This window comes from Pseudomonas sp. Irchel s3h14, from assembly GCF_900187425.1.
Classification (GTDB): domain Bacteria; phylum Pseudomonadota; class Gammaproteobacteria; order Pseudomonadales; family Pseudomonadaceae; genus Aquipseudomonas.
Genome location: NZ_FYDJ01000020.1, coordinates 1 through 94,660, shown reverse-complemented (window position 1 = coordinate 94,660; position 94,660 = coordinate 1). Strand labels below are relative to the sequence as shown.

General features: G+C 59.6%; 82 protein-coding genes and 2 pseudogenes. 34 read left to right on the top strand and 50 right to left on the bottom strand.

Annotated features, from left to right (window positions below; translation table 11 throughout):
* Nucleotides 1-163: 163 nt before the first annotated feature.
* The gene (htpX, locus tag CKW16_RS26370; RefSeq protein WP_008145865.1) at nucleotides 164-1,051 is read right to left on the bottom strand and encodes a protease HtpX; all 888 of its coding nucleotides are present in this window, start codon (nucleotides 1,049-1,051) and stop codon (nucleotides 164-166) included.
* 315 nt (nucleotides 1,052-1,366) lie between these two features.
* Complete coding sequence (locus tag CKW16_RS26365) at nucleotides 1,367-2,578, bottom strand: pyridoxal phosphate-dependent aminotransferase (RefSeq protein WP_046056560.1); 1,212 nt, start codon at nucleotides 2,576-2,578, stop codon at nucleotides 1,367-1,369.
* 225 nt (nucleotides 2,579-2,803) lie between these two features.
* Here CKW16_RS26365 and msrB point away from each other — a divergent pair, with 225 nt between their 5' ends.
* The 3 genes from msrB (at nucleotide 2,804) to CKW16_RS26350 (ending at nucleotide 4,247) form a co-directional block, all read left to right on the top strand.
* Nucleotides 2,804-3,199: a peptide-methionine (R)-S-oxide reductase MsrB gene (msrB, locus tag CKW16_RS26360; protein ID WP_095131959.1), complete on the top strand. Its 396-nt coding sequence runs from the start codon at nucleotides 2,804-2,806 to the stop codon at nucleotides 3,197-3,199.
* A 104-nt stretch (nucleotides 3,200-3,303) separates the two neighbouring features.
* On the top strand, nucleotides 3,304-3,789 hold the full coding sequence (locus CKW16_RS26355; protein WP_007983498.1) for a glutathione peroxidase: 486 nt from the start codon (nucleotides 3,304-3,306) through the stop codon (nucleotides 3,787-3,789).
* The gene (locus CKW16_RS26350) at nucleotides 3,786-4,247 is read left to right on the top strand and encodes a MarR family winged helix-turn-helix transcriptional regulator (protein ID WP_095131957.1); all 462 of its coding nucleotides are present in this window, start codon (nucleotides 3,786-3,788) and stop codon (nucleotides 4,245-4,247) included. The genes CKW16_RS26355 and CKW16_RS26350 overlap by 4 nt, the downstream gene beginning before the upstream one ends.
* On the opposite strand, the gene CKW16_RS26345 is transcribed toward CKW16_RS26350, so the two are convergent.
* Complete coding sequence (locus CKW16_RS26345) at nucleotides 4,231-6,552, bottom strand: response regulator (protein ID WP_095131955.1); 2,322 nt, start codon at nucleotides 6,550-6,552, stop codon at nucleotides 4,231-4,233. The two genes, CKW16_RS26350 and CKW16_RS26345, sit on opposite strands and share 17 nt — an antisense overlap.
* A gap of 166 nt (nucleotides 6,553-6,718) precedes the next feature.
* Between CKW16_RS26345 and CKW16_RS26340 the strand changes: the two genes are divergently transcribed.
* Complete coding sequence (locus CKW16_RS26340) at nucleotides 6,719-7,609, top strand: ATP-binding protein (RefSeq protein ID WP_095131953.1); 891 nt, start codon at nucleotides 6,719-6,721, stop codon at nucleotides 7,607-7,609.
* Nucleotides 7,606-8,088: a GAF domain-containing protein gene (locus CKW16_RS26335; protein WP_095131952.1), complete on the top strand. Its 483-nt coding sequence runs from the start codon at nucleotides 7,606-7,608 to the stop codon at nucleotides 8,086-8,088. Before CKW16_RS26340 ends, CKW16_RS26335 begins: the two co-directional genes overlap by 4 nt.
* Here CKW16_RS26335 and CKW16_RS26330 read toward each other — a convergent pair whose 3' ends face one another.
* From CKW16_RS26330 to CKW16_RS26290, 9 genes are all read right to left on the bottom strand, one after another.
* Nucleotides 8,089-11,034, bottom strand: coding sequence for an HD domain-containing phosphohydrolase (locus CKW16_RS26330; protein WP_095131950.1), 2,946 nt, complete (start codon nucleotides 11,032-11,034; stop codon nucleotides 8,089-8,091). It abuts the gene before it with no gap.
* A 49-nt stretch (nucleotides 11,035-11,083) separates the two neighbouring features.
* On the bottom strand, nucleotides 11,084-14,728 hold the full coding sequence (locus tag CKW16_RS26325) for a transporter substrate-binding domain-containing protein (RefSeq protein WP_095131948.1): 3,645 nt from the start codon (nucleotides 14,726-14,728) through the stop codon (nucleotides 11,084-11,086).
* An 8-nt stretch (nucleotides 14,729-14,736) separates the two neighbouring features.
* Entirely contained in the window at nucleotides 14,737-15,363 is a 627-nt protein-coding gene (locus tag CKW16_RS26320; protein ID WP_046049241.1) for a response regulator transcription factor, read from the bottom strand.
* Between the two features lie 255 nt (nucleotides 15,364-15,618).
* On the bottom strand, nucleotides 15,619-16,011 hold the full coding sequence (locus CKW16_RS26315) for a response regulator (protein WP_095131946.1): 393 nt from the start codon (nucleotides 16,009-16,011) through the stop codon (nucleotides 15,619-15,621).
* 183 nt (nucleotides 16,012-16,194) lie between these two features.
* Nucleotides 16,195-17,523, bottom strand: coding sequence for a deoxyguanosinetriphosphate triphosphohydrolase (locus CKW16_RS26310; RefSeq protein ID WP_095131944.1), 1,329 nt, complete (start codon nucleotides 17,521-17,523; stop codon nucleotides 16,195-16,197).
* Between the two features lie 169 nt (nucleotides 17,524-17,692).
* The gene (locus CKW16_RS26305; protein ID WP_095131942.1) at nucleotides 17,693-18,856 is read right to left on the bottom strand and encodes an EAL domain-containing protein; all 1,164 of its coding nucleotides are present in this window, start codon (nucleotides 18,854-18,856) and stop codon (nucleotides 17,693-17,695) included.
* A 123-nt stretch (nucleotides 18,857-18,979) separates the two neighbouring features.
* On the bottom strand, nucleotides 18,980-19,321 hold the full coding sequence (locus CKW16_RS26300; RefSeq protein WP_095131940.1) for a hypothetical protein: 342 nt from the start codon (nucleotides 19,319-19,321) through the stop codon (nucleotides 18,980-18,982).
* A complete protein-coding gene (locus CKW16_RS26295; protein WP_095131938.1) occupies nucleotides 19,318-19,707 on the bottom strand; it encodes a phage holin family protein in 390 nt (129 codons plus the stop codon). Before CKW16_RS26295 ends, CKW16_RS26300 begins: the two co-directional genes overlap by 4 nt.
* Nucleotide 19,708: 1 nt before the next feature.
* Nucleotides 19,709-20,023: a YqjD family protein gene (locus CKW16_RS26290; protein WP_046049174.1), complete on the bottom strand. Its 315-nt coding sequence runs from the start codon at nucleotides 20,021-20,023 to the stop codon at nucleotides 19,709-19,711.
* A 306-nt stretch (nucleotides 20,024-20,329) separates the two neighbouring features.
* Between CKW16_RS26290 and CKW16_RS26285 the strand changes: the two genes are divergently transcribed.
* Nucleotides 20,330-21,538: an ammonium transporter gene (locus CKW16_RS26285; RefSeq protein ID WP_095131936.1), complete on the top strand. Its 1,209-nt coding sequence runs from the start codon at nucleotides 20,330-20,332 to the stop codon at nucleotides 21,536-21,538.
* On the opposite strand, the gene CKW16_RS26280 is transcribed toward CKW16_RS26285, so the two are convergent.
* Nucleotides 21,535-23,247 (bottom strand): monovalent cation:proton antiporter-2 (CPA2) family protein, encoded by a 1,713-nt coding sequence (locus tag CKW16_RS26280; protein WP_095131934.1) that lies wholly within the window; start codon nucleotides 23,245-23,247, stop codon nucleotides 21,535-21,537. The genes CKW16_RS26285 and CKW16_RS26280 overlap by 4 nt on opposite strands.
* Before the next feature lie 208 nt (nucleotides 23,248-23,455).
* On the opposite strand from CKW16_RS26280, the gene CKW16_RS26275 reads away from it, so the two are divergent.
* The 3 genes from CKW16_RS26275 (at nucleotide 23,456) to CKW16_RS26265 (ending at nucleotide 25,140) form a co-directional block, all read left to right on the top strand.
* The gene (locus CKW16_RS26275; RefSeq protein ID WP_046049177.1) at nucleotides 23,456-23,692 is read left to right on the top strand and encodes a glutaredoxin family protein; all 237 of its coding nucleotides are present in this window, start codon (nucleotides 23,456-23,458) and stop codon (nucleotides 23,690-23,692) included.
* A gap of 168 nt (nucleotides 23,693-23,860) precedes the next feature.
* The gene (locus CKW16_RS26270) at nucleotides 23,861-24,178 is read left to right on the top strand and encodes a hypothetical protein (protein WP_008145883.1); all 318 of its coding nucleotides are present in this window, start codon (nucleotides 23,861-23,863) and stop codon (nucleotides 24,176-24,178) included.
* A gap of 71 nt (nucleotides 24,179-24,249) precedes the next feature.
* Nucleotides 24,250-25,140, top strand: a complete 891-nt coding sequence (locus CKW16_RS26265; RefSeq protein ID WP_095131932.1) for a pseudouridine synthase — start codon at nucleotides 24,250-24,252, stop codon at nucleotides 25,138-25,140.
* 88 nt (nucleotides 25,141-25,228) lie between these two features.
* Here CKW16_RS26265 and CKW16_RS26260 read toward each other — a convergent pair whose 3' ends face one another.
* A complete protein-coding gene (locus CKW16_RS26260; protein WP_008145885.1) occupies nucleotides 25,229-25,450 on the bottom strand; it encodes a YgdI/YgdR family lipoprotein in 222 nt (73 codons plus the stop codon).
* Between the two features lie 76 nt (nucleotides 25,451-25,526).
* Complete coding sequence (mobA, locus tag CKW16_RS26255) at nucleotides 25,527-26,129, bottom strand: molybdenum cofactor guanylyltransferase MobA (RefSeq protein WP_095131931.1); 603 nt, start codon at nucleotides 26,127-26,129, stop codon at nucleotides 25,527-25,529.
* Nucleotides 26,130-26,210: 81 nt separating this feature from the next.
* On the opposite strand from mobA, the gene moaB reads away from it, so the two are divergent.
* Nucleotides 26,211-26,750: a molybdenum cofactor biosynthesis protein B gene (gene moaB, locus CKW16_RS26250; RefSeq protein ID WP_046049182.1), complete on the top strand. Its 540-nt coding sequence runs from the start codon at nucleotides 26,211-26,213 to the stop codon at nucleotides 26,748-26,750.
* The gene (glp, locus tag CKW16_RS26245) at nucleotides 26,734-27,960 is read left to right on the top strand and encodes a gephyrin-like molybdotransferase Glp (protein ID WP_095131930.1); all 1,227 of its coding nucleotides are present in this window, start codon (nucleotides 26,734-26,736) and stop codon (nucleotides 27,958-27,960) included. Before moaB ends, glp begins: the two co-directional genes overlap by 17 nt.
* A gap of 60 nt (nucleotides 27,961-28,020) precedes the next feature.
* On the opposite strand, the gene CKW16_RS26240 is transcribed toward glp, so the two are convergent.
* Entirely contained in the window at nucleotides 28,021-28,335 is a 315-nt protein-coding gene (locus tag CKW16_RS26240) for a hypothetical protein (protein ID WP_095131929.1), read from the bottom strand.
* A gap of 229 nt (nucleotides 28,336-28,564) precedes the next feature.
* On the opposite strand from CKW16_RS26240, the gene yegS reads away from it, so the two are divergent.
* Complete coding sequence (gene yegS / locus CKW16_RS26235) at nucleotides 28,565-29,482, top strand: lipid kinase YegS (RefSeq protein ID WP_095131928.1); 918 nt, start codon at nucleotides 28,565-28,567, stop codon at nucleotides 29,480-29,482.
* Here the strand turns inward: yegS and CKW16_RS26230 are convergent.
* The 3 genes from CKW16_RS26230 to CKW16_RS26220 all read right to left on the bottom strand — a co-directional run bounded on the left by CKW16_RS26230 (nucleotide 29,466) and on the right by CKW16_RS26220 (nucleotide 31,828).
* Entirely contained in the window at nucleotides 29,466-30,125 is a 660-nt protein-coding gene (locus CKW16_RS26230) for a response regulator transcription factor (RefSeq protein ID WP_095131926.1), read from the bottom strand. The two genes, yegS and CKW16_RS26230, sit on opposite strands and share 17 nt — an antisense overlap.
* Nucleotides 30,122-31,015 carry a sensor histidine kinase gene (locus CKW16_RS26225; protein WP_095131924.1) on the bottom strand — a complete coding sequence of 298 codons (894 nt, stop codon included), beginning with the start codon at nucleotides 31,013-31,015 and terminating at the stop codon, nucleotides 30,122-30,124. Before CKW16_RS26225 ends, CKW16_RS26230 begins: the two co-directional genes overlap by 4 nt.
* Before the next feature lie 342 nt (nucleotides 31,016-31,357).
* The gene (locus CKW16_RS26220; protein WP_095131922.1) at nucleotides 31,358-31,828 is read right to left on the bottom strand and encodes a hypothetical protein; all 471 of its coding nucleotides are present in this window, start codon (nucleotides 31,826-31,828) and stop codon (nucleotides 31,358-31,360) included.
* 462 nt (nucleotides 31,829-32,290) lie between these two features.
* On the opposite strand from CKW16_RS26220, the gene CKW16_RS26215 reads away from it, so the two are divergent.
* Together CKW16_RS26215 and CKW16_RS26210 are read left to right on the top strand one after the other, a co-directional pair.
* Nucleotides 32,291-33,226 (top strand): chemotaxis protein CheV, encoded by a 936-nt coding sequence (locus CKW16_RS26215; protein WP_095131920.1) that lies wholly within the window; start codon nucleotides 32,291-32,293, stop codon nucleotides 33,224-33,226.
* A 96-nt stretch (nucleotides 33,227-33,322) separates the two neighbouring features.
* Nucleotides 33,323-34,129, top strand: coding sequence for an MOSC domain-containing protein (locus CKW16_RS26210; protein WP_095131918.1), 807 nt, complete (start codon nucleotides 33,323-33,325; stop codon nucleotides 34,127-34,129).
* Nucleotides 34,130-34,199: 70 nt separating this feature from the next.
* Here CKW16_RS26210 and CKW16_RS26205 read toward each other — a convergent pair whose 3' ends face one another.
* The 8 genes from CKW16_RS26205 to CKW16_RS26170 form a co-directional block, all read right to left on the bottom strand.
* Nucleotides 34,200-34,484 carry a pyrimidine/purine nucleoside phosphorylase gene (locus CKW16_RS26205; protein WP_046049191.1) on the bottom strand — a complete coding sequence of 95 codons (285 nt, stop codon included), beginning with the start codon at nucleotides 34,482-34,484 and terminating at the stop codon, nucleotides 34,200-34,202.
* 69 nt (nucleotides 34,485-34,553) lie between these two features.
* Nucleotides 34,554-35,096, bottom strand: a complete 543-nt coding sequence (locus CKW16_RS26200) for an exonuclease domain-containing protein (protein ID WP_095131916.1) — start codon at nucleotides 35,094-35,096, stop codon at nucleotides 34,554-34,556.
* Between the two features lie 71 nt (nucleotides 35,097-35,167).
* The gene (locus CKW16_RS26195; RefSeq protein WP_095131914.1) at nucleotides 35,168-37,129 is read right to left on the bottom strand and encodes an acetyl/propionyl/methylcrotonyl-CoA carboxylase subunit alpha; all 1,962 of its coding nucleotides are present in this window, start codon (nucleotides 37,127-37,129) and stop codon (nucleotides 35,168-35,170) included.
* Nucleotides 37,130-37,252: 123 nt separating this feature from the next.
* A complete protein-coding gene (locus CKW16_RS26190) occupies nucleotides 37,253-38,050 on the bottom strand; it encodes an enoyl-CoA hydratase/isomerase family protein (RefSeq protein ID WP_095131912.1) in 798 nt (265 codons plus the stop codon).
* A complete protein-coding gene (gene atuD / locus CKW16_RS26185) occupies nucleotides 38,047-39,204 on the bottom strand; it encodes a citronellyl-CoA dehydrogenase (protein ID WP_095131910.1) in 1,158 nt (385 codons plus the stop codon). The genes CKW16_RS26190 and atuD overlap by 4 nt, the downstream gene beginning before the upstream one ends.
* A gap of 134 nt (nucleotides 39,205-39,338) precedes the next feature.
* A complete protein-coding gene (atuC, locus tag CKW16_RS26180) occupies nucleotides 39,339-40,955 on the bottom strand; it encodes a geranyl-CoA carboxylase subunit beta (protein ID WP_095131908.1) in 1,617 nt (538 codons plus the stop codon).
* A gap of 3 nt (nucleotides 40,956-40,958) precedes the next feature.
* A complete protein-coding gene (locus CKW16_RS26175; protein ID WP_095131906.1) occupies nucleotides 40,959-41,843 on the bottom strand; it encodes an SDR family oxidoreductase in 885 nt (294 codons plus the stop codon).
* Nucleotides 41,844-41,855: 12 nt separating this feature from the next.
* Complete coding sequence (locus CKW16_RS26170; protein ID WP_176471603.1) at nucleotides 41,856-43,646, bottom strand: acyclic terpene utilization AtuA family protein; 1,791 nt, start codon at nucleotides 43,644-43,646, stop codon at nucleotides 41,856-41,858.
* 190 nt (nucleotides 43,647-43,836) lie between these two features.
* Here CKW16_RS26170 and CKW16_RS26165 point away from each other — a divergent pair, with 190 nt between their 5' ends.
* From CKW16_RS26165 to CKW16_RS26155, 3 genes are all read left to right on the top strand, one after another.
* Nucleotides 43,837-44,463 carry a TetR/AcrR family transcriptional regulator gene (locus CKW16_RS26165; protein WP_095131902.1) on the top strand — a complete coding sequence of 209 codons (627 nt, stop codon included), beginning with the start codon at nucleotides 43,837-43,839 and terminating at the stop codon, nucleotides 44,461-44,463.
* 94 nt (nucleotides 44,464-44,557) lie between these two features.
* Complete coding sequence (locus CKW16_RS26160) at nucleotides 44,558-45,352, top strand: ABC transporter substrate-binding protein (protein ID WP_095131900.1); 795 nt, start codon at nucleotides 44,558-44,560, stop codon at nucleotides 45,350-45,352.
* Nucleotides 45,353-45,452: 100 nt separating this feature from the next.
* Nucleotides 45,453-46,466: a GNAT family N-acetyltransferase gene (locus CKW16_RS26155; RefSeq protein WP_095131898.1), complete on the top strand. Its 1,014-nt coding sequence runs from the start codon at nucleotides 45,453-45,455 to the stop codon at nucleotides 46,464-46,466.
* A 164-nt stretch (nucleotides 46,467-46,630) separates the two neighbouring features.
* Here the strand turns inward: CKW16_RS26155 and CKW16_RS26150 are convergent, their stop codons facing one another.
* On the bottom strand, nucleotides 46,631-47,179 hold the full coding sequence (locus CKW16_RS26150; protein ID WP_008145913.1) for an RNA polymerase factor sigma-70: 549 nt from the start codon (nucleotides 47,177-47,179) through the stop codon (nucleotides 46,631-46,633).
* Nucleotides 47,180-47,565: 386 nt separating this feature from the next.
* On the opposite strand from CKW16_RS26150, the gene CKW16_RS26145 reads away from it, so the two are divergent.
* Nucleotides 47,566-60,549 (top strand): non-ribosomal peptide synthetase, encoded by a 12,984-nt coding sequence (locus CKW16_RS26145; protein WP_095131896.1) that lies wholly within the window; start codon nucleotides 47,566-47,568, stop codon nucleotides 60,547-60,549.
* 221 nt (nucleotides 60,550-60,770) lie between these two features.
* On the top strand, nucleotides 60,771-61,583 hold the full coding sequence (locus CKW16_RS26140; RefSeq protein WP_095131894.1) for an alpha/beta fold hydrolase: 813 nt from the start codon (nucleotides 60,771-60,773) through the stop codon (nucleotides 61,581-61,583).
* A 148-nt stretch (nucleotides 61,584-61,731) separates the two neighbouring features.
* Here CKW16_RS26140 and dsbG read toward each other — a convergent pair whose 3' ends face one another.
* The 3 genes from dsbG to dsbD are packed head-to-tail and all read right to left on the bottom strand — an operon-like array spanning nucleotide 61,732 to nucleotide 65,080.
* Nucleotides 61,732-62,502, bottom strand: coding sequence for a thiol:disulfide interchange protein DsbG (gene dsbG / locus CKW16_RS26135; RefSeq protein ID WP_095131892.1), 771 nt, complete (start codon nucleotides 62,500-62,502; stop codon nucleotides 61,732-61,734).
* Nucleotides 62,478-63,344, bottom strand: a complete 867-nt coding sequence (locus tag CKW16_RS26130) for a TlpA disulfide reductase family protein (RefSeq protein ID WP_095131890.1) — start codon at nucleotides 63,342-63,344, stop codon at nucleotides 62,478-62,480. The genes dsbG and CKW16_RS26130 overlap by 25 nt, the downstream gene beginning before the upstream one ends.
* Nucleotides 63,344-65,080: a protein-disulfide reductase DsbD gene (gene dsbD / locus CKW16_RS26125; RefSeq protein ID WP_095131888.1), complete on the bottom strand. Its 1,737-nt coding sequence runs from the start codon at nucleotides 65,078-65,080 to the stop codon at nucleotides 63,344-63,346. Before dsbD ends, CKW16_RS26130 begins: the two co-directional genes overlap by 1 nt.
* A gap of 153 nt (nucleotides 65,081-65,233) precedes the next feature.
* Between dsbD and CKW16_RS26120 the strand changes: the two genes are divergently transcribed.
* The 5 genes from CKW16_RS26120 (at nucleotide 65,234) to CKW16_RS26100 (ending at nucleotide 69,742) form a co-directional block, all read left to right on the top strand.
* Nucleotides 65,234-65,917, top strand: a complete 684-nt coding sequence (locus tag CKW16_RS26120; protein ID WP_046049207.1) for a response regulator — start codon at nucleotides 65,234-65,236, stop codon at nucleotides 65,915-65,917.
* Nucleotides 65,914-67,239: an ATP-binding protein gene (locus CKW16_RS26115; RefSeq protein ID WP_095131886.1), complete on the top strand. Its 1,326-nt coding sequence runs from the start codon at nucleotides 65,914-65,916 to the stop codon at nucleotides 67,237-67,239. Before CKW16_RS26120 ends, CKW16_RS26115 begins: the two co-directional genes overlap by 4 nt.
* A gap of 218 nt (nucleotides 67,240-67,457) precedes the next feature.
* The gene (locus CKW16_RS26110; RefSeq protein WP_095131884.1) at nucleotides 67,458-67,943 is read left to right on the top strand and encodes a GNAT family N-acetyltransferase; all 486 of its coding nucleotides are present in this window, start codon (nucleotides 67,458-67,460) and stop codon (nucleotides 67,941-67,943) included.
* Between the two features lie 77 nt (nucleotides 67,944-68,020).
* Nucleotides 68,021-69,433, top strand: a complete 1,413-nt coding sequence (locus tag CKW16_RS26105) for an aspartate aminotransferase family protein (protein ID WP_095131882.1) — start codon at nucleotides 68,021-68,023, stop codon at nucleotides 69,431-69,433.
* Between the two features lie 81 nt (nucleotides 69,434-69,514).
* The gene (locus CKW16_RS26100; protein ID WP_008152757.1) at nucleotides 69,515-69,742 is read left to right on the top strand and encodes an MbtH family protein; all 228 of its coding nucleotides are present in this window, start codon (nucleotides 69,515-69,517) and stop codon (nucleotides 69,740-69,742) included.
* 167 nt (nucleotides 69,743-69,909) lie between these two features.
* Here the strand turns inward: CKW16_RS26100 and CKW16_RS26095 are convergent, their stop codons facing one another.
* From CKW16_RS26095 to CKW16_RS26055, 9 genes are all read right to left on the bottom strand, one after another.
* Complete coding sequence (locus CKW16_RS26095; protein WP_095131880.1) at nucleotides 69,910-70,821, bottom strand: metal ABC transporter solute-binding protein, Zn/Mn family; 912 nt, start codon at nucleotides 70,819-70,821, stop codon at nucleotides 69,910-69,912.
* Entirely contained in the window at nucleotides 70,822-71,721 is a 900-nt protein-coding gene (locus CKW16_RS26090) for a metal ABC transporter permease (RefSeq protein WP_003226663.1), read from the bottom strand.
* Nucleotides 71,721-72,494, bottom strand: coding sequence for a metal ABC transporter ATP-binding protein (locus tag CKW16_RS26085; protein WP_371918057.1), 774 nt, complete (start codon nucleotides 72,492-72,494; stop codon nucleotides 71,721-71,723). The genes CKW16_RS26090 and CKW16_RS26085 overlap by 1 nt, the downstream gene beginning before the upstream one ends.
* Nucleotides 72,495-72,595: 101 nt before the next feature.
* Nucleotides 72,596-73,522, bottom strand: coding sequence for a metal ABC transporter substrate-binding protein (locus CKW16_RS26080; protein ID WP_095131877.1), 927 nt, complete (start codon nucleotides 73,520-73,522; stop codon nucleotides 72,596-72,598).
* Between the two features lie 35 nt (nucleotides 73,523-73,557).
* Nucleotides 73,558-74,130 carry a DUF6162 family protein gene (locus tag CKW16_RS26075; RefSeq protein ID WP_095131876.1) on the bottom strand — a complete coding sequence of 191 codons (573 nt, stop codon included), beginning with the start codon at nucleotides 74,128-74,130 and terminating at the stop codon, nucleotides 73,558-73,560.
* Nucleotides 74,127-74,456, bottom strand: coding sequence for a hypothetical protein (locus CKW16_RS26070; RefSeq protein WP_095131874.1), 330 nt, complete (start codon nucleotides 74,454-74,456; stop codon nucleotides 74,127-74,129). The genes CKW16_RS26075 and CKW16_RS26070 overlap by 4 nt, the downstream gene beginning before the upstream one ends.
* Nucleotides 74,453-74,995: a thiamine pyrophosphate-binding protein gene (locus CKW16_RS26065; RefSeq protein ID WP_095131872.1), complete on the bottom strand. Its 543-nt coding sequence runs from the start codon at nucleotides 74,993-74,995 to the stop codon at nucleotides 74,453-74,455. The genes CKW16_RS26070 and CKW16_RS26065 overlap by 4 nt, the downstream gene beginning before the upstream one ends.
* Nucleotides 74,992-76,191: a PepSY domain-containing protein gene (locus CKW16_RS26060; protein WP_095131870.1), complete on the bottom strand. Its 1,200-nt coding sequence runs from the start codon at nucleotides 76,189-76,191 to the stop codon at nucleotides 74,992-74,994. Before CKW16_RS26060 ends, CKW16_RS26065 begins: the two co-directional genes overlap by 4 nt.
* A 383-nt stretch (nucleotides 76,192-76,574) precedes the next feature.
* Nucleotides 76,575-77,033 carry a VOC family protein gene (locus CKW16_RS26055; RefSeq protein ID WP_056742364.1) on the bottom strand — a complete coding sequence of 153 codons (459 nt, stop codon included), beginning with the start codon at nucleotides 77,031-77,033 and terminating at the stop codon, nucleotides 76,575-76,577.
* A 265-nt stretch (nucleotides 77,034-77,298) separates the two neighbouring features.
* On the opposite strand from CKW16_RS26055, the gene CKW16_RS26050 reads away from it, so the two are divergent.
* From CKW16_RS26050 to CKW16_RS26040, 3 genes are all read left to right on the top strand, one after another.
* Nucleotides 77,299-78,513 (top strand): SfnB family sulfur acquisition oxidoreductase, encoded by a 1,215-nt coding sequence (locus tag CKW16_RS26050; RefSeq protein ID WP_095131868.1) that lies wholly within the window; start codon nucleotides 77,299-77,301, stop codon nucleotides 78,511-78,513.
* A gap of 2 nt (nucleotides 78,514-78,515) precedes the next feature.
* Nucleotides 78,516-79,181 (top strand): methionine ABC transporter permease, encoded by a 666-nt coding sequence (locus CKW16_RS26045; RefSeq protein ID WP_095131853.1) that lies wholly within the window; start codon nucleotides 78,516-78,518, stop codon nucleotides 79,179-79,181.
* A 76-nt stretch (nucleotides 79,182-79,257) separates the two neighbouring features.
* Entirely contained in the window at nucleotides 79,258-80,028 is a 771-nt protein-coding gene (locus tag CKW16_RS26040) for a MetQ/NlpA family ABC transporter substrate-binding protein (protein WP_095131851.1), read from the top strand.
* 129 nt (nucleotides 80,029-80,157) lie between these two features.
* Here CKW16_RS26040 and soxR read toward each other — a convergent pair whose 3' ends face one another.
* Nucleotides 80,158-80,604 carry a redox-sensitive transcriptional activator SoxR gene (soxR, locus tag CKW16_RS26035; protein WP_095131849.1) on the bottom strand — a complete coding sequence of 149 codons (447 nt, stop codon included), beginning with the start codon at nucleotides 80,602-80,604 and terminating at the stop codon, nucleotides 80,158-80,160.
* Nucleotides 80,605-80,699: 95 nt separating this feature from the next.
* On the opposite strand from soxR, the gene CKW16_RS26030 reads away from it, so the two are divergent.
* Nucleotides 80,700-81,065 (top strand): antibiotic biosynthesis monooxygenase, encoded by a 366-nt coding sequence (locus tag CKW16_RS26030; protein WP_095131847.1) that lies wholly within the window; start codon nucleotides 80,700-80,702, stop codon nucleotides 81,063-81,065.
* Here CKW16_RS26030 and CKW16_RS26025 read toward each other — a convergent pair.
* The 4 genes from CKW16_RS26025 to msuE form a co-directional block, all read right to left on the bottom strand.
* Nucleotides 81,062-82,165, bottom strand: a complete 1,104-nt coding sequence (locus CKW16_RS26025) for a sigma-54-dependent Fis family transcriptional regulator (protein ID WP_095131845.1) — start codon at nucleotides 82,163-82,165, stop codon at nucleotides 81,062-81,064. The genes CKW16_RS26030 and CKW16_RS26025 overlap by 4 nt on opposite strands.
* A gap of 23 nt (nucleotides 82,166-82,188) precedes the next feature.
* Nucleotides 82,189-83,376, bottom strand: coding sequence for an acyl-CoA dehydrogenase family protein (locus CKW16_RS26020; protein ID WP_095131843.1), 1,188 nt, complete (start codon nucleotides 83,374-83,376; stop codon nucleotides 82,189-82,191).
* A 136-nt stretch (nucleotides 83,377-83,512) separates the two neighbouring features.
* Nucleotides 83,513-84,658 carry an FMNH2-dependent alkanesulfonate monooxygenase gene (gene ssuD, locus CKW16_RS26015; RefSeq protein WP_095131841.1) on the bottom strand — a complete coding sequence of 382 codons (1,146 nt, stop codon included), beginning with the start codon at nucleotides 84,656-84,658 and terminating at the stop codon, nucleotides 83,513-83,515.
* 10 nt (nucleotides 84,659-84,668) lie between these two features.
* The gene (gene msuE / locus CKW16_RS26010) at nucleotides 84,669-85,232 is read right to left on the bottom strand and encodes an FMN reductase (protein ID WP_095131839.1); all 564 of its coding nucleotides are present in this window, start codon (nucleotides 85,230-85,232) and stop codon (nucleotides 84,669-84,671) included.
* A gap of 402 nt (nucleotides 85,233-85,634) precedes the next feature.
* Between msuE and CKW16_RS26005 the strand changes: the two genes are divergently transcribed.
* The 4 genes from CKW16_RS26005 to CKW16_RS25990 all read left to right on the top strand — a co-directional run bounded on the left by CKW16_RS26005 (nucleotide 85,635) and on the right by CKW16_RS25990 (nucleotide 89,856).
* Entirely contained in the window at nucleotides 85,635-85,904 is a 270-nt protein-coding gene (locus tag CKW16_RS26005; RefSeq protein ID WP_095131837.1) for a hypothetical protein, read from the top strand.
* A gap of 101 nt (nucleotides 85,905-86,005) precedes the next feature.
* Nucleotides 86,006-86,620 (top strand): LysE family translocator, encoded by a 615-nt coding sequence (locus CKW16_RS26000; protein ID WP_095131836.1) that lies wholly within the window; start codon nucleotides 86,006-86,008, stop codon nucleotides 86,618-86,620.
* Nucleotides 86,621-86,824: 204 nt separating this feature from the next.
* Nucleotides 86,825-87,982, top strand: coding sequence for a cysteine desulfurase family protein (locus tag CKW16_RS25995; RefSeq protein WP_095131834.1), 1,158 nt, complete (start codon nucleotides 86,825-86,827; stop codon nucleotides 87,980-87,982).
* A 65-nt stretch (nucleotides 87,983-88,047) separates the two neighbouring features.
* Nucleotides 88,048-89,856: an aminopeptidase P family protein gene (locus CKW16_RS25990; RefSeq protein WP_095131832.1), complete on the top strand. Its 1,809-nt coding sequence runs from the start codon at nucleotides 88,048-88,050 to the stop codon at nucleotides 89,854-89,856.
* Here CKW16_RS25990 and CKW16_RS25985 read toward each other — a convergent pair.
* Nucleotides 89,849-90,364, bottom strand: a pseudogene (locus tag CKW16_RS25985) (substrate binding domain-containing protein); the annotation flags it as partial. The gene CKW16_RS25990 and the pseudogene CKW16_RS25985 sit on opposite strands and share 8 nt — an antisense overlap.
* On the opposite strand from CKW16_RS25985, the pseudogene CKW16_RS25980 reads away from it, so the two are divergent.
* Nucleotides 90,361-90,861: pseudogene (locus CKW16_RS25980) on the top strand (zinc-binding dehydrogenase); the annotation flags it as partial. The pseudogenes CKW16_RS25985 and CKW16_RS25980 overlap by 4 nt on opposite strands.
* On the opposite strand, the gene CKW16_RS25975 reads toward CKW16_RS25980, so the two are convergent.
* Nucleotides 90,858-91,448 (bottom strand): 2-hydroxychromene-2-carboxylate isomerase, encoded by a 591-nt coding sequence (locus tag CKW16_RS25975; protein WP_095131830.1) that lies wholly within the window; start codon nucleotides 91,446-91,448, stop codon nucleotides 90,858-90,860. The pseudogene CKW16_RS25980 and the gene CKW16_RS25975 overlap by 4 nt on opposite strands.
* Nucleotides 91,449-91,483: 35 nt before the next feature.
* A complete protein-coding gene (locus CKW16_RS25970; RefSeq protein WP_095131828.1) occupies nucleotides 91,484-92,212 on the bottom strand; it encodes an SDR family oxidoreductase in 729 nt (242 codons plus the stop codon).
* Between the two features lie 92 nt (nucleotides 92,213-92,304).
* Here CKW16_RS25970 and CKW16_RS25965 point away from each other — a divergent pair, with 92 nt between their 5' ends.
* Nucleotides 92,305-92,865, top strand: a complete 561-nt coding sequence (locus tag CKW16_RS25965; protein WP_095131826.1) for a TetR/AcrR family transcriptional regulator — start codon at nucleotides 92,305-92,307, stop codon at nucleotides 92,863-92,865.
* Nucleotides 92,866-92,880: 15 nt separating this feature from the next.
* Here the strand turns inward: CKW16_RS25965 and CKW16_RS25960 are convergent, their stop codons facing one another.
* The gene (locus CKW16_RS25960) at nucleotides 92,881-93,162 is read right to left on the bottom strand and encodes a hypothetical protein (RefSeq protein ID WP_008156219.1); all 282 of its coding nucleotides are present in this window, start codon (nucleotides 93,160-93,162) and stop codon (nucleotides 92,881-92,883) included.
* A 168-nt stretch (nucleotides 93,163-93,330) separates the two neighbouring features.
* Nucleotides 93,331-94,218 (bottom strand): threonine/homoserine exporter RhtA, encoded by an 888-nt coding sequence (gene rhtA, locus CKW16_RS25955; RefSeq protein WP_095131824.1) that lies wholly within the window; start codon nucleotides 94,216-94,218, stop codon nucleotides 93,331-93,333.
* Nucleotides 94,219-94,660: the final 442 nt, after the last annotated feature.

Here is a 94,660-nt window from a genome sequence, read left to right as displayed (position 1 = left end):
GGGCAGGTATTGGAGGATTATTTCTGGATCACCGCCCCAGGCCTTCGAGGCCAAGGACGGTGAAGATCTCAAAGACCCGGTTTCCAGTAGACCGTAAGGCTGCTCCGCTTAAGTGAACAGCATTACGCATCACTGCGGGCCTTTTCTTTTAGTGCGGAACCTATCAGCCCCGACGACGCAGTGCGTCGATACGCTCTTCCAGCGGTGGGTGGCTCATGAACATGCGGGCGAACCCCTGTTTGATGCCACCGTTGATGCCGAAAGCCGTCAGGGTGTCCGGCATGTGCACCGGCAGCCCCTGTTCGGCACGCAGGCGTTGCAGGGCGCCGATCATTGCGGCGGTACCGGCCAGGCGTGCACCGGCTTCGTCTGCACGGAATTCGCGTTTACGCGAGAACCACATGACGATGGCGCTGGCCAGAATGCCCAGAACCAGTTCGGCGAAGATGGTTGCCACGTAGTAGGCGATGCCCTGGCCTTCTTCGTTCTTGAAGATCACCTTGTCGACAAAGTTGCCGATGATCCGTGCGAAGAACATCACGAAGGTGTTCACCACGCCCTGGACCAATGCCAGGGTGACCATGTCGCCATTGGCTACGTGGCCGATTTCGTGGGCCAGAACGGCCTTCACTTCATCTGGCGAGAAACGCTCGAGCAGCCCTTGGCTGACCGCTACCAACGCGTCGTTCTTGTTCCAGCCGGTGGCAAAGGCGTTCGCCTCGTAGGCCGGGAAAATACCGACTTCGGGCATCTTGATCCCGGCTTCCCGGGACAATTGCTCAACGGTTTGCAGCAGCCATTGCTCGTGACGTGTGCGCGGCTGGCTGATGATTTGGGTGCTGGTGCTCATCTTCGCCATCCACTTGGAGATGAACAGCGAGAACAGCGAACCGGCGAAACCAAAGACCGCACAGAAAATCAGCAGCTGATTGAGGTTGAGATCAACCCCGTTGGCCGCCATGAACCCGTTGAAGCCGAAAAGGCTCAGGGTGATGCTGGCAATCAGCACGACCGCCAGGTTAGTGGCCAAAAACAGCAGGATGCGCATCATGGTTGTAGAAATCTCCTCATGCTAAAGATGTAGCGTACTGCGGGGTATATAAGGTGCTGACCCGGGCTATTCAACCAGGTGACTATTTCAAACTGTGTCCTACGGCAACAGTCTAGCTGCTTGAAGGGCATTTCCGACGTCGATGCGGGAAGTGTTTGTCAGGCAATTAGCGTCATAAGCCCCGCCGTTGTTAGACGCGAGCACTCAACGGTCATCAGTCAGCGATTGAAGAAGCGATGTTCGGCAGGGCGCAAAGAAATGTTGCTGAATCAATCACCGTGCGACTTGCGCAAGCGTCGCACGGTGACAGGCAGGTTACTGGCGATAGGACTTGAGGAAATTGCCGATACGTCCGATGGCCATGTCCAGGTCGTCCACGCGCGGCAGGGTCACCACACGGAAGTGGTCCGGCCATGGCCAGTTGAAGGCGGTGCCTTGAACTACCAGCAGCTTCTCCGACAGCAGCAGGTCGAGCACGAATTTCTCGTCGTTATGGATCGGGCAGACTTTCGGGTCGATCCGTGGGAACGCATACAGCGCACCCATTGGCTTGACGCAGCTCACGCCGGGAATGTCGTTGAGCAGTTCCCAGGTACGGTTGCGCTGTTCCAACAGTCGTCCGTTGGGCAATACCAGATCATTGATGCTCTGGTAGCCGCCGAGGGCGGTCTGGATCGCATGCTGGCTCGGCACGTTGGCACACAGACGCATGTTGGCCAGCATGTCGATGCCTTCGATGTAGCTCTGGGCATGGTGTTTCGGCCCGGAAATGGCGATCCAGCCGGAACGGAAACCCGCCACGCGATAAGACTTGGACAGACCGTTGAACGTCAGGCACAGCAGGTCTGGCGCCAGGGAAGCCGTGCAGATGTGCACCGCATCGTCGTACAGAATCTTGTCGTAGATCTCGTCGGAAAAAACCACCAGGTTGTGCTGACGGGCCAGTTCCAGCATGCCCAGCAGGACTTCTTTCGAATACACCGCGCCGGTCGGGTTGTTCGGGTTGATGATCACCAGTGCTTTGGTGTTCGGGGTGATCTTGGCCTTGATGTCGGCCAGGTCCGGCCACCAGTTGGCCTGCTCGTCGCACAGGTAATGCACCGGGTTGCCGCCCGACAGGCTCACCGCGGCGGTCCACAGCGGGTAGTCCGGAGCCGGCACCAGCACTTCGTCGCCGTTGTTGAGCAGGGCCTGCATCGACATCACGATCAGCTCGGAAACGCCGTTGCCCAAATAGATGTCTTCAATGCCGACGCCTTCTACCTGCTTTTGCTGGTAGTACTGCATCACGGCCTTGCGGGCGCTGAACAGGCCTTTGGAATCGCTGTAGCCCTGAGCAGTCGGCAGGTTGCGGATGACGTCCTGAAGGATTTCATCCGGCGCTTCGAAACCAAAAGGCGCCGGGTTGCCGATGTTCAGCTTGAGGATGCGATGGCCTTCCTCTTCCAGGCGTTTGGCGTGCTTGAGCACTGGGCCGCGAATGTCGTAGCAGACGTTGGCGAGCTTGTTCGATTTGCTGACCTGCATGGCGATGTGTTCCCGAAAATGAACGATCCAGGCGGCGTATAAACGACCGTGCTGGGAATCCTGCGTATTCACACAGGCCTGGCGCCTTGAGAGGCAGCACCCATAATCCGTTTGAATGCGCGTGGTCTGGCTGCCAGACTGGCGTTTGACGAGGCGCAATCATACGTGCCGCCCGATCCGTGGAAAAGGTACAGATCGGGCTTTTTCAGCTGCTGAGGTGTGATGATGGAAAAGTTGGAAAAAACCCTGGAAGAATGGCGGGCGATGCTCGATCCGGAGCAGTACAACGTTTGCCGCCTCAAAGGCACCGAACGGCCGTTCTCCGGCAAATACAACGACAGCAAGGTCGACGGCATTTACCACTGCATCTGCTGCAACGAGCCGCTGTTCGACTCCAAAACCAAATTCGACTCTGGCTGCGGCTGGCCGAGCTTCTATGCTCCGATTGGTGACAGCGCCATGGTCGAGATCCGTGACGTCAGCCACGGCATGATCCGCACCGAAGTGGTCTGCGCCAAATGCGATGCGCACCTGGGCCACGTGTTCCCGGACGGCCCGCCGCCGACCGGCCTGCGTTATTGCATCAACTCGGTGTGCCTGGACCTGGCACCCCGCGGGTAATAAGCCAATGGGCGATCCGATGATCGCCCTTCGGATATTTAAATTGCACACAATTCAATTGCTCGCTATGTTTGTCTCATCTTCCCTCATTCAGAGTCCGAGCCATGAGCGACAACCTGCTGAGCATCCCTTGCACCACCATCAAGGGTGAGCAAAAGACCCTGGCGGATTTCGCCGGCAAAGCTGTGTTGGTGGTCAATACCGCGAGCAAATGCGGCTTCACTCCGCAATACAAAGGCCTTGAAGAGTTGTGGCAGACCTACAAGGATCAAGGTCTGGTGGTGCTGGGCTTTCCGTGCAATCAGTTCGGCAAGCAAGAGCCAGGCAACGAAGGGGCGATTTCCGAGTTCTGCGAGTTGAACTTCGGCGTCAGTTTTCCGCTTTTCAAAAAGATTGAAGTCAATGGCGCCGACGCCCATCCGCTGTTCGTTCAACTGAAAAAACGCGCACCGGGTGTGCTGGGTTCCCAGGGCATCAAGTGGAACTTCACCAAGTTTCTGATCGGCAAGGATGGCCAGCTGGTCAAGCGCTTCGCCCCCGCGACCAAGCCGCAGGACCTGACCCGCGAGATCGAAGCCCTGCTCAAATGAACACCTTGTCAGTCGATTCCCTGAAGCTTGACAGTCAACTGTGCTTCAAGCTGTACGCCGCTTCCCGGGCGGTGATCCGCGCTTATAAACCGATGCTCGATCAGCTCGGCCTGACCTATCCGCAATACCTGGCGATGCTGGTGTTGTGGGAATGGCAGGAGGCAGCCCCGGAGCAGCCGACGGTCAAGGCGTTGGGCGAACGCCTGGCGTTGGATTCCGGCACGCTGACGCCATTGCTCAAGCGTCTTGAGCAACTGCAGCTGATTCAGCGTCAGCGCTCGGCGCGGGACGAGCGTGAAGTGCACTTGAGCCTGTCGCCCACCGGCAAGGCCTTGCGCGATCAGGTCGGGCCGCTCAAGGCCCGTCTGTTATGCGACAGCGGTGTGGATCTGGATCGCCTGAATGATCTGCGCGATGGTCTTGATCACCTTTTGGGGCAAATCAAAGCACTGTCGTAGTAGGGACCCACAAGTCCAGCAGGGCAGCCAACTCTTCCCGGCGGAAGGGTTTTGCCAGGTAATCGCTCATGCCTGCCGCACGACAGCGTTCGCGCTCTTCGGACATGGCGTTGGCGGTCAGGGCGACGATGGGCAGCTGTGGCCAGCGTCCGCTACGACGGATTTGCCGACTGGCCTCGTAGCCGTCCATCACCGGCATGTTGCAGTCCATCAGCACCAGATCGAATTCGCTCTGCTCCAGCTGATCCAGCGCCTCGCCACCGTGACCGGCGACAATCACCTCGCAACCGAGTTTTCCGAGCATCCCCTTGGCCACCAATTGGTTGACCGGATTGTCCTCCACCAGCAGCACGCGTCCGCGTCGTTGTGGGGAGAGGGCGTCGATCCGGGCACCGTTGATCGTGTTGAGTTCCGGCTGCAGGGTTCGCCGCAGCGTCTGGTACAGCGCGTTGCGTGCCAGAGGCCGCGCCTGTTGCTGTAAGGGGGCGAGGGCGAGGGCTTCTTCGCTGGGCATGAAACTGCCGTAAGCGGTGACCAGCAGAATGGGGGCTGTACACGAGGGGCGCAGGCCAAACAGGCATTCGGGGCAATCGGTAATCAGTACATCCGGGTTCAGGCCCAGCAACGAGTCATTGATGGAGCGCTGCTCATAGTCGAGCCCCCAGCCGGGCAACACACTGTTCAGCAGTTCTGCCAGACCACTGCTGGCGGCAGTGATGGCGATGACCTTGCCCTGTAAGGAGGCCGGGGGAAGGGCGCGGGTGTGGCTGGGCAGCGGCAGATCCGCACAGAACTGGCTACCGAAGCCTGCTTCCGAGTTGATGGTGAGGCGCCCTTGCATGGCTTCGCAAAGGTTGTAGGTCAGTGCCAGGCCCAATCCGGTCCCGCCGAATTGCCGGGTAATGCCGGCACCCGCTTGCGTGAAGGGCTGGAAGATCTTGACCTGGGCGTCCTGGGCGATACCGATGCCGGTGTCGCAGACTTCGATTCTGACGCCGTCCCCGAATGTCGACAGGCGCACATCGACCCGACCGAAACGGGTGAACTTGAGGGCGTTGGACAAGAGGTTGCTGACGATCTGTCGGACCCGGGTCGGATCCCCGAGCACCAGGGCCGGAAAGTGTGGGTCGATCAGGCAGCTCAGTTCGACACTCGGCGCGGTGTTTTGCGATAGCAGGTTGGCGGTGTCTTCGATCAGCGAGCCGAGGTCGAACGGAATATGTTCGAGCTCAAGTTGGCCGGCATCGAACTTCGACAAATCGAGAATATCGTTGAGCAGTTCCACCAGTACTTTGCCCGAGTCATGGGCGATGGACAGCTGTTGCTGTTGTTCGGCATTGAGCGGGCCGTCCAGGGAAAGCGCGATCATCCCCAGCAGGCCGTTGAGCGGCGTGCGGATCTCGTGGCTCATGTTGGCCAGGAACACCGAGCGCGCTTCGGCCATGTCCAGGGCGGTTCTGCGGGCGACTTCCAGTTCCTGATTGGATTGGCTGAGCCGCGAGTTGATTGCCTTGAGTTCCGCCGTGCGGGCCGAGACGATGTTCTCCAGTTGCCCAAGGTAGTCGGTCAGGCGGTTTTCGGCGTTGCGTCGTTGCTGGATTTCGGTGGCGATGTTTTCGAATTGTTGATTGGCAACTTTGACCAGTACACCGATCTCATCGTTTTCATGGTCCGTCGGACACTCCAGCGACGTTGACTCCGTGCTGCGCGGGTCGCGACTGCTGAGTTCACGGATGACCCGCACCAACGGCTTGGTCAGCATCACATAGAACAGCGCCAGCAGGATGCCAGTCAGCAGCAGGCTGCGGGCGAAGCCATTGAGCAGAGTCACCTCGGCCCGGCGCAGGAACCGGTTGCCGAATGAATAAGTGTCGACGTCCAGACGCAGGGTGCCGAGGGATTCGGTCGGCAAGTGATCCAGGTAGAGACGGTCTTCGAACTGCCGGTTGGCGCCGAACAGGAAGTCACTGATCACCCTATAACCGCTTTGCACCTCCGGGCGTTTGACGCTGGCGAGCACGGTACTGTTGTTGTCGATCAACTGCGCGCCGATGATCGCCGGCGAGCGCAACAGGCCCAGGGTCAGTTCCTGAGCGAGTTCGGCGTCGATGTTATAGGCGATGCGGGACGCGGGGTTGTGGCTGATTTCCAGCAAAGACAGGATTTCGCGGTTGATGGAGGCGTCTTCACTGGCATAATCGATGCCTATTTGCAGCAGACTGAGCAGCGTGCCCAGAATGAAACCGACCAGCACAGTAAGCCTGGCTTGCTTGTAGGACAGCCGGTTGGTGAACTTGATATCCATGGGGTGTCGAACCACTTCCGTTTCCCTTCGCTGCTCAAGCATAGTCGATCATGCATGGATACCGATGTTCTCGCGAGCCCTTGTGCAAAGGGATGAGCCGGACACCGAACGCTGTGTTTCGTCGCTGTATCGCCATCATTACTGTGAACGTGCCCGAGGAGAAGACGTGGATTCCCGATTAAATGCTTTTCTTGAACGCGCCGATGCCGTTTTGGCCCGTATCGAACCGTTGCTGCCCACCCCTCGGCAAGCTATCGACTGGAATCATTGTCTTGCCGCGCGCTGGCAGCGCGAGGGTCGCAGCGGATTTCTGTTGCCGCTGGAAGTCAGCCTCGACATGCGTTTGTCCGACCTGATCGGTGTCGACCGGCAACTGGAGCAACTGGGGCGAAATACCCAGCAGTTCCTCGATGGCATGCCGGCCAACCACGCGTTGCTCTGGGGCTCGCGCGGCACCGGTAAGTCGTCGCTGATTCGTGCCTTGCTGGCCGAACACGCCAAGGCCGGATTGCGGCTGATCGAGATCGAACGCGATCACCTGGCGGACTTGCCCCGAGTGGTCGAGCAGATCGCCAAGCTGCCCCAGCGTTTTGTGCTGTTCTGCGATGACCTGTCATTCGAGTCGGGCGAGGGCGATTATCGTGTGCTCAAAAGCGTGCTCGACGGCTCTCTCGAACAGGCGCCGGATAACGTTTTGCTGTACGCCACGTCCAACCGTCGCCACCTGGTACCGGAAAAGGAAAGCGATAACGAAAACTGGAAACGCGTTGACGGCGAACTCCATCCCAGCGAGGCGGTGGAAGACAAGATTGCGCTGTCGGACCGTTTCGGATTGTGGCTGTCGTTCTATCCGTTTACTCAGGAACACTTTCTCAACGTCGTCGAACACTGGATCGGTCAACTGGCCGACAAGGCCGGCCTTGAGTGGCAGCGAGACGAAGCATTGGACATCCTCGCGGTGCGCTGGGCCACGGGCCGCGGTAATCGCAACGGACGTTGCGCGTATCAATTTGCTCGCTATTGGGTCGGGCTGAAGCTGTTGGAGCACAAGGCATGATAGATTTACAAAAGAGCGGCCAGGGCCTCGAAGGCTACGGCATGCTGTGGGCGCAATTGGAGTCATTGCTGGCTGACGAGCGGGATTTCATTGCCAACGCCGCGCAGTTCTCGGCGTTCCTTTATAACCAGCTCGATGACCTGAACTGGGCCGGTTTCTACCTCAATCGTAATGAAGAACTGGTGCTTGGCCCGTTTCAAGGGCAGATCGCCTGCGTGCGGATTCCGTTCGGTCGGGGCGTGTGCGGAGCGGCGGCGGCCACCTTGGAGACCCAGTTGGTCGAGGACGTGCACGCGTTCCCCGGACACATTGCTTGCGACAGTGCGTCGAACAGCGAGCTGGTGGTGCCACTGGTCAAGGATGGTCGACTGATCGGCGTGCTGGACCTCGATAGCCCGAAACTGGCGCGTTTTACCGCTGAAGATCAGGCCGGTATCGAGCAATTGGCGGCGATTTTCCTGCGCCTCACCGACTGCTGATCATGCCAGGCCTGCCTTGACCAGCAGGCTTGCCGGATCAACCGCATCGATCTGTTGGGGATCGAGGAATCGATCGGCGTACTGCAAGTAGATTTGCGCGTTGATGAACAGCCCGAACAACTCAGGATCGATGTGGGCATCCCTGCACATGGTGGCCATGATGCCCAGCGCTTCGCTCAAGGACTTGGCTTTCTTGTAGGGGCGATCGGTGGCGGTCAGTGCTTCGAAAATATCGGCAATCGCCATCATCCGCGCCGGCAGGCTCATTTCTTCGCGCTTCAACTGTTTGGGATACCCGGTGCCGTCCATTTTCTCGTGGTGGCCGCCGGCGATCTCCGCGACGTTGGTGAGGTGGCCGGGGAAGGGCAGGTGGCTGAGCATCAGAATCGTCTGCACCATGTGGTGATTGATGATGTAACGCTCCTCGCGGGTCAGGGTGCCTCGGGCAACGCTCAGGTTATAGAGCTCGCCCCGGTTGTACTTGTAGGGCGGCACATCGAGCTTGAACCCCCAGGGATTGTCCTCCGGAATCAGTTCGGCTTCGGGCCGTTCCAACAGGTGCTCGGGTTTGTCCGCCAGCAATGGCTCGCTGACCGGCAGTGTCGGTGCCGGGGTCCGCGCCTGACGCCGGTTCTCTTCCCAGGAAACGCCCAGTCGGTCGTCCAGGGTTCGGGACCAGGTGCGTTGGGCGATGCTTCGTAGGCGTTGCAGGTCGGATTCGGCCATCGCCTCGCTACCCAGGTTGCATCGGGCAACGAACGCAAAATCATCGTCCAGCCCCGCCAGCGTGGCATTTCGCAGTTCGGCCAGGTGCTGCTCGTCACCGCCCAGGGCCATGGCTTGCCAATAGCTGATCCAGGCATCGCGCTTGAGCACTTCGAAGCGGGTGCGGATTTCGTGAATACGGTCGTTAAGGGTTTCCAGCTTCGTGGCTTTATCGACCACATATTCCGGGGTGGTGACCTTGCCGCAATCGTGCAGCCAGGCGGCGATGTGCAGCGCTTCCCATTCATCTTCGGTGGGTTGATAGCCACTGAAGGCCGGGTCCTGGCTGGCAGCGGCGGCTTGGGCGAGCATCAGGGTCAGCGCCGGCACTCGCTGGCAGTGACCGCCGGTATAGGGGCTTTTGGCGTCAATCGCCCCCGCCAGCAGTTGAATGAAGGAATCCAGCAGTTGTTTCTGTTTGGCTTGCAGACGTTGACTTTCGATACTCACGGCGGCCGCGCCGGAAACCGCCTGGAGGAACGCGATGCGGTCCGGGCGAAGTTTCTCCAGATCGCTCTGGTTGCCGGTATCAGCCAACAGCAGGACCAGCAGGCCCACGGTTTCGTTATGACGATTGTGCAGCCGAATACCGATCAGATGAACGCGGGGACACTCCAGTGCATGCAACACATTCTGCAAATCCCCGGCCTCTTCGAAACCAAGCGTGGTGACGACGTTGTCGGCATTCGATAGCTGTTGTAGCCATGCAGGGCTTTGCGGAGCCTGGAGTTCGTGTCCTCGAAGATCAAATGACGGCAATGCCCGTGAGGTGCCGTTGACGACCAGACCATGGGGCTCCATGCGATCGCCATCACTTTCGCGCAGGTAGATCAGACCGGCCTGGGCCTGGCCGATTTTCACGGTTTCAAACAACACCCGTTCGAGTAAGGGGGCGAAGCGGGTCTCGGCGCTCAGGCTGTCGGTGATCTGGAAAAAACTCGCCAGGGTGTCTTTCATGCGCGACATCGACACGCTCAGTTGGTCCACTTCGAGCACGGGAGAGCGACGTGAGGCCGGAAAGTTGAAGTCAAAACTGCGAACCGCATCAGCCTCCCGCACCAGCGCGCGCAGGGGTTTGACCAGAACTCGCGAGGTCAGCCAGCCCAGCGGCAGGCACAGCAACAGCGTGGCCAGGGTAATCAGCGCGCCTTGCCAGCGCATGCGGTAGGCATCGACAAGTAACTCATCTTCCGGCACCAGCAGCGCCAGTTGCAGTCCCTGGGGGCCGCCCTCCTGCATGCGGCTGCGGGCAACGATCCATTGACGACCGGCGACATCCAGGCGATTACCTGCGGGGGAATTGTTGAGCAACGCGCCGAGACCGGGGCTCAGGTCGGCGGCTTTGATCAGGCGGGCAGTCTGATCGTCGATGATCAGTTTGCTGCTGTCGGGATACGCGATGGCATTCCCTTCCGCATCGAACAGCACAATGTCGGTACTGGGCGTCACGACATGTTTGGCCAGTGTCGCGGAGAGTTCCGCCAGGGTCAGATCGGCCCCCATGATGGCCTGTTCGCCGCTGCGCCGGGCCAGGGTGGTGCCGACATTGTGGGTGGAGAAAAAAATGTAGGGTTCGGTGGTGATCTGATCGGTGTCGCTGCGGGCGTTGGCATACCAGGCGCGGGTTCGCGGATCGTAGGTTTCGTCGGGGTTGTCCTGGCGGCTGATGAGGGCCAGATCCTGATCGAAAAACAATGATTGGGAGCGGACCTGACCGTTGTTGCCTGTTCGCTCAATGCTCCACACCTGATAAGCCGCAGTATCCGGTGCCTTGAGGAGCGTTTTCAGGTCGGGGGTTCGCAAGGGTCGAACCATGAAGAAATCACCGTTGCCATAGCCCAGATACAACGAGGCCAGGTCGGGGTTGTCCTTGAGCGACTGGCTGAAGGGTTTGAGCAGCGCCAGGCGTTGCTCCAGGTCAGGTGCCTGGGTCGCCGGGTATTCCGCCAGCAGGGACAGCAGATGGCGAATCGGTTCATAAGTGGCGTGCAGGTCGAGACGGACGTCCTGCTCAATGCGGTTGAAGAGCTTTTCACTGCTGGAAAGAATGATCTGCGTGGTTTGCTGGTAGTTGAAAAGGCCCAGCACCACGCCAGTCAGCAACAGCAGGAAAGTGAACATCACGCTGATATGGACGTGCAGGGGAAACCGCCGTTGATCCGGGCGCAGTGGGCTGGGCATTGCGGGTCTCTCCATGATGGTTAACACACTGCTCAGCGTCCAAGCATAGTTAAGGCTCTGTCATTCTGCTTTTGTCGTTTTGGCCGATCTGTTGCTGCAATGCTTGCTCCAATTCGAGCATGGCGCGCTCTATAGCCTTGCTGCAATCGGCCACTTCGTCGTGATGAAACACTTCATGGCAGGCTTTTTCCAGCGCCTCGCAGCTGTCGATCACCCGGGACGCCTGGACAATTCGCGCGGCGCCCTTGATTTTGTGGGCGACGTCGAGAAATGGCTGAGGTTCTTTGGAGGGGGACAGCGCCAGCAGTTCTTGTCGATCCAGACGGTTGCTGTTCAACAGTTCGGTCAACAGTCGCTGGTCCAGGACCGGATCTCCGCCGGTCAAAAGACGCAACCCTTGCAGGCTGAACGCGGGATCGTGGGCGATTGGCCTGATTCCTTCAAACCACTGACTCAAGGCTGTCAGGGTAAGGGGCTTGAACAGGCAGTCGTCCATCCCGGCTTGTTTGCAGCGTTGTATTTCTTCCGGTTGTGCATTGGCGGTAAAACCCAGCACGGTACAGGGCGGGCGGTGCGTTTGTAGTTCATGTCGGCGAATGGCGCGGGCCAGTTCGTATCCGTTCATGATCGGCATGTTGCAATCGACAATCACCAGATCGAACGGCTCGGCTTCCCATGCCTGAAATCCCGCCTGGCCATCCGGCGCGACGCTGAATCGGTGGCCCAGAAACGCCAGTTGCTGGCACATGAGCAAGCGATTGGCGGGGTGATCGTCGACCACCAGAACATTCAACGGGGTCTTCGTGGTGCGGATTTGCGCTTCAGCAGTCTCCGGCATCTGTTCGAGTGGCAATGTTGCCAGGTGCAACGACACCTCGACTTGAGTGCCGACACCCGGCTGGCTGCTCAATTGCAGGCTGCCGCCCATCATTTCGCACAGGCTGCGGCTGATCACCAGTCCAAGCCCCGCGCCGCCTCTGGCGGACTGCCCGGAGTGATCGGCCTGAGCAAAAGGTTCGAACAACCGCCGCTGATCCTGTTCACTGATCCCTATGCCGCTGTCGTGAACCTGCAACAGCATCCTGACCCGCTCAGGCTCGGCGGCCGGCTGCAGGTCGACGATGATCCTGATTTGGCCGTGCTCCGTAAACTTGATGGCGTTGCTCACCAGGTTGGACAGCACCTGCTTGAAGCGCATCGGGTCCAACAGGACATCAAACCCCGGATTGGCAGGGCGGAATTCCAGCAGCAGCCGGAGACTTTTCTGGCGCGCCAGTCCATCGAAGACTCGCACCACCGAGGCCACGATTTCACTTGGTTTGACCCGTTCAGGGCTCAGGCTCAAGCGTCCGGATTCAATCCGGGCAATGTCGAGAATGTCCCCGATCAGCTCCAGCAGGTCCTTCGCCGAGTTGTATGCCACATCGATGGCCGGGCGATCCGGGTGCTCATGATCGATGCGTTTCAGGGTGAGCTCGAGCATGCCGATGACCGCATTCATCGGAGTGCGGATCTCATGGCTCATGGTCGCCAGAAAAGTGGTTTTGGCTCGGTTGGCTTCATCGGCACGCTCTTTGGCATAGCGCAGATCATCGAACAGTTGCCGCCGTTCGCTGATGTCGATCCAGCCGCCAATAATGCCTTGTACTTCACCGCTCGAATCACGGTAGGGAAGAATCCAGTGGTAAATCGTCAGTCTGCGGTCGCCGATGTGCAGCGCGCGATCGAGGATCAGCGGTATGCCCTCGGCTACGACGCGTTGGTAATCGGCCTGATACTCCCGGGCTTCGAACGCATTGCTCATGTTGGCTTGCATGACGCCTTTGCCGATGACGTCTTCACGTTTCGCACAGAAGGCTTCCAGGTAACTGTCGTTGCAGCTTTGCAGCAGTCCCTGACGATCGCGCACGTAGATGGGATGAGGCGTCCCGTTGACCAGTGATCGCATGAATTCGAGTTGATCGTTCAATGCGCGCTCGGCTGCCTGACGCTGCTTTATCTGGCGACGCATGTAAGCGTTCCAGGCAACGGAAATCAGCAGCAGCACCCCGGCACCAATGACGATTTGGTAGAACAGTCGGTGATAGTTGCGCCAGGTACTTTGCGAGGACGCCGAATAGCCGCGCCAGCGGCTGTTGATGATCCCCAGTTCTTCCGGCGCAATGCTCAGCAGCGCCTTGTTGAGGATGGTGTTCAGTTCTTTGGCTTCCCGGCCTGTGGCCAGGGAAAACGCGGCCTGCCGGGTGCCGATGGTGGTACTGATTTGAAGGGTGTGCTCGAAGAGCTGCGATGAGATGAAGTAGTTGGCAATCACCAGAGAATTCACCGCACCTTCTGCCTTGCCCTCGGCCAGCAACTCCACGGCGCTGAACGCGTCCGGGGTTTCAATCAGCCTGATCCGCGGGAACTCGCTGCGCAGGTAATCCACCAGGGGATTGCCTTGGGCAATTGCCAGGCGTTTGTCCTGCAACTGCGCAAGGCTTGTCGGGCTGTCGGCGGCTTTGCGAGTCAACAGGACAAAGGAGTTTTGCAGATAGGGGCGGGTGAAGTTCAGCGTCATTTCACGTTGGGCGCTGGGGAGCAGGGCGGCGATCAAGTCGGCCTTATTGTCCGTGATCTGCTCGATCATCTCGTCATCACTGCGGCTGCGACGGACGTCGAAGCGCAAACCGGTGCGCAATCTGATCAGCTCGAGCAAGTCTGCGGTAACCCCACGAAAGTTGCCATCACTGTCGAAAAACGTCAGCGGCGCAAAAGCCTCATTGACCACCACACGCACTACCGGGTGTTGCGCCAGCCAGCGTTCCTCGTTGTGGGTGAGTTGCAGTTTTTGATCGGTGAGAAGCATGTCACTGCCTGCACTCCAGCGTTTGGCGATGTTGTCTCGTTCGCTGGTGGGCACGGCCATGAGCATTGCGTTGATGATCCCGAGCAGTTGCAGGTTGTCCTTGTGCACGGCAAAGCTGAAACCGTGGGCTTCGTGTTTGCCGAAGTTGGCCATGCGGATGTTGTTGAGATACCCCTTGTTGATCATGTAATGGGTGGAAATGGTGTCACCCAGAAAAACGTCGGCTTGATCGAAGGCAACGGCATTGATCGCATTCTGGTAGGACGGAAAGGACGTGATGATCGCCCCCGGATACATGGCCTTGACCTCCTTCAGCGGCAAATAGTGATACACCATGCTCAGCCGGAGACCGGACAGGCCATCGGTCAAGGATCTGGTTTCTCCTTCGCGTGTCACCAGAACCGGTTGGTCTACGGCGTAGGGTGTGGAAAGTACGATGTCAGCGTTGTGAGCTTCGAATCCATTGGCGGTGCCCAGCAAATCGATCTCGCCGCTTTCGAGTGCCTCGATCGCGGCCTCCCGGGACGCAAAGCGCAGAACCTTGATTGGCAAACCGGTGGTTTTGCCAAGGATACCTGCGTAATCGGCAGTAAAACCTTCGTAGTCGTCACCACTGATGGTCAGGTCGAAAGGGGGGTAGTCCGGGGCTGACGTGCCAAGGATCAGTTCCTGTTTATTCTCAATCCATTGTCGTTGTGATTTATCCAGTTGGACTTCCTGGTGTCCGGCCATCGAGCGACTCATCAGGGTGTAGTGCTCGCTGACGGTCTGCGCCGCGGCCACTGAGGTGGTCAGGCATAAACCGACGGCCATGAGTGTCAGATAATCCTTTATACGACTGGGCATCCTGTTCCTCACACTAACGCGTTACGTTTTGCCATATCGATGAGTTCAACAAGGGATTTGGCTTTGAGTTTTTGCATGAGGCGTTTTTTATAAGTACTGACAGTCTTGTTGCTCAGAAACATGCCTTTGGCGATTTCCTTGTTGGTGCGTCCTTGGGCAAAGAGTTGCAATACCATCAGTTCCCGGTCATTGACTGACTTGAACAGTTCCAGGTCGGCGAAACGCGCGTCATCACAGCGAACAGGATTCAATGCCTGGCTTGGGAAATAGTTGTAACCTGACAATACGGCTTTTATAGCACTGACCAGTTCACTCAGGTCTTCCTGTTTGCACACATACCCCGATGCGCCGGATTGCATGCAGCGAATACCAAAAAGTGTTGGGCACTGTGCTGTTAATACCAATGTTTTCAGGCGGGTACTCATTGCGTTGAAACGGGCGAGAACCTCCAGTCCATCCAGTTTTGGAATGCTGATGTCGAGAATGACCAGATCAGGCATGCATTCGCGAACCATCTGCATGGCGTCGACCCCATTATCAGTTTCGCCGACGACTTTGTAACCTTCATGTTCAAGCAACATTCTGACGGCAAGGCGGATAACCGGGTGATCGTCGACAATAAAAACGGAGTTCATAATCAAATCCCATACGCGCTCTAATAAAGCGCGCACCTTAGCTCAGATAGTTGAGGCGACGCATGAGCTGACGGACCTGCAGCGGCAATATAGGAATAATCCTACAGCTGAAGAAGAATGGGACTACGTATCAACTAGGTTTTTTATGAAGAAGGGTAAAGGTTGTTGATAGTTAGTCGAGAGGTTGTAAGTATTTAATTGTAAGTTTTTAGTTGTGTTCGGGCTGAATTTTTAGTGCGTTTGTTATGCGGTTTTTTACAATGAGGCCAAGGTCAATAAGTTTCTAAATTCGGATTGTTTCAGTGGTTTGATCAAGTATCCCAATAATGGCAGTCCGTGTTCGTTGGCCTTTTTTTCAAGTTCATCCAGTTCGGCGGATGTCAGGCTGCTTAACAGTATTGCCTGTCTAATCATTCCCCGGTGGCTGGCGAATTCGACCAGATCAAGCCCGCAGAGGTCGGGCAGACATTGATCGCACAAAAGAATATCAAACGGTTGCACAGCCTTGAGCATTTGTTGCAAGGCGCCATCGGCACTGTCGGTGGTGGTCAGTTGGGTGAAACCGTAACTCTCAAGCAGATATTGAGTCGCACGGAGTTGGAAGGGATGATCTTCCACCAGCAAGATGCGCAGATCGTCTTTGAACATAGGAGTATTCACGCTTCTTCTGTCGAGCTGAAGGAAGCGAGATTATTTCGCGAGGTTACCGAATAATCGATCAGTTAGCTCAGCGCATGTTGTAGGGGGATTCGGCGAATGTTGAGTGCACTTGGGGTTTGAGAGGCAAATCAACCATTGCAGGCGGCGTAATGGCTGATCACCCAGATCTGATCAGTGGCTCGAACGACCGGTCATCTCCAGCGCCATTTCGCTGGCATAGCTGTCGGTCATGCCGGCGATGAAATCAATCATCCGTAGAAACGAGGCGTGCAATGGGCCGTGAGGATCGGGCGCATTGTTAGCCAACAGGTCGAGGACCCGGCGACTCTTGAAAGACGGCGTTCGACCGTTGTGCTGTTCCAGTGCCGCGCCGCAGAAGGCGTTGAGCAGGATTTCCAGCGTGGTGTAGGCGCCGATTTCATGCAGGGTCTTGCGCTTGTCCTGGAAGATTTTTTTCCGCGCCATGTCCTTCGCATTCAGGACGCAACGCTTGGCAGGGCCGTGCATGTGCTCCACCAGATCACCGGGCAGCGTGCCGGCCAGCAACGCGTCCTGTTGTTCGACAAAGGCCCGTGCTGCGGCGTTGGTCAGGTGTTCAATGGCTTTGCCTCGCAGGATCGCCAGTTTGCGCCGGCGCGAATCCAGTGGACCAAGCTGGCGATAGGTTTCCGGCAGATCGTCACCCACAAGGTCCAGCAACAGGGACTCGACTTCGGCGTACTCCAGCAACTCCATTTCCAGACCGTCTTCCAGATCGATCAGCGCGTAGCAGATGTCATCGGCAGCCTCCATCAGATACACCAGCGGATGGCGAGCCCAACGCTGTTCCTCGAGTTGCGGCAGGCCGAGTTTATGGGCGATTTGTTCCAGTAGCGGCAATTCGCTCTGATAGCAGCCGAACTTGTGTTTCTTGTAGCCCAGTGAATCCGCGTGTTTTGCCGTCCATGGGTACTTCAGATAAGTACCCAGTGTGGCGTAGGTCAGCCGGGTGCCGCCGTCGAACTGGTGATACTCCAGCTGGGTGAGTACCCGGAAGCCTTGGGCATTGCCTTCGAAATTGAGGAAGTCATTACGTTCGACTTCGCTCATTGCATCCAGCCAGCCACGGCCGGCGGCCTGCTGGAACCAGTGGCGAATCGCGTCTTCGCCGGAATGGCCGAAGGGCGGATTGCCAATGTCATGGGCCAGGCAAGCCGATTGCACCACCATGCCCAGGTCGCTGGGCTCGCACCAGTCAGGCAGGGCGCTGCGGATGGTTTCGCCAACGCGCATGCCCAGCGAACGGCCAACGCAGCTGACTTCCAGCGAGTGGGTCAGGCGCGTGTGGATATGATCGTTGCTGGTGACCGGATGGACCTGGGTCTTGCGCCCGAGGCGGCGAAACGCGCCCGAGAAAATGATCCGGTCGTGGTCTTTGTGAAAAGGGCTGCGGCCGAGTTCTTCCGGGCTGTGCAGAGGCTTTCCGAGGCGTTCGCGGGTAAGCAGGGTTTGCCAATCCAAGGCGGGTTCTCTCCGTCAGGTGTTTGATCGCTTAAGCTTCCGGGTTCGCGTCCGGACCTGCAAGCGAAAAGCACGCACACACCTGTAGGAGCACGGCTTGCCGGCGATGGCGGTGTATCAGGCGTTGCAATATCGAATGAACTGCCGTCATCGCGAGCAAGCTCGGCTCCTACAGCCCGGCGGCGTCGATATCGATGAGCAGCAGTCGCTCGCCGTTGTCGAAAAATTGCCCGGCGGTGAGGCAATACTGGTTGCTGGTGGCGTCGCGGTAAGTATTGGAGAGCGTCAGTCTTCGTTCATCCCAACCCTCTGCCAGCAGGTGATAGAAGTAGGGGCGCCATGACCAGTTGTGGCCCAGGTAGCGATTGTCGGCCTCCCAACCGTTGTTGCGCCATTCAAGGTTGGGCGTCAGCTGCGTGCCGTGGCGGTCGCATTGGTAGAAGCGCAGCAGCCAGGGAAATGCATCCAGTTGTGGCAAGGCGCTGAGTGGGGCTCGGGCTTGAGCCCATGCTTGCAGGATGGTCATCAGCTCGCTGAGTTGCTGGCGCATGATCATCAGGCGACCGCGCTCAGCCAGCTTCTGCTGAACATAGCGCTGACGCAGTTGCGCGAAGCGCTCGACAAAGGCGTCCGTGGCAAAAAAACCGGTTTGTGCCCGGGCGAACAGAAAACCCTGAACGTAGCGCGAACCACACTCCAGGGCAAAACTCAGTTGAGCCTCGGTTTCCACCCCTTCGGCGATGATCCAGCAACCGGTTTTCTCCGCCATTTGCGCCAGGGCCTTGACCACGTCGCTGCTCGGCCCACCTAACGCCGCGGCCTGGAACAAGCGCATGTCGAGTTTGAGAATGTCCGGTTGCAGCGCGAGTACGCGATCAAGCTGAGAGTAGCCGGCACCAAAATCATCGATGGCGATCCTCGCACCGGCCTGTCGGTAGCGCGCCACGACGTCGGCCAGGCGCTGAATATCGCCTCCCAATTCGGTGATCTCGAAGACAATGCGTTGTGGATCGACGTTGTGCCTGCTCAATTGCTTGAGGCTTGGTAGAGCTTGGCCCTGCCGCAAGCGGTTGATCCAGCGTGGCGATATGTTCAGGCTCAGAAACCAGTCCGAGGGCGCTTCATGCAGGCGGCTCAGCGCGTTATCGCGGATCTGGCGGTCCAGACGACGGAGCGCGATGGCGGGCGTTCGCGGGTCGGCGAACAGCGGCCCCACCGAGGCCAGTTGACCGTCGGCCTGGCGCAATCTTCCCAGTGCCTCGACGCCAGCGATACGGCCGGTGGCGGTATCAATGAAGGGTTGAAAGCAGGCGAGCGGTTGCCCGTCGATCACGAGGCCTCCTTGGTCAGGTCTTGTTATTGGATAAAACCTGTTCACCGGGTAGGCAGGCAGGATTGAACCCCTCGATAAAGAGGTCCAATCCCGATGTTGCAAGAATGCAGCCAGATAACGGCCTTAGTGGTGACGCGAAGAGCCTTGCATGACCAGCTTGATCAATGGCCCCAACGTGGCGCCTAGACGAACCAGTCGAGTCAGGCTGCTGACGCCACCGCTCTTGGCGCCCTTACCCGTCAGAAAGCCCAGCAAGGTAACGGCAGCCACGCCCCAGAGTGGAGCGTGCTTGATGCCGAAGCCATCCTGCAGGTTTTGCGTCATCCCGCGCACGCGTTGCAAGGGTTGCAGCAGTTGCGCGGATTCATGGCGGATTTCCTGGCGATGCATTTCCATGCGCAGGCGAATCAGCGCCTTGCGCATTTCAGTGCGCGAGCTGTTGTGAGGCAGTTCAGGCAGGTTCATGGCAGCAGACGCTCCCGATCATTGGCCAACTCTTCCAGGGTGCCGTGGAAGGGTGAGGACTCATCGTAAATCGCCGCTCTCAAGCGCATCGCACAGAAAATGGCCGCAAGTGTGTAGAAAACACAGAGCCCGATGATGGCGGCCAGGCGATAGGTGTCCCAAAACAGGATCAACACCAGCGTCGACAACCCCACCAGCAACAGCAAGGCAAAAACCAGCGCCAGGCCTGCGAATAGCAACAGGCTTACCGTGCGGGCTTTTTGTTCCTGCAATTCGATGCCGAACAGTTCGACATGGCTGTGCAGCAGTCCAAGAAAAGCGGCACCCAGGCGCCGCGGTGAGGAGCTTGGGCCCGTCGCGGACGAGCCGGATTCGCCGATCGCCATATCAGCGCCGAGTGGCCAGCAAGCCAAGCAGGAAACCCACGCCGGCTGCGATCCCGACCGACTGCCATGGGTTGGCCTGGACATAGTCTTCGGTGGCGGTAACGGCGGCCTTGCTGCGTTCGCGCAGGGAGTCTTCGGTCAGTTTCAAGGTTTCGCGCGCACGCAGCAGACTGTCGTGGATTTGCTCGCGCAACTCATCAGCCTGATCGCCGGCCAGCGTTGCGGTGTGTTCCAGCAACCGTTCGGTGTCGCTGACCAGAGTCTGAAAATCGTTCATCAGGATTTCTTGAGCAGTCTTTGCCTTGATGCTGGCCATGGGTGGATCTCCGTAAGTGGCTTCTGAAACGTTCGAGTATGAGCCTTGCGCGAAGGTTCAGTACAAATGACTGGTACAACTTTTGCTATGTCGTGGTGCGTCTGCCTGCGCCGTTGCGCTGTTGCTGGGCAGGATTCGAGCAAAACCTTATCTCAAATAATGAAAACTCGCGCAAAGGTTCCAACCTTGTGCGCCAAAGTGGCTCATCGGGATCAATCTGCTGATCCTGGCAAGTCGCAACTTGGTGCATGAATTGTCTGCGCGAACTGCTTTGGTGCTTTTTTAGCCTTCAGGTCTGCCAACCCCATGGAAAATCTGCAAAGCGCTGTGGACAGTCTGGTCCATAGCTCCAATACGTTGTTCATTCTGATCGGCGCGGTCATGGTGCTGGCGATGCACGCCGGTTTCGCCTTTCTTGAAGTCGGCACGGTTCGACAAAAGAATCAGGTCAATGCCTTGTCGAAGATCCTCAGCGATTTCGCCATTTCGACCCTGGCCTACTTCTTTATAGGCTATTGGATTTCCTATGGGGTGACCTTCATGCAACCGGCGGCTGTGATCAATGCGGATCATGGCTATGGGCTGGTGAAGTTTTTCTTCCTGCTGACGTTTGCTGCAGCGATACCCGCGATCATTTCCGGAGGCATCGCCGAGCGTGCGCGCTTCGTCCCGCAGTTGTGTGCAACAGCACTGATCGTGGCGTTCATCTATCCGTTCTTCGAGGGCATGATCTGGAACGGCAACTTTGGCCTGCAAGCCTGGTTGCTGGAGCGCTTTGGTGCCAGCTTCCATGATTTCGCCGGCTCGGTAGTGGTTCACGCCATGGGCGGTTGGCTGGCCCTGGCGGCGGTGTTGTTGCTCGGACCGCGCAATGGTCGTTATCGCGAAGGGCGACTGGTGGCGTTCGCGCCCTCGAGCATTCCCTTTTTGGCGCTGGGGTCGTGGATCCTGATCGTTGGCTGGTTTGGTTTCAACGTGATGAGCGCGCAAACCCTGCAAGGTGTCAGCGGACTGGTGGCGGTGAACTCGTTGATGGCCATGGTCGGCGGTACCGTGGCGGCGCTGATCGTCGGGCGCAATGACCCGGGCTTTCTGCATAACGGCCCGCTGGCCGGACTGGTGGCGATCTGTGCCGGTTCCGATCTGATGCATCCGGTGGGTGCGCTGATCACGGGCGTTATTGCTGGCGCACTGTTTGTCTGGTGCTTCACCGCAGCTCAAGTCAAATGGCGCATCGACGATGTGCTGGGGGTTTGGCCGTTGCATGGTTTGTGTGGCGTCTGGGGTGGGATCGCCTGCGGCATCTTCGGCCAGAGCGCGTTGGGTGGGCTGGGCGGCGTGAGTCTGATCAGCCAGTTTATCGGCACCGCACTGGGGGTGGTCGTGGCGCTGGCCGGCGGTTTTGCCGTGTATGGCGCGATCAAAGCGTTCCATGGTCTGCGCCTGAGTCAGGAAGAAGAGTATTACGGCGCGGACTTGTCGGTGCACAAGATCGGCGCCGTCAGTCAGGACTAGGTCTCTTCGTCGTCAGCGCCTGGATAGAAACCGTGCAGCAGACGATAGCGGTCGTGCCGAATCTGGTCGGCCCGCTCCTGTACCTGATACGCGGGTAATCCCAGCATGATCAGCGCGTGGGAGGCGAGCATCAGGCTCGACTCCAGCAGTTCGGGCACGACTTCGCTGGCGCCGGCTGCCTTCAACTCGGCCAGTTGGCTGTCGTCGCGCGTGCGCACCAGTATCGGCACGGTCGCGTTGAGTCGCCGCGCTTCCTTGAGGATCAGCAAAGCGATGTCGCTCTGATCCACGGCGATCACCAGCAGCCTGGCGCGCTCCAGCCCTATCGCGACCAGCAGTTCACCGCGACGTGAGTCGCCATAATGCACACAGGTTTCACCCACGGCGGCTTCCTGGACACGCACCGGATCATTATCCAGTGCGATATAGGATTGCTGCGCGTTGCGTAGCGCGCGTCCGATTGACTGACCGACGCGACCATAGCCACAGATCACTACATGGTTATGCAAGTCGGCGTTGAGTGCGCTGATTTCTTCAAGTTTTGCTTCTTCGTTGGGTTTGCGATGCAGGCGTGTGGCGATGTGGGGGGCGGCGCGCAGCAACAACGGCGTGACGAGCATCGAACAGAAGGTCGCCGCCAGCAGCAGGCCGCCAAAATCGGCGGGCATCAATTTGTTCTGCTGCATCTGTGCCATCAGCGCAAAGCAGAACTCGCCGCCCTGGGCCAATGCCAGGCCGCTGCGCCAGGCGGTTTCGCCATCGCTGCCACGCCATTTGACCAGCAGCGCAACGACGCTGCCCTTGAGCAGCAACAACCCCAGGGTCAGGCCGAGAATCAGCAGGCCGTGGCTGGCGAACAACTGCAAGTCGATCAGCATGCCGATACTGACGAAGAACAACCCGAGCAGGATGTCGCGGAACGGGCGGATGTCGGCCTCGATCTGATGCCGGTAGTGGCTTTCCCCCAGCAGCATGCCGGCGAGAAACGCACCCAGGGCAGGGGAGAGACCGAGCAGGTGCGTCAGCCACGCCGTCAGCAGAACAATGACCAGCGCCAGTAGCACGAACAGTTCCGGGGAACGGGCAGCCGCCACTTCATGGAACAGCCGCGGCAGCAACCAGCGACTGGCCAGCAGCAGACCGACGAACAGCACCACGGTTTTTCCCAGCGTCAGTGGAAGCGCCCAATACCAGGCTTGATCGCTGCTGCCAGCGAAGACGGGCACCAGGGTCAGTAGCAATACCGCCACGACGTCCTGGAACAGCAACACGGCAATGGCATTCTGGCCGTGACTGCTGAAAATCTCGCCGAGACTGCTCAGCTCTTTACTGACAATGGCCGTGGAAGACAGCGACAGGCCGGCGCCGAGTAACAGCGCGGGCGTGATCGACACGCCGAGCAGCATCAGCAAACCACTTAGCAGCATCCCGGAACACAGCACCTGCAGACTGCCAAGCCCGAACACCACTCGGCGCAACACGAGCATTTTCGACAGGGAAAACTCCAGACCAAGGGAGAACAGCAGAAACACCACGCCCAGCTCAGCGAGGTCCGGCAACTCTTCGCTTTCATTCACCCAGTTGAATGCAGTTGGCCCGACGATCAGACCCACGCACAGGTAACCCAACACCGGTGGCAATCGCAGGCGCTGGAACAGTGCAATCACCACCAGGGAGGAGGCGAGGATGATCAACAGGTTGGCGAACACAAAAAACTCCGGTGGTAAGCGCTGACAATTCAAGCGTAGAGGCAAATAGTCCGTGAGCATCGCGCAAAGGATATTGAACGCGACTGATGTGCGTCAGCGTATTGCCGCGATCCGTTGCCGTTATGGCCCAAGGGTAGAGTATTCAATGGCTCGACGGCTTTTCGGGGCAGGCCTAGAATGATGACTTAATTTTTTCGGTTGAGCGCTCATGCTTCCTGAATGTCAGCTGTTCGGCACCCTTGGGTGTCATCTCTGTGAAGTGGCAGAAGCCATGCTGATGGAATTTGTCGAGCGCGGTCTGCTGGTGGAACTGGTGGATATCGCGGACGACGAAACATGGTTCGAAGCTTACAGTCTGCGTATTCCGATATTACGGCGGGTCGATACTGGCGCTGAGCTGGGCTGGCCATTCAGTGCCGATCAGGTAGTGGCGTTCCTGCGTTAAGCGGTGGTTGCGGTGGCGATGTTCCGTCTGTCGAACTTTGCGATGGATCCCCTTGGCTTTACCGGTACTGATCGGATACTGTATGCGCATACAGTTATTCGTGATGCCTGCCTTGTACCCCTGGTTTTCGGGTTTGGGCAGGCGGTCCGGGCGTGAGAGGGATGAATCGTGGTCAATGTCGAACAATTGAAGAACAGCGTGAACCGGATGTCGGCAGACGTGGTGCGCGAGGCTGTCCTCGAATTGCGTCTGGATGGCCTGGTGACAGAAGGAAAAACTCCCTTCAATAAACTGCATTTCAATACCTGTTTCGCCGAAATCGAAGCCTTGTTCCAGCGCGCGGGTTATCACCGGCAGCTGGATGTCGTGGGCTATCAGGGCTTGTTGTATGCGCTTTATGATCCTGGTCGCTGGGAGGCAGTCGATGTGCTGCGCTGGCTCAAGGAGTTCACCGAAGCAGCAGCGCGCACGCAGATACCGGCTTGAGGATTCTCTTCTAGGTTCGTTCCGGCCGCTGTTGGATAATGCCACCCTGTATTGAGGGTTAGAACTTTCGTATGTCCACTTCATCTTTTTCTGCTGCACACAACCAGGCCAGCACGCTCTACTTGCCGCCTGGTCCGTGGCAGACCGTACTCGATTGTCTGTGCGAACACTTCAGCGCCATCGGTCGTGAACAATGGCTGGACAGAATCGCTCGCGGTCGTGTCCTCGACGGTCACGGCATGCCGATCGCCCTTGATCTGCCTTACAAGGAAGGCTTGCGGATTCATTATTTCCGTGAGGTGCCGGACGAAAAGTCGATCCCGGTGGTTGAGTCGATTCTGTACGCGGATGAGCATCTGGTCGTGGCGGACAAGCCGCATTTTCTGCCAGTGACTCCGGCAGGTGAGTACGTGGAGCAGACCCTGTTGCGACGGCTGATCCGTCGACTCGATAACCCGCATCTGGTGCCTTTGCATCGCATTGACCGGCATACGGCGGGGCTAGTGCTGTTTTCCGCCAACCCTCAGAGCCGTTCTGCCTATCAATCGTTGTTTCCTACGCGGCAGATCGAAAAGCGCTACGAGGCAATTGCGCGAGCGTTGCCTGAACTCTCTTTTCCATTGGTCCATAAGAGTCGGCTCATCGATGGTGAGCCTTTCTTCCGAATGCAGGAAGGTCCGGGCGTCAGCAATACCGAGACGGCTGTCGAAGTCAGGGAGAAGAACGGTGACCTCTGGCGTTATGCGCTTTACCCGGTGACAGGCAAGAAGCATCAGTTACGGGTGCACATGACAGCCTTGGGCGCCAGCATCTGCAACGACCCGTTTTATCCGCACGTACTCAAGGATGTTGAGGATGACTATGCCAATCCTTTGAAACTGCTCGCTCAGGGGCTACGGTTTGTGGACCCGGTCACCGGCCAGGAAAGAGCATTCGAAAGCACCATCACCCTGCAGTGGTGATCACGAAGTTCAGCGAATCTGCTGATCTTCAGCCACGAAAAAGCCCGCATAAAGCGGGCTTTTCCATATCCGGTTGTCACCGCAAAAATTACAGCTCCTTAACGGTACGAACCTGATCCTTGTTGATGCGGGTCTGCTTGCCATCCAGTTGTTCGAATTCGTAGAAACCCGAATCCTTATCGTACTTTGGCGCGTCGACAGCCTGGATTTCTCGACCGTCATTCAAGGTGATCACTGTAGGCGATGCGCAACCGGCGAGGGTAGCGAGGCCCAGTGCGAGCATGAAAGTGGCGAGGGTCCGTTGAGTCATGAGTGTGTCTCCGAATATGAATTCTTTTGGTTACTGAGCTTGAGACGTGTACAGCGCGTGCAAGTTCCTTCTCCTGTCAGTCTGACACAGAGTTGTGGGCACTTAACAGTTCTGGTGTGTTGAGGTTGGCCAGACGAGGATCATTGTCAGGACATTGCAGGGCGGTAGCGCCCAGTTTGCGCATGAGGCGACCCGGGCTGCGCTCACCGTCGTTCCAGGCACTGTCGAAATCGGCCGAGAGTGCCACGGGGATAATGCACAGCAGAGGTTCCCAGTGTTCGCCATGGCGCAGCATCAGCGGTTGGTCCGGGTGCTGGTTGGCGGAGTCGCGCATGCTGTTGAGTAGTGCGGCGTCGATGCGCGGTACGTCACACGGCAGTACTAGCAGATGCGTATGGCGGGCGGCCTTCAGGCCTGCGCGAATACCGGCCAGGGGGCCAGGAAAGTCGCCTTCATCGTCATGAACCAGCTGGTCGGCGTAGGGCGCGTATTTTTCCAGGTTTCTGTTGCAGGAGATGATCAGGTCATCACTCAGTGAACGGGTCTTGCGGTGCAAGTGGGCAATCAATGGCTCGCCGTGCCATTCCAGCAGCCCTTTGTCCTGACCGCCCATGCGTTGGCCACGACCACCTGCCAGGAGCAGAATGGAGCAGGGCGGCAAATGTGTATTCGAGGTCATGGCAGGTCTCCATGGGGGCGGCGAAAAAATGAGGCGCTGTGATATAACACCGGGCTGTTTCTCCTACAACTGGATGAGCCTATGAAAGCCAAGGCTGATGTACCTTTCGCACCGCTCAACATCGCGGTGCTGACGGTCAGCGATACCCGTACCCTGGAAACCGATACCTCAGGCCAGGTCTTCGTCGACGGATTGAGCGCTGCCGGCCATAACCTGGCGGCCCGGGTTCTGCTCAAAGATGATCTCTACAAAATTCGCGCGCAAGTCGCCAACTGGATTGCCGACGATGTCGTGCAGGTGGTGCTGATCACTGGCGGCACCGGTTTCACGGGACGCGACAGCACTCCGGAAGCGGTGAGTTGCCTGCTGGACAAACAAGTCGACGGTTTTGGTGAGCTGTTCAGGCAGATATCGGTGGCGGATATTGGCACCTCTACTGTTCAGTCCCGTGCCCTGGCCGGCCTGGCTAATGGCACGTTGGTCTGCTGCTTGCCAGGTTCGACCAATGCCGTGCGCACCGGTTGGGATGGCATTCTTGCCGAGCAACTGGATTCACGGCACCGTCCGTGCAATTTCGTCGCTCATCTCAAACAGGCGGCACCCTGTGAATCCCGCGGGTAAGCCAGGCAAGACTGGCAGTCTGATGGCTGTCGAAGTGGCACTGGCACGCTTGCTGGCAATGGCCGAAGCCTCACCGATTCGTGAGTGTGAACGCTTGCCATTGGCGCAGGTTCAGGGCCGGGTGCTGGCCGATGATCTGGTCTCGACGCTTGATCTGCCACCTTGGCCCAACAGTGCCATGGACGGTTATGCCTTGCGCGTGGCCGACTGGACTGGAGAGCCACTGGTGGTCAGCCAGAAGATTTTTGCCGGTCAGGCTCCAGAACCCTTGAAGCCTGGCACCTGTGCACGAATCTTCACCGGTGCGCCAGTTCCCGCAGGTGCAGATTGCGTCGAGATGCAGGAAAACACCGAGGTCCAGGCGGATGAGCGAGTACGTTTCACCGAAACCATGGCCCCAGGACAAAACATTCGTCCTCAAGGCCAGGAAGCTACTGTCGGTGAGTTGATTCTGCCAGCCGGCACGCGCCTCGGACCGATCGAACAGGGGGTGGCTGCATCGCTGGGATGCGCAGAGCTGGACGTGATTCGCAAGGTTCGCGTTGCTGTTCTGTCCACCGGGGATGAACTGATTGAACCGGGTCAGGCTCTGGGGCCGGGACAGATCTACAACAGCAATCGAGTGTTGCTGTGCAGTTGGTTGCAGCGCTTGGGCTGTGAGGTGATCGATGCCGGAATTCTTCCGGATGATTTAGCGACCACCCGCACTCAACTGGGTGAATTGAAAGATGTCGATCTGATCCTTTCCACCGGTGGTGTCTCGGTGGGAGAGGCTGACTTTCTGGGCATTGCCTTGCGTGAAGAGGGCGAGTTGACGTTGTGGAAACTCGCTATCAAACCCGGAAAACCGCTGACATTCGGGCATTTTCGCGGCGTACCTGTGATTGGTTTGCCTGGCAATCCGGCTTCAACGCTGGTGACCTTTGCTTTGTTGGCAAGGCCCTATCTCTTGCGCCGACAGGGTGTAAAAGAGGTTGAGCCCCTGAAGTTTCAGGTGCCTGCAGGGTTTGCATGGCCAAAAGCAGGCAATCGACGCGAGTACTTGCGCGGACGTCTGGAGAATGGCCGGGCAATTATCTACAGGAATCAGAGTTCTGGTGTACTGCGTAGCGCTGCCTGGGCTGATGGTCTGGTTGAGGTGCTGGAGGAACGCACGCTGATCGAAGGTGACTACGTGAGCTTCATCCCGCTGAGCGAAGTCCTGAGCTGACTCCTGCCGCTGGCGTACTGCGCAAACCCGGTTGATCGAACCGGGTTTTGCGTTCATGGCTTACCCTTGGTGAGCCAGGAGTGTCACGAGCTGGTCAAAACGGCTATTGGCGATCCAGGCCAGAACCCCGATGACGACGGCTGTACCCATAGTCGAATAGGCAAGCCTGTGTTTTATGGATTTGACGTCACTACGGACTTCATCCATGTCTCGTCGGATGTATTTGAGGTGTGTCTCCAATTCAACGACGCGAGATTCCATAGCAGCTTCTCCAATGGGCTTTGCGCTGTTTTTGAATTCAGCTTGATGATTTGCGCGTTTTTCTGCGAGCGGTGCAACCGGAATGACCGGTGACCTGATCTCTTGGCTTTGCATGGCACGTCCCTGTGTAGTTCCTGCTGATGTTTGATAACTGCAGGCGCCAAGGTGTACCAATCGCATGGGTCGGTCAATTGAGCCGATTCCTCACATCTTGTAAGAAAAAGTCCCGCCTTGTAGGACGCCATACGGCTCGACTTCAAATAATTCAAATTCTTGCGACTTTTATGTGGCGAGATGAGGTCAACATCTCCCATACGGAATTCAATCATGGGAGTGACAACTAATGAGCGAACGCAAGGCGCTGTTGATTCTGCATGGCAAGCAAGCGCTCAACGAGGCGGTTCGTTCGGCCGTTGCGGACAAGCGCAAACAGGGTTGGGAGCTGGCCGTTCGAGTGACCTGGGAAGCGGGTGACGCACAGCGTCTGGTAGATGAAGCACTGGCGGCAGGCTACACGCAGATCATCGCCGGTGGCGGTGACGGTACCTTGCGTGATATTGCCGAGGCCATGGCTGCGCATTCGACGCAGGCCAGTCTGGTACTGATGCCCTTGGGGACCGCCAATGATTTTGCGCGTGCCGCCGGCGTGCCTCTGGAGCCCGCGCAGGCGCTGGAACTTCTCGACACTGCGCCGAGCGCCATTGATCTGGGGGAGGTCGACGGGCAGGTGTTCCTGAATATGGCCACGGGCGGTTTTGGCAGTCAGGTCACGGCAAACACCTCGGAGGACTTGAAAAAAATCCTCGGGGGCGCGGCTTACCTGTTCACCGGTTTATCGCGCTTCAGTGAATTGCACGCAGCCTATGGCGAGTTGCAGGGGCCTGATTTCCAGTGGAGTGGCGAGCTGTTGGCATTGGGCATCGGCAATGGCCGGCAGGCCGGCGGTGGACATGTGTTGTGTCCAGAAGCGCTGGCTGACGATGGTCTGCTGGACATCAGTATTCTGCCTGCGCCGCAGGAAGTCGTCGGCACCTTGAAAACCCTGCTGGCGGATGGCTTCGGCATCGACAACATGTTTGTGCGAGTCCGGTTGCCGTGGGTAGAAATCAAGGTCTCGGAGGGCCTCTACATCAACCTCGATGGCGAACCTCTGGAAGGTGACAACTTGCGTTTCTCGACACGTCCAGCGGCACTGCGCGTGCATTTACCTGAAAACTCGCCGCTGCTGGGGTCATCGCAATTGATCAATCATCCAGGCTGATGATCTGCTCGCGAACGGCGAACAGCACCAGGCCCGCCACATCGTAGATCTGCAAGCGCTTCATGATCTGCGAACGGTGGGTTTCAACGGTCTTGATGCTGAGGCCCAGGCCATTGGCAATTTCCCGGGTGGATTTTCCGCGAACGATCAGCCGAAGGATTTCCAGCTGACGCGCTGTCAGGTTGTGCGAGTCTGCAGGTTCCGGCTGGTTTCTCTGAGTTCGGGTCAGCGCCTGGTTGATGACGGTGTGGGCGATGGCCGGGCTCAGGTAGCGTTCGTTGTTACGCAAGGCATCCAGGGCATGTTCGAGCTCGGTAGCCGTGGTGTCCTTGAGCAGGTAGCCATGTGCACCGGATTCCAATGCCTGCATGATGAGTGCTGGATCAGTGTGCATCGACAGGATCAGCACCTTGCTCTGCGGGCGTACTCGCTTGAGTCGCTGCAAGGCGTCGAGGCCACTGGTTTCCTTCATGGAAATATCCAGCAGGATGATGTCGGGGGACAGTTGCTCGACCATCTCGAGCAACTGCGAGCCGTCATTGGCCTCACCGATTACCGCGTAGCCGGGAATATCCAGCACCAGAGCGCGTACGCCTGCCCTGATAAGCGAGTGGTCATCCACCAGAAGTAAGTTACAAGTCAACGCATAACCTTATTCGTACTGGCCCGTTCGAGCGCACGAGGGGCCCAGGGGAAGAGTGCTTCGATTTGAGTGCCTTTGCCTGGCTCGCTGGTCACGCTCAGTGTGCCGCCCAACTGATTTATCCGTTCCGACATCCCCGCCATTCCGCGTTGCCCCTCACGACCTGGATCGGTCGCAGGTGCGAATCCCAGGCCATCGTCACTGATCAATAGTGTCAGGCCCTGAGGCTGACGTTGCAGGCGGACCAACAGATTTTTCGCTTCGGCATGGCGCAATATATTGGTGACCGCTTCCTGAGTGATTCGAAAGGCGGCCAGCGTCATTTCCTCCGGTATACCGGCCAAACGCTGATGGCATTCCAGGCTCCAGTGCACCGGCGTGTTGGTCAGCGTCTTGAGTAAATGCGCCCGCAGACTGGCTTCCAGCCCGAGACTGGTCAGCTGCCTCGGATTGAGAATGGCCGATACGTCTCGCACTTTGGCCAGGGTTTCTTCCAGCGTGTCGCAGAGTACCGAACACTGGCCCTGAAGTTCTTCGGGCAATCGGCGTTTGAGCCAGTCGCTTTGAAGTTTTGCCGCGGTCAGCAATTGGCCGATGTCGTCATGCAGTTCCCGACTGAGTCGGTGGCGTTCGTTTTCCTGAACCTCCAACAGCCGGTCAGCCAACTCCTGGGGTTGAAACTTTATCGACTTGCGCGAAAGACAATACTGCACCCAGACGCAGGTCAATGCCGCAATATTGAGTACCAGCAGACTCAGCGGCAGGGGAGCGGACTGGCTATAAATCAGCAGGCAGCCAAGCGCCGAGCAGGTACACAACACAAGCATGACCAGACGCGCGTTTTTTCGGGAGGGTGGCTTTAGGGTGATCGACTTGAGGCTGGCGTACATAGCGGATGGAGCCAATGGATGTTCGCTGCGGGAAGACCGGGCATCGTGGATGACGGGTCTCTGTCTGGAGTCACTCTGCCATTAATTGACGTCAACTAATGGGCGGCATAATACCACTTAAGATACCGTTGGTCGCGTTTGGTATATAGGTCTGCAGAGTCAGGAAATAAGCGTTTATGGACAGCAGTTCCATAATGGAAAAAGTTGGATGGCAAGAATGGTTTATTTGTTTCGAGTTGTCGTTAGCAGGTATGGAATATTCAATTGCGACATGGGCCCGCTAAAGTTAGAGGGGTAGTCATGGCAATAAAAATTCGCAGCACGGCATAGAGGCCCGATAATTCAGGCTTGCCGACCTGCAAAGGAAACGAGTGTGAACGGTTTGGAATTAGCGGGGGGCTGAAACTGACTTTGTCCGACCTGAAAGGCGAAGGCTTCGATCAGGGATGTCTGTTCGCTGTCATCAAGGCTGAGTTGGCCGGTCTTCTGATCGATAAGCTCGAGTTGCCAGGCGATCAACGTCAGACAGTCTTTCAGCGCACTCAGGGCCTGGTCGTGTAAATCCATGTGATTCTGGGCATGGCTCAGCAAACCATGGATGTGCAACGAAAACTCCGAAACGGCTGCCAGAGCGAGGGCATCAGCCTTGTTGGCCAGTTTGAGCAGGGTGCTCAGCATGCAGTCGATGGCATCCTTGTCATTGCTGATCAGTTGCAAATGACTCAGGCATTCCTCGGTTTTAACCAGGAGTGTCTCAGCTTCGACGAGAAACTCAGGGAGCCGGTGAGCCCATTCTTTACGATCGTTCGGCATGTTTATCTCCACAACGTCATGTCAAATGCGGGAATGTCGTGTGTGTCGACGGGGACGATCAGAGTCCCCGCATTGCCATGCCGTCGTGAGATCGCGCACCGGCCTGTCTGGTTGCAGGTTGGGGAACTCGATAGGGTGGATGGCCACTTACCTGCGATCGCACACAAAAGCCTGACTCCGTTCATGCAATGAGAATGGCGTCACATTAATGGCTATTGGATATTGCGAATATCAGGTTGGGCCTGATTGCTACTAGGGGAATCCCTTACACGGGGGAACCAACCGAACGAAACAAGGTCTCGCGGCAGGCAATGGGGCAGATGAAATCGCCTGGCCAGTAAAGCATGATGTTAATGTGACATCAATGCTTGGTCATGGCATTTTACACGGGGGTCAAGGTCCGGCGAAAACAGCCGATAACCCCCTTTAGTGAATTCATCAGAACAAGCCCAGGAGTCATTGATGGCCGGCATTCTCGACACGGTAGACCAACGCACGCAACTGGTGGGTGAGAATCGCCTGGAAATTCTCATGTTCCGGCTGGCCGGACGTCAATTGTTCGCGATCAACGTCTTCAAAGTGCAGGAAGTGCTGCAACTGCCGAAGCTGACCCTGATGCCCCAGCGTCATCCGTTTGTCTGCGGCGTGGTTAATCTGCGTGGCCAGACCCTGCCGGTGATCGACCTGTCCCAGGCCATCGGCATGCGCCCGCTGGTGCCAAGCCCGACCAGTACGATCATCGTCACCGAGTACAACCGTTCGGTGCAGGCGTTCCTGGTCGGTGGTGTGGACCGTATCGTCAACATGAACTGGGAAGCCATTCTGCCGCCGCCGGCCAGTGCCGGTCGTCAGCATTACCTGACGGCCATCAGCAAGGTCGACGATCAGTTGGTGGAAATCATCGACGTCGAAAAAGTCCTGGCGGAAATCGTCCCGTACAACGCCAAGGTCTCGCGCGACAAACTCGACGATCCGGTTCTGGAACGTGCCCGTGGCCGTGAAGTGCTGCTGGTGGACGACTCGAACGTGGCCCTGTCGCAATTGCGTGACACCCTGGGTCAGTTGGGCGTGAAGATGCACATCGCCACCGATGGCTTGAAGGCACTGAACATGCTCAAGGCCTGGGCCGATACCGGTGTGAACATGACCGACAAACTGCTGATGGTCTTCACCGACGCGGAAATGCCGGAAATGGACGGCTATCGCCTCACCACGGAAATCCGCAATGACCCACGTCTGCGTGGCCTCTATGTGGTTCTGCATACCTCGTTGTCCGGCAGCTTCAACGACTCGATGGTGAAGAAGGTCGGCTGCGACAACTTCCTCTCCAAATTCCAGCCGGACAAACTCATCGATGTGGTGCGCCAGCGTCTGATGCTGGACGCAGTTCCGGCCTGAAATGGGCATGTAAAGCGGGCAAGCCCCGCCACAGAGGCTTTGATTCGGCGATCAAGCTCGTATAGGGTGGCGTTTTTGTCCACCAGGGAGCTGGCCATGTTGCGTCTGAGCGCGCTGTATCGTTATCCGTTGAAATCCGGCAAGGGCGAGATCCTGCAGCAGGCCAGCCTCGACAAGCTGGGCCTGGACGGTGATCGACGCTGGATGCTGGTGGACGAAGCCAGCGGGCGCTTTCTGACCCAGCGTGCGGTGGCGCAGATGAGTCAGCTGTCGGCGTTGTGGAATGCCGACGGGGGCTTGACCCTCAGTGCGCCGGGCCGCTCACCGATCGATATCGCCTTGCCTGCCAGCGACGCGGAACTGCGTGGCGTGACCATTTGGCGCGATACGCTGCGTGTGCCGGATGCCGGTGACGAGGCGGGTGCCTGGGTCAGTGAGTTCATTGGCAAACCGACTCGCCTGGTGCAAGTGCCCCTTGATCGTGCACGGACCACCCAGGCCGGCTATGGCAAGGACGATGATCAGGTGGCCTTCGCCGATGGTTTTCCGCTGTTGCTGATCGGACAGGCCTCCCTGGAGGACTTGTCGCAAAAAGTCGGCCGCCCGCTGGAAATGCTGCGCTTTCGGCCGAATCTGGTGATCGAGGGCAGCGAAGCGTATGCCGAGGATGGCTGGAAGCGTATCCGCATCGGCGATGTCGAGTTCCGCGTGGTCAAGTCGTGTTCACGCTGCATTCTGACCACCATCGACCCGCAAACCGGCGAGCGCAGCGAAGATCGCGAACCTCTGGCCACGTTGCAAAAATACCGTGCCGAGGCCGATGGTGCGATGTTCGGACAGAACCTGGTCAACGACAGCAATGGTCAACTTGAAGTCGGCATGCCGGTGACGATTCTGGAATAAGACAATCAGAATAAAAAATGCCCGTGTCCAAGGACACGGGCATTTTTTTGTCGCTGTGAAACCCAGGGTTTTAGCCGCGGTATTCGCACAGGTAAGCGGTGTCGACGGCCACTTTCAGCTGGAACTTGCTGTTGGCGGGTACGTTGAACTGGCTGCCGGCGGCGAAGGTTTCCCAGTCGCTGCTGTCCGGCAGTTTGACGGTCAGGGCGCCGGACACCACGTGCATGATTTCACGCTGGCTGGTGCCGAATTCGTACTCGCCCGGTGCCATGACGCCGAGGGTCGCAGGACCTTCAGCGGTGCCAAAGGCGATCGACTTGACGGTGCCGTCGAAGTACTCGTTGACTTTAAACATGGGCGATTCCTCGAAAAGGGCTAAAAAGGGCTGGCCAGTATGCACAAGGCCCATGCCGGCGTCACCTCTCTAAGTCGGAAGAACCAGTGGCAATAATCGTGCGGTATTGCGCGCATCTTCTAGCGCCCGATGTTGTTGGCCACTGAACTGCATGCCCGCCAGTTGCAGCGCGCCGTTGAGCCCCAGCGGGCGTTCCAGCCGGCGAGCCTTGGCAAAGCGCTGTTTGAGGTTCATGTGCGGCACCCGGCTCAGGGCGCTGTCGAGTTGCAGACGCTCCCACTCCTGAACCAACTGTTTGCGATCGTAATCGCCCCAACTGACCCAGCCTTCGAGGCGCGAGTGATGCTGGCCGAGCCAGTGTTCGAACGACGCCCAGACCTCACTCAGAGGCTGCGCGGCGTCGATGTTGGCCTGGGTGATGCGGGTCAGTTGCCGGCAAAACGGCGTCAGCAAGGGCCGACGCAGCGGCCGGACGAAACGCTGGAAAGCATCCAGTTCGCGCCCCTTGCGGTCCACCAGGGTGGCGCCGATTTCGATGATTTCCATTTCCGTTACTGGCCAACCACCCTCATCGGTGGTGGCTTCTAGATCAATGACCAGCCAGTGAGGCATCGCAGGGTTCCTGGTATCCGCGTCCTGATAGGGCTTGAGCGTAGCCAAACCCGGCGGATCCGCCTAGCGGCTTATTCGACCTCCAACAAAATCTGACGATTTTTCACCTGGTCACCGACCCTGACCTGCAAGCGCTTGAGCACGCCGTCGATGCCTGACTTGAGCGGATGCTCCATTTTCATGGCCTCCAGCACCACCAACAATTGGCCTTTACTGACCGGGCTGCCCTCAGTCACCAGCACATCGACGATCGCCCCGTCCATCGGAGCCTTGAGAGTGCCGGTGCTGACGCTGGCCTGGCTGTTGACCACGGCCTTCGTCCGGTCCATCAGCCGCACACTGCCGGGACGGGTGAACAGCCAGAGTTGCCCGGCCTCAAGACGGTAAGCATGACGTCGCCGGATACCGTTGATTTCCAGGCTGGCCCAGCGTCCGTCGCACCGGATGACCTTCAATTCAAAGGGCGTTGTGGCCACTTGAATCCGATACGGTTCACCCGACACAGCGTTCAGTTCCACTGACCAATCCTGATCCTCAAGGCCGATTCGATAGTGCAAGGGCACGCTGGCGTTGTTTCGCCAACCGGCCAGTGGCGCGTGATGAACCTGCGCCGAGGCTTGATAGAACAGCGCAGCAGCGATGGCCAGTTCTTCGGCGCTCGGCACATACGTATGCAGGCAGGGATGCTCGGTGAAGTGAGTCTGGATGAACCCGGTGCTGAACTCGCCACTGATGAACTGTGGGTGTTCGAGCAGGCTGGCGAGCAAGCGCTGATTGCTCTGTACGCCAAGCAGCACACTGTCCTGCACCGCCCGCAGCAACTTACGCCGGGCTTCTTCGCGGGTGGCGCCGTGGGCGATGATCTTGCCCAGCATCGGGTCATAAAACGGGCTGATTGTCTGGCCTTCAATCAGGCCATGGTCGATCCGCACGCCGCGCTGCAACGTAGGCTCCCACGCGGTGATACGGCCGGTTTGTGGGAGAAAATCGTGTGCCGGATCTTCGGCGTACAAACGGACTTCCATGGCATGGCCGCTGAGCTGAACCTGCTCCTGTCGCAACGGCAGGGGCAGTCCTTCGGCGACGTGCAACTGCCAGGCCACCAGATCGAGGCCGGTGATCAATTCGGTCACCGGGTGCTCCACCTGGAGTCGGGTGTTCATCTCCAGAAAATAAAACTGCCCGCGCGCATCCAGCAGGAACTCGACAGTGCCAGCGCCGACGTAATTCACGGCGCGCCCCGCCTTGAGCGCCGCTTCGCCCATGGCCTGACGCAACTCGGCGGTCATCACCGGGCAGGGCGCTTCTTCGATGACTTTTTGATGGCGACGCTGGATCGAGCAGTCGCGCTCGCCAAGGTAGATCAGGTTGCCGTGCTGGTCGCCGAACAGTTGGACTTCGACGTGACGCGGGTCGATCAGCGCTTGCTCGAGAATCAGTTCGTCACTGCCAAACCCATGCAGCGCTTCGGAGCGGGCGGTGCGCAGTTGCTCCAACAGATCGTTGGCCTCGTGCACTAGGCGCATGCCACGTCCGCCACCGCCGGCACTGGCCTTGATCATCAGTGGATAGCCGATGCGTGCGGCTTCGCGGCTAAGGGTTGCGTCGTCCTGTTCTTTGCCCTGATAACCCTTGATGCACGGCACACCGGCATCGAGCATGGCGAGTTTCGACAGGCGTTTGCTGCCCATCAGTTCGATGGCTTCGGGGCTGGGGCCGATGAAGGTGATGCCGGCATCCTGGCAGGCGCGGGCGAAGCCGGCATTTTCCGAGAGGAAGCCGTAGCCCGGATGGATCGCGTCAGCGCCCGTGCGCCGGGCGGCGTCGAGAATGGCCGGGATATTCAGATAGGACTGCTGAACCGGGGCCGGGCCGATGTTCACGGCTTCGTCGGCCATCTGCACATGCAGGGCATCGGCGTCGGCATCGCTGAACACCGCGACCGTGCGATAGCCCAGGGCCTCGGCGGTGCGCTGGATGCGGCAGGCGATTTCACCGCGGTTGGCGATCAGGATTTTTCTGAGTCCGGGCATAGGGTCTTCTCTCAAGTTGTGCGGTGCAAGTGATGGCCTCTTCGCGAGCAAGCCCGCTCCCACATTTGAAATGCATTCCCCTGTGGGAGCGGGCTTGCTCCGGGCGGCGTTCCGACGAAGCTTTTAAAGGGCCCAGCCCGGTTTGCGTTTCTGCACGAAGGCCATGGTCCCCTCAATACCTTCAGCCCCGGTCACCGCCTCGTTGAACCAATCGGCTGCTTCATCCAGCAACGCATTCGATGGCTGGCCGGCACTCGCGAGCAACAGCTTTTTGGTCATCGCATTGGCCTCCGGCGCGCAGCACAACACGTGGGCCAGAATTTCATCGAGACGCTCGGCCAATGCTTGCGCGTCATGCTCGACAAAATGCACCAGTCCGATGCGCCGTGCGTGTGTGCCATCGAAACGTGCCGCGGTCAGCGCCAGTCGGCGAGTCTGAGTCAGGCCGATGCGCTGCACCACAAACGGCGCGATTTGCGCTGGCAGCAGACCGAGGCTGGTTTCCGGCAGACCGAATTGCGCCTGATGATCGGCCAAGGCGACGTCGCTGACGCAGGCCAGACCAAAACCACCGCCGAGCACCGCGCCTTGCAGCACCGTGATCACCACTTGCGGCGCGTGTTGCACCTCTTGCAGCAGCGCACCGAATGCGCGATTCAAGTCGCGATAGGCGCTTGGGCCTTGAGCGCGTGCGTTGGCCATGTCCTTGATGTCGCCGCCGGCGCAAAAATGCCCGCCGGCACCACCGATCACCAAGGCACGAATCTCACGGTCATCGCGCACGGCCAACAGCACGGCACGCAGTTCCGCGACCATCAACAGGCTCATGGCATTGCGGCTTTCCGGGCGGTTGAGGGTGATGTGCAGAACGCCGTTGTGCGATTCCAGCAGCAAGGTCTGGCAAACCGGCAGGGTACTCATTTCTTTTTCCCCGGCAGGATGCCCATGAGTTTGCAGATGATCCCCAGCATGATTTCGTCGGCACCGCCGCCGATCGACACCAGCCGCACGTCACGGTAAGCGCGGGCGACCGGGTTGTCCCACATGAAGCCCATGCCGCCCCAGTATTGCAGGCAGCTGTCGCTGACTTCCCGGCCCAGACGCCCGGCCTTGAGTTTGGCCATCGACGCCAGACGGGTGACGTCCTGGCCTTTGATGTATTGCTCGGTAGCCTGATAGACCAGCGCCCGCAGGCATTCGATTTCGGTTTGCAGTTCGGCCAGTCGAAAGTGGATGACCTGATTGTCGATCAGCGCACTGCCGAAGGTTTTACGTTCCTTGCAGTACTCGATGGTGCTGTCGATGCAGTACTCCAGGCCCTTGATCATGTTCGCCGCGCCGAATAGCCGTTCCTCCTGGAACTGCAGCATCTGCATCATGAACCCCGCGCCTTCATGGCCGATGCGGTTGCGTTGCGGCACGCGCACGTTGTCGAAAAACACCTGAGCGGTTTCCGAACTGCGCATGCCGAGCTTGTCCAGGTGCGAGCTGAGGCTGATGCCCGGCGTGTTCATCGGCACCATGATCAGTGACTTGTTGATGTGCGGTTTGTCGTCCGAGGTGTTGGCCAGCAGGCAGATGAAATCGGCGCTCGGCGAGTTGGTGATCCACATCTTGCTGCCGTTGATCACGTAGTCGTCGCCGTCCTTGCGGGCGGTGGTTTTCAAACCGGCCACGTCGGAACCGGCGCCAACTTCGGAAACACCGATGCAGCCGACCTGCTCGCCAGTGATCGCCGGTCGCAGGAATTCTTCACGCAGTTCATCGGAGCCGAAACGCGCCAGCGCCGGGGTGCACATGTCGGTCTGCACGCCGATGGACATCGGAATGCCGCCGCAGTGGATGGTGCCGAACTCTTCAGCCGCGACGATCGAATAGCTGTAATCGAGCCCCATGCCGCCGAACTTTTCCGGTTTGGAAATCCCCAGCAGGCCGAGGTCGCCGGCCTTGCGGAAGATCTCGTGGATCGGAAAGCGCCCGTCCTTTTCCCATGCCTCGACGTGAGGATTGATCTCGTGATCGACGAATTGGCGGACGGTGCGGCGCAGTGCTTCGTGTTCCTGGGTGAAGATCATTTTTATTGTTCTCCTGAATAACGGATCGTTGCCGTGTCTTCCCGATCGTTCCCACGCTCTGCGTGGACGCTCTGCGTCCGCTCTTGGGACGCGGAGCGTCCCGGGCTGCATACCCACGCAGAGCGTGGGAACGATCAAAACCTAGCGATTCCGAAGCTGTTGGATTGCAGCGGCCGCACTTCAGCCTCATGACAGATATCCAGCAAGTACCCGAGCAAGGTCCGGGTATCCCGCGGATCGATCAACCCGTCGTCCCACAAACTGGCGCTGCCATAGAGTGCGGTGGACTGGCTGTCGAGTTTCTGCGCGGTGACCTGTTCCAGCATGTCGAGCATTGTCGGGTCGGGCACCAGGCCGTCCTTGGCCTGCTTGGCCTCGGTGACGATCCGCAGCACTTTGCCGGCCTGGGCGCCGCCCATCACCGCCGTGCGGCTGTTGGGCCAGGCGAAAATGAAGCGTGGGTCGAGGCCGCGGCCGCACATCGCGTAGTTGCCGGCGCCGTAGGAGCCACCGACGACGATAGTCAGTTTAGGCACGCGGGCATTGGCCACCGCTTGAATCATTTTCGCGCCGTGTTTGATCACGCCTTGCTGCTCCGACTCGGTGCCGACCATGAACCCGGTGGTGTTGTGAAAAAACAGCAGCGGCGTCTGGCTTTGGTCGCAGAGCTGAATGAACTGCGCCGCCTTGCTCGCACCCTTGGGCGTGATCGGCCCATTGTTGCCAATGAACCCGCAGGCGCGGCCTTGAATCTGCAAGTGGCCGCAGACGGTTTGCTGATCGAACTCGCCCTTGAATTCGAGAAAGTTCGAGCCGTCGGCAATCCGCGCGATGATTTCGCGCACGTCGTAAGGTTTTTTCGCGTCGTCAGGAATCAGCCCGAGCAATTCTTCGATGGGGTAGAGCGGTTCTTCCCACCGACGTTCGGGTAACCAGGGCAACTGATCATTCCACGGCAACAGGCTGACAATCTCGCGCACCTGGCGCACGCCATCGGCATCGTTCTCGGCCAGGTATTCAGCGGTGCCGGCGATTTGCGAGTGCATCTCGGCGCCGCCCAGTGCTTCATCGGTGGCGACTTCACCGGTGGCAGCCTTGAGCAGCGGCGGGCCGGCCAGAAACAGCTTGGCCTTGCCACGCACCACCACCACGTAATCCGACAGCCCCGGCTGATAGGCGCCGCCCGCCGTGGCCGAGCCATGGACCACGGTGATTTGCGGCAGGCCCATGGCTGACATCCGCGCCTGATTGGCAAAGCTGCGGGCGCCTTCGACGAAAATCTCCGCCGCGTAATTGAGGTTGGCGCCACCGCTTTCGGCCAGGGTAATGACCGGCAGTTTGTTCTCCATGGCGATCTGTTGCAGGCGCAGGGATTTTTTCAAACCACTGGGGGAAATGGTCCCGCCCTTGATCGCACTGTTGTTCGCCACCACCAGCACGCGCACGCCGGACACGTAGCCGATTCCGGCGATCAAGCCGCCGCCTGCGGAGCTGCCGTCCTTGTCGTCGTGCAGCTTGTAGCCCGCCAGGCTGGCTAGTTCGAGGAACGGGGCGCCAGGGTCCAGCAGCAGATTGAGGCGTTCACGGGGCAACAATTGGCCGCGTTTTTCGAACCTGGGTTTGGCTTCGGCCGCCTTGTTCAGCAAGTTCTGTTCGAGCTGACGGACGTGCTCGATGCCGACCAGCATCGCCGCGCGATTGCGCGCGAACTGTTCGCTGAATGGGTCCACTTGCGACTGAATCACCGGCATGGCTTATTCCTTATCCTTGAGGACGTCCGGACTGAGCACGTCTGGTAAGTACGCGCGGTGAAAACCGTTATACGACGTACTGATCTGCGCCTTGTGTATCGGCCAGGCGCGCCCGCCCAGGCTGGCGGCGCCGTCGATGCGCAAGGTGCTGCCACTGACAAACGCCGCGGCCGGGCTGAGCAGGAAAACGATTGCCGCGCTGACCTCCGATTCGGTGCCGATGCGTTTCAGTGGAACGTGCTCACGTAGCGTCGGGATCACCGCTTTGAACGCGCCTTCGTAGGTGTCCATGCCACTGGACGCGATCCAGCCCGGCGCCACGGCGTTGACCCGCACCCCGGCATAACCCCATTCGAACGCAGCGGTCTTGGTGAGGTTGTCCATGCCCGAACGCGCCGCGCCCGAGTGGCCCATGCCGGGCATGCCGCCCCACATGTCGGCGAGCATATTGACGATGGCGCCGCCGTGCGTGCTCATGGACTGATTGAACACTTCCCGGGCCATCAGGAAGCCGCCCATCAGGTTGGTGCGCAACACCGTATCGAAGCCTTTTTGATTGATCGACGCCAGCGGCGACGGGTACTGCCCGCCGGCATTATTGACCAGGCCGTGAATCGGTCCGTACTTGCGGATCAACTCGCTGACCACATGCTTGACCGCTTCTTCCTCACGAATATCGCAGACCATCCAGTCAGCCTTGCCGCCATCTTCGGTAATCTCGGCCGCGACGTTTTTCAGCTTGTCGGCCTTGCGCCCGAGCAGCAGCACATGGGCGCCGAGGGCCGCCAGTTCGTGAGCGGTGCAACGGCCGATGCCGCTGCCGCCACCGGTGACGATGATGTTTTGGCCTGCAAACAAATCGGCTTTGAAAATCGAATCGTAAGCCATGGCGACAGTCCTCTAGTTGACCTGGTCGGCGATGCGCTGAGGCACCGGTATCTGGATTTCCAGCAGTTGCTGGGCGAAGGACTTGCCTTGCGGATCGATCCGCAGGCTGGCCACGCCACCGCCTCCCAGGGCGTTTTCCAGCAGAAAATTAAGGCTGTGGGTGCCCGGCAGGTACCAGCGTTCGACACGTCCGTGGATCGGATCGAGGACATGACTCATCCAGTCGACGATCACTTCCGGCGTCAAGGCTTCGGCAATCCACGGCAGGTACTCCGGCTTGCGGGCCATGACGCCGATGTTGCTGTGATTGCCCTTGTCACCGGAGCGCGCCACGGCGAGTTTTAGCAGGGCCACGCTGGCATCGGCCCGGTCTGAGGGTTTCGGTGGGGCGCACGCCACGGGCAGGTCGGCGGTGTCGAGCACATCAACGGCGGGCAGGGCGCAGGGGTGACGCTGGCCCTTGAGATCAATTTCCAGCGTGCAGGCGGTTTTGTCGATAAGGAACGAGAACAGCCGGATCAGCGGATACACCGTCGGCCGTCCACCGACAATCCCGGTCAGTCCTGGCGCCATGCCGGTGGCGGCCTGGGCGATCTCACGGGAGAACACAATCAACGCCTGTTTACCCGGATGGCGCACCGCGAGTTTGATCACCACTTCGCGGCTGTCATGGCGCTGGCCGTGGGGGCCGTAAGTGGCCTCGCTGCCGAGCAGTTCGATGTTCACTTCGCTGTAGGGCGCCCAGCCGCGCTGGCTGAAGATTTCCGACGTCTTGTTGATGATCGCTTCGCTGACTCGACGCGCCTTGTCGACCGCATCGATCCCGGCGATCAGGCAACTGGCGGTGCAGCGGAAACCGTCCGGGTACGTCGCGCTGACCTTGTACTGATCGGTCGGCGGCAAGCCTTTTGCGCCGTGCACCTGAACCGCATTTTTGCCTTGTTGCACGAGTTTGACTTCAGTGAAATCGCAGACCACGTCCGGCAGCAGATACGCCTGCGGGTTGCCGATTTCATACAGCATTTGCTCGCCGACCGTCAGCGGTGTGACCAGTCCGCCGGAACCTTCGGGTTTGCTGACGATGAACTGGCTGTCGGCGCTGACTTCGACGATGGGGAAGCCGATGTGTTCGTAGTCGGGCACCTCGCGCCAATCGGTGAAGTTGCCGCCGGTGCATTGGGCGCCGCATTCGATGATGTGCCCGGCCAATGCGGCCTGGGCGAGTTTGTCGTAGTCGTGCCACGACCAGCCGAACTCATGCACCAGCGCGGCACTGACCACGGCGCTGTCGACCACGCGCCCGGTGATGACGATGTCGGCGCCCAGACGCAGGGCTTCGACGATGCCGGGTGCGCCGAGGTAGGCGTTGGTCGAGACGCACATCGGCGGCAGGGGCGCGCCGCTGAACATTTCATGGATACCGCTGCTGCCCAGCTGTTTGAGCTGCGGCTGCAGGTCATCGCCCAGCAGCACGGCGATTTTCAGCGTCACTCCGGCCTTGTCGCAGGCCGCTTGCAGGGCGGCGGCGCAAGCTTGCGGGTTGACCCCACCGGCGTTGCTGATGACGCGGATTTTCTGTTCGGCGAGTTGACCCAACAGCGGGCTGAGGACTTCGATGAAGTCGCTGGCGTAACCGGCCTGGGGATCTTTCATCCGCGCGCCGGCCATGATCGACATCGTAATCTCGGCCAGATAATCGAAGACCAGATAGTCCAGACGCCCACCTTCCACCAGTTGCGCGGCGGCGGTCGAGGTGTCGCCCCAGAAGGCACTGGCGCAACCGATGCGGATTGTTTTTGGCACAGTCAACTCCATAGCCACCTCCGATAGAAGTGCATCGAGACTACCAAGCAAGCGCTTGGTTTGTAAACGGCATAAATATCTTCTGCCCGAGCGCTTGCTTGGTTGCCCTCGCCAGCTTAAATTGCCCGCGCAACCCCGCAGTTTTAGCGGCGAGCGGCGTATTTGATTGATCGACTGTAGGAGAGAACGGGTGGACGAGCAAAAAGCCCTGAGGGTGATGCGCGAATTGGTCGACAGCGGCCAATTGACCGACCCGGACAGCGCCCGCGGCAAACTGCTGCAAGTGGCTGCTCACCTGTTCCGTAACAAAGGTTACGAACGCACCACTGTGCGCGATCTGGCCGGCGCCGTGGGGATTCAGTCCGGCAGTATTTTTCATCACTTCAAAAGCAAGGACGAGATCCTGCGGGCGGTGATGGAAGAAACCATTCGCTACAACACCGCGTTGATGCGTGCAGCCCTGGCAGAAGCCGGCAGTGTGCGCGAGCGGGTACTGGCGCTGATTCGTTGTGAGTTGCAGTCGATCATGGGCGGCAGCGGCGAGGCCATGGCGGTGTTGGTGTATGAATGGCGCTCGCTGTCCGCAGAGGGGCAGGCGCAGGTGCTGGCGCTACGTGATATTTATGAAGAGCTCTGGCTTCAGGTGCTGGGCGAGGCCAAGGAGGCCGGTTTTATTCGCGGGGATGTGTTCATTACGCGTCGTTTCCTGACCGGGGCGTTGTCCTGGACTACCACCTGGTTTCGCGCCGGCGGCAGCATGAGCCTCGATCAATTGGCCGATGAGGCATTGATTCTCGTGCTGGAAGAAAAGCAGTAGTTTTGTTTTGAATCAGAAGGAAACTGGCTAAGTAGCCGAAACCGCCTAGCTTGAATGCATTGATGTGTATTTTTTTGGGGAGTGGATTGTTTTGATGTCTTCGCCAATTCGGACGGCTTCGCGGCTTTTGCTGGCGACGCTTGCGGTGTTATGCATGGTTCCATCCCAGGCCGCACAGCTGGTGCGGGTCGGTGCCGCACATTTCCCCCCTTATACCGTGCGCCCGGAATCCGGGGCCGACACCGGTTTGCTGCCTCAGATGGTCGAGGCGCTCAATGCCTTGCAAAACGACTATCAGTTCGAGCTGGTGCCCACTTCCATTCCTCGACGTTTCAACGACTTCAAGGAAGGCCGGGTCGATATGGCGATTTTCGAGAACCCGGACTGGGGCTGGAAGGACATCCCGCATACCCTCGTCGACATGGGCCTGGAAGATGCAGAAATCTTTGTCGCGCAGAAGAAACCCGATCGCGATGAGAATTATTTCAAGGACCTGACAGGCAAACGCCTGGCGCTGTACAGCGGCTATCACTACGAGTTTGCCAATTTCAATGCCGATCCCAAGTATCTGGCCGACACCTACAAGGCCACGTTGACCTATTCCCATGACAGCAACTTGCTGATGGTGCTGCGCGCACGAGCGGATATTGCCTTGGTAACACGTTCCTACCTGAGCGATTACCTGCTGCGTAACGAGAAAGTCGGCGAGCAATTGTTGGTTTCCCAACGCATCGATCAGGTCTATCACCATTACGCGCTGATCCGCCCTCAGGCGCCGATTACTGGCGAAGCATTCGGCAAGTTGCTGCAAGGGTTACGGGACAATGGCCAGATGCTGAAGATTTTCGATCCCTACAAGATTGCCGTGGTGCCGGTCCCGGGTAGCTGAGATCGCGCCACAGGTCATGTATTTACCGACTTCTCTTAAATTTCCCGCACTGGCTCACGTCACCTCGTTGAACTGTCGACGATTAACGTGAGCCCGACCCATGTCCACTCTGAATGACCTGACTGCCCTGGCCTTGCCGACAGGAAGCCGTCTTGTAGCTGATGAAACCGAAAGCCGCCTGTGCCTCAGCCTTGAAGGGCAGCCGCTGATTCAGTTGCGCCTGACTCGCGAGCCCGCGCTGCAAGTGCAAGTAGAAGAGCGCTTTGACCACGCCGACAATCGTGCCGTCTGGACGGCCTGTTATTGGCTGTTTGCCCGTGACCCGGCCTGCCAGCGCCTGACCTGGCATCTCGATGAAGCCCCCACCGAAGCATTGCTCAGCGGGTTGCTGATCCCTACCGAAATCGTCGGCCAGTATCGTTGCGAACGCACGCTGTTCTGGCAGTTGCCTCAGCCTTGGCTGGGCGCGTCACTGACACCGGGTTATCCGCAGCAAATGGTCATCAGTGGCGGCAAGCGTCATCCGCTGCGGCCGGTGAAACCGCGCGGTGAAGTCTATCGGCGTTTTGATGCGCGCCTTGGTGCCTGGATCTCCCTGCGCACGGTGGACATCGACCTGGACCTGGAGCGTTTCAATCGTTGGCAGAACAGCCCGCGCGTGGCGAGTTTCTGGCAGGAGGAGGGCAGCCTCGAGCAGCATCACGAGTACCTGAGCAAACTTGAAGCCGATCCCCATACCCTGACGCTGATCGGTTGTTTCGATGATCAGCCGTTCGCCTACTTTGAAGCGTATTGGGCCAAGGAAGATCGCATCGCGCCGTTCTATGACGCCGGCGAGTACGACCGCGGTATTCACATGCTGGTGGGTGAAGAAAATCACCGTGGCCCGCACAAGGTGGCGAGCTGGTTATCGGCGTTGACGCATTACCTGTTTCTCGACGATCCACGCACTCAGCGAGTGGTTGCCGAGCCTCGCGCCGACAACGCGAAGATGATCGGGCATATGCAGAGCCAGGGTTTCTACTGCGAAAAAGCGTTCGACTTCCCGCACAAACGCGCGGCGTTGATGGTGCTGGGGCGTGAGCGGTTTTTTGATCGGTGTGCGTTGGCGTGATGCTTGAGGCTCAAGACCTGTTGCGGTCTTGAGTCCGCCTTCGCGAGCAAGTCGAATCGTCGCACCGCCGCTCCCACATTGGTCCTGCGAACACAGGGCAAATGTGGGAGCGGCGGTGCGACGATTCGACTTGCTCGCGAAGGGGGCGACGCAGATTTCAGATCTTAACGACGGGCAAAGGTATCCACACGACTGCCCGACACCTTGCGGCAGTGCACCAGCGCATCGCGAATCATGAAGTTCACCAAGGTCGGCGAGACGCCCAGCTCCTTGGCGATGTCCTTTTGCGGCACGCCGTGCAGGCGATACATCTCGAAGGCGTAGCGGGTGCGGCTGGGCAGCTCGGTCAGTGCGTCGGCGATGTGTTCCAGCGTCGAGAAGTTGATGTGCGAGGTTTCCGGCGAAGCGCCTTGAATCACCACGTTCAGGCCTTCCTCTTCCGGGCCCGAATACTTCTGCTCCAGCGCCTGTTTGCGGTAGTGATCGATCGCCAGGTTGCGCACGATCTGGAACAGGTAGCTGAGCTGAGCCTTGAATGAGGACGTGATCTGCGGTGCGGATTGCAGCCGGAAAAACGCATCCTGCACCACGTCTTCAGCACGCGACCGGCAGCCGGTAATGCGGGCTGCAATCTTGACCAGAATCAGTCGATTATCGACGAATGCCTGAAGTAGCGGTGAATCGCACCTGCTTGTGGATACTTGTTCCGTCATGGAAATCACCTTGCTGCCAATAGGTTCGTGGGACGGCTCGCGGGGGCTGAGCCGTCCAACACATCGAGCGACAAATTATTCTGAATGATAATGATTGTCAAATGAGAAAGAGAACTAATGCTCCGCGAAGGTGCAGAGTGAGAACTGCGACACGCTGACGCGCCCGCTTGCGGCACCGCAGTCCCATTGGCGATCAGGCCTTCCGACTAATTATTTAAAGACGTCAACCGTTCTCATTGGTGAATGGTTCCGGGTAGCGGCTGCGGCCAAAACAGCATTCCCAAGCCTTGCGCGGTCGGCGAAGACCGCGCCCTGCACGCCCTCGAAGGGGCGTGACGTCAGAAAACCGATTTCACTTTGCAAGCCGAATTCAGGCAGGAAACCTCATGACCGACGCGTTCGAACTCCCCAGCACACTGGTCCAAGCCCTTCAGCGCCGAGCGGCCCTGACGCCGGACCGGGTGGCCTTGCGTTTTCTCGCCGAAACCCAGGATCAGGCTGTGGTGCTCAGTTATCGCGAGCTGGATCAGCGGGCGCGGACCATTGCTGGCGCGTTGCAGGCCGAGGCTGCGTTTGGCGATCGCGCGGTGCTGCTGTTTCCCAGCGGCCCGGATTACGTCGCGGCGTTCTTCGGCTGCCTGTACGCCGGTGTGATCGCGGTGCCGGCCTATCCGCCGGAGTCGGCGCGTCGTCATCATCAGGAGCGTCTGCTGTCGATCATCAGCGATGCCGAACCGCGTCTGCTGCTGACCAGCGCCGGTCTGCGCGATGCGTTGCAGCAAATAGAGGGCGCGCCGCCGTTGCTGTGTGTCGATACGCTCGACGGCGCCCTGGCCGAACGTTGGGTGGCGCCGAACCTTGCAGACGACCACATCGCGTTCCTGCAATACACCTCCGGCTCCACCGCGTTGCCTAAAGGGGTGCAAGTCAGCCACGGCAACCTGGTGGCGAATGAACTGCTGATTCGCCACGGCTTCGGCATTGATCTGAATCCTGACGACGTGATCGTCAGCTGGCTGCCGCTGTACCACGACATGGGCCTGATTGGCGGTCTGTTGCAGCCGATTTTCAGCGGCGTGCCGTGCGTGTTGATGTCGCCGGCGTACTTCCTCGGCCGGCCGTTGCGCTGGCTGGAAGCGATCAGCGAGTACGGTGGCACCATCAGCGGCGGGCCGGACTTTGCCTATCGATTGTGCAGTGAGCGGGTCAGTGAATCGGCCCTGGAACGCCTCGACCTGAGTGGCTGGCGCGTGGCGTATTCCGGTTCCGAACCGATTCGCCTCGAAACGCTGGATCGCTTCGCCGAGAAGTTCGCGGCCTGCGGTTTCACCCAAGACAGTTTCATGGCGTCCTACGGGCTGGCCGAAGCGACGCTGTTCGTGGCCGGCAGCCCTCGCGGTCAGGGCATTGGCAACCTGCGCGTGGACGATCAGGCCCTGGCAGAAAACCGTGCGGAGCCAGGCGAGGGCAGCGCGATCATGAGTTGCGGCATCAGTCAGCCGGATCACGCGGTGCTGATTGTCGATCCAACAGCCCTTAACGAGTTGGCTGACAATGCGGTCGGCGAAGTCTGGGCCGCCGGGCCGAGCATCGCCCACGGCTACTGGCGCAACCCCGAAGCCTCCGCCAAGACGTTCGTGCAGCACGCCGGCCGTACCTGGCTGCGTACCGGCGACTTGGGTTTTATGCGCGGCGGTGAACTGTTCATCACCGGGCGCCTGAAAGACATGTTGATTGTCCGTGGCCACAACCTTTATCCGCAGGACATCGAGCAAACCATCGAACGCGAAGTGGAGGTGGTGCGCAAAGGTCGTGTCGCCGCTTTTGCCGTGAACATCGAGGGTCAGGAAGGTATCGGCATTGCGGCGGAAATCAGCCGCAGCGTGCAAAAAATCCTCGCGCCCGACGCGTTGATCAAAGCCATCCGCCAAGCCGTGGCCGAGGCGTATCAGGAAGCGCCAAGCGTGGTTGTGCTGCTCAATCCGGGCGCGTTGCCGAAGACCTCCAGCGGCAAATTGCAACGCTCGGCATGCCGCAATCGTCTGGCGGACGGCAGCCTCGACAGCTATGCGCTGTTCCCGTCGGCAGACATCGAAAGTAAATCCGCGACTGAATCAGGTTCCGAACTGCAAACCCTGATCGGCCAGATCTGGTGCGAGCAGCTGAGCGTCAAACAGATCAGCGCCGACGATCACTTCTTCCTGCTCGGTGGCAACTCCATTGCCGCCACTCAGGTGGTCGCACGTCTGCGCGAAGCACTCGGTCTGGAGCTGAACCTGCGCCTGTTGTTTGAAGCGCCGACCCTCGGCGCATTTGCCGCCGCAGTCGCTCAGCAACAACAGGACGGCGGACTCGCCCAAGGCGCGATCACTTCGTTGTCGCGCACCGAAGCCATGCCGCAATCGCTTGCGCAAAACCGTCTGTGGATCACTTGGCAACTCGACCCACAGAGCAGCGCTTACAACATTCCCGGCGCCTTGCGACTGCGCGGCGAGCTGGATGAAGACGCGTTACGCGCCAGTTTTCAGCAGTTGATCGAGCGTCATGAATCCCTGCGTACTCGGTTCTTCGAACGTGATGGTGTGGCGCTGCAACAGGTCGATGCAGCGAGCGAATTCAACCTGCAACTCATCGATATCAGCGACCTGCCGGTTGCCGAGCGTGAAGCCCGTGCGCAGCAAATCCGTGAGGACGAAGCCCGTACTCAATTCGATCTGGAGAAAGGCCCACTGCTATGGGTGACCCTGGTACGCCTCGATGAAGAGGACCATCAACTGTTGGTGACGCTGCATCACATCATCGCCGACGGTTGGTCGCTGAACGTGCTGATCGACGAGTTCTCGCGCCTGTATGCCGCAGCGTCCCAAGGACAAAAGGCGACGCTTCCGGCATTGTCGACCCAGTACGCCGATTACGGCAGCTGGCAGCGTCAATGGCTGGCGCAAGGGGAGGGCGAGCGTCAGCTGGCTTACTGGAAAGCGCAATTGGGCGATGAGCATCCAACCCTGAGCCTGGCCACTGATCATCCGCGCTCGGCGCAACACCTTCACAGCGCCGCGCGCCACACCGTACGGTTGGACGCGACCCTGAGCGATGCGATTCGCCAGACCGCCCAGGCCCATGAATCCACCTCCTTCATGCTGTTGCTCGCCGCGTTCCAGAGCCTGCTGCACCGCTACAGCGGCCAGCGCGACATCCGCATCGGCGTGCCGAACGCCAACCGTCCGCGCCTGGAAACCCAAGGGCTGATCGGCTTCTTCATCAACACTCAGGTGCTGCGCGCCGAGTTGGATTCGCAGCTGCCATTCGTGGAACTGCTGGCGCAAACCCGTCAGGCCGCGTTGGGCGCACAAGCGCATCAGGACCTGCCGTTCGAACAATTGCTCGAAGCCTTCCCGCAAGCCCGCGAACAAGGTTTGTTCCAGGTCATGTTCAACCACCAGCAACGGGATTTGAGCGCATTGCGTCGCCTGCCTGGGCTGCTGGCCGAAGAGCTGCCGTGGCACAGCCGCGAAGCCAAGTTCGACCTGCAACTGCACAGCGAGGAAGACCGTAATGGTCGCCTGAGCCTGTCTTTCGACTACGCCAGCGAACTGTTCGACAGCGCGACCATCGAGCGTCTGGCCGAGCACTTCACCAACCTGTTGCGCGCCATCTGTGAACAACCGAAAACCGCCATCGGCGACCTTCCACTGCTGACCCCGAGAGAGCACGATCAGCAAACAGCGTGGAGCGCCGCACCATGCACACCGGCCAGCGTTTGGCTGCCGGAATTGCTCAACGAACAGGCACGCCTGACCCCTGAGCGCACCGCGCTGATGTGGGACGGCGGCGCCATGGACTTCGCCGAACTGCACACCCAATCCAATCGACTGGCCCATTACCTTCGCGACAAAGGTGTCGGCCCGGACGTCTGCGTGGCCATTGCCGCCGAGCGTTCGCCGCAGTTGCTGATCGGTTTGTTGGCGATCATCAAGGCCGGTGGCGCCTACGTGCCGCTGGACCCGGATTACCCGGCCGAGCGCCTGGCCTACATGCTCAGCGACAGCGGCGTCGAATTGCTGCTGACCCAAACCCAATTACTTGAGCGCTTGCCGGCTACCGATGGCGTCAGCGTGATCGCCATGGACGCCTTGCATCTGGAGAGCTGGCCGAGCCACGCACCGGGCCTGCACTTGCACGGCGACAACCTCGCCTACGTGATTTACACCTCCGGTTCCACCGGCCAGCCGAAGGGCGTCGGCAACACCCACGCAGCCCTCGCCGAGCGCCTGCAATGGATGCAGAACACCTATCGTTTGAACGACACCGACGTGCTGATGCAAAAGGCGCCGATCAGTTTTGACGTGTCGGTGTGGGAATGCTTCTGGCCACTAATCACCGGTGCACGCTTGCTGATTGCCGGCCCCGGTGAACACCGCGATCCGCACCGCATCGCGCAACTGGTTCAGCAATTCGGCGTGACCACGCTGCACTTTGTGCCGCCGCTGCTTTCGTTGTTCATCGACGAACCGCTGACTGCCGAGTGCACCAGCCTGCGCCGCGTATTCTCCGGCGGCGAAGCCTTGCCCGCCGAACTGCGCAACCGCGTGCTGGAACACCTGCCCGCCGTGCAATTGCACAACCGCTACGGCCCGACCGAAACCGCGATCAACGTCACTCATTGGCACTGCACAACCGCCGATGGCGAACGCTCGCCGATTGGTCGTCCGCTGGGCAATGTGCTGTGCCGCGTGCTCGATGAGGCACTCAATCCCGTTCCGGCCGGTGTGCCAGGCGAACTGTGCATCAGCGGTATCGGCCTGGCCCGTGGTTATTTGGGTCGTCCGGGCCTGACCGCTGAACGTTTTGTTGTTGATCCATTGGGAGAGCAGGGCTCGCGTTTGTACCGCACCGGTGACCGTGCACGCTGGACCGCCGATGGCGTGATCGAATACCTCGGCCGTCTCGATCAGCAGGTCAAACTGCGTGGCTTCCGCGTTGAACCGGAAGAAATCGAAGCACGATTGCTGGCTCAGAATGGCGTCGCTCAAGCCGTGGTGCTGGTGCGCGAAACGGCGGCCGGTGGGCAGTTGATCGGTTACTACACCGCAACCGATTCCACCGAAGATGTTGATGTTCAAACCGCACGCCTGAAAGCTGCGCTGGTCGCCGAGTTGCCGGAATACATGGTTCCGGCGCAGCTGATGCGCCTGGACGAAATGCCCCTGAGCCCAAGCGGCAAACTCGATCGTCGCGCCTTGCCGGAGCCTCAGTGGCAGGTGCGCGAGCACGTTGAACCGGTCACTGCCCTCGAGCAACAAATCGCCGGCATCTGGCGCGAAGTGCTGGGCCAAACACAGATCGGCCTGCGTGACGACTTCTTCGCACTAGGCGGCCATTCCTTGCTGGCCACGCAAATCATTTCCCGCACCCGTCAGGCCTGCGACGTCGAGTTGCCGCTGCGCGCGCTGTTCGAAAACAGTGAACTGGGCGCGTTTGCCGAACAGGTTCAACTGATCCAGGCCAGCGGCAAAACCAACCAGCAGCCGCCGATCGAAAAGGTCGACCGCAGCCAACCGGTGCCGCTGTCCTATTCCCAGCAGCGCATGTGGTTCCTCTGGCAGATGGAGCCGGAAAGCCCTGCCTACAACGTCGGCGGCATGGCGCGGCTGCGCGGGGTGCTCGATGTCGGGCGCTTCGAAGCTGCGTTGCAAGCACTGATCATGCGTCATGAAACCCTGCGCACGACGTTCCCGAGCATCAATGGCGTGGCCCGGCAGCAGGTTCACCCGCAAACCGGGATGCGCATGGACTGGAAGGATTTCACCGCGCTGGATGCCGATGGCCGCGAGTGGGCGGTGCAGCAACTGGCCGACGACGAAGCCCATACACCGTTCGATCTGGAAACCGGACCGCTGCTGCGCGCCTGCATGGTCAAGACCGCCGAGCACGAACATTATCTGGTGCTGACCCTGCACCACATCGTCACCGAAGGCTGGGCGATGGACATCTTCGCCCGGGAACTGAGCGCGCTCTACGAGGCCTTCGTCGATGACCGCGAGTCGCCGCTGGAGCCGCTGCCGGTGCAATACCTGGATTACAGCGTCTGGCAGCGCCAGTGGCTGGAGTCCGGCGAACGTCAGCGCCAACTCGACTACTGGACCGCGCAACTGGGCCGCGAACATCCGTTGCTGGAGTTGCCCGCCGACCGTCCACGTCCACCGGTACAAAGTCATCAGGGCGAACTGTTCCGTTTCGACCTGAGCGATGCTCTTGCCGCGCGCGTTCGTGCCTTCAATGCACAAAACGGTCTGACCCTGTTCATGACCATGACCGCCGCGCTGGCGGTGCTGCTTTACCGCTACAGCGGCCAGACCGATTTGCGCATCGGCGCGCCAGTGGCCAACCGGATTCGTCCGGAAAGCGAAGGGCTGATCGGTGCGTTCCTCAACACTCAGGTGCTGCGTTGCCAGCTCGACGGGCAGATGTCTGTCGGCGAATTGTTCGAGCAGGTTCGCCACACCGTGATCGAAGGCCAGTCCCATCAGGACCTTCCGTTCGATCATCTGGTGGAGGCGTTGCAGCCACCGCGCAGCGTCGCTTACAACCCGTTGTTCCAGGTGATGTGCAACGTGCAGCGCTGGGAATTCCAGCAGAGCCGCACACTCGCCGGCATGACCGTCGAATACCTGGTCAACGATGCGCGAGCGACCAAGTTCGACCTCAACCTGGAAGTCACCGACCTCGACCATCGCCTGGGTTGCTGCCTGACCTACAGCACCGATCTGTTCGATGAACCACGCATTGCGCGGATGGCCGGACATTGGCGCAACCTGCTGGAAGCGCTGCTGGCCGATCCGCAACAGCGCCTCAGTGAGCTGCCGCTGCTGGAAGCCACCGAACAGCAACACCTGCTCGACAGCCTCGGTGTCGAGCCGGGCGAACATCGCCTCGACCAGTGCATTCATCACCTGTTCAGCGAGCAGGCCCTGGCGCGCAAAGATGCACCGGCATTGACCTTCGCCGGGGAAACCCTGAGCTACGCCGAACTCGACAGCCGCGCCAATCGCCTGGCCTGGATGCTTCGTGAGCGGGGCGTTGGGCCACAGGTTCGGGTCGGTCTGGCGCTTGAGCGTTCGCTGGACATGGTCGTCGGCCTGTTGGCGATCCTCAAGGCGGGCGGCGCCTACGTGCCGCTGGACCCGGAATACCCGCTGGATCGTTTGCATTACATGATCGAAGACAGCGGCATCGGTTTGCTGCTCAGCGATGCGGCGATGTTCAAGGCGCTCGGTGAATTGCCATCGACCGTTGCGCGTTGGTGTCTGGAAGAAGACGCCGCCACACTGGCCAACTACCCGGCCACCGAGCTGCCGTTTATCAGCCTGCCGCAGCATCAGGCGTACCTGATTTACACCTCGGGCTCTACCGGCAAACCGAAAGGCGTGGTGGTGTCTCACGGTGAAATCGCCATGCACTGCCGTGCGGTGATCGAGCGTTTCGGCATGCGTGCGGACGATTGCGAGCTGCACTTCTATTCCATCAACTTCGACGCCGCGACCGAGCGTTTGCTGGTGCCGTTGTTGAGTGGTGCTCAGGTTGTGTTGCGAGCACAGGGCCAGTGGGACGCGGAAGAAATCTGCGGGCTGATTCGCCGTCACAACATCAACATTCTCGGCTTCACCCCGAGCTACGGCAGCCAATTGGCGCAGTGGCTGGCGACTCAGGGCGAAATCCTGCCGGTGCGCATGTGCATCACCGGCGGTGAAGCGCTGACCGGCGAGCATCTGGCGCGGATTCGTGCGGCGTTCAAGCCGAGCCTGTTTTTCAACGCCTACGGCCCGACCGAAACCGTGGTCATGCCCCTGGCCAGTCTGGCGCCCGAGCAATTGGAAGAAGGCCTCGGCAGCGTGCCGATCGGCAGTGTGATTGGCGCTCGCGTGGCGTACATCCTCGATGCCGATCTGGCGCTAGTGCCGCAAGGCGCGACCGGCGAGTTGTACGTCGGCGGCGCCGGTCTGGCGCAGGGTTATCACCAGCGTCCGGGGATGACGGCCGAACGTTTTGTGGCTGATCCGTTCGCCGCCAATGGCGGGCGTCTGTACCGCACCGGCGATCTGGTGCGCCAACGCGCCGATGGTCTGGTGGAATACCTCGGGCGCATTGACCATCAGGTGAAAATTCGTGGTTTCCGCATTGAGTTGGGCGAAATCGAAACCCGTCTACTGGAGCATGAATCGATCCGTGAAGCCGTGGTGCTGGCGCTGGATGCCCCGAGCGGCAAACAACTGGTCGGCTATCTGGTGACTGAAGTCGCTGAGCAGGACGAAGCGCAACAAGCTGTACTGCGCGAAGCGCTTAAGGCGCACCTCAAATCGCAACTGCCGGATTACATGGTGCCGACACACCTGATCCTGCTCGCCAGCATGCCGCTGACCGCCAACGGCAAACTCGACCGCCGCGCATTGCCGGCGCCGGATCCGGAGCTGAATCGTCAGCAGTACGTGGCGCCGAGCAACGAGCTTGAACTGACGCTGGCCGGCATCTGGTGCGAAGTGCTGAACGTTCTACAGGTCGGCCTCAACGACAACTTCTTCGAACTGGGCGGCGATTCGATTCTGTCGATCCAGGTGGTCAGCCGTGCGCGGCAGCAGGGCATTCACTTCAGCCCGCGTGACCTGTTCCAGCACCAGACCGTGCAGACCCTGGCCGCCGTGGCGACCCGCACCGAGCAGATCAGCGCCGAACAAGGTTTGCTGACCGGCGAATCGCGTCTGACGCCGATTCAGCACTGGTTCTTCGACACTGACATCCCCCAGCGGCAACACTGGAACCAGGCGCTGCTGCTGGAACCGACCGTGGCGCTGGAGCCCCATCGTCTGGAGCAAGCGCTGCTGGCAGTGATCGAACAGCACGACGCCTTGCGTTTGCGCTTCTCTGAAATTGCAGGGCAATGGCAAGCCGAGCACCAGGCGGTTTCCGACGCGCCGGTGCTTTGGCAAGTGCGCGTTTCGTCCATGGACAAATGCGCGGCACTGTTCGCCGATGCCCAGCGCAGCCTCGACCTTGAGGAAGGGCCGCTGATGCGCGCGCTGCTGGTCGATGGTCCTGAGGGGCAACAGCGGCTGTTCGTCGCCATTCACCACTTGGTCGTGGATGGGGTTTCGTGGCGGGTGTTACTGGACGATTTGCAAACGGTGTATCGCCAACTGGACGCGGGGCAGTCGGCAAAACTGCCGGCGAAAACCAGTGCCTTCAAGGACTGGGCCGCACGCTTGCAGGCGTATGCCGGTAGCGAATCCTTGCGTGAGGAATTGAGTTGGTGGCAGTCGCAACTGGCCGGTGAAAGCGCCGAATTGCCGTGTGATCGCCCGGAGGGTGGCCGACAGAATCGTCATGCGCAAACTGTCAGCGTGCGCCTCGATGTCGAGCGCACTCGCCAATTGTTGCAGCAAGCGCCGAGTGCCTATCGCACTCAGGTCAACGACTTGCTGCTGACCGCATTGGCCCGCGTGCTGTGCCGCTGGAGCGGTCATGAATCGGCGCTGATTCAACTCGAAGGTCACGGCCGCGAAACGCTGTTCGACGAAATCGACCTGACCCGCACCGTGGGCTGGTTCACCAGTGCTTATCCGCTGCGGCTGATGCCAGTGGACGGGCAGGGCGCCTCGATCAAGGCGATCAAGGAACAACTGCGCGCGGTGCCGCACAAAGGTCTGGGTTATGGCGTGCTGCGTTATCTCGCCGATGATTCGAGCCGGCAGGCCATGGCAGCCTTGCCGGTGGCGCCGATCACCTTCAACTACCTCGGTCAGTTCGACCAGAGCTTTGGCGCGGACGCCTTGTTCCGCCCTCTCGATGAAGCGGTCGGCGCGGCCCATGATCCTCGCGCACCGCTGCCCAATGAGTTGAGCGTCGACAGTCAGGTCTATGGCGGTGAGCTGGTGCTGCGTTGGACCTTCAGCGCCGAACACCACGACCCACAGACCATCACTGAGCTGGCAGACGCTTACCTCGGCGAATTGCAGAGCCTGATCGAGCATTGCCTGTGCGACGATGCCGGCGGCCTGACGCCGTCGGACTTCCCGTTGGCGAAACTGACCCAGCCGCAACTCGACGCGCTGCCAATCCCGGCCGCCGCCATCGAAGACGTCTACCCGCTGACCCCGATGCAGGAAGGCATGCTGCTGCACACCTTGCTGGAACCGGGCACCGGTCTCTACTACATGCAGGATCGCTACCGCATCAACAGCGAACTGGACCCGCAACGTTTCGCCCAGGCCTGGCAAGCGGTGATTGCCCGTCACGAAGCTTTGCGCGCGTCGTTCTGCTGGAACGTCGGCGAAGACATGCTGCAAGTTATCCACAAGCCGGGCAGCACGCCGATCGAGTATCTGGACTGGACGGCAATCGCCGAAACCGAGCAAGAGCCGAAGTTGCAAGCGCTGCTGAAAAGCGAGCGCGAGGCCGGGTTCGATCTGCTCAATCAGGCACCATTCCACCTGCGCCTGATCAAGGTCGGCGCGGCACGCTACTGGTTCATGATGAGCAACCACCACATCCTCATCGATGCCTGGTGCCGTTCGCTGCTGATGAACGATTTCTTCGAAATCTACACCGCCCTTGGCGAAGGCCGGGATGCGCAACTGACTGTGCCGCCGCGTTATCGCGACTACATCGGCTGGCTGCAACGCCAGAGCCTGGCCGAGGCGCGGCAGTGGTGGAAAACCAACCTGCAAGGCTTCGAGCGGACCACGCCGATTCCGAGCGACCGGCCGTTCCTGCGTGAACATGCTGGCGAAAGTGGCGGAATGATCGTCGGCGACCGCTACACACGGCTCGATGCCCGTGACGGTGCGCAACTGCGCGAACTGGCTCAGGCCCATCAACTGACCATCAACACCTTTGCCCAAGCGGCGTGGGCGCTGGTGTTGCGCCGTTTGAGCGGCGATCGCGACGTGCTGTTTGGTGTCACAGTGGCCGGGCGTCCGGTGGACATGCCGGAGATGCAGCGCACCGTCGGGCTGTTCATCAACAGCATCGCGCTGCGGGTGAAAATGCCGGAAGATGACCAGCGCTGCAGCGTTCGTCAATGGTTGAGCGGTTTGCTCGACAGCAACATGCAACTGCGCGAGTACGAATACCTGCCGCTGGTGAGCATTCAGGAAAACAGCGAACTGCCCAAGGGCCAGCCGTTGTTCGACAGCCTGTTCGTGTTCGAAAACGCCCCGGTGGAAGTCTCGGTGCTGGACCGTGCGCAAAGCCTCAACGCGACCTCGGATTCGGGCCGCACCCACACCAACTTCCCGTTGACGGCGGTCTGCTATCCGGGTGATGACCTGGGTTTGCACCTGTCTTACGACCAGCGTTACTTCGATGAGTCGACCGTCGAGCGCATGCTCGGCGAGTTCAAGCGGTTGCTGTTGGCGCTGGTCGAAGGTTTCCACGGCGACATGGCCGATCTGCCGTTGCTGGGTGCCGAGGAACAGGACTTCCTGATTCACGGCTGCAACCAGAGCGAACACGATTACCCGCTGGAGCAGAGTTATGTCTCATTGTTTGAAGCGCAGGTTGCCGAGCATCCACAGCGCATTGCCGCCAGTTGCCTGGATCAGCAGCACAGCTACCTTGAGCTGAATGAGCGCAGTAACCGTCTCGGTCACGCCTTGATCGCTGCTGGCGTGAGGCTGGATCAACCGGTGGCGTTGCTGGCTGAACGTAACCTTGATCTGCTGGGCATGATCATCGGCAGCTTCAAGGCCGGCGCGGGTTATTTGCCGCTGGATCCGGGCCTGCCGAGTCAGCGTCTGAGCCGGATCATCGACCTGAGCCGCACGCCGTTGCTGGTGTGTTCTCAGGCCTGCCGCGAGCAAGCGCTGGCGCTGCTGGATGAGTTCGGTTGCGCCAACCGGCCGAAGTTGTTGGTCTGGGAAGAGGTGCAGGTCAGCGATGTTCCGGTTGCCAACCCGGGCATCTACAGCGGCCCGGACAATCTCGCCTACGTGATCTATACCTCGGGCTCGACCGGCCTGCCGAAAGGCGTGATGGTCGAACAGCGCGGCATGCTCAATAACCAGTTGAGCAAGGTGCCGTATCTGAACTTGAGCAATGCCGATGTGATCGCTCAGACCGCCTCGCAAAGTTTCGACATATCGGTCTGGCAGTTCCTCGCCGCACCGCTGTTCGGCGCTCGGGTGGACATCGTGCCGAACACCATCGCCCATGATCCGCAAGGGTTGTTGGCGCATGTGGCGGCCCAGGGCATCACCGTGCTGGAAAGCGTGCCGTCGCTGATTCAGGGCATGCTCGCCCAGGAACGCATGAGCCTCGATGGCTTGCGCTGGATGCTGCCGACCGGTGAGGCAATGCCGCCGGAGCTGGCGCACCAGTGGCTGCTGCGCTACCCGGATATCGGGTTGGTGAATGCTTATGGTCCGGCGGAATGCTCGGATGACGTGGCGTTCTTCCGCGTCGACATGGCGTCGACTCGTGGCAGTTACTTGCCGATCGGTACGCCAACCGACAACAACCGTTTGTACTTGCTTGATGGTGCGCTGGAACTGGTGCCGTTGGGTGCGGTGGGTGAGTTGTGTGTCGCCGGCACCGGGGTAGGGCGCGGATATGTGAGCGATCCGTTGCGCACCGCGCAGGTGTTTATGCCGAATCCGTTTGGTGAACCGGGTGATCGTCTGTATCGCACCGGCGATCTGGCCCGTCGTCGCAGTGACGGCGTGCTGGAATACGTCGGGCGGATCGACCATCAAGTGAAGATCCGCGGCTACCGCATCGAACTAGGTGAAATCGAAGCGCGTCTGCATGAGCAGCCGGAAGTGCGCGAAGCGGCGGTCGGTGTACAGGACGGCGTCAACGGCAAGCACCTCGTCGGCTATTTGGTGGCGGCTGATTCTCTGATCAATCCAACCGAGCGGCTGGAGCGCATCAAACAACGCCTGCGCGCTGAATTGCCGGAATACATGGTGCCGCTGCATTGGTTGTGGCTCGATCGGATGCCGCTGAACGCCAACGGCAAATTGGATCGCAAAGCGCTGCCGGCGCTGGAGATCGGCCAGTTGCAGAGTCAGGACTATCAGGCGCCGCGCAATGAACTGGAGCAGACGCTGGCGGATATCTGGGCCGAGGTGCTGAAGGTCGAGAAGGTGGGGATTCGCGACAACTTCTTCGAGCTGGGCGGGCATTCGCTGCTGGCGACGCAAATCGCTTCGCGGGTACAGAAAGCCCTGCAACGTGATGTACCGCTACGGGCGATGTTCGAATGCAGCACGGTGGCGGAATTGGCCGAGTACATCGACGGATTGGCGGCGAGTGATATCACCGAGGAGAAGGTGGATCGTCTTAATGATCTGATGGCGGAGTTGGAAGGGCTTTGATTCTCTAGCGTCTGGGATGGCCTCATCGCGGGCAAGCCATGCTCCTACAGGTTTGGTGTCGTTCCCCAGTATTGAGAACAACATCAAACCTGTAGGAGCATGGCTTGCCCGCGAAGGCGTCGTTGAAATGTGCGCAGATTTGCGCGTTGACTGTCGCTTCGGACCGGCTCAGGCTGCCTGTGCTTTTTTGGGTGGATCGCAATTCACAAAGGAGACAGTCAATGCCCTTCGTTACGGTTGATGGACAACCCCTTCACTACATTGATCAAGGCACTGGCCCTGCCGTTCTGCTGGTCGGCAGTTATCTGTGGGACCAGGCCATGTGGGCGCCGCAGATCGCCGCCCTGTCGCAGCAATACCGGGTGATCGCTCTGGACCTCTGGGGCCACGGTGAATCCGGGCGGATGCCCGAATGCACACAGTCGCTGGATGACGTAGCGCGCCAGGCACTGGCGCTGCTCGATCACCTGGACATCGACCGTGTCACGCTGGTCGGTCTTTCGGTCGGCGGCATGTGGGGCGTGCGTCTGGCGCTGTCGGCACCGCAGCGGATCAATGGTCTGGTGCTGATGGACACCTACGTCGGCGTCGAGCCGGAACCGACTCGCCAGTACTATTTCTCGCTGTTCAAACAGATCGAGGACACCGGCGTGATTGCGCCGCAGTTGCTCGATATCGTTGTGCCGATATTCTTCCGTCCGGGCATCGATCCGCAGTCGGCGCTGTATCAGGACTTCCGCGCCAAACTGGCCGCACTGCCGCCGGAGCGTCTGCGCGAGAGCATCGTGCCGATGGGGCGGATTACGTTTGGGCGGGATGATCTGTTGCCGCGTCTGGGCGAGTTGAATCCTGACACCACGCTGCTGATGTGTGGCGATCAGGACAAACCGCGGCCGCCATCGGAGACAAGGGAGATGGCCGAATTGATCGGTTGCCCATCTGTGCTGGTGCCAGAGGCGGGGCATATCTCCAATCTGGAGAATCCGCAGTTTGTCACCGAGACGTTAATGGCGTTTTTAGTTGAGAGAAATTAGTTGCTCTTGCTGACGCCATCGCGGGCAAGCCTTGCTCCTACAGGTTCTGTGTCGTTCCCCATTTTCGAGAACAACACAGAACCTGTAGGAGCAAGGCTTGCCCGTGATGGCGTCAGTGTTGTCGCTGCAAATCCGACGGCAGAACTACTTATTTCGGCCCGAGAATTTGCACCAACTTGTCCGGCGACGGCGCGCCTTGCTGTTGTTGCAGCTCGCCCTTGTCGTCCATGTAGAAAATCGCCGGGGTGGCCTGCAGCTCCAGGTCTTCCATCAACTGCATGTTGGCCGCCAGCTTCGTCTGAATCGCCGGGGGCACGTTTTTCAGGGCTTTTAGCGAGCTGTTCTTGCCTGACTTCTCATGGTCTTCCAGCGCTTTCTGCGGATCCTTGGCGGCCAGCAGTGCAGCCGATTTCCCCGGACTGTCTTCGCGAATGATGCCGACCATGATGTGCCGCAGCTGCACCTTGCCCGCCTTGACCCATGGCCGCGCCTGTTCCCAGAACACGTTGCAATAAGGGCAGTTCGGATCGCTGAACAGGTACACGATCCGCGGTGCATCTTTCTTCCCGTCGCCGATCCAGTTGCTGGCTTCCATCTTGCCCCAGACTTCCTTGGCCATCGGTGCGTAAACCAGCTTCTGCAACGGCGCGCTGCTCAGGTCGTTGCCGTCGGCGTCATACAGATTGCCGAGCAGCACATGCTTGCCATCCGGGGTCAGGTACAGCGCCATACCACGGTTCTGGTACTGCGCGGCATAACCGCGCAAGCCGTCGGGAGCGTCGAATTGGCCGACGATTTTCGCGCCCTTGGCTTCGATTTTCTTGATCGCTTCGGGCAATTCTTCAGCGGCCTGCACCGACGGTAGATGCAGCAGGGCGGCGCCCAGGGTCAACGTCAGCAGGTGGCGGAGGCGGGGCATGGCAATTTCCTTGAAGAGGTGGCCGGTACGGCAGGATTCGGGGTGTCGAAGTTTTCCAGGGCGCGGGCCAGGCTGGCTTCCGACAGCTCACCCAGATGGCTGCCCAGCAGGCGACCGTCGGGGCTATAGAACAGCGTAGTCGGCAACGCCATGGAGCCGACGGCCTGACCCAATCGGCCACTGCCGTCGAACAGCACGTTGGACAGGCTCAGGCCCTGGGTTTCCAGAAAAGTACTGACGCTTTGCATGCTTTCAGCCTGATTGACGAACAGGAACGTCAGGTCCGGGCGGTGTTGCTGGGCGTTTTCCAGCACCGGCATTTCCCGACGGCACGGCGGACACCAGGTGGCCCAGAGATTGATCACCAACGGGCCGCCCTTGTAGTCCGCCAATTGCACGGTTTCACCGGCGGCATTGCGCAGGGTGATTTCCGGCATTCGAGTGCCCTGTTCGTAAAGGGTCAGGGAGAAGGTCGCCAGCAGCCAGAACGCCAGGCCGCTGGCCACGCCAAAGCCCAGCGGGCGGCGTAAGCCCGGGCGACGCCAGCCTCGATACAACGCGGCAAGCAACAGCACGATCACACCGGGCCAGGCGAGAAAACCGCCGTCGCGCAGGTCGATGATCTGCCAGGGGTCATCGCGATAATGGGCCCAGTAAACAGCCACGAAACCGACCCGGGCGGCCAGCATGCCCAGCAGGAACAGGCTGAACAGCACCGACTCCGGATTCTCGCCGCCGCGCTTGGCCACCCGCCAGCCGACGAAGGTCGCTAGCGCCAGGGCACTGATCAGCAGCAGGTGATTAAGCGCGATGGCAAAAGTGCCGAGGGTAAAGGTCAGCATTAACGGGCGTCTCGGGTTGTGGTCCAGCGTTGCAGGAAAGTGTCGGCATCGACTTCGCCGGTGATGCGCTGGCTGCGACGCTCAATGCCGTCGGCGCCGATCCACAGCAGGCTCGGTGGCCCCGGCACTTTATAGCGGCCGAGCAATTCGCGGCTGGCGGCATTGTCGGCGGTGACGTCCAGCCGTAGCAAGCGCACATCGCTCAAGGCTTGCAGTACGCGAGCTTTGCCGAACACCTGTTTTTCCATGACCTTGCACGACACGCACCAGTCGGCGTAGTAGTCCAGCAGCACCCATTGGCCCTGAGCCTGTGCCGCGTCGAGCTCCCGTTGCAGAGCTGCCGGGTCGTTGATCGTGGTGAATGCGTCGTGGCCGACCGGGTTCGCGGCGCTGCTCGAGTTTGCAGCGCTGTAGACCTGCAAAGGCTTCACCAAGTCATCACTGCCGCCGGCAGCACCGATCAGCAGCAGGCTGCCCCACACACCCAGCAATAGTGAGCTGGCGCCGAACACATGGGCGACGCGACTGAAACCTTCCGACTGCTTCCAGGCGCTGTACGCGGCAATCAGCAGCAACGCACCGCACAAACCAATCCACAGTGATTCATCCAGCACCGGGCGCAGCATCAGCAACGCGGTGGCGAGGAACAGGAAGCCGAATATGCCCTTAAGCAGGTTCATCCACGCGCCGGGTTTGGGCAGGAAGCGATTGCCCACGGTGACCAACAGCAGCAGCGGCACACCGATGCCGATACCCATGGTGAACAGAATCAGCCCGCCATGCAGCGCATTGCCGCTTTGAGCGATGTAGAGCAAGGCGCCCGCCAGCGGGGCGGTCATGCACGGACCCACCAGCAAACCGGACAAGGCCCCCAACACACCGGCGCCGAACAGGCTGCCGCCGCGCTGATTGCGCGAGACGTTTTCCAATCGATCACGCAGGGCCACCGGCAGTTGCAACTCGAAGAAGCCGAACATCGGTAACGCCAGCAACACAAACACCGCCGCGAAACTGCCCAGCAACCAAGGGTTCTGCAACAACGCCTGCAGATTCGCCCCGAGCAACGCGGCCAGCACGCCCATCGCCGCATACACCAGTGCCATGCTCACGACGTAGCTAGTGGCCAAGGCGAAACCGCGCTTGGGCGTGGCGCCACTGCCGACGATCAAACCGGCCAGAATCGGCAGCATCGGCAGCGAGCACGGCGTGAAGGCCAGCAACAGCCCCAGACCGAAGAACACCAACAAGCTCCAGCCCAGCGCTCGTTGTTGCAGGCCGCTGGCCAGGGCTTGATCCGGTGCTTCGTTTGTCGCAGCGATAGCGGATTTGCCGCCCAGATCCACGACCTGAGTTTGCGGCGGGTAACACAACCCGGCATCGGCGCAGCCTTGGAATCCAACCTTGATCTGGCCGGTCGCACCTGCCGGAATCTTCAGTTCCAGACCTTGGCGATAAACTTGCTGTTCGCCAAAAAACTCATCGCTGTGAGCTTCGCCTTCAGGTAATACGGGATGGTGTTCAACGGGCAAACCATCGAACTTCAGGCGTTTCTGATAGAGGTAATACCCGTCGGTGATCTGCCAGTAGAGCTGTGTTTCGCCCGATTCAAGGCGTTCGGAAGTGAAAACGAATGCCTTTTCCACGGGCAAAAATTCAGGTTTGGTCGCGAACGGATCAGTCCCTGCCTGGGCCGCACCCGAGATCAAGAGAACAAAAAATAAAAACAGTCGACGCATGGGTAAGCCTTATCCCTGTGCAAGTGAGGTGCAGAATGGGAGGCGGCGATTAACCGATGATTAACCACAGTGGTCTTGTGGCAATGGCGCTTGCGGCATAATGTCCGCTTAATCGGCCACCGGCCTAATCACCTTTTTTCAACAGGTCTCACCATGCACGTACTGGTTTGCGAAGACGACGAGTTGATCGCCAGCGGCATTGTCGCTGGCCTCACCGCTCAGGGCCTGACGGTAGAGCATGTCGCCACCGCATCGTCTGCCCGGGCGATGCTCAAGGTCGCCGAGTTCGATGTGATGGTGCTCGACCTCGGTCTGCCCGATGAAGACGGTTTGAAGCTGCTGCAGCAGTTGCGGCACAGCGGTCTGGAAATCCCGGTGTTGATTCTCACCGCCCGGGATTCAGTCACCGACCGCGTCGATGGCTTGCAAGCCGGCGCCGACGATTACCTGCTCAAACCGTTCGATTTGCGTGAACTTGCCGCGCGCCTGCACACCTTGTTGCGACGAGTGGCGGGGCGCAGCGTCAACCTGATCGAACACGGTCGCCTGACTTACGACCCAAGCAGTCGCGAAACCATGCTCGGCGGCCAGCCGGTGGACCTTTCCCGTCGTGAGCAGTCGCTGTTGCAGGCCTTGCTGCATAATCGGGGCCGTGTGCTGTCGACCGAGCAACTGAAAGACAGCGTTTATGGTTTTAACGATGAGCTGGAAAGCAACGCTCTCAACGTGCACATCCATCACCTGCGGCGCAAACTCGGCAATGGCATTGTCGAGACGGTGCGCGGCCTGGGCTATCGCCTGGGGCCGGCCGATGGTGGAGAGGAATTGAAAAAGTGATGAGCCTGCGTTTGCGCCTGAGCCTGACACTCGGCGCCGCTTTTGCCCTGATCTGGGCCTTGGCTGCGGCCTGGATGCTCAGCGACCTGCGCAATCAGATGATGTTTTCCCTCGACCAGCGGCTGGTGGCGTCGGCGCGCATGGTCGCGGGCCTGATGGAGCAATTGCCGCCATTGCCGAGCAAGGGCGAGGGCACCCATTTCAGCGCTGAACAACTGAACCTCCCCGGCGGCATGGCCTGCCAGGTCAGTTCATTGCGCGGCGAAATCCTCGCCCGCAGTCACACCGATCCGCAACAAACCCTGGAAGCCGAGAAAATGGGCTTCCACGACCAGATGATCGACGGTGCACCGTGGCGCAGTTTCACCCTGGCCCGCGGCGACGTGCGCATCACCACCGCCGACCGGCAGATCGAGCGTGAGGCCTTGAACATGTCGATCCTGCTGGCGGCTTCGGTGCCAGTGGGCGTGGCCTTGCTCGGTTGCCTGTGCCTGCTCTGGCTGGGGATCGGCCAGGGGCTGGCGCCGCTCAACTGCATGCGCGATGCCTTGATGCGGCGCAGCGCCGACTCCCTGGAACCGCTGCAGATCCAGCCGTTGCCCAGCGAACTGCAACCGTTGCTGGACACCCAGAATCAGCTGTTCCAGCGCATCGGCAAGACCATCGAACGGGAACGCCGTCTGACCGGTGACGCGGCCCATGAATTGCGCAGCCCGCTGACGGCGATCAAGACCCACCTGCAAGTGGCGCGCATGACCGACGGCGCGGCCCGGGATCAATCCCTGGCCCGGGCCGAAGAGGGCGCCGATCGCCTGCACCGAACCCTTGAACAACTGCTGTTGCTGGCGCGGGTCGAGGGCAGTCTGTCGTTCGATGACGGCGTGCAATGCAGCGCCGAGCAGGTGGCGAAACTGGCGATTCAGGATGCTGCCAGCGGTGATCGTCAGCGGATCAAGCTGCAGATGCCGAGCAAATTCTCCGCTGCACCGGTGCAAATGCCAGCAGTTTTGTCGATTGCGGCGTTGCGCAACCTGTTGGACAACGCCCTGCGTCATACCCCTGGCGAAGGAGCGGTGGAGCTGAGCCTGGAAACCACTGGTAGTCACGTGCGCTTTTTGGTCCGCGACCACGGCCCGGGGATTGCCGAAGACGATCTGCAACACCTGACCCAACGCTTCTGGCGCAACGGCCAGAGCACCGGCTGCGGCCTGGGTCTGGCGATTGTTCAGGCAATCGTCCAGCGCTGCGGTTGTACCCTGCATTTTGACAGCCGGCCGGATGGGTTGCGGGTTGAGTTGACCATGCCGTTGCAACCGGTCTAACCCACAACACAAATCCCCTGTAGGAGCTGAGCTTGCTCGCGATGGCGTCCTGACATTCAACGTCGATGTTGACTGTACGGACGCCATCGCGAGCAAGCTCAGCTCCTACAGGGGTCTATGTTGCACATCAAATGTAACTCCTCTCCATTGGCATTCGAGCCGCCACCGGCGCTATCGTCCCCGGCAGCTTTTTCTCAATGGATTGAGGTAACAGCGCCATGGATTTCCCCATACAAATCTGCAAGGCCACCCCCGCCGATGCCGGCATCATCAGTCGGATCGTCGAGCGCTCCATTCGCGTGGGTTGCGCGCTCGACCATCGCAACGATCCGCTCACCGTCGCCACCTGGACCCACAACAAAACCATCGAACACGTGCAGCCCTGGCTGACCGACGAGCGGTTGTACCTGAACATCGCCCTGCTGCACGACAAACCGGTCGGCGTCGCGATGGCTGCGATCAGCGGTAAAGTCGCGTTTTGTTACGTGCAACCGGAATGGTTTCGTCGCGGGGCCGGGCAAGCGCTGGTGCGCGACCTCGAAGGCTGGTTGACCGATCAGGGGTTGCGCCAGGCACGACTCAACAGCACCCGCACCAGTGAAGCGTTTTACCGTCATCTGGGTTACCAGCCTTGCGCCGAAACCTTCGCCGTAGCCGGGCTCCACGCGATTCCCATGCACAAAGCGCTGCCACCCCCTTCATAGAAAGCTGATCGAGGGTCTAAATCCTCGGCGCCCTGATGCGTTTCCAGAACAGGAAAACCTTATTGAGGGGTCGAGAGATGTCAGTCGCTACCAGCCTTATGGAAGATCAGTCGGCCCGGATCACTCCGGCGCCGACCGAGACGCTTTATCAGTTCAACGAATCGCCGCTGCTGGCCCGTCAGAACCAGCAGGAATCGAATGCCCGCAGCTATCCGCGACGCATTCCCCTGGCCCTCAAACGTGCCAAGGGCATTTATGTCGAAGACGTCGAAGGACGCCGTTTCATCGACTGCCTGGCTGGCGCAGGGACGTTGGCTCTTGGGCACAACCATCCGGTGGTGATCGAAGCGATCCAGCAAGTGCTGACCGATGAACTGCCGCTGCACACCCTCGACCTGACCACCCCGGTCAAGGATCAATTCGTCCAGGACCTGTTCGGTCTGCTGCCACAGGCATTGGCCGCTGAAGCGAAGATCCAGTTCTGCGGCCCGACCGGCACCGACGCGGTGGAAGCCGCGCTGAAACTGGTGCGCACCGCCACCGGACGCAGCACCGTGCTGTCGTTCCAGGGCGGTTATCACGGCATGAGCCAAGGCGCGCTGAGCCTGATGGGCAGTCTGGGGCCGAAAAAACCCTTGGGCGCCTTGCTCAGCAACGGCGTGCAGTTCATGCCATATCCCTACGATTACCGCTGCCCGTTCGGGCTCGGCGGCGCGCAAGGTGTGCAGGTCAATCTCAACTACCTGGAAAACCTGCTGAATGATCCAGAAGCCGGCGTGCAATTACCCGCAGCGGTGATCGTCGAAGTGGTGCAGGGCGAGGGCGGGGTGATCCCGGCCGATCTCGACTGGCTGCGCGGCCTGCGGCGGATTACTGAAAAGGCCGGCGTGGCGCTGATCGTCGATGAAATCCAGAGCGGTTTTGCCCGCACCGGCAAGATGTTCGCCTTCGAACACGCCGGGATCATTCCGGACGTGGTGGTCATGTCCAAAGCCATCGGCGGCAGTTTGCCGCTGGCCGTGGTCGTTTATCGCGACTGGCTCGACACCTGGCTGCCGGGTGCCCATGCCGGGACCTTCCGTGGTAATCAAATGGCCATGGCCGCAGGTTCTGCGGTGATGCGTTACCTGACCGAACACAAGGTCTGCGAGCACGCTGCCGTCATGGGCGAGCGCTTGAGCGAACACCTGCGCATCCTGCAACGGGACTTCCCGCAACTGGGTGATATCCGCGGTCGCGGCTTGATGCTTGGCGTCGAGTTGGTCGATCCGACGGGCGCGCCGGATGCCTTGGGTCATCCACCGATCTTCGGTCGTCTGGCGCCGCTGGTGCAGCGAGAGTGCCTCAAGCGCGGCTTGATCCTTGAACTGGGCGGCCGTCATGGTGGCGTGGTGCGCTTCCTGCCGCCGCTGGTGATCACTGCGGCGGAAATCGATCAGGTGGCCGAGATTTTCGGCAGGGCCATGGCTGCTGCCACCGCCAGCCTCTAATTTTTTCAGTCTCTGACACGTTCCTTCTACATAACGGCTACGCACGCAGTACAGCCCACCCTACAGCGATGGAGAAACACCATGACTTCAGTATTCGACCGCGAGGACATCCTCTTTCAGGTCGTGGTCAACCACGAAGAGCAGTACTCGATCTGGCCCGACTACAAAGCCGTGCCTGCAGGCTGGCGCACCGTGGGCAAGAGCGGCTTGAAGAAGGAATGCCTGGCTTACATCGAAGAAACCTGGACGGATATGCGCCCGTTGAGCTTGCGCCAGAAGATGGAAGAACAAGCGGCTGTGGCTCACTAAGTCACCGCGCAAAAAGAAGCCCGCTGAACCGATATCGGTCAGCGGGCTTTTTGTTAATGATCGTTCCCACGCTCTGCGTGGGAATGCCTCAATGGACGCTCTGCGTCCGCTTTGGGACGCGGAGCGTCCCGGGCTGCATTCCCACGCAGAGCGTGGGAACGATCTTCCTAGGCGGCAGGTTTACCGCTCAACCCCTTGATCAGCAAATCCACATTCCCTTCCAGTTCGGCCACCGGATCCGCCGCATCCACACTCAACACCACCAACCGACTCCCGGCCTCGGCAATCACCGCTTTCACCGCCTCCGACGGCTGCCGGTGGTGCAACACCACCGCCACATCATTGTCCTTGAGCGTCGCACCCAATTGCTTGAGCGCTTCGGGTGTCCATTCGGCATCCGGCCGCGCATCGAGGCCGATCAGCTCCAGGTTGAGACCGCCGATCAGATAGCCAAAGTGATCGCTCAGGCTCATCACGCTGAGGTTGTCGGCACTGGCCAGCCGCGCTTCGCTGTCGGCGCTGAACTTGAGCAAGCGCTGTTTGAGCGCAGCCAGGTTGGCCTCGATCTTCGGCTTGGCCTCGGGCGCCAGGCGCACCAGGTCCGCCGCCATGACGTCCGCCATCCGCCCCATATTGTTGCTGGAAAACCACGGCTGACTGTTCAACCCATCAACCTTGTTGCCAGGCTGCACGGCGATGCCGGGCAGGGCGCCGTCCACCGGACGGGCGGCGTCGACCTCGACGATGCGGATGTTGCTACGCCGGGAGATCGGGTAAAGCGGATCATCCGCCCACAGCGAGCGCAGACCAATCACTGCATCGGCGTCGGTCGCCAGTTTGGCCAGCGCCGGAGCGCCACGACCTGTGAAGTACGCAGTCTGACGGCTACCGGGCAGGTTCGCCGGCGCGGCACGTTCAAGGTTGACGTCGGTGCCTTTGAGCAAGACTTCGCCCAGACCATAAGTGATCGGCAACGACGCCAGCACGCGCAGCGGTTTGGCGCTGTCAGCTGCAAAAGTTGTGTTGACCAGCCCGCACAGGGCTGCGGCCAGGGTCAGTTGACGCAGAGAGAAAGACATTTATCCGAGATTCCCTTTCAGGCTGGGGACAACGCCACGCGCAATGGCGGCGAGAGCGAAGGCGATACCGGCCACCAGAATGATCGCGGCGCCGGACGGGATAGGCAGGTCGAAGACAATCGGCGCAAGGATCCCGCACAGCGTGCTGACCGTGGCGATCAGCACCGAACACCAGAAGAAGCCCTTCAGCGACTGACTCAGCAATCGCGCCGCCGCCGCCGGAATCACCAGCAGGGCACCGACCAGAATCGCGCCGATGACTTTCACCGCCGCCACGGTGATCAGGGTCACCAGAATCACAAACAGATAATCCAGCGTCTTCACCGCCACGCCACGGACCGCCGCCAGTTGCGGATTGAAACTGGCCAGCATGATGCGGTTGTACAGCGGCAAGGCCAGCGCCATGACCAGCGAACCGACGATGGCCAACACCAGCAGGTCATTGCCGTTGACGGTCAGCACCGAACCGAACAACACGTTTTCGAGGATATGCACGTTGATCTTGCCCGCCAGAATCAGCAGCAGACTGGCACCCAGCGCCAGCGACACCGACAGAAACACGCCAATCAAGGTATCCGGCGCCAGACCCGTGCGATTGCGCAGGTAGTTCAGCAATATGCCAAACAACAAGCAGTAGCCGAACAGACTGCCGTAAGGCCCTGTGTACGGTTCGCCCAGCAGAATTCCGATGGCCACGCCGGTCAACGCCGCGTGGCCTACCGCTTCAGAGAAAAATGCGAAACGCTTGACCACCACCAACGTGCCCAAACCGCCCAGCACCGGGCCGATCAGCAAACCGGCGAGCAACGCGTTGACCACAAATCCATAGGCCAGCGCCTCAGGCAGATAACCGGACGAGGCCCAACCCTGGACCATCAAACGAAAGGCTTCGTAACTCATCAGGCAGCGCTCCGTGGATGGGTCGAGAACAGGGTGAGCAGGCGTTCCGGGGTCAGTGCCTGTTTCGGCGTGGCATCGAACAGCACCCGGCGATTAAGCCCGGTGACGCGATCCGCCAGACGTCCAACCGCTTCCAGATCATGCTCGATCCACAGCACGGTGATGCCGCTCTGACGCCAGTCGCCAAGCAGCCGTTCGAACACCTGAATTCCCGCCTCATCCAAAGCTGACATCGGTTCATCCAACACCAACAATTGCGGCGCCGGAATCAACCCTTGAGCCAGCAACACACGCTGACGCTCACCGCCGGACAACGCGCCCATGCGCCGCTTGCGTTTGTCCTGCATGCCGACCCGTTCCAGGGCTTCGCCAATCGCTGCGGCGTAATGCTTGCTCAACCCGAGAAACGCCGGGCGCCGCTGGCACATCGCGGCCATGAAATCGTCGACGGTCATCGGCAACCCCCGATCGAATTCCAGGGCTTGAGGCACGTAGCCGATGGTCCCCGGTGTGCCGGGCCATTGCAGACTCAGACGGCCCTGATGCGGCATCTGCCCAAGCAATGTCTTGATCAGCGAACTTTTGCCGCCGCCGTTGGGGCCGACCAGCGCATGCACGCTGCCGGGCTGGACCTGAAAAGTGACGTTGTCGAGGATCGTCGTGCGCCCTAGTGTCAAACTGACCTCCGCAAAATCCAGCGTCGGCCCCGAAACCTGTGGGAGCGGCGGTGCGACGATTCGACTTGCTCGCGAAAGCGTTGGGTCAGTCAACATTGAGGTCGACTGACACTCCCTCTTCGCGAGCAGGCTCGCTCCCACAGGGGATTCAGATTCCTTCAGGATGGGGTTTTGTGTGCTGATGGTTTCTTTAGCAGTCATTTGCCGGACTCCTGAATCGCCCGGACAACGGTGTTGAGGTTGCCGGTCATTTCCTTTTCATACTTGTCGGCGGTGTATTCGCCATAGGAAATGTGCGACAGCGGGTACAGCTTCACCCCGGATTCACGCTGGATGGTCTCGACGTAGGTGGACGGGAAATCCATCTCCGAGAAGATCACTTTCACGTCCAGTTCACGCAGTTGATCGATGGTCTTTTTCAGCTGGCTCGGGCTCGGTTCGATGCCGTGCGCCGGTTCGACCACCGCGGTCACTTCCAGGCCGAATTCGCGCAGCAAATAGTCGTAAGCCGCGTGAACCGTGGCCACTCGCAGTTCGGCGTTCGGTGCCTGGATCAGTTTCGCCAGGGCATCAGCGCGCATCTGCCGCAGGCGCTTGCCGTAGGCGCGGGCGTTCTGGGTGTAGGTCTTGGCGTTGGCCGGGTCGAGCTTGCCCAGTTCCCGGGCGATGTTGTTGACCTGGGCAATCGAGGCGCTGATCGACAGGAACGTGTGCGGGTTTACAACCTTGCCAGCGCCGCGAGCGGCGACGCCGGTGGCGGCCAGCAACGGCACGTTTTCGTTGGCTTCGATCACCGGGATGTTCGGGGTTTCGCTGGCGGCGATCATGCGGTCGGCGAAGTCGTCATGGCCGACGCCGTTGAGCACGACCACGTCCAGACCGCTGATGCGCTTGATGTCTTCGGCGCGCGGTTCGTAGGCATGCGGGTTGAAACCGGCCGGAATCAGCGGCACCACCTCGGCCTTGTCACCGACGATGTTCGCCACGTAGCTGTAATAAGGGTGCAGGGTGATGCCGATGCGCAGGCGCTTGGCCTCGTCGGCACTGGCCAGCGGGGTCAGCAGACAAGCCAGTAAACCGACCAACATCAGGCGCAAGAAAGAACGTTGAGATGAAATAGGCATGGGAAAGCGGTCTTCTCTCGGGTGAAGGCGAGGGTTCAGTGCCGGTGCTGGCGGGTCACGCCGGCATCGAATTGCGCGACGATCTGCTGCCAGCCGGCGCTTTCCAGCGCAGCGTCGGTGAGGTCGGTCGGGGCCGCGAGGGCGTTGCCGCGGTTGAGCCAGACGTCCGGAGCATCGTCGTCAGCGGTCAAACGCATCAGAAACGAACCCGCCACGCTGGGCGTCTGGCTCTGGCCGAAGTAAGCCTTGGCGTCGAGCAATTGCCAGGCATGACCGCCACGGCTGACGGAACTGGCGTCCTGGGCGAATGGCGCAAAACCCTCACCGGCGAGGGCTGCGGGGGCGGGTAGCGCCTGTTGCTCCTGACGCAGCAGATGAATTTCGTCGAGCGTCACCCGCAGGTCGGCGTAGATGCCTTGCTCGGACGCGCTCAAGTCACGGCGGGCATCCAGTTGATGGCTGCCAACGCTGCTGACTTCCTGAGACTCACCGCGCCAGGCAACCACCGAGCCGGCAACCGCGAGGATCATCAGGCACAACAACAGCACATAGAGGGTTTCATGGCCGGCACCGGCCGGGCGGACGATTTGCGTAGTCGGCGTACTCATGGGGCTTCGATGTCCGCTTGGTCAATCTCGACGACGTGGCCGGGACCTGCGTCGAACAGCACGTAGAATTCGGCGCCGGGCTTCTTGAAGGTCAGGGTCGAATCGGCACCGAGCTTGCCCGGCACCAGGATGGTTTCGTCGTAGCCGATCACGTCCAGGGTCACCCCCGGCGCGCCGCTGCCGTCGGAGAAACCGCCGGTGCATTTGATCTGCTCGGCGTCGATGGCTTTGCATTCGCACATCGGGTTGTGGGCCAGGGCGCTGGCGCTGAAACCGGTGCAGAGCACCAGCAATACGACGCTCAGAGGACGTAAAGCGTTGATCATGGTTTGCCTCCTTGTTGGTTCAGCCAGGCGAGGGTGGCCGGGGATGCCTGGCTCAGGGGGATGGAGGCCTGATGCATGGCGCCGTCCCAGCCTTCCATGGTGATCCACAGCTCGGCGTCGGCTTTGGTCTTCTCGGGGATCGGCAACATCGCGCCCATGCGGTACGGCGTGCCGAAGAAAATCACCCCGGCAGCGCGCAGGCTGCGCGGTTTGCCAATGCGCAGGTACGTCGCCTTGACCTGATCGCGGCAGCTGTCGCACAGCGCAGCGTTGAAGTTCTTCATGTAACCGGCCGGGCCATCGAGTCTCGGTGCTTCGTTGCGCAATTCGGCCAGGCGCAGGCTCCAGGGGCCGACCTGAACCTCGCCGATTTCCCGCTCACCCAGGCCGGTGTCACCGCGAAACAGCGCAGCATCGGCGAAGTACTTGGGCATAAAACCCAGCGGCACCAGCAACAGCAGAACGTTGATGTGGAAGCGCCATTTGTGCCAGAAGCGACTCAGTTTCGAAGCCGGTTTATCAGCGATGAACAGACTCATTGGCTAACCTCCGTGGTTTCACGGCTGTTGGCCGGAGCGGTCTGACTGCGCGGGCGTTTATGGCTGCGCTTGAGGGCGTTGGCCGTGGCCAGGGCGGTGCGCTTGGTCCAGATCAACAGGCCGCTGAGGACCATCATGCTCAGGATCAGGCCGAAGAAGAACCAGATCAGCTTGATCCAGATGCCGCCGAAATCCCCGGTGTGCAGAGGACGCATGGATTCGGTCACCAGCTCCAGGCCGGAACGGTCCGACAACAGGCGGGTGGCGGCGATGTCGCCGGTATACGGGTTGATGTCGGCGGTCTGGAACATCAACGGATACCAACTGCGTCCGCCCACCGAGAGGTAGCTGTAGGCGTTGGCGGGCATACTGACAAAGCTGTCGTCCAGGCCGGGAATACGTTCCTTGGCTTCGCGGATCGCCGTCTCCAGGCTGATCATCGGCGCTGGTGAACCGTCGGCAGTCAGCGGGACACTTTCACGCGGGACCACCGCAGCGACCGGCGCGGTGGAAATCGAAATCTGGTTATCGAACATGAACGCCTGGATCAGAAACCAAGTGCTGGTGATGGAAATCACCGCGATAAACCAGATCGACCAGATGCCGCTGAGGCGGTGAAAGTCGCCCCAGAAAATTCGTGCACCGTGACGAATGCGCAACGTCGGGCGCAAGAAACCTTTCCAGAAGCGCTTGTAGACCACCAGCCCGGTGACCAAGGACGCTAATAGCGGCAAGCTCAGGAATGACACCAGGTACCAGCCCCAGCTGTAACCGTTGGTGAACGGCACTAGCCACCAGCCATGCAGTGCGCGGGTAAACGCCTTGAAATTGAATTGTGGGGCCGTGCCCTGAATCACGCCGCTGTAGGGATTGACGTAAACCGTCACCGAGCGACCGTCGGGATAGCTGACGTCCACATCGAGGGCGAAGTGCGATTCATCGGGGCGGCTGATGGCCTCAACCAGAGTGTTGGGCTCAGCCTTCTTGATGGCGGCGATGATCTGGTCATAACTGAGCAGCGGCGCATCGTCCGAAGGTTGGCTGGCGCGCATTTGCGGGTTGGCCAGCCAGACGATTTCCTGGCTGACCACCGCCAGGGTGCCGGTCACGCAGACGATCAGTACGAAAAACCAGATCGGCAATGCCAGCCAGCTATGGACCAGAAACCAGAGTTTTGAACGGGATTTCTTCGACATGATTAAAGGTCTTGTTTCGATGAGAGGGCCTCTGCTGCGGGCTTCCCAGCGATGAGGTCCATGAAGGGCCGGGCCGTGGTTTTTGCCTACGCGGGCCGACTGCATCTAAATAAGACGGATGAGCATCGAAAATCCCGAAGGGGGATATGAAAGAAAATGTTTCGCGATATCGTTTGGCTGGTTCTGTAGGAGCAAAGCTTGCTCGCGATTGCTTCCTGTCATTCAACATTGATGTTGACTGACCCAACGCCATCGTCGGATCGCCGCCCGGAGCAAGCTCGCTCCCACATGGGATCTTCTGTGATCACATTATTTGTGAACACCCAAGATCAACTGTGGGAGCGAGCTTGCTCGCGATGGGGGCTTCTCAGTGACAGAAGGGGTCAACCCTGTTTAAACATCTCCTGCGCCCGCTGCTCGATCTGTTCCTGAGTCAGATCTTCCTTGCGCGTGGCCAGAAACCACAGATGCCCATAGGGATCCTTCAAGGTCCCCGAGCGGTCGCCATAAAACTGATCCTTGACCTCGGACACCACCGTGCCGCCAGCCGCAATCGCCTGTTTATAAGACTTGTCCACATCATTTACATACAGATGCAGCCCTACGGACGGCGACTTGTCCGGATTACTCAATGGCCCCTGATCGCACGGCGTGCCAAGCATGATCGGGCAATCGCCAATGCGCAGTTCGGCGTGGCCGATGCCGCCATCGGGCATGGACAGGCGCATGACTTCGGTGGCGCCAAAAGCTTTCTTGTAGAACTCGATGGCTTCGGCCGCTTTTTGAATGCCCAGATACGGGGTGATGCTGTGATAACCCTCTGGAATGGGTTTGACGCTCATGGCTGTTCTCCCTGTTTTTGTTGTCAGTCGAGAAAGATCCTGTGCCGTTTTCCGGCCGAATAACTATAGGTCAGCCTCTTTTCTGCAACCGAGTGTCCGACGAGCAGCAGCACTGTTCAGCCATCAACAGCGAAGCAGCAGATTGCTCTTGCTCGTTATCTTGAGATCGCGAAAATACCGCTGAACTCCCTGAAAACATTGGCTCGGTCGGTCAGGCACAGAAGCTGCAATGCCCTCTGGTAAACATTGGTACCGAGAGACTTGTATGCCTGAATCTGCCGTTTATCCGATCAACCCACCGGCCGCCCATCGGATCGCCAACGAAGCCGAAGCCTTGCGCGTCGCCGAACGTATTGCCGCGGTGTTGCTGGAACAAGACGCCGAGCGCGACCGCACCCGCCAAGTGCCCGCCGAGATCGTCGATCTGTATTCCAACAGTGGTTTGTGGGGCATCAGCGTGCCGAAAGAGTTCGGCGGCGCGCAGGTGTCCTATGCGGTGCTGGCGCAGGTCATCGCGATCATCTCGGCAGCCGATCCGTCCCTTGGGCAAATCCCGCAAAACCACTATTGCCTGCTGGAAGACATTCGCCTGCAAGGCACGCCTGAGCAGCAAGCGCACTTCTTCGGGCTGGCGCTGCAAGGTCACCGCTTTGCCAATGCCTTGTCGGAAACCGGCGGCAAGAACGTGCAGGATATTCAGGCGACCCTCCGTCGTTGCGACGAAGGCCATGTGATTAACGGTCGCAAGGGTTATTGCACCGGTTCGCTCTACGCTCACTGGCTGGCGGTGCTGGCGCTGGATGAAGAGCAGAAGGGCCAGTTGGCCTTTGTCGAGCGTGGCACCAAAGGGTTGGTAATCGTCGACGACTGGGACAGCATCGGTCAGCGCACCACCTCCAGCGGCACGGTGCTGGCTGAGGACCTGCACGTCTCGGCGTTCAATCTGTTCCCGACGTATCGCTCTTATGAAACCCCCACCCTGGCGGGACCGTTCGCGCAATTGACCACCGCCGCCATCGATGCCGGCATCGCCCGCGCGGCCCTGCGCGACACCGTCACATTCGTCCAGCAGTTCGCTCGACCGTGGATCGACGCCGGAGTGGAAAAGGCCAGTGAAGATCCGCTGACCATCATTCAGGTCGGCGGCCTGGAGATTCGTCTGGAAGCGGCCGAAGCCTTGCTGGAACGCGCCGGTTGGGCGCTGGATGCCGCACGTTCGGCACCTGATGAAGACTACGTCGCGCAAGCCTCACTGGCCGTCGCCAAGGCCAAAGTGCTGACCACCGAAATCGCCATCGAAGCCAGCAACAAGCTCTTCGAACTTGGCGGCACCCGCTCGACCCTGAGGAAACACAACTTCGACCGCCACTGGCGCAACGCCCGGGTCCACACCCTGCATGATCCAGTGCGCTGGAAGTACCACGTGGTCGGCAACTGGCTGCTCAATGGCGTCAAACCACCGCGCCACGACTGGTCCTGACCATGGCCGAGTGGTTGAAAAACATCTATTGGGCCGACATTGCCCAGGCCTGCCTCGACACCCTGAGCATGCTCGTTGCCGCCCTCGGTTTTACCGTGCTGCTGGGCCTGCCGCTGGGCGTGGTGCTGTTCCTCACCGGCAAGCGCCAATTGCATGAAGCGGTCGGTGTTTATCGGGTGCTGTCGGTGATCGTGAACATGCTGCGTTCGCTGCCGTTCATCATTTTGCTGATCGTGCTGATTCCCCTGACCACGTTGTTGGTGGGCACTTCACTTGGCGTGCCCGGGACGATCCCGCCGCTGGTGGTCGGTTGCACGCCGTTCTTCGCGCGGCTGGTGGAAACCGCCTTGCGTGAAGTCGATCGCGGGGTAGTGGAAGCGACTCAGGCCATGGGCGCCAACACGTGGCAGATCATCCGACACACCTTGTTGCCCGAAGCGCGGGGAGGGTTGCTGGCGGCGGTCACGGTGACCGCGATTGTGCTGGTGGATTACACGGCGATGGCCGGGGTGATTGGTGGTGGCGGTCTTGGCGACCTGGCGATCCGCTACGGCTATCAGCGTTTTCAGACCGACGTGATGGTGGTCACCGTGGTGCTTCTGCTGATCCTGGTCCAGGCCCTGCAAATGACTGGCGACCGATTGGTTGCGCGCTACAGCCGACGATAAATAGTTCGAATCAATCATTAAAAATCGGCCCAACGTCCGCCCCACGACGGCCACTCAATCTGCCTAGGAGCACACCATGAAAAAGACCCTGGCCATTCTGGCTGCCGTCCTGTCGTTCAACGTTCACGCCAACGAAAAACTCATCGTCGGCGCCACCCCGGTACCGCACGCGGAGATCCTCGAGTTCGTCAAACCAACCCTGGCCAAGGAAGGCGTGGACCTGGACATCAAAGTCTTCACTGACTTTATCCAGCCCAACCAGCAATTGGCCCTGAAGAACCTCGACGCCAACTATTACCAGTACCGGCCATTTCTCGATGACTTCAACAAAACCCGCCATACCGATCTGGTGCCGGTGGTCGGCGTGCACATCGAACCGTTTGGCGCTTACTCGACCAGGATCAAAAACATCGCTGAGCTGAAGGATGGCGCCACGGTGTCGATTCCCAATGACCCGGTGAACACTGGCCGTGCGCTGGTTCTGCTACACGAAGCAGGTCTGATCAAGCTCAAGGACCCGAGCAACACCCTGGCCACTCAACGCGACATCATCGAAAACCCCAAGCACCTGAAAATCCGTGAACTGGAAGGTGCATTGCTGGCGCGGTCGGTGAGTCAGGTGGACCTGGCGTTTGTCTTCGCCAACTACGCACTGGAAGCGGGGATTGATACCAACAGCGCGCTGATCGTCGAGAAGGGCAAGAGTTTGTACATCGAGTTTCTGGTCGCGCGGCCGGACAACATCAATGATCCAGGCTTGCAGAAACTGGCCAAGGCGCTGAATTCGGATGAGGTTCGGCAGTTCATTTTGACCCGCTACAAAGGACAGATTGCTCCGGGGTTTTGACCACGCCGATCGTCACTGATCGTTCCCACGCTCTGCGTGGGAATGCAGCCCGGGACGCTCTGCGTCCCTTCCAAAGCCGAACGCAGAGCGTCCGTTGAGGCATTCCCACGCAGAGCGTGGGAACGATCATTAAAGGAGCTGCGCTCCCGGCCCGCGTTCCCCCAGCACATCGCCAAAGTTGCGCAACGGACATGCCTCCATCGACAGACACCCACAGCCAATACAGCCATTGAGCCGGTCCCGCAGCAAGGTCAGTTGATTGATCCGCTCATCCAGATCCCGACTCCACTGTGCCGACAACACCTTCCAGTCCGCCGCCGTCGGCGCCCGATTGTCCGGTAGCGATTTCAATGCCTCGCCAATCTCCGCCAACGGAATCCCCAATCGTTGAGCCACTTTGATCAACGCCACCCGCCGCAACACTTCCCGGGGATAACGCCGCTGGTTGCCCTGGTTGCGATTACTTTTGATCAAACCCTTGGATTCGTAAAAGTGCAGTGCAGTGACCGCGACGCCACTGCGCGCAGCCACTTGGCCGACGGTGAGTTCTTTATGCAGATTTTCCGAGGTGATCATTTAAAAAATGCCCCTTGACCTCAACTTAACTCGAGGTTTTACCCTGCAAGCCTTCGGATCGCAAGATCCGGCTTACAGGTCAGTGGGGACTCTTCATGCAACTGTCAGAGAAAAATCGCAGCTTCACCCAATTGATTGAATTCGAGATTGAACCCCATCAACAGTCCGCACTGGTGTCGGCGCTGTCAAAGCAGACCGAACGTCTGGCCCAGGACTTCACAGGTTTTTTGAGTGCCAGCATCCAGGCCAGCGACGATGGCAGGCGAGTGCTCAACTACCTGCAATGGCAAACACGCGAGGCGGGAGAGGCCGCGTTTCAAAGCTTCGAAAGCGGCGAGCAGGATTTCTGGCAACTGATCCGCGCTCACCAGGCGAAAACCGTGACCTTCGGCTCGTTCCAGGTGCTGCACAGCCTGGAACGTAGCCACGACAACGCGCTGCACTGCAATTTGGTGAGTTAAATCGACAGCTGCATGACGCGCTCGCCTTGAAGGTTTTCCGTGGGCCGGCGCTTGTTCACCGCCAGTTCGCCGATCTTGATCAGTCGCGTGCGGGTTACGTTGCGGCTCAGCCCCAGCAGGGCGGCGGTGTGCACCTGGTTGTAATGGCTGAATCGATAAGCGGCTCGCAGCAACGCGTCTTCAACTTTCTCGTGCAGCGCCCCGGCCTGTTCTTCGAAGAGCTTTTGAAAGGCCCGATCGAGCAGGGCTTCCGGTGAATCGTCGACGGTGCTGTGGTAATCGTCCTGACGCTCGATGCGCATGTTCGACAGGCGCAAATCGTCGCGTTCGATCACGCCGTTTCGGCAGATCAGCAGGGTGTGGTGAATGACGTTTTCCAGTTCACGGATATTGCCCGGCCAGCTGTAGCCACGCAGTTTCAATTCGGCCTCTTTGCTGATGGTGATGGTGCCGTAGCCGAGGCGCTGGCTGTAGGCTTCGACGAAATGTCGGGTCAGCGGCAGGATGTCGCCGGGGCGGTCGCGCAGCGGGCTTAATTCGAGGCTGACCACGTCGAGGCGGTAGTACAAATCCTCGCGGAAATGCCCGGCGTTGATGGCTTTCTCCAATTGCACGTTGGTCGCCGCCAGCACGCGCACATTGATGGGAATGCTCTTGCGCGAACCCAGTCGCACCACTTCGCGCTCCTGCAACACCCGCAACAACTTGACCTGAATCGCCATCGGCAAATCACCGATTTCGTCGAGGAACAACGTGCCGCCGTCGGCCTCTTCGAACCATCCGGCCTTGGCGCTCAACGCACCGGTGAAGGCACCTTTTTCATGGCCGAACAACTCGGCCTCCACCAGGGATTCGGAGAACGCGCCGCAGTTCACCGCCACGAATGGCCGGTTGCGCCGGGCGCTGAGGTTGTGGATATGCCGCGCTACCAGCTCCTTGCCGGTGCCGGTTTCGCCGATGATCAGCACGCTGGCTTCACTCGGAGCGACTTGTTGAATGTGGGCGAGCAAGGCCTGGGATTTAGGGTCTTCGAACACCTGCGCCGTGGCGCGGATCGAGGTGGCCAGGGCGGGCGAGGGCGGTAAGGTCAGCAGTTGCATGGGCAGGCTCCATGAATAGAAGGCTATGAATAGAAAGTCGGAATCGGCAGGGACTGGTTGAGCGCCCAGTCACCGAGTTCATGGAGTTTGTAATCCACCGGGTCGTGCAGGGTTTGCGTGCGCAGGTTGCGCCAGTGGCGGTCCAGTCGCAGCGAGGCATGGGTCGAACGGGCGCCGGTCACTTCGAACAGCCGGCTACAGAGCTCCAGACCGTTGCGGGTGGCGGCGACCTTGGCCGTGGCGATGGCGTTAGCCAGGTGCCCGCGTTCTTCGGCGCTGAGGTTCGGGCCTTTGGCCCAGGCCTTGTCGAGCAACCCGGCAGCGCGCTCCACCAGCAGTCGAACACTTTCGAGGGCGACCCAGAATTCGCCGTAGTGGCCGAGTACATAAGGATCCTGGCGCACATCCTGAGCACTGGATTTGTGCCACGGACGAGTCTCGGTGAGGGTGTATTGCCGCGCTTCTTCGAAGGCACCTTCGGCGATGCCGAGAAACATGTGGGTAAAGGTCAGCTGGGCAATTAACGGCCGCAGGCAGGCGAATGGCGTACTCAACGGACCCGGATCGAGGAGCAATTCCGACTCTTCGACCCGTACCCGTTCGAACGTCGCGCTACCGCTGTCGGTCTGGCGCTGGCCCATGTTGTTCCAGTCGTTATGCAAGGTGATGCCGCTGCGACCGCTGGGAATCGCGGCGATCAACAGCTTGCCGCCAGCGCTTTCCTCCACCGCCGAGGCGATCAGCATTTCCGAATCGCTGGCGCCGGAGCAGAAGCTTTTCTTGCCGGAAAACTCACGCCAGCCACCGAGGTTTTTTACCACGGTACGGGTGTCCAGCGGGTTCAGGGCGTTGCCCCAGAACCAGTTTTTGCGCGCGGTCTGTTCGAACCATGGTTGCCACTGCTCGGGCCGGGCGAACAGGCGCACGGTGGCAAGCATCAGGTGATGGAAGCCGAAGACATGGGCAATCGAACTGTCGACCTTGGCGAACTCGCGCACGATGCTCAGGGTGTCACTCCAGCTGGCGCCGTGTCCGCCGTACTGGGTGGGAATGCTTAACGCGAGCAGACCGCTGTGGCGCAAGGCATCACGTTCGGCTTTGGGCGTACCGCCACGTTCATCGCGCTCGACAGCGGTCAGGGCAAACTCGGCGGCCAATCGACGGGCGGTCTGCAAGGGGGATATCAGGGCGCTTTGCGGTTTGGCAGTCACACGGGGTTCCTCATGAAAATCGACGCAATCCCCTGTAGGAGCAAGGCTTGCCCGCGATGAACGATGATGCGGTCCAACTGGATAAACCGCAGTGACCGCATCGCGAGCAAGCTTTGCTCCTACAAGGGCACGTGGATCAGGCTTTGGCTTTAGTCGGGAGCACATCATTGGCGATCATTTCGCCAAACGGCCCGGTGAGATTTGTGACCCCACGCCCGGCCAGGCTGGCGTACGGCTCAGGCAACAACGGGAACACCAGCTCGGCAAAGCGATAAGCCTCTTCGAGGTGCGGATAGCCAGAGAAGATGAAGCTCTCGATTCCCAGGTCCGCGTACTCCTTGATTCGCGCCGCCACTTGCTGCGGATCGCCCACCAACGCCGTCCCGGCGCCGCCACGCACCAGACCGACACCGGCCCAGAGGTTGGGGGATATTTCCAGGTTGTCACGACGCCCGTCATGCAACGCCGCCATGCGCCGCTGACCTTCGGAATCGAAACGCGAGAACGACTTCTGCGCGGCCGCGATGGTCTCGTCGCTGATGTGCTCGATGAGTTTATCCGCGGCTTTCCAGGCCTCTTCGGCGGTTTCGCGGACGATCACGTGCAAGCGAATCCCGAACTTCACCGTGCGACCGTTTCGCGCTGCACGCTCACGCACATCGGCCAGTTTTTCCGCCACGGCGGCCGGTGGTTCGCCCCAGGTCAGGTAGACATCAACCTGTTCGGCTGCCAGTTCATGCGCTGCTTCGGAAGAGCCGCCAAAGTACAGCGGCGGATAGGGTTTCTGCACCGGCGGATACAGCGCCTTGGCGTTCTGCACTTGCAGGTGTTTGCCTTCGAAATCCACCGATTCGCCTTGCAGCACCCGGCGCCAGATTTTCAGGAATTCGTCGGTCACTTCGTAGCGTTCGCTGTGATCGAGGAAGATGCCGTCGCCACGGTTTTCATCCGGATCACCGCCCGTGACCACATTGATCAGCAAGCGGCCATTGGACAGTCGATCCAGTGTCGCGGCCATGCGCGCCGAGACCGTCGGCGAGATGATCCCCGGCCGAATCGCCACCAGGTAACGCAGGCGTTCGGTCAGCGGCACCAGCGCCGAAGCAATCACCCACGAATCCTCGCAGGAGCGCCCGGTGGGAATCAGTACACCGTGGTAGCCGAGGCTGTCGGCCGCCTGGGCCACTTGTTTCAGGTAGTTGAGTGTCACCGGGCGTGCGCCCTGAGTGGTGCCCAGGTAATGGCCGTCGCCGTGAGTCGGCAGAAACCAGAAAACATCCATGAAGAAATCCTTAAGCGATTTTCAGCAGATTTTTGGGGTGCACGCCAAACAACGGCGCGGCGCGTTCTGCAGCAAGGCGTATGCGGGCCTTCAAGGGCTCACTGGTTATTTGGTAATTGGAGAAATCGGCTTCAGTGGCATAGACGCCAATCGGCAAGGTCAATGCTTGGAAGAAACTGAACAGCGGCCGCAACTGGTGATCAAGGACCAGTGCGTGACGTTCGCTGCCACCGGTGGCGGCCAGTAATACCGGTGTGTCGATCAATGCATTGAGGTCGATCAGGTCGAACAGATGCTTGAGCAATCCAGGATAGGAACCGCGATAAACCGGCGCGGCGACGATCAGCAGGTCAGCGTTCTCGATCGCTTGCAGCTCGGCTTCGATCTCGGCGCTCAATTCCTGACGGGACAGCGCGGCGCCCAATGGTCGGGCGATGTCACCCAGTTCAATCAGCCTGCTTTCAATCGGCAATTGCTCAGCCAGTTGCGCCAACAGCGCCTGGGTCAGCACCAACGTGCGGGACGGACGCCAGGTACCGCCGGAGAGGGCAACGACTTTCAATGGACGCGACATGATCAGTTCCTTTTTAAACAGTTGCTCAGGGAGCAGTGAGTAGTCACTGACAGAGAGCAAAAGCTGTACCAGTCCCTCGGAGCCCCTATTTACAGGGCTTTCACCGCGTTGGCCGGTAGACGCTGTTCGAATGGCAGAGCTGTTTGTTGAATGACTGTTGCCTGGCAAACAGTTGCTTGGGCAACAGTGCGTGAAGCGATGACAGTTGTTATAAAGGCTCGGTGTTATTCCTCAAAAGACCTTAAATTAATATTTATAGATCGTTTGGAGATATAAGGCGTTCTACCTGAGCGGCATTAAGCAAAGTCGATAGCCACTATCGAGAGCGTTGATTTCTGCTGATCGGATGCCCGGCGTAGCCTGTGTTCATTGCCCGAACCCAGATACACCAGGACGCTCACCATGAAACCTCTAATCGCTACTTTCTTGCTGCTTGCAGTCTCGGTGCTCGCCGGATGCGCCAGCCATGCTTCCCCGGAATTACGGCCGTACACCGCGGAAGAAACCAGAGAATTGGCACTTGAGGCGTTGAATCGTCGCGGTCTGTCCTTCGACGAATACCACGCGAAAAAAGCCGAATTGCTCGGCCAACCGCAAAAGTCGTTCAGCTTCGACAAACAAGGCGAGATGAACGCCGAACGTGCTGTACAGCTGCACGGTCGTCCTAGCTGATCGAAAACTGTACCGCTCGAAGTTTCACGTAACTGTCCATGGGTTTCCCTCAAAGCGTGCGATAGGGTCAACACCTGACTGACCCCAATGGACTACAACCCATGACGCTCTCGCTCGATTTGCTGCTGGGCTTTGCCCTGTTTGCGCTTGTCACCTCGATAACTCCCGGACCCAACAACACAATGCTGCTGGCATCGGGCGTGAACTTCGGCTTTAACCGCACCATTCCCCACATGCTTGGCATCACCTGCGGCTTCTTCGTGCTCGTGGTGGCGGTAGGTTTAGGCTTGGGCGCAGTGTTTCAAACCTATCCTTTGCTCTACAGCGTGCTGCGTTACGTCGGCGCGGCGTATTTGTTGTATCTGGCGTGGAAAATAGCCCATTCGGGACCGGTTTCCGAGAGTGAAAAGGGCGAGAGCAAGCCGATCAGCTATTTGGGCGCAGCAGCGTTCCAGTGGGTCAATCCCAAGGCCTGGATCATGGCCATCGGTGCCATCAGCACCTACACGCCGATGCAGGGTTATTTCACCAACGTGATCGTGATTGCAGCCGTGTTCGCCTTGATCAACCTGCCGAGCGTCAGTGTCTGGGCAGGCTGTGGCACGTTGTTGCGCAACGTGCTGAAGGATCGCCGCTGGTTGCGGCTGTTCAACTGGGGCATGGCCTTGCTGCTGGTGGCTTCGCTGTATCCGTTGTTGCTCGAAAGCTTTAGCTGACGCATTGCTTCAACCGGTCGCCCGATGCCTGTTAAGCTCGACTTCAGGAGCGTTCCTACGCACTTTTAAATGAAGTTGTTCTTCTTTAACGGCCTCCGATCAGGTATTTCTAACGCTCTGAACGATCGGCGCAGCTCACGAGGCTGCGCTTTGACGTTTCAGTGACGAGCCTCCTGATCCCGGAACATGCTCTGCGAGTCTTCTATGAATAAACGTCCTCTGTATTTCGACTACGCCGCCACCACGCCGGTGGATGAGCGAGTCATCAAGGTCATGGTCGAGTGTCTGGGTTTTACCGGCAACTTCGGCAATCCGGCGTCCAGCTCCCATGCGTTCGGTCAACAGGCCCGGCAAACGGTCGAGCAGGCGCGGTGTCAGGTCGCCGAACTGGTCGGCGCTCAGGCGGACCAGATCGTCTGGACCTCCGGCGCCACCGAATCGAACAACCTTGCCCTGAAGGGTGTGGCCCAGGCACGCGGCGTTTCTGGCGGCCACATCATCACCAGCCAGATCGAACACAAAGCGATTCTCGACACGGCGAAGCAGTTGCAGGACGCCGGCGTCGCGGTGACTTATCTGGTGCCTGACGCCGAGGGTCTGATTACCCCGCAAGCGGTCAGCGAAGCGATGCGCGAAGACACCTTTCTGGTGTCGCTGATGCTGGTCAACAATGAGCTGGGCACGGTCAACGACATCTTGGCCATCGGCGAAGTCGTGCGTGCTCGCGATGCGTTGTTCCATGTCGACGCGGCTCAGGGTGCAGGCAAAGTAGTGATCGATCTGGCCCGGTTGCCAGTGGATCTGATGTCATTTTCCGCCCACAAGATTTACGGCCCAAAAGGCATCGGCGCGCTGTACGTCGGGCCGCGCGCGCAGCAGCGTTTGCAGGCGCAGATTCACGGCGGTGGTCACGAGGGCGGTTTGCGTTCCGGCACCCTGGCGACTCACCAAATCGCTGCCATGGGTGTGGCGTTCGCGTTGGCGGCCTCTTCGTTCGATGAAGAGAAAGCCACGATCGTCCGGTTGCGCGAGCGCTTGCTTGAACAGCTGCTGAGTATTCCCGGGGTTCGCCTCAATGGCAGTCCGACCCAGCGCATCCCTCATACCCTGAGCCTGACCTTCAATGAAGGCGAGTTCAATTCCGCGGCGTTGAGCAACTCGATCGCGTTTTCCGCGACCTCGGCCTGCAACTCCGCCAGCAATGCTCCCTCCCATGTGCTGCTGGCCCTGGGGCATGACGCCCGTTCGGCGAGTCGCACCATTCGCTTGAGTCTCGGCCGGTTCACCACCGAGCAAGACATCGACCAGGCGGTACACCTGATTAAAGCGGCCTGCGCCAGTGCTCCGGCATTTTGGCAATAAGGTCTGAAAGTGCCGGCGTTGATCGGCACTCAACAATAATGATGAAGTGATTAGCAGGAGACATGATGAGTACGCAGCCTTCGATCAATGGATCGGTGCCCCAACGCCTGGCGCAAACCCGCGAACTGATGAGCCGGGAGGGCATTCATGCTCTGCTGGTGCCGTCGGCCGACCCACATCTTTCTGAATACCTGCCGGGTTACTGGCAAGGGCGGCAATGGTTGTCGGGTTTCCATGGCTCGGTCGGCACGCTGATCGTTACGCCGGACTTTGCCGGCGTCTGGGCCGACAGCCGTTATTGGGAGCAAGCGACCAAGGAACTCAAAGGCAGCGGCATCGAACTGGTCAAGCTGCAACCGGGTCAGCCCGGCCCGCTGGACTGGCTGGCCGAGCAAACCCCTGAAGGCGGCGTCGTCGCGGTAGACGGCGCGGTAATGGCCGTGGCTTCGGCGCGTACGTTGGGTGGCAAGCTCGAAGAACGCGGCGCTCGACTGCGCACTGACATCGATGTGTTGAGCGAAGTCTGGAGCGACCGCCCGACGTTGCCGAATGAGCCGATCTATCAACACCTGCCGCCTCAGGCGACGGTCAGCCGCGGCGAGAAACTGGCCAAGCTGCGTGAGGTTTTGAAAGATCGCCGTGCCGACTGGCACTTCATCGCCACCCTCGATGACATCGCCTGGCTGTTCAACTTGCGCGGCGGTGACGTGTCGTTTAACCCGGTGTTCGTTTCTTTCGCGTTGATCAGCCAACAGCAGGCGACCCTGTTCGTGGCCCTGAGCAAGGTCAGTGCCGAACTGCGCGCAGTCCTCGAACAGGACGGCGTGACCCTGCGCGACTACAGCGAAGTGGCCGCAGCCTTGCGCGCCGTACCGAGCGGGGCGAGCCTGCAAGTCGATCCGGCGCGCGTCACCGCTGGCTTGCTGGATAACCTGGATAGCGGTGTGAAGCTGGTCGAAGGCCTGAACCCGACGACGTTGGCCAAATCGCAAAAAAGCCTGGCCGATGCCGAGCACATTCGTCAGGCCATGGAGCAGGACGGCGCGGCGCTGTGCGAATTCTTCACCTGGCTGGACACTGCGTTGGGTCGTGAGCGCATCACCGAACTGACCATCGACGAACACCTGACGGCCGCGCGTACCCGACGCCCGGGTTATGTATCGCTGAGCTTCAACACCATTGCCGCGTTCAACGCCAATGGCGCGATGCCGCACTACCACGCCACCGAAGAAGAACACGCGGTGATCGAAGGCGACGGTCTGTTGTTGATCGACTCCGGCGGCCAGTACCTGGGCGGCACCACTGACATCACGCGGATGGTACCGGTCGGTACGCCGACTGATGAGCAGAAGCGCGATTGCACGCGGGTGCTCAAAGGCGTGATTGCGTTGTCCCGTGCACAATTCCCTCGTGGCATTCTCTCGCCCTTGCTCGATTCGATTGCCCGCGCGCCGATCTGGGCTGAAAGCGTTGATTACGGACACGGCACCGGTCACGGCGTCGGCTACTTCCTCAACGTGCACGAAGGCCCGCAGGTCATCGCCTATCAGGCCGCTGCGGCACCGCAAACCGCGATGCAACCGGGCATGATCACTTCTATCGAACCGGGTACTTACCGTCCGGGCCGTTGGGGTGTGCGGATCGAGAACCTGGTGTTGAACCGCGAGGCGGGCAAAAGCGAGTTCGGTGAGTTCCTGAAATTCGAAACCCTGACCTTGTGCCCGATCGACACTCGCTGCCTGGAACCGTCGCTGCTGACTGACGACGAAAAGCAGTGGTTCAACGCCTACCACTCCGAGGTGCGCCAGCGCTTGAGCCCGTTGCTCGACGGCGCAGCCCTTGAGTGGTTGAGCACCCGCACTGCGGCTATTTGATCGGTTGGAGTTCAGGCGCTTCTTCGAGCGCCTGGCTCATGTAGTCGACAAAGGCTTTGACCCTGGCGGATTGGCGACGATTCGCCGGGGACACGGCATGAATCGGCAGCGACTGCGCGCTGTATTCCAGCAGAATCGCGGTCACACGTCCCGCCTTCAAGTCCTCGCTGAACAGCCAAACCGGCGACAGCGAAATCCCCAATCCCCCCAATACCATCTCGCGGATTGCCTCGGAATTGTTGCTTTGTGCGTTGCCCTTGATTCGCACTTCGTGACGTTGGGCCTCTCTCTCGTAAACCCACAGGTTCTGACTGTTCAGCAGGTTGAACTGCAGGCAGTTGTGCTCGCTCAGTTCTTGCGGTGTTTGCGGCCGGCCGTGTTGCGCAAGGTAGTCGGGCGCAGCGACGGTCACTCGGTGGGTGGTGCCGATGCGGCGGGCAATCAATCCGCTGTCGTTCAACTCGCCGATCCTGAACGTGACGTCCAGTCCTTCACTGACCAGGTGTGCAAATTGCCCGGGCTTTTGGTGCTGACGTGTTTGCCACCGGGTCGGCCAGGCAGCAGGCGATCATTGAAGGGTTCGGTGCGACGTTTATTGATTACCGCAAATCTTCGGTTGAGGAGTATGTGGCTGAGCACACGGCGGGGGAGGGCTTCGATATTGTCTACGACACGCTGGGCGGCGAGACGCTGGACGCTTCATTCAAGGCTGCTCGGGTCTACGAGGGGCATGTTGTGAGTTGTCTTGGATGGGGGCAGCACAGTCTTGCGCCGCTCTCGTTTCGTGGAGCGACTTATTCTGGAGTGTTTACCTTGTTGCCGTTGTTGACTGGCAAGGGGCGCGAGCATCACGGGGAGATACTTCGGGAGGCTGCGCAGTTGATCGAGGCGGGTCAGTTGAAACCGTTGCTCGACCCTCGGCAGTTCACCCTGCAAACCGCCGAGGCCGCCCATGAGCTGCTCGTTTCGGGAGCTGCGCAGGGGCGGTTGGTTGTCGAGATTTAACTCAGGGCTTCAAGGACGAAGTCCAGGCGATCCTGGCCGAAGAACAGCTGGTTATCGACAAACATGCTTGGGGCACCGAATACGCCCCGTTGCACTGCTTTCTCTGTGTTGTCCTTGAGAGTGGCTTTGACTTCCTCGTCGGCGGTCAGGGCCAGCACCTCATTTGGATCGAAACCGTTTTGTGTCAGTACTGACGCGACGGTCGCCAGGTCATCGAGGCTGCGGCCTTCAACCCAGAGGGCGTGAAACAGGCAATCAATGAATGCCTGAAAGCGTCCGGGATGGCGCAACTGCATGCCGGTGACAGCACGCATCAACATCAGGGTGTTGATAGGAAAGTGGGGATTGAACTTCAGTGGCACGCCATAGCGCTTGGCATAACGGTCCAGGTCTTGAAACATGTAGCGGCCCTTGGCAGGGATGGTCGCGGGGGAGGCGTTACCGGTGGCTTTGAAGACGCCGCCCAGCAAGATGGGTATGTAGATCAACTGGCTGTCGGTCTGCTCGCAGATCTTCGGTAGTTGGGTGTAGGCCAGGTAGGTGGCGGGGCTGCCGAGGTCGAAGTAGAACTCCACGGTTTTGCTCATGGTCGGTGCGCTCTGTTTATTATTTTTAGGGGGGGTTACCAGCGTTCGCTCCAGGGGCGAAGGTCCAGCTCGAAGGTCCATGCGTCACGGGGCTGGCTGTGCAGGTACCAATAGTTCTCGGCAATGTGCTCTGGATTGAGGATGCCGTCCTGGTCCTTGGTCGCGTACTTTTCGGGGAAACTCTCGCGGATAAAATCGGTATCGATGGCACCGTCGACTACAACATGGGCGACGTGAATGTTCATCGGCCCCAGTTCACGCGCCATGCTTTGCGCGAGGGCACGAATCCCGTGTTTGGCGCCGGCGAACGCTGCAAATCCTGAGGCCCCACGCAGACCGGCGGTAGCACCGGTGAACAGGATAGTTCCGCGTTGACGCTTGGCCATGCGCTTGGCCACTTCACGAGCGTTGAGAAAACCCGAGAAGCAGGCCATTTCCCAGATCTTGAAATATTTGCGCGCGGTTTCTTCGAGAATGCTGCAAGGCACATTGGCGCCGATGTTGAAGACGAACGCTTCGATTGGGCCAATCTGGCTTTCGATCTGCTCAACTAACGCAATCACGTCCTCTTCCTTGCGCGCATCGCAGGCAAACCCGTGGGCTTCACCGCCTTCGGCCTTGATGGTATCCACCAGCGGCTGGAGTTTGTCCGCGCTGCGGCGGGTGACACAAGCCACAAATCCCTCCTGCGCAAAGCGTTTTGCAATTGCGCCGCCGGTGGCATCCCCGGCACCAACAACCAGTACGACCTTCTTGTTATTCATGGGTAGATCCCTTTGCTAAACGATCGTTAACTAAACGAACGTTATGCTACGATTCGGCAAGCGTCAAGGCGATCAATCCTGAGGGCAAGGCAATGCGTTACTCGGCCAATCACAAACTGGAAACCAAAGAGAAACTACTTGAAAGCAGTGCGGTGTCAGCCAAGAAGTCGGGTTTTTCAACAGTTGGTGTCGACGGTTTGATGAAGGCAATCGGCTTGAGTGGCGGGGCTTTCTACAGTCATTTTTCATCGAAGGATGAGCTGTTCGCTTCAATCGTCGAGCGTGAGCTGTCTCAAAGCCTGGAGCGTTTAGGGGCGGACCAGAATCGTGACAAGCTCCAGCGCTGCCTTAAACACTACCTGAGCATGGCCCATGTCGAGCACCCGGAATCCGGTTGTGCATTGCCGGCATTGGGGGCTGAGATCGCACGTTCAGACGTGATGATTCGCCAGCAAGCGGAGAACTGGATTTGTCGGCTTCAGAAGAGTTGGGCGCAGGTTCTGGAAAGCGACAGCCTGGCATGGGCGATTCTGTCGCAATGTATCGGTGCGTTGGTCATTGCGCGAATGCTGGCCACGCCAGACATCCAGCGCGCGGTACTGAAGTCCAGTTACGATGAGATTGGCCGCCAGATCGCAGGTCCACGAACCTGACAAGACGGCATCAATCTATTTGCAGATGACGATCATGCTGCGGCTGGTATAGCCGGCAGGGTTGAGGCCGAACGGGTAATCGCCTGGTTCTTCCACAGCGTCCCCTGACTTGGCGATGACCTTGTAACCTTTGGGAGCGCACGAGTTGGCAGCGCTGGTGTAGCACTTGTCCCAGGATGACGAGAGCCCGGAACAGTTGATATGCAGCCCTCTCTTGCCGTGTTTTACCTGGGTTTTCGATGTCGCCGCGCAGCCCGCAACCGCGAGTACGGCGATCAGTATCAAAATTCGTTTCATTACTGTCCTTATAGCGTCCCCGGATCTTTGCGCCCGGGTCTGGCTGCATTCGCTTTCGCTTGAAGCGTTCTGATGTCCCTATCTGAAAAATCCATGTCTGACACTGGGTTACGGGTCTAAACATGGCCTAATTGCGCGGCAAATACCAGACCCTCGTCAAATCCTGTCTCAATCTGCAGCGACAGCAGGCTTGGCTGTACTCCCCATCGTCATGGTCGCGCCTATGGAAGCCAGAATGATGCACATGATGGCCATCCATTGTGACAGTGAGAGGTACTCATGGAGAAACAACAGGCCTGACAGTGCGCCGATCGCAGGTTCAATGCTCATCAACGTGCCGAAGGTCCGGGTCGGGATTCGGGTGAGGGCGACCATCTCCAGCGTGTAGGGCACGGCGGTGGACAGAATGGCGACAGCGATGGCCACGGGGATCAGTGAGGGAGTGAGCAGTGCGGCGCCAGCATGGACGATGCCGATAGGGGCTACAAAAAGTGCCGCAATCATCACCCCTAGTGCCGCGGTCTGCACGCCATTGTCGGCGCCGGCCTTTTGGCCGAACAGAATGTACAGCGCCCAGCAGACACCTGCGCCCAATGCATAACCGGCGCCTACCAGATCGATTCCCGCGGTCGTTTCTCCCATAGGTATTAACAGCAGCAAGCCGATGGCTGCCAGGGCGATCCACAAAAAGTCGATCGCGCGACGTGAGGCGTAGATGGCTACCGCCAGTGGGCCGGTGAATTCCAGCGCAACCGCGATACCGAGGGGGACGGTTTGCAAGGACATATAGAAGAGGAAGTTCATGCCGCCCAACGCCATTCCGTAGACGATGACGGTGCGCAGGGATTTTGCGGTGAGCTTCGCTCGCCAGGGGCGAAGTATCAACATCATGATCACGCTGGCGAAGATCAGCCGCAGGGTGGTGGTCCCTTGCGCCCCGATAATGGGAAACATGCTTTTAGCAAGGGAGGCGCCTGACTGGATTGATGCCATGGCTATCAATAGCAGGCCAACCGAAAACAGGGTCGAGGCAAGGCTGCGAGGTTGGTCATTCATGGCGTGGCATCGTCCAAGTAGGAAGCGAGAGTGTTATTGGGCAATATACTGCGCATTCATGGCGGGCGCGTCTATATATAAGCAGCGATTTGAGCATCCTTATAGAAAAGCGCAATTAAGGGTTGACGGCAGATTCTGGAAGTCTATAATTCGCCCCACTTCCGGCGCAGTCGAAACGGAAAACTCCTTGGTAAACAATGAGTTACGCAGTTTTCGACAGCGAGTTGCTTCAGCTCATCGAAGCCCAGGAGGAGTTGGTCAGGCAGGGTGGTTTAGCTTGATGGACGATTCGATCTTCTCGGTCGAAAGCGGAACAAAAGAGGTGTTGACAGCAGCGAGTAACGCTGTAGAATTCGCCTCCCGCTAACGAGAGATCGCAAGCGCAAGTGGTTGAAGTTGCAAAGGAAACTTTGAAAACTTCGGAAAATAACCGCTTGACAGC

Bases quoted from the DNA above. Each gene is read 5' to 3' on its own strand.
- htpX (WP_008145865.1), bottom strand. From the start codon at position 1,051: ATGATGCGCATCCTGCTGTTTTTGGCCACTAACCTGGCGGTCGTGCTG.
- CKW16_RS26365 (WP_046056560.1), bottom strand. From the start codon at position 2,578: ATGCAGGTCAGCAAATCGAACAAGCTCGCCAACGTCTGCTACGACATT.
- msrB (WP_095131959.1), top strand. From the start codon at position 2,804: ATGGAAAAGTTGGAAAAAACCCTGGAAGAATGGCGGGCGATGCTCGAT.
- CKW16_RS26355 (WP_007983498.1), top strand. From the start codon at position 3,304: ATGAGCGACAACCTGCTGAGCATCCCTTGCACCACCATCAAGGGTGAG.
- CKW16_RS26350 (WP_095131957.1), top strand. From the start codon at position 3,786: ATGAACACCTTGTCAGTCGATTCCCTGAAGCTTGACAGTCAACTGTGC.
- CKW16_RS26345 (WP_095131955.1), bottom strand. From the start codon at position 6,552: ATGGATATCAAGTTCACCAACCGGCTGTCCTACAAGCAAGCCAGGCTT.
- CKW16_RS26335 (WP_095131952.1), top strand. From the start codon at position 7,606: ATGATAGATTTACAAAAGAGCGGCCAGGGCCTCGAAGGCTACGGCATG.
- CKW16_RS26330 (WP_095131950.1), bottom strand. From the start codon at position 11,034: ATGCCCAGCCCACTGCGCCCGGATCAACGGCGGTTTCCCCTGCACGTC.
- CKW16_RS26325 (WP_095131948.1), bottom strand. From the start codon at position 14,728: ATGCCCAGTCGTATAAAGGATTATCTGACACTCATGGCCGTCGGTTTA.
- CKW16_RS26320 (WP_046049241.1), bottom strand. From the start codon at position 15,363: ATGAACTCCGTTTTTATTGTCGACGATCACCCGGTTATCCGCCTTGCC.
- CKW16_RS26315 (WP_095131946.1), bottom strand. From the start codon at position 16,011: ATGTTCAAAGACGATCTGCGCATCTTGCTGGTGGAAGATCATCCCTTC.
- CKW16_RS26300 (WP_095131940.1), bottom strand. From the start codon at position 19,321: ATGAACCTGCCTGAACTGCCTCACAACAGCTCGCGCACTGAAATGCGC.
- CKW16_RS26295 (WP_095131938.1), bottom strand. From the start codon at position 19,707: ATGGCGATCGGCGAATCCGGCTCGTCCGCGACGGGCCCAAGCTCCTCA.
- CKW16_RS26290 (WP_046049174.1), bottom strand. From the start codon at position 20,023: ATGGCCAGCATCAAGGCAAAGACTGCTCAAGAAATCCTGATGAACGAT.
- CKW16_RS26285 (WP_095131936.1), top strand. From the start codon at position 20,330: ATGGAAAATCTGCAAAGCGCTGTGGACAGTCTGGTCCATAGCTCCAAT.
- CKW16_RS26275 (WP_046049177.1), top strand. From the start codon at position 23,456: ATGCTTCCTGAATGTCAGCTGTTCGGCACCCTTGGGTGTCATCTCTGT.
- CKW16_RS26265 (WP_095131932.1), top strand. From the start codon at position 24,250: ATGTCCACTTCATCTTTTTCTGCTGCACACAACCAGGCCAGCACGCTC.
- CKW16_RS26260 (WP_008145885.1), bottom strand. From the start codon at position 25,450: ATGACTCAACGGACCCTCGCCACTTTCATGCTCGCACTGGGCCTCGCT.
- mobA (WP_095131931.1), bottom strand. From the start codon at position 26,129: ATGACCTCGAATACACATTTGCCGCCCTGCTCCATTCTGCTCCTGGCA.
- moaB (WP_046049182.1), top strand. From the start codon at position 26,211: ATGAAAGCCAAGGCTGATGTACCTTTCGCACCGCTCAACATCGCGGTG.
- CKW16_RS26240 (WP_095131929.1), bottom strand. From the start codon at position 28,335: ATGCAAAGCCAAGAGATCAGGTCACCGGTCATTCCGGTTGCACCGCTC.
- yegS (WP_095131928.1), top strand. From the start codon at position 28,565: ATGAGCGAACGCAAGGCGCTGTTGATTCTGCATGGCAAGCAAGCGCTC.
- CKW16_RS26225 (WP_095131924.1), bottom strand. From the start codon at position 31,015: ATGTACGCCAGCCTCAAGTCGATCACCCTAAAGCCACCCTCCCGAAAA.
- CKW16_RS26220 (WP_095131922.1), bottom strand. From the start codon at position 31,828: ATGCCGAACGATCGTAAAGAATGGGCTCACCGGCTCCCTGAGTTTCTC.
- CKW16_RS26215 (WP_095131920.1), top strand. From the start codon at position 32,291: ATGGCCGGCATTCTCGACACGGTAGACCAACGCACGCAACTGGTGGGT.
- CKW16_RS26210 (WP_095131918.1), top strand. From the start codon at position 33,323: ATGTTGCGTCTGAGCGCGCTGTATCGTTATCCGTTGAAATCCGGCAAG.
- CKW16_RS26205 (WP_046049191.1), bottom strand. From the start codon at position 34,484: ATGTTTAAAGTCAACGAGTACTTCGACGGCACCGTCAAGTCGATCGCC.
- CKW16_RS26200 (WP_095131916.1), bottom strand. From the start codon at position 35,096: ATGCCTCACTGGCTGGTCATTGATCTAGAAGCCACCACCGATGAGGGT.
- CKW16_RS26195 (WP_095131914.1), bottom strand. From the start codon at position 37,129: ATGCCCGGACTCAGAAAAATCCTGATCGCCAACCGCGGTGAAATCGCC.
- CKW16_RS26190 (WP_095131912.1), bottom strand. From the start codon at position 38,050: ATGAGTACCCTGCCGGTTTGCCAGACCTTGCTGCTGGAATCGCACAAC.
- atuD (WP_095131910.1), bottom strand. From the start codon at position 39,204: ATGATCTTCACCCAGGAACACGAAGCACTGCGCCGCACCGTCCGCCAA.
- atuC (WP_095131908.1), bottom strand. From the start codon at position 40,955: ATGCCGGTGATTCAGTCGCAAGTGGACCCATTCAGCGAACAGTTCGCG.
- CKW16_RS26175 (WP_095131906.1), bottom strand. From the start codon at position 41,843: ATGGCTTACGATTCGATTTTCAAAGCCGATTTGTTTGCAGGCCAAAAC.
- CKW16_RS26160 (WP_095131900.1), top strand. From the start codon at position 44,558: ATGTCTTCGCCAATTCGGACGGCTTCGCGGCTTTTGCTGGCGACGCTT.
- CKW16_RS26155 (WP_095131898.1), top strand. From the start codon at position 45,453: ATGTCCACTCTGAATGACCTGACTGCCCTGGCCTTGCCGACAGGAAGC.
- CKW16_RS26150 (WP_008145913.1), bottom strand. From the start codon at position 47,179: ATGACGGAACAAGTATCCACAAGCAGGTGCGATTCACCGCTACTTCAG.
- CKW16_RS26145 (WP_095131896.1), top strand. From the start codon at position 47,566: ATGACCGACGCGTTCGAACTCCCCAGCACACTGGTCCAAGCCCTTCAG.
- CKW16_RS26140 (WP_095131894.1), top strand. From the start codon at position 60,771: ATGCCCTTCGTTACGGTTGATGGACAACCCCTTCACTACATTGATCAA.
- dsbG (WP_095131892.1), bottom strand. From the start codon at position 62,502: ATGCCCCGCCTCCGCCACCTGCTGACGTTGACCCTGGGCGCCGCCCTG.
- CKW16_RS26130 (WP_095131890.1), bottom strand. From the start codon at position 63,344: ATGCTGACCTTTACCCTCGGCACTTTTGCCATCGCGCTTAATCACCTG.
- dsbD (WP_095131888.1), bottom strand. From the start codon at position 65,080: ATGCGTCGACTGTTTTTATTTTTTGTTCTCTTGATCTCGGGTGCGGCC.
- CKW16_RS26120 (WP_046049207.1), top strand. From the start codon at position 65,234: ATGCACGTACTGGTTTGCGAAGACGACGAGTTGATCGCCAGCGGCATT.
- CKW16_RS26110 (WP_095131884.1), top strand. From the start codon at position 67,458: ATGGATTTCCCCATACAAATCTGCAAGGCCACCCCCGCCGATGCCGGC.
- CKW16_RS26105 (WP_095131882.1), top strand. From the start codon at position 68,021: ATGTCAGTCGCTACCAGCCTTATGGAAGATCAGTCGGCCCGGATCACT.
- CKW16_RS26100 (WP_008152757.1), top strand. From the start codon at position 69,515: ATGACTTCAGTATTCGACCGCGAGGACATCCTCTTTCAGGTCGTGGTC.
- CKW16_RS26095 (WP_095131880.1), bottom strand. From the start codon at position 70,821: ATGTCTTTCTCTCTGCGTCAACTGACCCTGGCCGCAGCCCTGTGCGGG.
- CKW16_RS26090 (WP_003226663.1), bottom strand. From the start codon at position 71,721: ATGAGTTACGAAGCCTTTCGTTTGATGGTCCAGGGTTGGGCCTCGTCC.
- CKW16_RS26085 (WP_371918057.1), bottom strand. From the start codon at position 72,494: ATGTTGACTGACCCAACGCTTTCGCGAGCAAGTCGAATCGTCGCACCG.
- CKW16_RS26080 (WP_095131877.1), bottom strand. From the start codon at position 73,522: ATGCCTATTTCATCTCAACGTTCTTTCTTGCGCCTGATGTTGGTCGGT.
- CKW16_RS26075 (WP_095131876.1), bottom strand. From the start codon at position 74,130: ATGAGTACGCCGACTACGCAAATCGTCCGCCCGGCCGGTGCCGGCCAT.
- CKW16_RS26070 (WP_095131874.1), bottom strand. From the start codon at position 74,456: ATGATCAACGCTTTACGTCCTCTGAGCGTCGTATTGCTGGTGCTCTGC.
- CKW16_RS26065 (WP_095131872.1), bottom strand. From the start codon at position 74,995: ATGAGTCTGTTCATCGCTGATAAACCGGCTTCGAAACTGAGTCGCTTC.
- CKW16_RS26060 (WP_095131870.1), bottom strand. From the start codon at position 76,191: ATGTCGAAGAAATCCCGTTCAAAACTCTGGTTTCTGGTCCATAGCTGG.
- CKW16_RS26055 (WP_056742364.1), bottom strand. From the start codon at position 77,033: ATGAGCGTCAAACCCATTCCAGAGGGTTATCACAGCATCACCCCGTAT.
- CKW16_RS26050 (WP_095131868.1), top strand. From the start codon at position 77,299: ATGCCTGAATCTGCCGTTTATCCGATCAACCCACCGGCCGCCCATCGG.
- CKW16_RS26045 (WP_095131853.1), top strand. From the start codon at position 78,516: ATGGCCGAGTGGTTGAAAAACATCTATTGGGCCGACATTGCCCAGGCC.
- CKW16_RS26040 (WP_095131851.1), top strand. From the start codon at position 79,258: ATGAAAAAGACCCTGGCCATTCTGGCTGCCGTCCTGTCGTTCAACGTT.
- soxR (WP_095131849.1), bottom strand. From the start codon at position 80,604: ATGATCACCTCGGAAAATCTGCATAAAGAACTCACCGTCGGCCAAGTG.
- CKW16_RS26030 (WP_095131847.1), top strand. From the start codon at position 80,700: ATGCAACTGTCAGAGAAAAATCGCAGCTTCACCCAATTGATTGAATTC.
- CKW16_RS26025 (WP_095131845.1), bottom strand. From the start codon at position 82,165: ATGCAACTGCTGACCTTACCGCCCTCGCCCGCCCTGGCCACCTCGATC.
- ssuD (WP_095131841.1), bottom strand. From the start codon at position 84,658: ATGGATGTTTTCTGGTTTCTGCCGACTCACGGCGACGGCCATTACCTG.
- msuE (WP_095131839.1), bottom strand. From the start codon at position 85,232: ATGTCGCGTCCATTGAAAGTCGTTGCCCTCTCCGGCGGTACCTGGCGT.
- CKW16_RS26005 (WP_095131837.1), top strand. From the start codon at position 85,635: ATGAAACCTCTAATCGCTACTTTCTTGCTGCTTGCAGTCTCGGTGCTC.
- CKW16_RS26000 (WP_095131836.1), top strand. From the start codon at position 86,006: ATGACGCTCTCGCTCGATTTGCTGCTGGGCTTTGCCCTGTTTGCGCTT.
- CKW16_RS25995 (WP_095131834.1), top strand. From the start codon at position 86,825: ATGAATAAACGTCCTCTGTATTTCGACTACGCCGCCACCACGCCGGTG.
- CKW16_RS25990 (WP_095131832.1), top strand. From the start codon at position 88,048: ATGAGTACGCAGCCTTCGATCAATGGATCGGTGCCCCAACGCCTGGCG.
- CKW16_RS25975 (WP_095131830.1), bottom strand. From the start codon at position 91,448: ATGAGCAAAACCGTGGAGTTCTACTTCGACCTCGGCAGCCCCGCCACC.
- CKW16_RS25970 (WP_095131828.1), bottom strand. From the start codon at position 92,212: ATGAATAACAAGAAGGTCGTACTGGTTGTTGGTGCCGGGGATGCCACC.
- CKW16_RS25965 (WP_095131826.1), top strand. From the start codon at position 92,305: ATGCGTTACTCGGCCAATCACAAACTGGAAACCAAAGAGAAACTACTT.
- CKW16_RS25960 (WP_008156219.1), bottom strand. From the start codon at position 93,162: ATGAAACGAATTTTGATACTGATCGCCGTACTCGCGGTTGCGGGCTGC.
- rhtA (WP_095131824.1), bottom strand. From the start codon at position 94,218: ATGAATGACCAACCTCGCAGCCTTGCCTCGACCCTGTTTTCGGTTGGC.